This window comes from Quisquiliibacterium transsilvanicum (genome assembly GCF_014202215.1).
Lineage (GTDB): Bacteria > Pseudomonadota > Gammaproteobacteria > Burkholderiales > Burkholderiaceae_E > Quisquiliibacterium > Quisquiliibacterium transsilvanicum.
The window spans coordinates 57672-167154 of sequence record NZ_JACHGB010000003.1 but is presented as its reverse complement, the minus strand read 5'-3'; the positions used below and the strand labels follow the sequence as shown (position 1 = coordinate 167154).

The following is a 109483-nucleotide window of genomic DNA, read 5'->3' as shown; positions in this document are numbered from 1 at the left end:
GCCAGGGCTTCGAAGGCGGCCAGGATGGCGCGGGCCCTGAAGCAGAACATTCCGCTGTTCCAGAGGAAGTTGCCGGCCTGCAGGAACTCGAGCGCCCGCGCCGCGTCCGGTTTCTCGACGAAGCGCCGAACCCGCCGCGCCTGCCCCGAACCCAGCGGCTCGCCGGTCTCGATGTAGCCGAAGCCGGTTTCCGGCGCCGTGGGCTGGATGCCGAACAGCACCAGCGAGTCATCCGCAGCGATGTCCGCGGCAGCGCGCGCGGCATCCCGGAACGCAGCTTCGTCGGGAATCAGGTGATCGGCGGGCAGCACCAGCAGCGTGCTGCCGGGGACCAGCTCCTCGGCCCACAGCGCTGCGATCGCCACTGCCGGCGCTGTATTGCGTCCCGCGGGCTCGAGCAGTTGCGTGATCCTGGTCCGGGCGCCGTCGGGCAATGCGCGCAGTTCGTCGAGGGTCCTGAAGTAGTACTCCTGGTTGGTGACGATCGCGGCGCGGCCCTCGTGGGCGAGGGGCATCGCGCGCACCAGCGTGCGCTGCAGGAGGCTGAGCGGCCCGCCCAGGCGCATGAAGGGCTTGGGCAGTGCTTCGCGCGAGACGGGCCAGAGGCGGCTGCCGGCTCCGCCGGAGAGCACGACCGGAACGATCATCGGTTCGGAAGACATGGCTTGTATCGGAGAAGTGCGGAAAGTGAGCGTTTCCAGGGGGGCAGACTCGCCCCGCGTGCGACACTTTCACACGGTTTGGCTGAAAGGAGCACGCGTGGAGGATGGGCGGCAGAACTCGCAGGGGGGAAACCCGGCACGCACGGGGTCGGCCGGGCAAGGGGCGGCCGCGGACGCCGCGCAGCGGCGCAGGACCGTGCTGGTCACCGGCGGCGCCGGCTACATCGGCTCGCACACGGTGCTGGAGCTGCTCCAGGCGGGCTGGCAGGTGCTGGCGCTGGACAACCTCAGCAACGCCAGCGCCGAGTCGCTGCGCAGGGTGGAGCGGATCGCCGGGCGGCCGGCGCCGCTGGTGGTCGGCGACATCCGCGACGAGGCGCTGCTCGACGATCTGCTGGCGTGTCACGAGATCGGCTCGGTGCTGCACTTCGCGGGGCTGAAGGCGGTTGGCGAGTCGGTGGCTCGGCCGCTCGACTACTACGAGAACAATGTCGCGGGCACTGGCGTGCTGTTGCGCTGCCTCGGGCGCGCGGGCGTCACCCGGCTGGTGTTCAGTTCGTCGGCGACGGTCTACGGAGACCCGGAGTCGGTGCCGCTGCGCGAGGATGCGCGCACCGGGCCGACCAATCCCTACGGCCGCAGCAAGTGGATGGTCGAGATGATGCTGGAGGATCTCGCCGCCGCCGAGCCCGCCTGGGCGGTGGGCATCCTGCGCTACTTCAATCCGGTGGGCGCGCACGAGAGCGGGCTGATCGGCGAGGACCCGGCGGGCATCCCGAACAACCTGATGCCCTTCGTCGCCCAGGTGGCGGTGGGCCGGCGCGAGCACCTGGGCGTGTTCGGCGGCGACTGGCCGACCCACGACGGCACCGGCGTGCGCGACTACATCCATGTCGTCGACCTCGCCCGCGGGCACCTGGCGGCGCTGGAGCGGGTGCACCGGCAGGCGGGTGCGTTCACGGTGAATCTCGGCACCGGCAAGGGCTTCTCGGTGCTGGAGATGGTGCGGGCCTTCGAGCGGGCCAGCGGTCGGCCGATTCCCTATCGCATCGTCGACCGTCGTCCCGGCGACATCGCCGAGTGCTGGGCCGATCCGCACCGGGCGCAGGAGCTGCTCGGCTGGCGCGCCGGCCTCGACATCGACCGGATGTGCGAGGACACGTGGCGCTGGCAGTGCGGCAATCCAGAGGGATACGCGGGCGCAGCGGGTGAGCCCGCAGCGGCTACTCGCCCAGGCTGAAGAACACCCGGCGGCCGCGCATCTCGAGCAGCTGTCGCACCAGCAGCGAGAAATCGTCGTCGTTCTCCACCGGGTTCAGGTGCTCGGTGTTGACGATCAGCAGCGGCGCGGCGTCGTAGTGGTGGAAGAAGCGGCTGTAGGCGTCGACCAGACCGCGCAGGTAGGCCTCGGACAGGTCGGACTCCATCGGGATGCCGCGCCGCCTGATGCGCTCGTAGAGCGTCTCGGGCCGCGCCTGCAGATAGATGACCAGGTCCGGCACCGGCGACTGCGGCCGCAGGCTGTCGAAGATCTGCTGGTAGAGCGCGAGCTCGTCGTCGTCCAGCGTGAGTCGCGCGAACAGCGGGTCCTTTTCGAGCAGGAAGTCGCCGACCAGCGCCTCCGAGAACAGGTCGCGCTGGGCCAGGTCGCGCAACTGGTTGACGCGCTGGAACAGGAAGAACAGCTGCGCCGGCAGCGCGTAGCGTCGGCCGTCCCGGTAGAAACGCTCGAGAAAGGGATTCTCCGCAGGCTCCTCCAGCACTGGCGTTCCGCCGAAGCGCTCTGCGATGCGGCGGGCCAGCGAGGTCTTGCCGGCGCCGATCGGCCCTTCGACGACGATGTGGCGGTAGCGTTCGAAGGGGGAGGCGGGAGCGTTCATGAGCGGAAAATGAAGTAGACGGCGCCGAACAGGCACAGCGCGGCCCAGAGGTAGTCGAGCTTGAGCGGCTGCTGCATGTAGATCACCGCGAAGGGCACGAACACTGCCAGCGTGATCACCTCCTGGAGGATCTTCAGCTGGGCGAGGGTGAAGTGGCCATAGCCGATCCGGTTGGCCGGCACCTGCAGCAGGTACTCGAACAGCGCGATGCCCCAGCTGACCAGCGCCGCCAGGTACCAGGGCTTGGCCGAGAGGTTCTTCAGGTGGCCGTACCAGGCGAAAGTCATGAAGACGTTCGACGCGGCCAGCAGCACGACGGTCTGCAGCGGGATCGGGTTCATCGGCTGGGCGCTGCGGCCTGCGAGACCAGTTCGAGCAGGGTTTCGGCGGGCAGCGCGCGGACCAGGCGCTGGTCGGAGCAGCCGGCCAGCAGCGTGGCCAGCGGCGGCAGGCCGGGCAGGCGCAGGCGGGGGGCGAGTTCGGACAGTGGAACCAGCACGAAGGCGCGCGTGTGCATCCGGGGGTGGGGCAGGATCAGCCGCGGGCCGGCCGAAATGGTGTCGCCCCAGGCGAGCAGGTCGAGGTCCAGCGTCCGGGGCGCGTTGCGATGGCTGCGCTGGCGGCCGTGCGCCTGTTCGATCGCCTGCAGCGCATCGAGCAGCGCTTCGGGAGGGAGAGTGGTGTCGACGCGCGCCACGGCGTTGAGGAAGTCGGGCCCTTCGGCGTCGACCGGCGCGCTGCGGTACAGCGAGGAGACGCCTGCCAGGCGCGTGCCTTCGAGCCGGGCGATGCCGGCGAGCGCCTCGACGATGGCGCGCCGCGCGTCACCGAGGTTGGCGCCGAGCCCGATCCACGCCGAAGTCGCGTCCAAGGGTGCGCCGCAGGATCAGGCGGCGTCGGACGGGGGGCGCGCCGGGGCGCCGGCGTCGGGCCCGCGTGCGCTGGAGCCGCTGCCGCCGTCCCCGGGCGTCTGCCGCGCGGGGCCCCGGCGGCGCTTGCGCGCGGGGCCGGCCGACGGCGCCTGCTCCAGGAGCTGCTGCCGGGTCGGGCCGTCGGCGTCGATGAAGCGGGTCCACCATGCGCCGAGCTCGGCCGCAGCCTCGCCCGCGTCGCAGCGCAGGATCATGAAGTCGTAGCCGGCGCGAAAGCGCAGGTGCTCGAGCAGCCGGAAGGGGGCGGCGCCGGTGCGCCGGCCGAAGCGCGGCTGCAGCGCCCAGATCTCGCGCATGTCGGCGATGATGCGCTTCTGGATCGCGAGCTTCTCGCTCTGCTCGTCGACCACGGTGTCGATCGCCGCGTGCAGCGCCGGGATCGACGGTTCCCCGCGGGATACGCGCTCGTTCCACCGGACTCGGACCTGCTGCCACAGCAGCGTCGCGAACAGGAAGCCGGGCGACACCGACTTGCCCTCGAGCACCCGCTCGTCGGTGCGGGTCAGCGCCACGTGGATGAAGCGCTCGCCGTCGGGCTGCTCGAGGATCACGTCGAGCAGCGGCAGCAGGCCGTGGTGCAGGCCCTCGTTGCGCAGCTGCTGCAGGCTCTCCAGCGAGTGCCCCGACTGCAGCAGCTTGAGCATTTCGTCGAACAGGCGTGCGGCCGGGATGTTGTGGATCAGCGGGGCAAGCTCGCGGATCGGCGCGCGGGTGGCCTCCTCGACCGCGAAGCCGGTCTTGGCCGCAAAGCGCGCGGTGCGCAGCATGCGGATCGGGTCCTCGCGGTAGCGGGTCGCCGGGTCGCCGATCATCCGGATCACCCGCCGGTGGATGTCCTTGACGCCATCGTGCCAGTCGAGGATCAGGTCGGCGACGGGGTCGTAGTAGAGGGCGTTGATGGTGAAGTCGCGGCGCGCGGCATCCTCGGCCTGCGTGCCCCAGACGTTGTCGCGCAGCACCCGGCCGTGCTCGTCGGTGTCGGCGTCGTTGCGCAGCGCCCGGAAGGTGGAGACCTCGATGGTTTCGCGGCCGTGCATCACGTGGACGATCTGGAAGCGGCGGCCGATCAGCCGGGAGCGGCGGAACAGCCTGGTCACCTCCTCGGGCGTGGCGTCGGTGGCCACGTCGAAGTCCTTGGGCTTGAGCCCGAGCAGCAGGTCGCGCACGCCGCCGCCGACGATGAAGGCCTTGTAGCCCGCCTTCTGCAGCGTTTCGCAGGTGCGGATCGCGGAGGATGGGACGTCGGCCAGATGGACGCCCTGCTCGGAGCCGGAGTAGCTGGCCATCTGCCGGGAAACCGGGTCCGGCGCGGGGGCGACGCCGGCGGCGGATGTGCTCGCCGGGGATTTTCGCCCCAGCAGGCGGTCGATGAATTTTCGGATCATTCGAACAATCGTAGGACGGACCAGCCCTGGGCGCGGGCATGGGCCTCGAGCCGGGGGTCCGGATTGGTGGCGACCGGGTCGGAGACGCGCGATAGCAGCGGGATGTCGTTGGCGGAGTCGCTGTAGAACCAGGAGCGCTGGAAGCTCTCCCAGTCATGGCCCATCGCGTGCAGCCAGTCGTCGAGACGGGCGACCTTGCCTTCGCGGTAGGTGGGGGTGCCGACGTAGCGGCCGGTGTAGCGGCCGTCCTGGCATTCGACCCGGGTGGCGATCAGATGCTCGATGCCGAGTTCGCGGGCGATCGGGCCCGTGACGAACTCGTTGGTGGCGGTGATGATCGCGCAGAGGTCGCCGCGATCAGCGTGGCTGGCGATCAGGGCGCGGGCCTGCGGGCGGATTGCCGGCAGGATGACCTCGTCCATGAACTGCCGGTGCCAGGAGGTGAGGCGCTCGCAGGAATTGGCTGCCAGCGGCGCGAGCTGGAACTCCAAGAACTCCCGGATGTCCATGGTGCCGGCAACGTATTCCCGGTAGAAGCGGTCATTCTCGAGCCGGTGGGAAGCTGCATCCACTGCGCCGATGCGCTCGAGAAAACTGCCCCATTCATAGTCGCTGTCGAGGGGCAGCAGCGTGTTGTCGAGGTCGAAGAGTGCCAAGCGCATGATTTCTCGGGGATTTTATCAGTCCTGGCCGCTGGCGGGTCGGCGTCCGAAGCCGCGGCCTTCGTCGGTCTGCAGCCAGTCGCGCAGCAGAGGCAGGGTGATCGGACGCTTGCGGGCAAGCGCATGCCGGTCGAGCGCGTGAAAGAGTTCGGCGAGCACCCGGATGTCGCGCGAGGTGTGGGTCAGCAGCCAGGGCACGACGTCCGCGGACACGGTGACGCCGCGCTCGGCGGCCACAGTGCGCAGCGCCGCCGCCTTTTCCTCGTCGGAGAGCAGGTGCAGTTCGAACACCAGCCCCCAGCCCAGCCGGGTGCGCAGGTCGTCGCGCAGCGGCAGCCCCAGCGGCGGGGCGTCGCCGCTCGCGACCAGGGCGGCCGAGGGCGCGGCGCGCACCTGGTTGATCAGGTGGAACAGCGCCTTCTGTCGCCTCTCGTCCAGCCGGTGGGCATCGTCGGCCAGGTAGAGCGGGCAGTCGTCGGAGAAGGCGAAGTCGCCGAGCGGCGAGAGCGGGCCGAGCAGGCGGCCGCCCTTGCCGGCCAGGGCGCGCAGCAGGTGGCTGCGGCCGCTGCCCGGCAGGCCCCAGAGATAGACCAGGCGCTGGGCGCGGCCGCCTTCGGCGAGCGCGCGCAGGCAGGCGAGGCACTCGCCGTTGCTGCCTGCGACGAAGTTGTCGAGGGTGGGGGGGGCGACCGCGAGCAGGTCGAGGGCGAGCTGGCTCATCCGTTCCGATAGAAATCGCTGCCGAGCCAGGCACGGCGCAGCCGCTTGAGGCCGACGGCCACCACCGCCGACAGGGGCAGCGCGATCAGCACGCCGACGAAGCCGAACAGCGCGCCGAAGGCCAGCAGCGCGAGAATCACGGCCACCGGGTGCAGGCCGATGCGCTCGCCGACCAGGCGCGGCGTCAGCACGAAGCTCTCTACCCACTGGCCGATGCCATAGACGATCAGGGTGGCCACCAGGCCGTGCAGCGCGCCCAGTTGCAGCATGCCGGAGATCAGCGCGAACACCGCGCCGAGTGCGAAGCCCAGGTAGGGCACCACCACCAGCAGTCCGGTGAGCACGCCGATCGGCAGCCACAGATCGTAGCCGGCGAGCAGCAGCCCGACCGAGTAGTAGGCGGACAGGGCGATCATCACCATCATCTGGCCGCGCAGGTACTGGCCCAGCAGCGCATCGATTTCGTCGAGCAGATCGAAGGCGCTGGCGCGCCAGCGCGGAGGAACCAGTTCCGCCGCGCGCCCGGTGAACGCCGGCCAGTCGAGCAGCAGGAAGAACATCACCACCGGCACCAGGAACACCAGGCCGATCACCTGGATCGCCGCCGACCAGCCGGAGCGGACGTAGTCGAACAGCATTGCGGCGAAGTCCTGGCCGCTGTCGGCCAGGTGCTGTGCGACCCAGTTCCGGATCGCGCTCGCGTCCAGGCGCAGCTCCAGCCGGAAGGTGCGATTGAGCCAGGGCAGCAGCTGCTGGGTGATCGCGTCGACCAGCGCGGGGAAGCGCACGCGGACCTGCGCAATCTCGTTCTGCACGATCGGCAGCAGGATCAGCAGGATGGCCACGATCGCCACCAGCGCGACCAGCATCACCGCCAGCACCGCGAGCACCCGCGGCACCCGGTGCGCCGCGAGCCAGCGTACGCCGGGCTCCAGCGCATAGGACAGCACCGCCGCCGCCACGAACGGGGTGAGCACGGGCCCGAGCGCGGCCAGCGCCCAGACCAGCAGGGCGGCGACCGAGGCCCAGAGCAGGGCCTGGCGTTGCGCAGGGGTGAGATTCATCGGAACGGCAAGGGCGGGCGCAGGGTGTCTGTCGGGCGGGGCGGACGGGGCGGTCGCTGTCGGGCGGGCCCGGAGCGGGGGCGCCGGCCTCCCAGCGACTACAATTCGGAATCATTCTATCGGCCTGCGACGTCCGCCTTCGGCGGGCGCGGGGCGCAGCGAGTATCCCATGAGTTCATCGTTGTCCTACAAGGATGCCGGAGTCGACATCGACGCCGGCGACGCGCTGGTCGAGCGCATCAAGCCACTGGCCCGGCGCACGCTGCGCGAGGGCGTGCTCGGCGGCATCGGCGGCTTCGGCGCGCTGTTCGAGATCCCCAAGCGCTACCGGGAGCCGGTGCTGGTCGCCGGCACCGACGGCGTGGGCACGAAGTTGCGGCTGGCGTTCGCGCTCGACCGCCACGACGGCATCGGCATCGACCTCGTCGGCATGAGCGTCAATGACATCCTGGTGCAGGGAGCCGAGCCGCTGTTCTTCCTCGACTACTTCGCCTGCGGCAGGCTGGACGTCGACACTGCGGCGCGCGTGGTCGGCGGCATCGCCCGCGGCTGCGAGCTGGCCGGGTGCGCGCTGATCGGCGGCGAGACCGCGGAGATGCCGGGCATGTACCCGGACGGCGAGTACGACCTGGCCGGCTTCGCGGTGGGGGCGGTCGAGAAGTCGAAGATCATCGACGGACGCGGCATCGAGTCGGGCGACGTCGTGCTGGGCCTGGCGTCCGACGGCGCGCACTCCAACGGCTACTCGCTGGTGCGCAAGGTCATCGAGCGCGCCTGGGGGCGCATCGACGCGCCGCAGATGCAGGACGACTTCCACGGCAGTTCCTTCGCGGACGCCGTGATGGCGCCCACCCGCATTTACGTCAAGCCGCTGCTCGAGCTGATGCAGCACCTGCCGGTCAAGGGCATGGCCCACATCACCGGCGGCGGGCTGGTCGAGAACGTGCCCCGCGTGCTGCCTGAGACGGTGGCGGCCAGGCTGTACCGCGACGCCTGGCAGATGCCGCCGCTGTTCGAGTGGCTGCAGCGCAACGGTGGCATTGCGGACGAGGAGATGCACCGCGTCTTCAACTGCGGGATCGGGATGGCGGTGGTGGTCGCAGCCGACGACGCCGACGAGGCGCTGACCCGGTTGCAGGGCGCCGGCGAGACGGTGTGGCGGATTGGCGAGATCGTCGAACGGACGCCGGGCGGGGCGGCCACCGTCGTGGTCTGACTGGGCGCGTTGCGATGAGCCGGCGCGGCATCCGTCACCGGCGTTTCGCGACGATTGCCGCGGCCCTGCTGCTGGCCTGCGCGATGCCGGCGGCGGCGCAGGCCCAGCGCGAGAACTACCGGATCGCCATCGACGCTCCCGCGGAGCTGGTCGACGCGATCCGCAGCCAGACGCTGCTCGGCCGCTGGCGGACCGACCCCCAGTTCGAGCCCGACCAGATGGCGCTGTTCGTCGAGCGCGCGCGCGAGGAGGTCGAGGCGATCGCACGAGCGGCGGGGTTCTTCTCCGCGCGGGCGACGGTCACCCGGATCGACGGTCCCGACGGACTTCCCGAGGTGCGCATCGAGCTCGACGCCGGTGCGCGCACCACGGTGTCCAGGATGACGCTCGCGGTCGAGGGCGAGGCGGCCGGGGCGCCCGTCGCCGAACTCCTCGACGAGGCCTGGCCGCTGGGCGAGGGCAGCTTCTTCCGGGTCGGCGAGTGGCAGCTGGGCAAGCGGCAGTTGCTCGAGCAGCTCCAGCAGCGTGGCTACCTGAGGGCGCGCATCGCCGACAGCCTTGCCGAGGTCAACCCGGAGACCACCGCGGCCCAGCTGCGGGTGAGCGTCGACAGCGGTGCGCGGCTGGGCTTCGGCGGCCTCTCGGTGCGCGGTCTCGAGCGCTATCCGCGATCGATCGTCGAGGACCTGCGCCCCTGGCGCGAGGGCGATCCCTATTCCTTCGACCGGCTGCTGCTGTACCAGGAGCGGCTGCGCTCCGACGGCTACTTCAGCGGGGTCAGCGTGCTGCCCGACTTGGCCGCGGTGGAGGCCGACCCCGGGCTGAAGACGGTGCCGATCGTGGCGGAGTTGCGCGAGCGTCCGGCGCAGCGCGTCACCACCGGCGTCGGCTACAGCACCGACCAGGGCGCGCGCGGGCTGCTCGGCTACGAGCACCGCAACGTCCTCGGGCGCGGCTGGATCATGGAATCCGGGGCGCTGCTGGAGCAGGTGCGCCGCCGGGTGTTCGTCGACGGACGCACACCCTGGGACGCCACCGCGCATCGCTGGCAGACCGGGGTGCGCAGCGAGCGCTTCGAGGTGTCGGGCCAGCTCACCGACAAGAACACGCTGTACTTCGGGCGGGGCGGCCGCCGCGACGACATCGAGTATTTCCTGTCGCTGCAGTACCAGACGGAACGCAGCTCGGTGGATCCTGGCATGGGGCGGACGTCCGAGACCGCGCGCAGTCAGGCGCTCACGCTGGGCTATGCCTGGGCGCTGCGCAGGCTGGACTCGAAGCTCGATCCGCGCAGCGGCTTCACCGTGAGCGCCCAGCTCTCGGGCGCAGCAAAGGGGCTGGGCTCCGACGCGAGCTTTGTGCGGGCCTATGGCCGCGCGATGCGCTTCTGGCCGATGCCGGAGGGCAGCACGCTCGAGGGCGGGGCGCTGGTCGGGCTGCTCGAGGCCGGCATGGTGTTCTCGCAGGGCCGCGAGGGTATCCCCAGCGAGAACCTGTTCCGCGCGGGCGGCGCCCAGTCGCTCCGCGGCTATCGTTACCAGGGCCTCGGCGTGCCGCTGGGCGAGGCGGTGGTCGGCGGCCGGGTGCTGGCGCTGGCCAGTCTCGAGTACCAGCATCCGATCGCCGGCAACTGGTACGGCGCGGGTTTCGTCGACGTCGGCAACGCCGCCGACCGGTGGTCCGACTGGAAGGCGGTGCGCGGCACGGGCGTCGGGCTGCGTTGGCGCTCGCCGATCGGTCCGGTGAACCTGGACGCGGCCTACGCCGACCGCGACCGGCGCTGGCGCTTCCACTTCTCCGTCGGCTACAGCTTCTGAGATGCGCTCCGCACCGAAAATCGCACTCTGGCTGCTGGCGGCGCTGCTGCTGGCGCTGGCGGCGCTCGCCTGGACCGCGTCGCGCCCCCAGGCCCTGCGCTGGGCCTTCGATCGAGCAGTGGCGGCGACCGGCGGCCGGCTCGAGGCCGACGAGGTGCGTGGCAGCCTGCTCGGGCGCCTGGAGATCGGCGTGCTGCGCTGGCGCGGAAGCCTCGAGGAGCCCGCGCTGGAGCTGGAGCTGCGCGATGTTCGCGCGGGCTGGCAGCCGTGGTCGCTGCTGCGTGGCGAGATCGACCTCTCCGCGCTGAGCGCGGCTGCGGTCACCGTGCGGCTGGTCCCGTCCACCGAGCCCCCGTCGCCGCCGACGAGCCTCTCGCTGCCGCTGTCGCTGCGGTTGCGCGCGTTCCGGATCGACACGCTGCGCGTCGAGCCGGCGCAGGGGGCGCCGATCGAGCTGCGCGGGGTCGAACTCGAGGCCCGCTATGTCCGCGGCCGCTACGAGATCGCCCGGCTCGAGGCGGACAGCGACTGGGGCCATGCGCGCCTGTCCGGCACGCTGCGCGACACGCCGCCCTACGAGACTTCGCTGGAGCTGGCCGTCGGGCTGCTGCGGCCCGACGGCGAACTGCCCGTGGTGGCAAAGCTGGACGGCGACCTGTCGGAACTGCAGGTGGACGCCAGGATCGCGCCGACGGATGCGGCTGCGGGTTCGGCTGCGGGTTCGGCTGCGGGTTCGGCAAGCGCTCGGCTCACCCTGAGCCCCTTCGCGGCCCAGCCGCTGCTGGCGGCCGTGCTGGAGGCCGAGGGCCTGGACCTGGCGGCGCTCGGGCTGACCGAGGGTCGGCGCACCCGGATCACGGGGAAGGCGAACCTGGAGCCGGCCGGAATTTCGCGCGGCGGCATGGCGAAGGACGGGACGTCGAAGGACGCGGCTGCGCTGGGCGGCTTCGCTGGGCGAGTGGCGTTGGAGAACGCGATCGCCGGGCCCCTGGACGAGGCGGCGTTGCCGGTGCGCCGGCTTGCCGCCGACCTGCGCTGGGACGCCGCCGGCGGCCTTGCCGTTTCCGGGCTGGACCTGGAATTGCCGGGCGGCGGACGAGTGGCCGGCGGTTTACGTGTCGATCCGGCGCGCAGCCTGGCGCTGGCCGGTGCGACCCTGCCCTGGGTGGCGATGGATCTGGAGGTCTCTCGGCTGGATCTGGCAGCGCTGTCTTCCGGGCTGCCGGCATCGTCGCTGGCGGGCCGGGCCGGGAGCGACGGCGAGCGCTTCACAATCGACCTCGCGGACGCCCGGCGCGACGGCATGTCGCTGCAGGCGCGCGGCCGGCTGGCCGGCGAACAGCTCGAGGTGGAGCGCGCGCGCGTCGCCGCCGGCAAGGCGGGCGGCGGCGCCGTCGTGGATCTGTCGGGCAGCGCGGGGCTGAAGGCGCCGTACGCGCTCAAGCTCGAGGGCAGCTTCGAGCGGCTGGATCCTTCACGGCTGCCGGCGCTGCTCGCCGCTGTCGGCGGCAGCAAGGCGGCGGCCGACGTGCCGCCGTGGCTGGCCCGCCTGGACGGCAGGGTCGATGGTCGATGGTCGCTCAGCGGCACCGTTCCGGATGCGGTGGGGCAGGCCGCCGCGCTGCGGGTCGGGCTGGAACTCACCCGCGGGACGCTGGCCGGGCTGCCGGCGCGCGCCGCTCTGGAGGGCAGCCTCGACGGATTCAGGCCTGGCATGGCGTCCCTCGATCCTCTCAGGCTGACGCTGGCACGCCTCGACGCTGCGTTCGGCCGCACCCGCCTGGAGGCGAGCGGGGCGCTGGGCGCGCCCGGCGACCGGCTGTCGTTGCGCCTGCGTGCGCCGGCGCTGGCGGAGCTCGACCCGCTGCTCGGCGGCACCGGCCTGGCCGGGGCGCTGTCGGTCGAAGGAGAGCTCTCCGGGCGGCTGGCCGCACCCGGGATAAGCCTGGACGCCCGGGGAGACGCGCTCGTGCTTGGCACCGTGGCCAGCGTCCGCGGCGTGACGCTGGGTGTGCAGCTGCCTGCCGGGGCGGCATCGTACGAGGAGGCCCCGGTGACGCTGCGAATCGATGCGCGCGATCTGCTGGCAGGCGGCAACGCGATCCGCGCGCTGCGCGTCGACGGGGACGGCAGCGTGCGCCGGCATGCGCTGCGCGTCACGGCCGACGCACAGCGCGCCGGGGTGGTTGCCGCGTTCTCGGGCGGGCTGGCGGCGGATGGCCGCTGGAGCGGCCAGCTGGGCGAGCTCACGGTCAGCGGCACGGTGCCTGCGCGCCTGGTCGCACCGGTTCCGGTCGAGATCGCCCAGGAGGCCGGCGGCATCGGGGTGCGCGTCGGCGTGGCGGCGCTGGAGGGCGGGTTCGGTGCGGTGCGGGTCGCCCGCGCCGCCTGGCGCGCCGGCCGCGTCGAACTGGTTGCCGACGCGAGCCTTTCGCAGCTGGGGCGCATCGCGGAAACTTTCGGGCTGACCCAGGGCGTCGAGGGTGCCCGCGAGACCCTTGACCTGCTGTCGCTGACCCTGCGCGCCGACGTCGCGGGCAGTTCGATCGACGACGTCGCCGGCACGCTGGCCGCAAGGCTGGCGGGCGCGCCGGGCGCCGCGGGCTCGGGCAGCGCGGACCTCGCCGTGAAGGACGGCGCGCTGTCCGGCCCGCTGCAGCTGGAGCTGCCGACGCTGGTCGTCGCGAACCGGCTGATCGGGCCGGCATGGGCGGTCGACGGACGGATCCGCTTCGCCGGGCGCGTGATCGGCACGCTGAAGCAGCCCAGGCTGGTCGGCGACATCGAGGGCAGCGGCCTGCGGCTCCAGCAGCATGCGATGGGCTGGCGGCTGCGCGACGGCACGCTTGCCGGCCGCTTCGACGGCGAGCGCTTCCGCCTCGATTCGATGAAGCTGTATTCCGGACCGGCGCCCGGCGCGGGGTCGGTGGAACTCAAGGGCGAGGTCCGGGTCGCGGATCTCGAAGGCCGCTTCGACCTGCTGGCCGAGCGCTTCGCGGTGCTGATCGGGCCGGGGCAGCGGGTGGTGGTGTCCGGGCGCGGCGAGGCCTCGAGCAAGGCCGGGGCCTTCGAGATCAAGGGGCAGCTGCGCGCCGATGAAGGCCGGATCGAGGTCGCCGGCGGCGACGCGCCGACCCTTCCGGACGACGTGGTGATCGTGGGCGCCCGCGCCCGTGCCGCGGATGCGCAGGCTGCCGCGGCGGTCCGCAGCAGCAGCCTGCGCATCGCCTCGGACGTCACGCTGGATCTCGGCGACAACCTGCGGGTGCACGGCAGCGGGATCGATGCGCGCCTGGCTGGCAGCCTGAACCTGCGCGGCGCGCTGCCGGATGCGCCGCGCGCCTACGGTACGGTGCGCATCCGCGAGGGCCGATACCGCGCCTACGGGCAGGAGCTGCAGATCACGCGCGGGCTGGTGGTGTTCAACGGGCCGATCGACAATCCCCAGCTGGACATCATCGCGCTGCGCCGCGAGCAGGCGGTCGAGGCGGGGGTTGCGGTGACCGGCACCGCGCTGTCGCCGCAGGTCCGCCTGACCTCGCGCCCCGAGGTGCCGGATGCCGAGAAGCTGTCCTGGCTGGTCCTGGGCGTGCCGCTGGACGACGCCCGTTCCGGCGGGCAGGGGGCTGCGCTGCAGGCGGCGGCGGCAACCCTGTTCGGCAGCAACGACGGCGCGCTCGCAGGGGGGCTCGCCAACGCGCTCGGGCTCGACATGCTGACCATCCGCAGCGGCAGCACCGGCGGCCAGGGGCTGCTGCCTTCGAGTTTCGGCGGCGGCGGCTACGGGTCCGCGCTGCCGCCGATCCCGGGGCAGGTCGGCGCGGCGGGCGCGAGCGCCCAGGCGGCGGGGGCATCGGGCAACGTGCTCGCGCTCGGCAAGCGGCTCAGCTCGCGCGTGCTGCTGACCTACGAGCAGGGGCTGCACGGCGTCTGGAACCTGCTGCGCATCCAGTACGACATCACCCGCCGGCTGTCGCTGCGGGCGCAGACCGGCAGCGAGTCAGCGATCGATCTGCTCTACCGTTACTCGTTCGACTGAAGCAGCGCTCGCACGCGCTGCAGCGCGTCCGGCGCCAGGCAGTCCACCACCTGCCGTTGCGGCATGCTGCGCAGCCAGGTGAGCTGGCGCTTGGCGAGCTGCCGGGTCGCGGCGACCGCCCGGGCGATCATCGTGTCGCGGTCGCAGAGTCCGTCCAGGTGCTCCCAGGCCTGGCGGTAGCCGACGCAGCGCATCGACGGCATGCCGGGATGCAGGTCGCCGCGCGCGCGCAGCCGCCGCACCTCGTCGAGGAAGCCCTCGTCGAGCATCCGCAGGAAGCGCGCCGCGATCCTCTCGTGCAGCACGCTGCGGTCGGAGGGCTCGAGCGCGATCGTCAGGAAGCGCTCGCCTGAAGCCGCGCGCGTCTGGCGCGCCAGCAGGGCCGACATCGGCTCGCCGCTGAGCTCGAACAGCTCGAGCGCGCGCTGGATGCGCTGTGCGTCCATCGGCTCGATCCGCGCCGCCGAGGCCGGGTCCACCCGGGCGAGCCGGGCGTGCAGCGCCGGCCAGCCGAGCCGCGCGGCCTCCACGTCGAGCCGGGCGCGCAGCGTGGCGTCCGCGGCAGGCAGCTCGTGCAGGCCGTCGACGAGCGCCTTCGCGTAGAGCATGGTGCCGCCCGCGAGCAGCGGCAACCGGCCGCGGCCGCGGATCTCGCCGATCAGCCGCCCGGCGTCCTGCGCGAACTGCGCTGCCGAGTAACTCCGGGTCGGCTCGATCAGGTCGATCAGATGGTGTGGAACCGCGCTGCGCTCCTCGGCGCTGGGCTTTGCGGTGCCGATGTCCATGCCGCGGTAGACCAGCGCCGAGTCGACGCTGACGATCTCGAGCGGAATCGTGCCGGCCAGCGCCATCGCGATCGCGCTCTTGCCCGAGGCAGTGGGGCCGAGCAGCAGCACGGTCGGCCGTGTCATCGCAGTGCGTCCCCGTGTGCGACGCCCTCGCGCTGCCAACTGCCCATTGCGGAGCCCTCGCGACGCGTACTGCCCATGGCGGTGCCCTCGCGACGCGGATCCGCGCCGCCCGCCCAGCCCTCGCCGTCGCGGGCGATCGCATGCAGCCCGCTGTTGAGGTCGACGATGGTCACCCGATGCCCGCGGGCGCGCAGGCCGGGCGCGAGCGCTTCGAGCGAGGTGCCGCGCTCGAGCAGCGTGGTGGCCGACGCCTGGGCGCCGAAGTTGGGCAGGTCCACTGCCTGCTGCGGGTCCAGCTTCCAGTCGATCAGGCCGAGCAGGGCCTTGGTCACGTACTGGACGATGACGCTGCCTCCCGGCGACCCGAGCACCGCCTCGAGCCGGTTGTCCGGGCCGAACACCAGGGTCGGCGCCATTGCGCTGCGCGGGCGCTTGCCAGGCTGGATGCGGTTGGCCAGCGGCCGTCCGGCTGGGTCGGCCGCGGCAAAGGCGAAGTCGGTCAGCTGGTTGTTCAGCAGGAAGCCGCCTGCCATCACCAGGCTGCCGAAGGCATGCTCGATCGAGCTGGTCATCGAGACCGCATTGCCTTCCCGGTCGACGATCGACAGGTGCGTCGTCGATGGCGGCCGCTGGCGGGGCGGCTCTTCGCCGTGGCCGGCATCGCCTTGCGGCCGGCCGGCGGCGGGGATGCCCATGCTGGCCTCGGGGCGCACGAGCGCCGAGCGCGCGCCGAGGTAAGCGGGATCCAGCAGGCCCGCCACCGGCACAGCGACGAAGTCCGCGTCGGCGACGTGGCGCTCGCGATCCGCATAGGCGAGCCGATAGGCCTCCGACACCAGGTGCACCGCGTCCAGGCTGCCGGGCGCATGGGCGGCGAGGTCGAAGCGCTGAAGGATGCCTAGGGTCTGCAGCACCGCGATCCCGCCCGAGCTTGGTGGCGGCATTCCGCAGACGCGGTGTGCGCGATGGGCGCCGCAGATCGGCGCGCGCTCGAGGGCGCGGTAACCCGCGAGATCCGCCTCGGTGAGCCGTCCGGGCCGCTCCGGATGGGCGTGGACCGCCGCGGCGACGGCCTGGGCGATCGGACCCCGGTAGAAGGCGTCGGCGCCGCCGGCGGCGATTTCGCGGAAACTGCGCGCGAGTTCGGGATTGCGCATGATCGAGCCGGCCGCCTTCGGCCGGCAGCCGCCCGGCTCCAGCAGGAGGGCGGCGGCAGCTGGCCGCGCGCAGATGCGGCGCACCGAGCGCGCGATCGACAGATGCAGCCGCGGCGACACCTGGAAGCCCTCCTCGGCGATGCGGATTGCCGGTTCGAAGAGTGCGGGCCAGGGCAGGCGGCCGTGGCGCGCATGGGCCAGCTCCAGCATGCGCAGCAGCCCGGGCGCACCCACCGAGAGTCCGCTGTCGACCAGGTCGAAGTAGGGCAGCGGCCGGCCGTCGGGGCCGAGGAACAGGCTGGCGTCCGCAGTCGCGGGAGCGGTTTCGCGCCCGTCGTAGGCGGCCAGCGTGCCCCGCCGGCCGTCCAGGTGCAGCATGAAGCCGCCGCCGCCGATCCCGGATGACTGAGGTTCGACCACGTTGAGCACCATCTGGGCGACGATCGCCGCGTCCACCGCACTGCCTCCGCGAGCGAGCGCATCGGCGCCGGCGCGCACCGCCAGCGGATGAGCGGCGGCGATCATGTCGTGCGGCGCGCGGACGACCCGCTTCGGGGTCCAGCCTGAAGGGCCCTCCGGTGCGATCGGCGTGACTTCGCGCGGGGCTGTCGCGGTCGCCGGGGTCGTCGCCGGGGTCGTCGGCAGCGCCGTCGCGGGAGCCGTCGGCGTCGCCGGAGTCGCACAGCCCGCGAGGCCGGCGGCCAGCATCAGCATCAGCAGCGTCGAGGCCGCGCCGCGGTCCGCCCGACGCGCCAGTGGCGAGGGCGTCACGGACGTCACGGACGTCACTGGCGTCACAGGAGGGCGGCCGGCGAGGCTGTCGAACATGCGCCGTACCGCGGCTAGGCGGCGCCGGACGCAGGCCGTCCCGGTCCGCGCAGCATTGTCACTGCAAGCACCGCAGTGACCAGGCCGATGGCGCCGATGCTGGCCGCCAGCGGCAGCGTGGTGCCGTCATGGCCGGCGCCGATCCACCAGCCGATCGCCGCCGCGCCCAGGTGCATCGTGAAGCCGAGCAGCGCGGCGGCCGCGCCGGCGCTGCGCGGGAACGCGGCGATGCCGCCGACCTGGCAGGCGGGGCCGACCATGCCATGCGCCATCAGCGTGAAGAACACCGGCACCACCACTGCTGCCACGGTCTGGATGCCCGCGGCGGCGAGCCCGGCCATCGCCAGGCCGCCGACGGCGAGCAGGATGCCGCCGGCCATCGCGGTGCCGCGGATCCCGATCCGGGGCTGGATCCGCCGCGCCACCAGCGTGCCGACCAGGAAGCCCAGAGTGACGAAGCCGAAGGCCACCCCGTACATCGCGGGGGAGATCCCCAGCACCCCGATCAGCACGTAGGACGAACCGGAGATGAAGGCGAACAGGCAGCCGTAGCTGCCGGTCAGCGGCACGGCGAAGGCGCGGAATTCGTGCGAGCGGGCGATGCGCGCATAGGTGGACAGCAGCGGGCCGGGGCGGGTGGCCAGCGGGTTGAGGTGCCGGTTGCTCTCGGCAAGCGAGCGGGCCGCGGCCAGGGTGACCACGGCGCCGATCGCGACCAGCGCGAAGAAGGCGGCGCGCCACCCGAACAGCGACTGCAGCACGCCGCCCGCGATCGGCCCGAGCAGCGTGCAGACGGTCATCCACCCCTGGGCGCGCGCCATCACCCGCATCCCGGCCTCGGGTTCGTAGAGGTCGCGCACGATGGCCCGCCCGCAGAGCACCGTGCAGCACACGCCGAGCGCCTGGAAGAAGCGCGCTGCGACCAGCCACGAGAGCGACGGCGAGAGCGCGCCGGCCAGCGAGGCCGCCAGGTAGATCGCGAGCCCGCCCAGCACCATCGGCCGGCGCCCGAACCGATCCGACATCGGGCCCACCACCAGCTGGCCGACGGCGAAGGCGGCGATGAACACCGACAGCGTCGACTGCACCGCCATCGGTGGCGCGCCGAAATGCTCGCCGATCGCCGGCAGCGAGGGCAGGTAGAGATCGGTCGACAGCGGCTGCAGGCCGAGGAAGGCCGCCAGCAGGAAGAGGATGCCGCTGCCGATCGCGGCCGATGTGCTGGGCGCCGGCGGCGTGGCGCGGTTCATCGGGTGTCGGTCATGGTGTCGGCCCTGTTCGTTCGGCGGTCCGGCGCGCTCAGCGGCCGCGCAGGAACCAGCGGTCCAGTTCCTGCAGGCCGACCTGCACCCAGGTGGGGCGGCCATGGTTGCACTGGTCGGCGCCGGCGGTGCGCTCCATCTCGCGCAGCAGCGCGTTCATCTCCTCCGTGGTGAGCCGGCGGTTGGCGCGCACCGCGGAGTGGCAGGCCATGGTGGCCAGCAGCGCATCGCGGTGGCTGGCCAGCGCATGCTCGACGCCGCTCTCGCGCAGGCCCGCCAGCACCGAGCGGGCCAGCGCCGCCGGGTCGCCAGTGGCGAGCAGCGCGGGCACGCCGCGCACCGCGATTGCGGTGGGCGAGAGCACCGAGAGCTCCAGCCCGAGCGTCGCCAGGGCCTCGGGTTCGTCCTCGACCAGGCGCACGTCAAGTGGGTCCGCACGGAAGGTGGCAGGAACCAGCAGCGACTGCACCGGAACCGAGTGCGCGTCGAAGGCCGCCTTGAGCTTCTCGTAGACCACGCGCTCGTGTGCCGCATGCATGTCGACCAGCACCAGCCCCTGGGCGTTCTGAGCAAGGATGTAGATGCCGTGCAGCTGCCCGATCGCGTAGCCGAGCGGCGCCGCTCCAGGGTTGGCAGATTGGGCGGCAGATTGGGCTGCGGCGGCGTCCCCGGCGGCGCGCAGGCCTTCCGGGGCCGGCGGCCGCAGCTGGTCGGGCGCCAGGAAGGCCATCGAGGCGGCGACTGCGCCGGGTGCCGGGGCGGCCGTCTCGCGGCCCGGGTGCGATACGGTCGAAGTGCCCGAAAACCCGTCGAATCCGGACAGATAGGACAACGAAGGCTGACCGATCGCGAGACTTCGCTGCATCTGCTGCGAATGCTCCGGCACCGGAAGCGGCCGGGCGAAGTGGGCCCCGGCCTCCTGCCCAGGGGCCAGCGAGGGGTGCTCGGCCGCGGAAGCCCGCAGCGCGTCGCGCACTGCGTGGAACACCGCCCGGTGCACCGCCTGCGAATCGCGGAAACGCACCTCGATCTTCGCCGGATGGACGTTGACGTCCACCAGCGCGGGGTCGATCCGCAGGAACAGCACATAGGCCGCGTGCCGGTCGCCATGCAGAACGTCGGCATACGCCTGGCGAACTGCATGCATCAATACTCGATCGCGCACAAACCTGCCGTTGACGTAGAAGAACTGCCGGTCGGCGCGGGCGCGGCTCACGGTGGGCAGTCCGAGCAGACCGGAAACCCCCAAGGTTGGCGGTCCGGTGTCGATCGCGCGATGAGCCCGCGCATAGTCCTCGCCTAGACCGCCGAGCGCGCGTTCCTGCCAGGCGCCGGCGCCGAAGTCCTCCACCCGCCGGCCGTCCACCCAGGCCGAGAAGGCGACGCCCGGATGGGCGAGCGCCACGCGGCGCAGCGCCTCGATGCAATGTGCTGCCTCGGTGCCCGGGGTCTTGAGGAACTTGCGCCGCGCCGGCGTGGCCGAATAGAGGTCGAAGACCTCTACTGTGGTGCCGGTCGTGCCGGCCGCCGGCACGGCCTCGCTTGCGGCGCTGTCCCGGACGCTGGCGTGCGGAGCGTCGGCGGTGCGGCTGGTGATCCGCACCCGCGCCACCGACGCGATCGACGCAAGAGCTTCGCCCCTGAAACCCAGGGTGCCCACCCGCTCCAGTTCCTCCAGCGAGCCGATCTTGCTGGTTGCATGGCGGGTCAGCGCGAGCGCGAGCTCGCCGGCCGGGATGCCGCCGCCGTCGTCGCTGACCGAGATGCGGCGCATTCCGCCTTCCTCGATCCGCAGCTCGATCCGGGAGGCGCCGGCGTCCAGCGCGTTCTCGAGCAGTTCCTTGACCACCGAGGCAGGGCGTTCGACGACCTCGCCGGCTGCGATCTGGCTGACCAGGGTGTCGGGGAGCGGGCGGATCGGCCGTCTAGGGGCAGGGCCGCCGGCGGTCGGCGAGGGAGTCATGCAGGCTTCGGGAGGTGGGCAGGTGTGCGGAAGACCCGCCGGCCGATTATATCGACCGGGTATCATCGGCCGCGCCGAAGGCCCCCGGGCCCCGGCGCACCGACGACTTTCGACCGCAAGGGCCGCATGGACTTCGCCCAGATCATCGATATCTTTCTGCACCTGGACAAGCACCTCACCGAGGTCGTGGCCAGCTACGGCCCCTGGGTCTATGCGCTGCTGTTCCTGATCATCTTCGTCGAGACGGGGCTGGTCGTCATGCCCTTCCTCCCCGGCGACTCGCTGCTGTTCGTGGCGGGCGCGATCGCGGGCGTTGGCGGAATGAGCCTGCCGGTGCTGCTGGTGCTGCTCACGGTGGCCGCGGTGCTCGGCGATGCGGTCAACTACTCGGTGGGCCGGTACTTCGGCCCGCGGGTATGGGGTTGGGAGAACTCGCGCTTCTTCAATCGCGCCGCTTTCGAGCGCACCCACGCCTTCTACGAGCGGCACGGCGCAATCACCATCATCGTCGCCCGATTCCTGCCCTTCGTGCGCACCTTCGCCCCCTTCGTGGCCGGCATCGCACAGATGAGCTACCCAAAGTTCGCGCTCTACAACGTGGTGGGCGCGGTGATCTGGGTCTGCTCGCTGACCACGCTGGGCTACCTGGTGGGCAATACCGCCTGGGTCCAGGAGCACTTCCAGTGGGTCACACTGGCCTTCATCGTGATTCCGGGGCTGCCGGCGGTCATCGAGGTGGTGCGGCACTGGCTGCGCGCGCGGCGGGAGCGGCGCGCCGCCTGAGCGTGCTGGGCGCGTCGGGACACATCGGGGCACATCGGGGCACATCGGGGCACATCGGGGCACATCGGGGCGGCGGCGGTGCGGCACCGACCGCCCCTCCGCCCCTCTGCGCTTCAGAGCATCAGCGCCTAGGCGCGCGTCGCCCGCCCCGGCGGAGGGTACTTGATCAGGTAGTGCCGGATGCCGGTGAAGATGGCGTTGGCGATCTGGTCCTGGTAGGCGCGGCTGGCCAGGCGCCGTTCCTCGTCGAAGTTGCTGATGAAGGCGGTCTCGACCAGGATCGACGGGATGTCCGGCGCCTTGAGCACTGCGAAGCCCGCCTTCTCGATGACCGGCTTGTGCAGGTCGCCGACGGTGCCCAGCTGGCCGAGCACCATGCGCCCGAGGTTGCTGCTGTCGCGGATCTGCGCGGTCGTCGAGAGTTCCAGCAGCAGCGTTGCGACCTCCCGGTTGCGGCCCCCGAGGTCGACGCCCCCGATCAGGTCGGCGCGGTTCTCGCGGTTGGCGAGCCAGCGCGCGTTGCTGCTGCTGGCCCGGTCCTCCGAGAGCACGTAGACCGAGGCGCCGCGCGCGCGCGGGTTGACGAAGGCGTCCGCGTGGATCGACACGAAGAGGTCCGCCTGAACCTGCCGGGCCTTCGACACGCGGGTGGCCAGCGGCACGAAGAAATCGCCGTCACGGGTCATGTAAGCCCGCATGCCGGCCTCCGCGGCGATGCGCGCGCGCAGCCGCCTGGCGATCGCCAGCACAACGTCCTTCTCGCGCGTGCCGCCGCGGCCAATGGCGCCGGGATCCTCGCCGCCGTGGCCGGGGTCGATCGCGATCGTCACCAGGCGGGAGACTGCCGGCGCCCTGGGGGTCCCGGCCGCGCCAGCCGGCCGCTTCGCCGGCGCGGAGCGCGCAACGGGCGCTGCGGGCACGGCGACCGGCGGCGCGGGCGAAGCCTGCGGCCCCTCGGGTGCGGGGGCCGTGCCGGAAGGCGCAGTGGTCGAACCGGAGTGCGCGGTGGGCGTGCTGGAAGGCGCAGTAGGCGGCCCGGAGGGGGCAGTGGGCGTGCCGGAAGGCGCGGCGCGCTCCCGAAGCAGCGCGCCGATCGGGTCCGCATTGGCGCCGCCATCGGCGAGCAGCCCCTTCAGCGGATCGACCGGCACTTTCGGGTGCAGGTCGAGCACCAGCCGGTGACGGTAGTTCTCGATCGGCGGCAGCGTGAAGATGCGGGGTGAAACCTCTCCCTTGAGGTCGAAGACCAGCCGAACCACGTCGGGGCGGAATTGTCCGACGCGAACCTGTGCGATATAGGGATCGTCCGCCCGCACCTTCGCGACCAGTTCGCGCAGCGTGGGATCCAGCGCGAGCCCGTTCAGGTCGAGCACCAGGCGCGGGGGATCGGGGATCATTGAATGCGTGTGGGCGAGCGCCGCGTCGAGTTCGAGCGTGACGCGCGTGTAGTCGCGCGCCGGCCAGACCCGCACCGCGACGATTCCGGCAGCGGACGCCGCCGGCAGCCTCAGCGCAAGGGCGGCGCCGGCGAGGCTGCGCGCAACGAAACGCCGGCGAGCGATCCCCCGGAAGCTGCCTGGGCGATCGCGCTCAGGCATCGACGGCCCCGCTCGCTGCCTGCGCGCAGCCGGGCGATGCGCGGCGCACCGCCGTGATCGTCCCGCGCCTCGCGAGCGCCCAGAATGTCCGGAAGCTCCGGAGCGTCGAGCCGCAGGCCGACGTCCGGCTCGGGCAGCGACGGGCCGCCGAGTTCCGGCCATTCGATGACGGCTGCGCCGGCACCGCCGAGCAGTTCGTCGAAGCCCAGGTCACGCCATTCATCGCTTGCCGAGAACCGATAGAAATCAAAGTGATACAGCTCGAAGTTCGGCAGATTATAAGATTCGGACAGCGTGAAGGTGGGGCTTCTCACGCGACCGGTGTGACCCAGCGCACGCAGCAGCGCCCGGGTGAGGGCGGTCTTGCCCGCCCCCAGGTCGCCGGACAGGTACAGCACGAAGCCCGGTCCGACGCAGCCGGCCATCGCGCCAGCGAGCGCGGTCGTGGCGACTTCGTCGTCGAGCAGGAGTTCGAGGTCGGGAGCCGTTGGCTGCATGGCGGGCGTTGCGGGCTTCGGGAGGTGTGGCGATGACGACGCGCGAGGCGCGGTTCGATGCGGCCTGGGTGGATCGGCTGCGGCAGTGGGCGTCCGGGCTCGGCTTCGCTGCGCTGGGCGTCGCCGACGTCGATCTGTCGGACGCGGAACCCGGCCTGCAGGCCTGGCTCGATGCCGGCTGTCACGGCGAGATGGATTATATGGCCCGCCACGGCATGCGCCGGGCCCGCCCGTCCGAACTGGTGCCGGGCACGGTCAGCGCGGTGATGGTGTCGGTAGACTACGCGCCGCAGGATCCGGACTGGGTCGCGCGCGCCTGGGAGACCCTCGAGGCGCGGGAGCGCGCCTACGTCTCGAGGTACGCGCTGGGCCGCGACTATCACAAGGTGCTGCGTTCGCGGCTGCAGCGGCTTGCCGAGCGCATCGCTGCCGAGATCGGCCCGTTCGGGCATCGGGTGTTCTGCGATTCCGCGCCCGTGCTGGAGGTGGAGCTCGCGCGCCGCGCAGGGCTGGGCTGGCGCGGCAAGCACACGCTGCTGCTCGACCGGCAGCGCGGCTCGACCTTCTTCCTGGGTACCCTCTACACCGACCTGATCCTGCCCGCGGATGCGCCGGCAAGCGCGCACTGCGGCAGTTGCGAGCGCTGCCTCACGGCCTGTCCCACCGGCGCCATCGTAGCGCCCTACAGGGTCGATGCACGCCGCTGCATTTCCTACCTGACCATCGAGCTCGAGGGGGCGATCCCGGTCGAGCTGCGCGCGCCGATGGGCAACCGGATCTATGGCTGCGACGACTGCCAGCTGGCCTGCCCGTGGAACCGCTGGGCCCGTCCCGCGCAGCTGGACGATTTCGCGGTGCGGCACCGGCTCGATGCGGCCGGGCTGGTCGAGCTCTTCGCCTGGAGCCCGGAGGAGTTCGCCCAGCGGATGGCGGGGTCGCCGATCCGCCGCATCGGCCATGAACGCTGGCTTCGCAACCTGGCGGTGGCGCTGGGCAATGCGGGCGGGGGGCCTGAAGTGGTCGCGGCGCTGCGTGCGCGCGCCGACGATCCGTCGCCGCTGGTGCGCGAGCACGTGGCCTGGGCGCTCGGGCGCGCCCTGGGGGCGTGAATACGGTCCGGCGCGCCAGGTTCGCGTGAAAGCAAGACTGCCGGCCGAGCCGGCTCAGGCGGCCGGAGCGCGCTGCCGGATCGAGATCACGTAGGTGTAATCCGGCTGCTGCTCGACCGTGTACGCGAAGCCGGACTCGCGCAGGATCTGGTAGAGCGGGTGCGGCTCGCGGTGGATCAGCAGCCGCAGCGTGTCGCCCGGCTGGAGGAGGTCGAGCGCGTCGATCGCCTTCTCCATCGGTTCGGGCGGATCTCGGTAGCGGACGTCGACTTCGATCTCGGGCATCGGTGCGGCCTTCAGAGTATGGATTCGGATGGAGTCAGGAGTAGGCCTTGAGCCGCTCCACGTCGCAGATGGTCACCGAGCGGCCCTCGACGCGGATCAGTTCCTCGTCGGCCAGCGTGTGCAGGATTCGCGACAGCGTCTCGGGGGTCAGGTTCAGCCGCGAAGCGACCAGGTGCTTGGAGGTGGGCAGCGAAATCTTTCCGTCATTGTCGGCCTGTCCGTCGGAGAGATTCAGCAGGTAGCCGACCAGGCGCTGGGCGGCCGAGCGCATGCTGTAGGCCTCCACGTCGGAAACCAGCTCGTGCAGCCGGAAGCTCAGTCCCGCGAGCATCTTCCGCGCAAACCCCGGGTCGGCGTCGATCGCGTCGAACACCGCCTGCTTGGGCACGTGCAGAAGAAGGGAGTCGGCCAGGCACTCGGCATGCACCAGGTAGGCGCGTTCCAGCAGCATGACCGCCTCGCCGAAGGACTGGCCGGGCCCGAGCAGCTGGAGCACTTTCTCGGCGCCGCGATCGGTGGACAACGCGAGCTTCACCTGGCCGAACATGATCAGCCAGAATCCGGTGGGCAGGTCGCCCTTGTGAAAGAGCAGATCGCCGCGCGCGCCGCGCACGATCCGCGTGCCGCGAGCGATCTCCGCAAGCTGTTCGGGGGCGAGCTGCCGGAACATCGGCACGCTGGCCAGTGCGCTGGCCACGTCTAGCCGCTTTCGGGCCATCATCGGGTGCTCTCGGTTGCTGAATCCTGGACCAGAGCCATTGTCCGTGCCCGATTCGCCACCGCACATGACATGGATCAAGCCTACAATGCCCATCCTCGGTGCATCTATTACGCGCAGGCCGGAGGAACATGCGGGCGCCCACGATCAAGACCAGGACTTTCCTTTCCAATCTGCCGATGTTCCAGGGGCTGAGCGCACCGGAGATCGACCGCATCGCTGCCGGCACTGCCGAGGTCCGGGCTTCCAAGGGGCAGACGATCTTCCAGCGGGGCGACCCCTGCGTTGGTTTCCACGCAGTGGTCTACGGGCAGGTGAAGCTTGCCTTCGTGTCGCCGCAGGGATCCGAGAAGGTCATCGACATCCTGGGGCCCGGGCAGTCGTTCGGCGAGGCGCTGATGTTCTCGGACCGCTCCTACGTGGTGTACGGGCAGGCGCTCGCGGATTCGCTGCTGCTGCACATCTCCAAGGAAGTGATCGACGCGGAGATCGCGGCCGACCCCCATCTCGCGCGGGTGATGCTCGCCAGCCTGAGCCGGCGGCTGATCGGCCTCATCCAGGATGTCGAGGCCTACTCGCTGCGCTCTGGCATGCAGCGGGTGATCGGCTACCTGTTGCGCGACGTCGACGAGTACGCAAAGGCCCCGGATGATGGTCCGGTGCGCATCACCCTGGACGCGAACAAGGGCGTGATCGCTTCAAGGCTGAACCTCACCCCGGAACACTTCTCGCGCATCCTCGGCGAGCTCAGCCACGAAGGGGCGATCGGCGTGCGCGGCGCCGAGATCAGCATCCTGGATCCCGAACTGCTCCGCAGCCACCTCGCCTGAGCCATTCCGGCAGCCTGCCGGTGGCCAGTGCGGCATCCCTTTCCATGCCCAGCTACGAATTCCTCAAGCAGCTCCACGTCACCACCGCGACGCTCAGCATCGCGGGATTCGTGCTGCGGTATCTGCTGATGCTCGGCCGCTCCCGCGCACTGGGTTCGCGTGCGGCACGCATCCTGCCGCACATCATCGATACCTTGCTGCTGCTGTCCGCCATCGGCATGGCCGTGATGATCGGCGCGCTTCCCGCCTGGCTGGTGGTGAAGATCGTCGCGCTGCTGGCCTACATCGTCGTCGGGTCGATCGCAATCAAGCGCGGCCACACGCTTGCGTCGCGCGCCGTCGCCGGGCTGGTCGCGATCGGGATCTTCGGCTTCATCGTGTCGGTGGCGCTGACCAAGTCGCCGCTGGGTTTCTTCAGCGGCTGAGCGCCGGCGCGGCCCCGGGCCCGCGCTCGGGCTCGCTGACACTTCCAAGCCAGCGGCCGTCGGCGTCGACCAGCGCGACGCAGCCTGCGCCGCTGCCGCTGCCCTTGCCGGGGACGAAGCGCAGCGTGGCCATTGCGCGCTCGCCTCTCATGGCAGGCAGCGTCGCGAGTCGCGTCACCGCGCCATCTGACGGATCGACCGTCGAAACCAGGATCCCGTCCTGGCCCCGATGGGCGGCCAGTACGCGCGGCCCCCACGGCTCCGGCGTCAGTGCGAGCACCTCACCGCCAAGCTCGATCGGCGGCAGCGGCCGCCAGCCGACCGCGCGCATCGGCACCAGGGCGCTCGCGCCAGGGGCCGCGGCGACCCAGCCGCGGGCGCCGGCCGGGCCTTGGCCATCCGCCGCGCCGCCCGCGGGCTGCCGCCAGGCGGCGACGCGCTCGGGACCGCCCGGAGGCGCAAGCGCAGGGCGCTCGATCTCTCGGCGCACCTCCAGGTTGATCACGCCCAGCGCGCCCCGGCTGTCGATCCGTGCAAGCTCCCAGGGCAGGGGGCCAGGGGCGAAGGCCCGCGTCGGCGAGGCCACGATGAAGGGCCTCGCAGTGAGCCGGCCCGGCAGCGGTACCGCCTCCTTGTTCCGGTAGTCGTGCACGAAGCCCAGCAGCACCGGGGGCGCCGCGCGGTCGTAGACGATCTCCCAGGTCTCGGGCAGGTCGTCGAACCCGACCACCAGCGCGCTGCGCCCGGGGTTGTCCATCAGGGCGCTCACGGTGGCGGCCTTGCCGTCGCGCTGCCTGTACCGCGCCAGCTCGTTGAGCGTGACCGGATCGTGTGCGGAGAGCGGTTCATCGCCGCGTCCGCCTGCCAGCAGGATCGCGTCCGGACCGCTGCCCGCCGCCAGCGCAGCCGGTCGGTAGGCGAGGGTGACGCGCGCCGAGGTCTCCAGCGTGGGTACGACGAGCCGCAGCAGCTCGCCGGAGCGGGTCGCCGCGTAGAGGGCCGAGCCGTCCGCAGCAAGGACGGCGGGGGCGGCGAGCGGGGCGTCGAGCGTCGTCTGCCCTGCGGACTGGCCGCTGGCGCATTCCAGAAGCTCGACGCGGGACTGCCCCGCGGCACCGCTGGGGATCAACGAGCCGGCGGCAGCGGCCGACTGGGCCAGTGCGAAAGCGGTCGCCGCGGCGGCGGCGAGGAGGCTGGCGCGCGCTGCGCGAAAAAAAGGGCGGCCCCTTGGGGCCGCCCCTTTCACGGACCGGGGTCCGGCTGGCGTCACTTGGTCGCCAGCACCCACTCGACGAGAACCTTGATGTCCGCGTCGGGCACCGCAGCGTTCGGCGGCATGGGGACGGGGCCCCAGACGCCGGAGCCGCCCTTCTTCACCTTGTCGGACAGCTTGGCGACGGCATCCGCCTGGCCCTTGTACTTGGCTGCGACGTCCTTGTACGCCGGACCGACCATCTTCTTGTCGGCTGCGTGGCAGGCCGTGCAGTTGTACTTCTTGGCCAGGTCGGCGCTGGCGAATGCCGGGGCCGCGATGCCGACTGCGACGGCGGCGAAGGCCAGCTTGGCAACGATGTTGCGTTTCATGGAATCTCCCTTGTTGCGGACGCCGGATCAGTAGACGTCGTGCTGCGTATTGTGCACGTTGAACTTGCCGGTCGGGGTCACGATACGCGAATCCTTGATCACCGCCTTGAGTTTGCGGGTCTTGTCATCCACGACCACGATCGCCGACTGCTGGTTCTTCGCGCTCCACACCGAGAACCACACCTCGTCGCCCGCCTTGTTGTACTCGGGCTGCGTGATGCGCTTGGCACCCTCGCCGACGCCGGCCCATTCGCCGATCGGCAGCACTTCAAAGGGCTTGTCCAGGTTCTTGATGTCGAACACCGCGACCGACTGGTGGATCTTCGGATCCGGGTTCAGCGGCGTGTCGACCCAGAGGTTGCTGGATTTCGGGTGGGTCTTGATGAACAGGTTGCCGCCGCCCTGGCCCTTCAGCGTGCGCACCACCTTCCACGCGCTCTTCGGGTTGCCCTTCGGGTCGGTGCCGATCAGCGAGATGGTGTCGTCGCCCAGGTGGCCGGTCGCCCAGACGGGACCGGACTTCGGGTCCTTGAAGTTCGCGCCGCGACCCGGGTGCGGGATGCGGCCGACGTCGACCAGCGCCGCCAGCTTGTCTTCCTTGCTGTCGACCACTGCGATCTTGTTCGACTCGTTGGCCGCCACCATGAAGTAGCGCTTGGAGGCGTCCCAGCCGCCGTCGTGCAGGAAGCGCGCCGCCTCGATCTCGGTCGTCTTCAGGTTCTTCAGGTCGCTATAGTCCACCAGCAGGATCTTGCCGGTTTCCTTCACGTTGACGATGAACTGCGGCTTGTCATGCGAACCCACGATGGAGGCGACGCGCGGCTCCGGGTGGTACTCCTGCGTGCCGACGACCATGCCGCGGGTGGCGACGATCTTCATCGGCTCGAGCGTGTCGCCCTTCATGATCGTGTACTGCGGCGGCCAGTAGCTGCCGGCGATCGCGAGCTGGTCCTTGAACTTCTTGTCCTTGGACGTCTCGACCGAGCGCGCCTCGAGGCCGACGCGGATCTCGGCGACGTTGTCCGGCTTCTCCATCCACAGGTCGATCAGGTTGATCTTGGCGTCACGGCCGATCACGTACAGGTAGCGGCCCGAACCCGAGGTGCGCGAGATGTGCACCGCATAGCCCGTCTTGACGATGTTGATGATCTGCTTGGAGGCGCCGTCGATCAGCGCGATCTCGCCGGTGTCGCGCAGCGTCACCGAGAAGATGTTGCTGATGTCCCAGTCGTTCATCTTCTTCGTCGGACGCTTCTCCGGCGCGATGAGGACCTTCCAGGTCTTCTTCATGTCCTCCATGCCGAACTCGGGCGGCGTTGGCGGCTCCTGCTGCACGTAGCGGGCCATCAGGTCGACCTCGGCGTCGGTCAGGTCGCCCGAGGTGCCCCAGTTCGGCATGCCCGCGGGCGAGCCGTACTTGATGAAGGTCTTCAGGTATTCGGTGCCGCGGGGCAGCGTGATGTCGGAGGTCAGCGGCTTGCCGGTCGCACCCTTGCGCAGCACACCGTGGCAGCCGGCGCAGCGCTCGAAGTAGATCTGGCGCGCCTTGTCGAATTCGGCCTTCGTCATCTGCGGCGCGGCAGGGTTGACGTTCTGGTGCATGTCCTGGCCGGCCATCGGCGAAGCGCCCGCCTGGTAGCGGATCTCGGCCTCGGTGACGCCCTTCTTCTCCTGCGCGACTGCGGTGCCGGCAAGGCCGGCGAACGCTGCGGCGACCATCCAGGCCACCGGTGTGACGCGTGCGATCCTTCTCATTGCTGCTCTCCCTCTTGTTGGGTCATCAAGACTATTCTGCGAATGGGGGCATGATCGCTGCTGTGCGGTGACAGCCTCATTGATTCGGATCAATTGCTGCGACGCCACACGATTCTAGAGTGGCGCCTCGGATACACAAACAAGGACGCCGCCCCCGGAGTGCGGCGCCGCACCAGGAGAATCGCCTTGACTTCCCTCGACCGCGCGCGCTCGGCCGCGCGCCCCTTCGACCCACCCGTCACCGCGAAGCGCCAGGTCGCAGCGGCCCTTCCCGGGCGGATCGCGCTTCGGCCCGCGCCGCTTGCGCTCGCGCTGGCGGCTGCGCTCGGGGCGGTCGCCGTCGATGCCCGCGCGCAGGCGTCGGGCGAGGCCGTCCAGGTGGCGCAGGGCGCGGCCGCCGGTCCGCAGGACCGGGCCGAGGGCGCGCCCGCATCGCTGAAGGCCGTGGTCGTGACCGCCACCCGCAGCGCGGCCGAGGAACTGGGCGTGCCGGCGAGCGTCACCGCGGTGCGCAGCGAGCAACTGGAGAAGCGCAATGTGTCGCGTTTCGGCGACGCCCTGGTGGAGGTGCCCGGCCTGTACGTGCGCGGGCCGGCGCTGGGCGGGCAGGTGCCGGGCAGCGGACAGGCGGTGCTGTCGCTGCGGGGCGTGCCGCGCAGCCCGCGCACCCTGGTGATGATCGACGGCCAGCCGATCAACAACGCACTGACCGGCGGCGTCGACGTGGCCGGCATCTCGCTCGAGGGCGTCGAGCGCGTCGAGGTGGTGCGGGGTCCCTACTCGGCGTCGTACGGCGGCAACGCCATGGGCGGCGTGATCAACTTCATCACTGCGGGCCCGGACGATCCGCTGACCGAGCTGCGGCTGGGGGCGGGCAGCATGCGCCAGCGGGGCGCCTCGCTGGTGCACCGCAAGCGCTACGAGGGAGGGCTCGGCGTGACCTTTTCGCTGGGCTACCGGGAGAGCACCGGCTACGCGGACAGCGACCACGTCGTGAAGGCACTCGGCCCCGGTGCCAGCGCCCCGGTGACCGGCGGCAGCCCCACCGAGACCACCGATGGCGCCGCAGCCTGGTGGGCGGGGACTAAGGGCGCACGCCCCTGGGTGCAGCAGGGCGGCAGCCTGGCCTTCCACCATTCCCCGACCCAGCGCACCAGGCTGGTGGCCGGTGTCAGCTGGAACGAGTATTCGATCGGCCGTATGCGTCCGGTGAGCTTCCTGCGCGACGCCGCCGGCAATGCGGTCTTCGCCGGAACGGTTTCGCCCGCGGGGGCGCCGGGGCAACGGTTTGCGCTCGCCGAGACCGACTACCTGACCGTGTCGCCGTCCGGCGAGCAGGACTTCAGGATGTTCCTGCGCGGCGAGCATCGCTTCGAAGGCGGCTCCGAGCTGCGCGCGAACCTCGGCACCCAGCGTCACGACTTCGATTTCGTGATGGCCACGCCGCGCAGCGCCGCCACCTACGACGCCGGGCCGGGCGAGCTGACCACCCAGCCCAACAGCCGCACCGACTTCGACCTGTCGCTGCGCACACCGATGTCCGATCGATGGGTGCTGACCACCGGGGTGGCGTTCAACCGCAGCTCGCTGGACAGGCGCACCTTCGCGCTCGCGAACTGGCGCGACCCCGATGACCGCGGCGCACTGCGCACCGCCGGGCGCGGCACCTCGAACAACGCCGCGGTGTTCTTCCAGAGCGAGCACTTCCTGGGCAACGCGTTCACCGCCTACCTCGGCGGGCGCTACGACCGCTTCGAGACGCAGGGCCAGGTGATCCAGACCGCGTCGCCCGCTTTCGAGCAGGGCATCGACTCGCGCAGCTTCAGCGAGTTCAGTCCGAAGCTGGCGCTGGTCTGGCAGGCCACGCCTTCGCTGTCGCTGCGCGGCTCGTACGGGGAGGGCTTCCGGCCGCCGGCGCTCTTCGATCTCTATTCACGCAGCACCTTCGCCACCGCCACCGCAGGCGTGATCCGAGTGGTGGAGGCGTCGCCGGATCTCGAGCCAGAGCGCATCCAGTCGCTCGAGTTCGGCGCGGACCTGGTGCTGGCCGGCCGCGGCACGGCCTCGGTGACCGTCTATCGCCAGCGCCTGTCGGACCTGATCTACCGGCGCACCATCACGCCGACCCTCTCGAGGACCGAGAACGCCGGCGAGGCCGACGTCGACGGAATCGAGGCCAGCTTGCGCTGGGCGACGCCCGTCAAGGGGCTTGCCGCCTTCGGCAGCCTGACCCATCAGTTTCGCTACGAGATCAGCCGAAACAATGCCGTTCCGGAAAGCGTGGGCAGGAACCTCACCGACGTTCCGCAGACGATGTGGGCCGCGGGAGTGGAGTACGACGGCGGGGCCTGGACCGGCCTGCTGGCCTACCGCTACGTGAGCCGGGTGTTCGCCTCCAGCGACGACCTGAACGTGAACACCTCGCAGGGCGTATACGGCGCCTACGACGCCCACGGGATATGGTCGGCCAAGCTCGGCTACCGCCTGAACCGCAAGCTGGGCCTGAGCCTGGCGGTCGACAACATCGGCGACCGCGACTACTTCGTCTTCTCGAAGCAGCCGGGGCGCACCGTCTACGGCGAAGTGGCCTACCGGTTCTGAGTCACTCCTCGCGTTCCCCCGTCCTGCCCAGCGGCTCGCCGTGCCGGTGGGTGGCGGGCGGGACGTCGTTGCGCCCGGCGCGGCGGTCGCGGAAGATCGCCGCCCGCATCAGCAGGATCGCGGTGACCGGGGCGGTCAGCACCATGAAGACCGAGATCAGCAGCTCGTGGATCACCGGGCGCGACTGCAGCGCGCTGAAGTAGAGCATCGAGGCGATCAGCACGCAGCCGGCGCCCAGCGAGTTGAGCAGCGCCGGGCCGTGGATCCGCTGGTAGAAGTTCGACAGGCGCAGCAGGCCCAGCGCACCAGTCACCGCGAGCAGGCCCCCGAGCACCAGTAGCAGCGCGACCGGCAGCGCCGCCCAGAGGGGCACCGACTCCAGCGGACTCACTCGATCACCTCGCCGCGCAGCAGGAACTTGGCCATGGCAACCGAGCCCACGAAGCCGACCAGCGCGATCAGCAGCGACATCTCGAAATAGATCTGGCTGCCGTAGCGCATGCCCAGCACCAGCATCATCATCATCGCGCTCACGTACAGCGTGTCCATTGCCATCACGCGATCCTGCGCGGTGGGGCCGCGGAACATCCGGATCGAGGCGAAGAGCATCGCCAGGCCCAGGCAGGCCATCGCGAAGCCCATGGCAGCGAGCAGCAGAATGGTCATTGGAAGATCGCCATCAGCGGTTTCTCGTAGCGCGTCTTGATCGTGTCGATCCAGGCCTGCTCGTCGCGCAGGTCGAGCACGTGGAGGGTCAGCAGGCTGCGGTCCTCGCTGAGCTCGGCCCAGACCGTGCCGGGCGTCGAGTTGACGATCGCGGCGAGCACCGCGAGGCCGTGCGGGTCCTGAAGATCGAGCGGGATGTCCATGAAGCCCGAGTGCTGCCGGCGCTCGGCGCCGCCGAGGATGATCGCTGACACGCGCACGCAGGAGGCGATCACGTCGACGAGCACCACCGCGGCCAGCCGCAGCAGCAGCCAGGGCCTGCGGATGCGCGGCCGCAGCGGGCGGGTGCCGGCGGTCAGCGCGGGCACGCCCAGCGCGAGCGCCGCGGCCAGCAGCAGATGCCCGGGCGCGAGGCTCTGGTTGAGCATCAGCCACAGACAGAAAAGGAACAGCGAGAGCAGCGGCGAGGGCGGCACGCGCCTCATGGCGTGTCCCCCTTCAGCAGGCCGGGGCCAGGCACCGGCGCCGCGGTCATCACCGAGCGCGTGTAGCCGGTCCACTCCTGCAGGCCTGCCGCAGTGGCGTCCAGGTAGCGCATGACCTTGCCCGACTCGATCGTCATCGTGATGGTCAGCACGAGCAGCAGCCCCACGGGCAGCGCCTCGATCAGGCGCAGGCGGGGCGGCTGGCGGACCGGCGGCACCCAGAAGGTGCGGATCCCGATGCGGGCCAGCGCGATCGCGCCGGCCAGGCCAGAGACGATCAGCAGCGTCACCATGGTCCAGCCCGCCCCATCCACCGAAGGCTGCGCGGTGGATTCGATTCCCGCAGGCGCAAGCACTGCGGACAGCATCGCAAACTTCGCGACGAAGCCCGACAGCGGCGGCAGGCCGGTGATCAGCAGCGCGCAGCAGACGAAGCTGAGCCCGAGGAAGGCCATGGCGGCGGGAATCACGACGCCGGTCTCCTCGGCCTCGGGCGGCAGCGCGTCATGGTCGGCATGCAGTCTGCCCTGGGCCTCGAAAGCCTCCAGCGTGGTCGCGAGCACGCTTGCGCCGAAGCTGCGGCCGCGTTCGATCAGTTCGTTGAGCAGGAACAGCGCGGCGGTGGCGAGCGACGCGCTGAACAGGTAGTAGAGCGCGCCGGCCACCATGCCGGCGCTGCCGAAGCCGATCGCCGCCAGCAGGGTGCCCGAGGAGACGATCACGCTGTAGCTCGCCAGCCGCCGCAGGTCCTGCGAGGCGAGCATGCCGATGGTGCCCACGGCCAGCGTCGCCATCCCGCCCGCCAGCAGCCACTCGCGGCCGAAGCCGGTGGAGTCGCCCGCCCCTTCGGCGAACAGGAGCAGCCAGAGGCGAAGGATCACGTAGACCCCGACCTTGGTCATCACCGAGAACACCGCGGCCACCGGCGCGCTGGCGGCGCCGTAGGCGGGCCGCAGCCAGAAATTGAGCGGCCACATCGCGCTCTTGATCAGGAAGGCCACGCCGAGGATGGCCATTCCGGCCTCGAGCAGCGCCCGGTCCTCCGGCGGGATGCCGGGGAGCAGCTCCGCCAGCTCGGCCATGTTCAGCGTGCCGACGATCGCGTAGATCATCGAGACGCCGACCAGGAACAGCGAGGATGCCACCAGGTTCACCGCAATGTAGTGCAGGCCGGCGCGCACTCGTGCCACTCCAGAGCCGTGCAGGACGAGGCCGTAGGAGGCGGCCAGCATCACCTCGAAGAAGACGAACAGGTTGAAGAGGTCGGCAGTCAGGAAGGCGCCGTTGAGCCCCATCAGCAGGAACTGGAAGAGCGGATGGAAATGGACGCCGGCCCGGTCCCAGCGGGCATGCGCGAACAGCAGCGAGGCCAGGCCCAGGATCGAGGTGAGCAGCAGCATCATCGCGGTGAGCCGGTCGACCGCGAGCGCGATCCCGAAGGGCGCCGGCCAGTTCGACGCCAGGTAGACGCCAGTCCCGCCGATCCAGGTGGCGCCGGCCATGTCGGCACCGCGGCCGTCGGCCAGGCGCAGCAGGGCGATCGACACGGCCAGCAGCCCGAGCGCGGAGCCCAGGCTCAGCGCGAACTTCGTGCGCCGCCGGTGTTCGCTGAGCAGCACCATCGTCGCGCCGGCCAGCAGCGGCAGCACGATCGGCACCACGATGAGGTGGTCGAGCCAGCGCATCATTCGGGCGGCTCCCTGCCATCGACGTGGTCGGTGCCGGTGAGCCCCCGTGAGGCCAGCAGCACGACCAGGAACAGCGCCGTCATCGCGAAGCCGATCACGATGGCGGTGAGCACCAGCGCCTGCGGGACCGGGTCGGCCAGGCTCGCCGGGTCGGCCGCACTGGCAGCATCCACCACCGGGGGGCGCCCGACCACCAGGCGGCCCATGCCGAAGATGAACAGGTTGACGCCGTAGGAGATCAGCGACAGCCCCATGATCACCTGGAAGGTCCGGGGACGCAGCACCAGCCACACGCCGGAGCCGACCATCGCGCCGATGGCGAGTGCGAAGACGACTTCCATCAGGCGGGTTCCGCGTCCGGCGGCGCCGCGTCGGGCGGTGGCCCGGCCTCCTGCGCCACGCGATGGCTGCGCACCGACTGGTGCGCCAGCGAGACCAGCACCAGCACCGTGGAGCCGACGACGAGCGCGAAGACGCCCAGGTCGAAAGCGAAGGCGCTGGGCATCGGCACCTCGCCCAGCCAGGGCAGCTGCGGGTGCGGCGAGTGGCTGGTGAGCAGCGGATAGCCGAAGACCCAGGCGCCCAGCCCGGTGGCAAGGGCGGTCAGCAGGCCAACGCCGATCCACCTGTGCGGGCGCATCCTGAGGCGGTCCTCGGTCCAGGCCGTGCCCCCGGCCATGTACTGGAGGATGACGGCAGCGGCCAGGATCAGTCCCGCCACGAAGCCGCCGCCGGGCAGGTTGTGTCCGCGCACGAAGAAGAACACCGCGACCACCACCAGGATGGGGAACAGCAGCCGCATGTAGAGCGCCGGCACCATCAGGTAGCCCGTCTCTGCGTCGGCCCCGGGGCGCGCCGCCTCGGCGCCGCGCGCCGGCTGTTCGGCGCGCTGCGCCGGCACCCGGACGCTCTCGGGCGCGGGACGGAAGCGGCGCAGCAGCGCATAGACCGTCAGTGCGACGATGCCCAGCACGGTGATCTCGCCCAGCGTGTCGAGGCTGCGGAAGTCCACCAGCAGCACGTTGACCACGTTCGCGCCGCCGCCCTCTGGCAGCGCCCGCTCGATGAAGAAGGAGGCCATTCCGGGTCCGCGCGGACGGGTCAGCGCCGCGTAGGCCAGCGCGGCGATCGCCCCGCCCGCGGCGATGGCCACCGCAAGGTCGCGGGCGCGCCGCACGCGGGCCGAGAACTTCGCGGTCGTGCCCATCTCGGCCGGCTCGCGGCGCGGGGGCAGCCAGCGCAGGCCGAGCAGCAGCAGCACCATCGTCACGGTCTCCACCATCAGCTGGGTAAGCGCGAGGTCGGGGGCCGAATACCAGACGAAGGTCACGCAGGTGACCAGCCCGGACACCCCCATCATCGCCAGCGCGGCGAGCCGGTGGTACTTGGCCTGCCAGGCGGCGCCGATCGCCGAGGCGATGCCCACCGCCCACAGCGCCGACAGCACGGGGTCCACTGGCGTGGGCGCCGCCCGCAGCCAGGAAAAGCCTTCCGACACCGCCGGCACGAGGGCCGCGGCGAGCACCGCGAGAATCACCAGCTCCAGCTGCACCTGCAGCCGGCGGGTTCCGAGCAGATGCTCGAGCCGCACGGCGGTGGCGTTGATGCCGACCAGGATGCGGTCGAACACGCGCTGACCGTCGAAGCGGTGGACCAGGGGAGTGCGCTCCACGGTGTGCAGCTTCAGGTGCCGCTGCAGCAGCAGATAGAGCAGCGTGCCCCCGGCGAGGGCAGTCAGGCTCATCACCAGCGGCAGGTTCAGCCCATGCCAGCCGGACAGGCTGTAGGCCGGCATGTCGGCGCCCAGCACCGAAGCGGCGGCGAACTTCAGCGCGGGGCCGACGGTGTACTCCGGCACCATGCCCACCACGAGGCAGGCCAGCACCAGCAGCTCGACCGGGAAGCGCATCCAGCCCGGCGGCTCATGCGGCTCGCGGGGCAGGTCGGTCGCCTTCGGCCCGAAGAACACGTCATGGATGAAGCGCAGCGAGTAGGTCACGCTGAACAGGCCGGCGACCGTCGCCGCCACCGCCATCCGGTAGTCGTTCTCGGAGCCGGCCAGCACCGCCTCGGCGAAGAACATCTCCTTGGAGAGGAAGCCGTTGAGCAGCGGCACCCCGGCCATCGCCGCAGCCGCGATGATGGCCAGCGCAGCAGTGCGCGGCATCGGCCGCCAAAGTCCGCTGAGGCGGCGAATGTCGCGCGTGCCGGTCTCGTGGTCGATGATGCCTGCCGCCATGAACAGCGAGGCCTTGAAGGTCGCATGGTTCATGGTGTGGAAGATCGCCGCCACCGCGGCCAGCGGGGTGCCGATGCCCAGCAGCAGCATGATCAGCCCGAGGTGGCTGAGTGTCGAGTAGGCGAGCAGCCCCTTGAGGTCCTGCTGGAAGATCGCCACGAAGGCGCCGATCAGCAGCGTGCACAGCCCCGCGCCGCCGATGATCCAGGACCACTCCGGCGTGCCGGCGAGCACCGGCCAGAAGCGCGTGAGCAGGAAGACCCCGGCCTTGACCATGGTCGCCGAGTGGAGGTAGGCCGAGACCGGGGTGGGCGCAGCCATCGCGCGGGGCAGCCAGAAATGGAAGGGGAACTGCGCGCTCTTGGTCAGCGCCCCCAGCGCGACCAGCACCAGGATCGGCAGGTACCAGTCGTGCCCGCGGACCAGGTCGCCCGCGGCGAGCACCCGATCCAGGTCGTAGCTGCCGACCACCCGGCCCAGCATCAGGATGCCCGCCAGCAGGCACAGCCCGCCCGCCACCGTGACCGTCAGCGCCATTCGCGCCCCTCGCCGCGCGTCCGGCCGGTGGTGCCAGTAGCCGATCAGCATGAAGGACGCGAGGCTGGTCATCTCCCAGAACAGGACCATCTGCACCAGGTTGCCGGAGAGGACGATGCCCAGCATCGAGCCCATGAACGCGAGGAAGAAGGCGAAGAAGCGCGGGACCGGGTCCGACGGCGACATGTAGTAGCGCGCGTAGACCACCACCAGCAGGCCGATCACCAGGATCAGCATCGCGAACAGCCAGGCGAAGCCGTCGACGCGCAGCACGAAGTTCAGGCCAAGCCCCGGCAGCCAGGCGATCTCGTGGCGGACCGTGTTGCCGAGCGCGATGTCCGGGTAGAGCGAGGCCGTCAGGACGGTTCCTGCGAGCGCGACCAGCCCGGCCAGCCAGGCTTCGCGGTTGCGCGCGTTCGCCGGCAGCAGCGCGGCAAGCACGCTGCCGGCGAAGGGCAGGAGGAGCAGGATTGTGAGCTTCATGGATGCCCGATTGTACGGACCTCCGGCGTCGGCTCAGGCGAGCGCGATCCAGAAAGGAATGCCCGCCAGCGAGGCCAGCAGCGACACCGTGATCAGCCAGGCGACGAAGGGGCCGTCACCTCCCATCCGGGTGGCCAGGACGTAGGAAGCGGGCGCGGTGGGCATGGCAGCGAACATCACGGCGATCGTGGCGTGCAGCGGCGGTAGCTGCAGCGCGCGGGCGATCAGCAGCGCCGTCAGTGGCATCGCCACCAGCTTGGTCGCGGTGAACCAGGCGGTGAGCTGGAGCGCGCTGCGCCGGCGCGCCGGGTCGGCACCGGGGGCGTCGGCGGCCGGGCGCTCCAGCCGCAGTCCGGCGCCGACACACAGCAGCCCCAGCGTGAGCGCGGCCTGTCCGAGCCGCTGCAGGGTCGCGTCCATCGGCTCCGGCATCTGCAGCCCGGCGGCCTTGGTCGCCACGCCGGCCAGGGTGGCGAGCACCAGCGGGTTGCGCGCCAGTTCGGCGAGCACGCCGGCGCCCGAGTGCCGGGCCAGCGCGTAGACCGCCGCCAGGTTGGCCAGCGGCACCACGAAGCCGACGATCAGCGCGCACAGCGACAGGCCTTCGCTGCCGCCGATCCTCAGCGCAAGCGCCAGAGTGATGTAGGTGTTGAAGCGGAACGCGCACTGCACGCCGGAGGCGAACAGGGTTTCGACCGGGCGCAGCGCCGGCCGGGCAGCGAAGCCCAGCAGCACCCCGACTCCGAAGGCGCCCAGCGCCGCCGCGATCATCGGCAGCGACTCGCCCGCCGACAGCGGGTTGCGCACGATGGCCCCGAACAGCAGCGCCGGAAACAGCACGTAGTAGACCAGCCGCTCGGCTCCGGCCCAGAACTGCGCCCCCAGCCCGGCATGGCGGTAGAGCAGCCAGCCGATGAGGATCAGCGCGAGGTCCGGGAACAGCAGGGCGGGGATGTTCACGGGTGGGCAGTGTAGCGGGGCGGGGGCGGCGCGGGGGCTGCGCGTCGACCCGCGCTCCAGCCCGTGCGTCGGCCCGTGCTCCAGCCCGTGCGTCGGCCCGTGCTCCAGCCCGTGCTCCAGCCCGTGCTCCAGCCCGTGCTCCAGCCCGTGCTCCAGCCCGCGCGTCGGCTAGCATGTCGCGATGACCGTGATCGACGCCGTGGACCCCATCGCCCGCGGCGAGGTGCCCGCGCAGGACCTCGCCGGCATCGACGCCTTCTGCGACGCGCTGATGCTGGAGGACGGGCTCGCCCGCAACACGCTGCTGGCCTATCGGCGCGACCTCGTCCAGTTCGCCGCCTGGCTGCGGTCGCGGTCCGCCACCGCCCTCGAGGCCGCCGGCCCGGGCGACCTGCAGGCGTACATCGCCGAGCGGCACCCCACGTCCCGCCCCACCAGCAGCAACCGTCGGCTGACGGTGTTCAGGCGCTGGTTCCGCTGGCTGGTGCGCCAGGGCCGCCGCGACGAGGACCCCACGCTGCACATCCGCTCGGCCCGGCAGCCGCAGCGCTTCCCCTCGACCCTGTCGGAGCGGCAGGTGGAGGCGCTGCTGGCGGCGCCCGACCTGGCGCAGCCCCTGGGGCTGCGCGATCGGGCCATGCTGGAGGTGCTCTACGCCACCGGGCTGCGCGTCAGCGAGCTGGTCTCGTTGCGCACCGTCGAGGTCGGCCTCGTCGAGGGCGTGATACGGGTGGTCGGCAAGGGCGACCGGGAGCGGCTGGTGCCGCTTGGCGAGGAGGCCAGGCACTGGATCGAGCGCTATCTCGACGAGGCGCGCGCCGGCCTGTTGGGCGGGCGCAGCGCCGATGCCCTGTTCGTGACCCGGCGCGGCGGGCCCATGACCCGGCAGATGTTCTGGAAGCTGATCAAGGCCCACGCGCTGCGCGCCGGGGTGCTGGCGCCGCTGTCGCCGCACACCCTGCGCCATGCCTTCGCCACCCATCTGCTCAACCACGGCGCCGACCTGCGCGTGGTGCAGATGCTGCTGGGTCATGCCGACATCTCCACCACGCAGATCTACACCCACGTCGCGCGCGAGCGGCTGAAGTCGCTGCATGCGCGGCACCACCCGAGGGGATGAGCATGGTTGCAGCTTTCGCCGGCGAACTGATCGCGCTCGCCGAACGCATCTGCGCGGTGCGGCCGCCCGCGCGGGTGCACAGCCTGCACCTGCCCGAGCGCCTTGCCCGCGACGCGAAGGAGAGCGAGTTCTGTGCACTTGAGCTGGACGACGGCAGCATCGGTCTGTCCTACCTGCTGCTGGGCGACACCCCGCAGCGCATGCGGGCTGCGGCTCCCGGCGCAGGCGTCACCGGCCGGTCCGCACTAGAGGTGGCCCGCCGTCTTCGCGGCCAGGACCCGGTCGACCGTGTGCTCGGGCTCGCCGCGGTCAATGCGATCTGCCAGGGACTGCTGCTGGCGCGCCCCGAGGTGCTCGACTGGACCTCCGATCCGCTGGGGCTGCTCGACCCGCGGCCCGGGGACCGCATCGGCATGGTCGGGCTGTTCGGAGGGCTGGCTAGCCGGATCGTCGCGGCGGGCGCGCAGCTGGTGGTGATCGAACTCGATCCCGCGCTGGCCGGGCCGCGCGATGGTTACGAGGTGACGCTGGACCGGGGCGCGCTCGGCGCCTGCAACAAGGTGCTGTCGACGACCACGCTGGCGCTCAACGACACGCTGGACGAGGTGCTGGAAGCCTGCCGCGGCGCAGACAGCATCGCGCTGGTCGGTCCGGGCGGAGGCTTCCTGCCGGATCCGCTGTTTGCGCGCGGGGTCACGCTGCTGGGCGGCAGCGCCGTGGTCGACCGCGACGCCTTCGTCGGGGCCGCCGCGCGCGGCGAGCCCTGGGGCGGCTCGGTGCGCAAGTACTGCATCCGGCGCGAGAGCTATCCCGGGGTCGAGGCGCTGCTCGCGGCAGCGGGCTGAGCGACGCCCGCCGCGGCGACCTGGATCCTGCGGCACCGTTTCCCGCAAGTCACTGGACTAGAATCGGCCGCCACCCATCCACCCACCCCGCCGGCCCCGACGATGACAGCACACGACCGCCCAGACACTCTTTCTGCGCTGCTCGCGGCGCGCGCCAGCACCAACGCGGTTGCACTGTTCGACCGCGAGCGCGCCGTCAGCTACCCGGATCTGCTGGACGAGAGCGCGCGCCTGGCCGCGGCCCTGCGCGCGATGGGCGTGCAGCGCGGCGACCGCGTTGCGATCTGGCTGCCCAACCTCGCGGCATGGCTGGCGTGTTTCTTCGCCTGCGCGCGCCTGGGGGCGATCGGCCTCGCGGTCAACACGCGCTTTCGCTCGGCGGAGCTGGCCGACATCCTGCTGCGCTCCGGGGCGCGGGTGCTGGTGACCTGGCCCGGCTTCGATCGCACCGATTTCGCCGGCGTGCTGGCCGGCTGCCCACCCGCGTCGCTGGCCGCGCTGGAGTGCGTGGTGGCCTACGACGAGGGCGAAGCGGCCGCGCTGCCCGGCCTGCCTGAGCGGATCGCGGTCCGCCGCTATGCCGGCCTGCTCGAACAGCCGCCGCTGGCCGGCGACGATGCCGCGCCCGACGCGGGCTGCGCGATCTTCACCACCTCGGGGACCACCAAGGCGCCGAAGTTCGTGCTGCATGACCAGCGCACCCTGGTGGCGCATGCCTTCGACGTGGTGCATGGCTTCGGCATCGACGCGCAGTCGACGATGCTGCTGGCGCCGCCGCTGTGCGGAGTGTTCGGCGTCAGCAACGCGCTGGCGATGATCGCCGCTGGCCGGCCCTTCGCAATGATGCCGGCCTGGGATGCGGCCGCCGCCGCGCGGGCGATCGACGCGCACGGCGCCACCCACATGAACGCCACCGACGATGCGATCGCCCAGCTGCTGGCGCAGAACGATCGCACGCCGGCCTTTCCCACCTTGCGCTTCGTCGGCTTCGCCGCGTTCAACCCGGCGCTCGGCGACATCGTCGAACAGGCCGATGCGCGGGGCCTCAGGGTGCTGGGGCTGTACGGAATCAGCGAGATCCAGGCGCTGTTCGCGCGCAACCGCGACGGCGATCCGTTGCAGCTGCGCCGCAACGGCGGAGGCTTCACGGTGAGCCCGCTGGCGCAGGTGCGTGCCCGCGACCCCGAGACCGGCCGGGTGCTGGCGCACGGCGAGGACGGCGAGCTCGAGTTCCTCGCGCCCTCGTCGCGGATGGTCTGCTACTTCGGCAACCCGGAAGCGACTCGCGAGGCGATCCTCGAGGACGGCTGGTACCGCTCCGGCGACCTGGGCCACACCTGCGCGGACGGCCGCTTCGTGTTCCGCGCCCGGATGGGCGATTCGCTGCGGCTGGGCGGCTTCCTGGTGAGCCCGCAGGAGATCGAGGAATGCGTGCAGCAGGCGCCCGGAATCCTGGACTGTCAGGTGGTGGGAGCCACGCTCGACGGCGCGCCCAGGCCGGTGGCCTTCGTGCGGCTGCAGGCCGGCGCCGCGCTCGACGAGGCGGCGGTGGTCGCCCATGTCGGCGCCCGGCTGGCGCGCTTCAAGGTGCCGGCGCGGGTGTTCGCCGTCGAGGCCTTCCCGGTCACCGAGGGATCCAACGGCACCAAGATCCAGAAGACCCGGCTACGGGAGATGGCCCAGGCGCTGCTCGGCGGCTGAGCCGCCCCCGCGGTTCACCCTGCCCGGTGCAGGTCCGGCGCGGTCCGGCGCAGGTCCGCCAGCACCGCGTCGGCCTGCGCGTTATCCGGAACCTGCAAGCGCGGATCCCGCCGCCGGCGGGCGTCCCGCCGTATACGATCCCCGGTCAACACCTCCGGGAGCTGCTCCGATGTCCGATTCCTTCCCCGCCTTCGAGGCCGTGGCGCTGTCCGTCCAGGACGGCATCGCCCGCCTCACGCTCAACCGCCCCGAGTCGCTCAACGCGCTCAACGACGCGATGTTCCGCGAGATCCCGGTCGCCGTGGGCTGCGCGGCAGACGCAGGCGCGCGTGCGCTGCTGATCACCGGAGCCGGCCGCGGCTTCTGCTCCGGTGCCGACCTGGTCGGCCGCCCGCTGCCTGCTGACGCGACGCCCGCGCAGCGCGAGCGCGCCAACCGCGCCGGCTTCGAGCGCGTGATCACGCTGGTGCGCGCGATCAACGAGGCGCCGATGCCGGTGGTCTGCGCGATCAATGGCGTGGCGGCGGGCGGGGGCATCGGCATCGCGCTCGCCGGAGACGTCGTGCTGATGGCGTCGGATGCGCGCTTCGTGCTCACCTTCGTTCCCCGCCTGGGGCTGGTGCCCGACGTCGGCGCGACCTGGCTGATGGCGCGCATGGCCGGCCGCGCGCGAACCATGGCGGCGAGCCTGCTGGGCGACCCGGTGAGCGCCCAGGATGCCGAGCGCTGGGGGCTGGTCTGGCGCGTGTTCGACACCGCGCAGCTTGAAGCCGAGGCGATGGCGGTGTGCCGGCGGCTGGCCGACGGTCCGCAGCAGGCGGTCGTGGGGACGCGCCGTCTGGTCGACGCCGCCACCGAGATGCCGCTGTCCAGCCATATCGTGCTCGAGCGCGACGTCCAGTGCCCGCTGATCGGCGCGCCCGACTGGGTGGAGGGCGTCAAGGCCTTCCGCGAGAAGCGTCCGCCGAAGTTCGGCTCCGCCAGCTGAGCGCGGCGCGGGTCCGTCGGCCTGGGGTAAACCCTTGAAACTGGCGGCCCGCTGTGCCTTGCGTTCCATTTGCCACCTCCAGGGCGCCTTCGACGGCTCGCTCGAATTGACCTGTTACTCGCCGGTAAACCAGAATCCGCCGGCACGATGCAGCGCGTCGGAGCCCGGCCACGGCGGCGTCATGCCGCAGCGTGGGCCCGTCGCGAAATCCAGGACAGAGGAGACGAAATGCTGAAGATCACGCGCAAGGCGCTCGCCGCCACCATTGCCGGGGCGCTGACCCTGGCCTCCGGCGCGGTTGCCGCCAAGGACATGGTGATCTCCGCGGCACTGCCGCAGGTCCACTTCTGGGTCGGCAAGCACATGGATCCGTTCGCGGACTAGGTGCAGGCCACCACCGGCTTCAAGTTCAAGCGCTTCTACGCCGGCGAGCTCGTCTCGATCGGCCGCGAGCTCGACGCGCTCAAGGGCGGCACCATCGACGTGGCCGCGCCGCTGCTGGCGCCCTACCACGAGGGCCGCTTCCCGCTGTCCGACGTGTCGCAACTGCCCACTTACGGCACCAGCTCGGTGATGGCCACCCGCGCCTTCCAGAAGCTGATCGACTCCGACGTCAAGCTCGACGGCAAGAAGACCTTCTATCAGTACGAGCTGGGCGACAAGGGCATCCGCGGCTGGGCGCTGGGCGCCAGCGCCCCCTACTCGCTGTCGACCACCGGCAAGGAGCTCAAGAGCCCGGCCGACATGAAGGGCATGCCGCTGCGCGCCGGCTCCGCGCTGCACACCATCATGCTGCAGCGCCTGGGCGCCACGCCGGTGACCATGCCCGCGGCGCAGGCCTTCGAGGCGCTGTCGCGCGGCACCATCGCCGGCATCATGCTGACCATCGGCGACTGGAAGTCCTACTCGCTGCAGGACATCCTCAAGTACACGATCACCGGCGTGTCCCTGGGCCACTGGGAGAGCTACCTGGCGATCAACGAGTCGCTCTGGAAGGGCATGAGCGAGGCGGATCGCAAGGCCTGGGACAAGGCCGCCCGCGAGGTCGCGATCAAGAACTCCGAGGGCATCGACGCGCAGGACGTCGAGATCCTGAACCTCACGAAGGCCAAGGGCGCGAAGTTCGTCGCGATCGACAGCCTGAGCAAGGAGATGAGCGGTCACATGGCCAAGGCCGCCTACGAGACCTGGGTGCAGTGGATCGATCAGCTCGAGAAGAAGGGCCATCCCGCGAAGGCCGCGGCCAAACTCTGGGCCTCGCTGATCAAGGCCGAGGGCGGCCGCCTGCCCGAGGGCGTCGACGCCTACCTGGCGCGCTGACCGCGCGGTGCCGCCGGCGCGCCTGCGGGGCGCATCCTGGCGGAACTGCGACGACGACGGGGGCGACGCGTTCGCCCCCGTTCTCGCTTTGATCACCTACCGAAAAGCATTCCTCCCATGTCTCAGACCCTGATCCTCTGGATCGTCGGCGCCTGGTTCGTGATCTTCCTGGCGCTGGGCCAGAGCGTGTCCACCGTGCTCTTCGGCTCCGGCCTGGTGGGCGTCACGCTCTGGATCGGCTCGAGGGTGTTCGACGGCATCATCGGCCCCGACATCTTCTACACGGCGTCGATCTACTCGCTGTCGATCGTCCCGCTGTACCTGCTGATGGCGAACCTGCTGGTGCGCGGCGGCGTGGTGATCGACCTGTTCAGGGTGGGCCACAAGCTGTCGGGCTACCGGCGCTTCCCGCTCGGCGTCGCCACCATCATCACCGGCGGCCTGCTCGGCGCCGTGTCGGGGTCCGGCTCGGCGAGTGCCGCGGCGCTCGCGACGCTGGCCGCGCCCGAACTCGAGCGGGTCGGCTACACGCGCCGTTTCTCGGTCGGCCTGGCAGCCATCGCCGGCTCGCTGTCCGCGGTGATCCCGCCGAGCCTGATCGTCATCATCTACGGCTCGCTGACCATGGTGCCCATCGGCCACCTGTTCATCGGCCTGCTCGGCCCGGGCCTGCTGTGCATCCTGGTGTACATCGCCTGCCTGCGGGTCTTCGGCGAGGTGCGGCCCGGGGTGGCCGACGGGGTCCGGGGCGACGAGGAAGAAGACCCCGCGATGATGCGCCGGAGCATGCACGCGGCAATCTTCATCTTCGCGCTGATGTTCGTCGTGTTCGGCGGCATCTACGGCGGCGTGATCACCGTCGGCGAGGCGGGCGCGATCGGCGCCTTCGCGGCGATGTTCGGGATGATCGCGATGCGCCGGGTGTCGGTGAAGGACATCCTCGCGGCGCTGGGCGACTCGGTGAAGATCACCGCGATGCTGATGATGATCGTGATCGGCGCGCAGATCTTCGCGCGCTTCCTCGCGTTCTCGCGGCTGCCGAGCGAACTGGTCAAGCTGATGGAGCCGCTGCTGGACAGCCCCGAGATCCTCATCGCGATGATGATGGCGCTGTTCTTCGTCGCCGGGATGATCCTCGAGTCCGCGGCGGTGATCGTGCTGGTGGTGCCCATCCTGCTGCCGCTGCTGAAGGCCGCCAACATCGACCTGCTCTGGTTCGGCGTGATGGCCTCGTTCATGATCGCGCTCGGGCTGCTGACGCCGCCGGTCGGGCTGTCCGCCTACGCGGCTTCCACCGCGGCGCGCTTCCCGGTCGGCGAAGTCTTCAAGCCGGCGACGATCTTCGCGACCGTCGCCGGCGTGGTGGTCACGGCCGTGATGATCCTGTTCCCGGGGATCGTCACCTGGCTGCCCAGCCACATCAACTGAGGAGCGGCGACATGGCTTTCTGGAAATGGCTGGACCGCATCGAGGGCGGCATGGCGTCCGTCGGCGGCGGCATCTGCCTGTTCGCGATGATGATGATCACCGTCATCAGCGTCCTCGGGCGCTACGTGTTCCATGCGGACTTCATCCCCGGCGCCTACAACATCATCGAGCGGATCGCCTTCCCGCTGATGGTGTTCTGGGCGATCCCGATCGCGCACCGCGAGGGCAGCTTCCCGCGCTTCGACATGCTGGTGAACTCGCTGTCCCCGGCCAAGCGCAGCGCGATCGCGATCCTGGTGCTGCTGGTGGAGATCTGCGTGTTCGCGGTGCTGCTGTGGTACGTGACGCGCTTCTCCATCGCGTCGGTCGAGGTCAACCGCGAGATGCAGATCGGCACCGAGGTGTGGCCGGTCTGGCCGATCATCCTGATGATCCCGCTCGCCTTCGGGCTGATGCTGCTGGAGATGTTCCGGCTGCTCTGGGTCGAGATCCGCGACTTCGGCAGGCCGCCGAGAGAACATCATGCATCGGTGGAGATCGGCTGAGCGCGCGCGCGCCGCTGCGGCGGCCGTGGGCGCGCGGCGCGAAGGGGAAGGGCGGGAGTGGACACGCTGAACGATTCTTCGCCCTGGACCCAGCCGCGTGACCGCGTGCGCGAGCGCGAGGTCAAGCGCGAGGCGGTGCTGCGTGCCGCCGCGCAGCTCTTCAACGAGAAGGGCTACCACGCCACCTCGCTCGACGAGGTGGCGGAGCGGCTGCACGTCACCAAGCCCACGCTCTACTACTACGTCCGCAACAAGGAGGCGATCCTCTTCGAGTGCGTGCGCATCGGCCTAGAAATGATGCGCGCGGCCATCGAGGCCGCAGGCGCCTCCGGCGGCAGCGCGATGGACAAGCTGGTGTCCGCGATGCGCGAGTACGCGCGCGTCGCGACGATGGATTTCGGCATGTGCATCATCCGCGTCGGCGAGGAGCCGCTGCCTCCGGAGAGCCGGCGCCAGCTGCGCCGGCTGAAGGCAGCGATCGACCATGAGTTCCGCCGCCTGATCGAGCAGGGCGTCACCGAGGGATCGATAGCACCCTGCGATCCCAAGATCGCGGCCTTCACCCTGGCCGGTGCGCTGAGCTGGATCGCGCGCTGGTACCGGCCGGGCGGCGAGCTGGAGCCCGACGAGATCGCAGTGCAGTGCATCGGGCTGATCGTCAACGGCCTGGTGCCGCGGCCTGCGGGCGCCGGATGAAGACTCACGTCAGTGAGACGCCCGCGACGCAGCTGCTGCGCCGCAAGGGCGTCGCCTTCGAGGTCCATGCCTACGACTACGTCGAGCATGGCGGCACTGCCGAGTCGGCCAGGCAGCTCGGGGTCGACGAGCATGCGGTCGTCAAGACCCTGGTGATGCAGGACGAATCCGCCCGTCCGCTGATCGTGCTGATGCACGGCGACCGAACCGTATCGACCAGGAACCTGGCACGCCAGGCAGGGCGCAAGTCGATCGAGCCCTGCCGGCCGGAAGTCGCGCAGCGCCACTCCGGCTACCAGATCGGAGGCACCTCGCCCTTCGCGACGCGCAAGCCGATGCCCGTCTACGTCGAAGCCTCGGTGCTCGAGCTGCCGCGCATCCTGGTCAATGGCGGGCGCCGCGGCGTGCTGGTCTCGATCGAGCCCTCCGTGCTCGTCGCGCTGCTGGGGGCCCAGCCGGTACACTGCGCGCTGGCCGGATAGGGGCGGCCCGCCCCGCGCAGCGCGCGCATCGGCAGCAAGGCATGGGAGACGGTTCGGAGATGGAAATGCTCGGCAGCATGGTCGCGGTGGGGCTTTCCTACCTGCTCGGTTCGGTGTCCTTCGCTGTGCTGGTGAGCCGCCTGATGGGGCTCGCCGATCCCCGCAGCTACGGCTCGGGAAATCCGGGCGCCACCAACGTGCTGCGCTCCGGGAGCAGGACCGCGGCGATCCTCACGCTGCTCGGCGACGGCGCCAAGGGCTGGCTGGCGGTCTTCCTCGTCAAGACCTTCGCGGCGCGCTACGGCTTTGGCGAGGGCACGATCGCACTGTCCGCGCTCGCGGTGTTCGCCGGGCATCTGTTCCCGGTCTTCCATCGTTTCGCCGGCGGCAAGGGCGTGGCCACTGCGGCAGGGGTGCTGATCGCGCTCGACCCCTGGCTTGGCCTGGCCACGCTGCTGACCTGGCTGCTGATCGCCTACTTCTTCCGCTATTCGTCGCTGGCCGCGCTGGTGTCGGCGGTGTTCGCGCCGCTCTGGCAGATGTTCCTGCACGGCGTGGGGCCGATCGCGCTGGCGGTGATTGTGATGAGCGTCCTGCTGGTCTGGCGGCACCGCAGCAACATCGCGAACCTGATGGCGGGCAAGGAGAGCCGGATCGGTTCGAAGGCGCGCCCGCGCGCCTGACGCACGCAGCGAAACGTCGTGCGATCCGCGCGGCGATCAGCGCGGCGCCTCGCAGAGCTCAGGCGGCGAGCGGAGGCAGTTCGTCGAGCGCCCAGCGCGGACGCACGCCGAAGCCCGTGGGCGTCGGCGGCAGCGGGCCGGCGGCCAGCCGCAGCGCCCCTGCGAAAGCGATCATCGCGCCATTGTCGGTGCACAGCGCCGGCTCGGGGAAAAAGGCTCGGAAGCCTCTCGCGGACTGCGCGCTCGCGAGCCGCGCGCGCAGCCGCCGGTTGGCGCTCACGCCGCCGGCGATCACCAGGGTGTCGAGCCCGGTCTGCTCGAGCGCGGCGATCGATTTGGCCACCAGCACGTCCACGATCGCGGCCTGCACCGCGAACGCGAGGTCGGCCTTCGCCTGCTCGTCGGCGACCCCGCGTCGCACGGCGGTCAGCACCGCCGTCTTCAGCCCGCTGAAGCTGAAGTCGAGGTCGCCCGAGTGCAGCATCGGCCTGGGCAGTTCGTAGACGCCGGCCCGCCCCTGCTCGGCCAGCGCGGCGACTGCAGGGCCGCCCGGATAGCCCAGCCCGAGCAGCTTGGCGCTCTTGTCGAACGCCTCCCCGGCGGCGTCGTCCAGCGTGTCGCCGAGCAGTCCGTAGCGGCCCACGCCGTCGACGCGCATCAGTTGCGTGTGCCCGCCGGAAACCAGCAGCGCAACGAAGGGGAAGCCCGGCGGTTCGGCAGAGAGCAGCGGTGACAGCAGGTGGCCCTCGAGGTGATGGATGCCGATCGCCGGCTTGTCCAGTGCCGCCGCGATCGAGACGCCCACCGCCGCCCCCACCAGCAGCGCGCCGGCCAGGCCGGGGCCTTCCGTGTAGGCGATCGCATCGACCCGGCCGATGCCCAGGCCGGCCTCGTCCAGCACCTGGCGCGTCAGCGGCAGCAGGCGCCGGACGTGGTCGCGCGAGGCCAGCTCCGGCACCACGCCGCCGTAGCGCTCGTGCATGGCCACCTGCGAATGCAGCGCCTGAGCGAGCAGGCCGCGCTCCGTGCAGTAGAGCGCGACGCCCGTCTCGTCGCAGGAGGTTTCGATGCCGAGGACGATCACGTGCCGGTTCCTGTGGGTGCAATTCCGCGAAGGCGCAATGGTGCCCCAATCGGCGCCGGCACGCCGTCAGAACCCGATCCGCGGGCGGCGCGCCGAACGGTCCGCGGGCAGGTCGGCCGCGACGATCTCGGCGCGTCCGGCCAGCTTCGCGTTGCCGAACGCTCCCATCAGCGCACGCCGCATCTCCCGCGGCGCGATCGGCGACAGCCGGTCCAGCACCGGGGCCTCGAGCTGTTCGGGGAAGCGCGCCCCCCAGGCGTGCGAGTCGCGGATCTCGCGGTACAGGCGCTGGGCGATGCGGCGCGCGCCGGCCGCGTCCGGCGCAGGCACCTCGTACACGTTCATCCGGTTCAGGATGGGGTCCGGGATCCGCGACGCGTCGTTGGCGGTCGCCACCCAGACCAGGTCCGAGCAGTCGATCGGCACCTCGGCGAACTCGTCGACGAATTCGCGCGCGGTGTCCTGCTCCAGCAGGCCATAGAGGGCGCCGAGCGGGTCGTACTGGCCGTCGGTGGCGGCCTTGTCGAGTTCGTCGATCACCAGCACCGGGTTCGCATAGTCGCCGTGCACCACGGTGTCGAACACCTTGCCGCAGCGCGCATTCTTCCATTGCGAGGAGGCGCCCGACAGGATCCAGCCTGCGGTCAGCGAACTCATCGACACGAAGCCGTAGCCGGTGCCCAGCAATTGGGACAGCCTGCGGGCGAAGTGCGTCTTGCCGATGCCGGGCTCGCCCAGCAGCAGCATCGGAGTGAGTTCGAGCGGATCCTCGGTCTCCAGGCAGAGGGCGAGCTGCTTGCGAAGGTCGTCGAGCACCTCGCCGAAGTTCGGCAGTTCCTGCTCCAGCGCGTCGAAGTCGGGCATCGCCCCGGGCTTGACGCTGAAGCGGTCGCCGCCGGACCGCAGCATCTTCTCGTAGGTGGCGCGCAGAGAGTCGCTGGCGCCCGCCGGCAACTCGTCGAGGGCCGCCTCGACCCGGCCGGTGGAGTAGACCTGCTTGAACCCGGCGATCGCAATCCGGCCCGTAACGCCCGCCGAGGGCCTGCCGCCGCCGGTCGCGGCACTCTCATTCGCGTTCGACATCTCGCTGCCCTCCTTCGTGCGGGAGCCCGGCGCCGGCAGTGCGTGGCGGCGTCCGGTGTCCGCCTGCGTTACACATTAAACGTATGAACGACTTCTAGCGCTGACAGCCCAGACATACAAGAATCGTTCCAGCCGGACGGCACCCAGTTGGTGCGAACCCAACGGCCCTCAGCCTCTTGAAGAAGGTGGCCGGCCTAAAATCTGGGCGTGGGCAACGCGTTCTGATATAGTTGCGGGCTTGGCCTGAACGGCTGTGGGCATTCTTGCGGCATGTGGTCCGCGGAGTGCTTCGCAGGTGGCGGGTGTCGGGTGTGGCGCGATGCGCTGCCCCGGTGCACGCCGGAGCTCGGAGGCGCATCGGCAGCGCACAGGCTCCAGACGTTCAGAAGCCGCACACGGGAAGGGGGTGATTGTCCATGCCGACCATCAGGGTCAAGGAAAACGAGCCGTTCGACGTTGCACTGCGCCGCTTCAAGCGCACCATCGAAAAAACGGGTCTCATCACCGAGCTTCGCGCACGCGAGTTCTACGAGAAGCCTACGGCTGAACGTAAGCGCAAGAAGGCCGCAGCCGTCAAGCGTCACTATAAGCGCCTGCGTAGCCAGATGCTGCCGAAGAAGATGTACTGATCGGCAGCCGGTGCGCGACCGGGTTTCCGGTTGCCGTGCCGTCCTGAAAGCCCGCTGGCGAGACGCCGCGGGCTTTCTTCGTTTGTGCGCACGGTTCGTGCACACTTGGATGTGTTTCCGGAGGAACTGCGATGAGCCTGAAGGAAAGGATCACCGAGGACATGAAGGCCGCGATGCGGGCCCGCGAAGCCGGGCGGCTGTCGGCGATCAGGCTGCTGCTCGCGGCGATCAAGCAGAAGGAGGTCGACGAGCGGATCGAGGCCGACGATGCGCAGGTGATTGCCGTGGTCGATCGGCTGCTCAAGCAGCGCAAGGACTCCATCGAGCAGTTCGAGGCCGCGGGCCGCCAGGATCTCGCCGACCGGGAGCGGGCGGAACTCGAGGTGCTGACCGTCTACATGCCGCAGCAGGCGAGCGACGCCGAGGTCGCTGCCGAGATCGATGCCGCGCTGGCGGCCACCGGAGCGTCCGGCCCCAGGGACATGGGCCGCGTCATGGCGGTTCTCAAGGGCCGGCTGACGGGGCGCGCCGATCTCACCGCGGTCTCTGCCAGCGTGAAGGCGCGGCTGGCGGGCTGACGTTGCCGCGGCTGCAGGGGCGCGTCCGGTGATCCCCCAGTCCTTCATCCAGGATCTGCTGGCGCGCGTCGACGTGGTCGACGTGGTGGCGCGTCACGTCAAGCTCAGGAAGGCCGGTGCCAACTTCCTGGGCCTGTGCCCGTTCCACGCGGAGAAGTCGCCTTCGTTCACGGTCAGTCCGGCCAAGCAGTTCTATCACTGCTTCGGATGCGGCGCGCACGGCTCTGCGATCGGCTTCCTGATGGAGCATGCCGGGCTGTCCTATGTGGACGCCATCCACGAGCTTGCGCAGTCGGTGGGGCTCCAGGTGCCGGACGAGCCGTCCGCAGGGCGCGAGGCGCCGCGTGCGGATCCGGGGCTGCTCGAGCTGATGGCGGCCGCGGCGCACTTCTATCGGCTGCGGCTGCGGGATTCGCCCCGGGCGATCGACTATCTCAAGGGGCGCGGCCTCAGCGGCGAGACCGCGGCGCGCTATGGCATCGGCTATGCCCCGGACGGCTGGCGCAACCTGCAGGCCGCGGTGCCCGACTATGGCGCGCCAGCGCTGGTCGATGCTGGCCTGGTCATCGAGAGCGGGGCGGACGAGCGCGAGGCGGGCGATGGCCCGGCCGGCGGCGGAGCGAAGGGCGGGACGAAGGGCGGGGTAAAGAAGCGCTACGACCGCTTCCGCGACCGCATCATGTTCCCGATCCGCAATCCGCGCGGGCAGGTGATCGGCTTCGGCGGGCGCGTTCTCGGCGCCGGCGAACCGAAGTACATGAACTCGCCGGAGACCCCGCTGTTTTCGAAGGGCCGCGAGCTGTACGGGCTCTTCGAGGCCCGCGACGCGCTGCGCCGCGAAAACTGCGCGATCGTCGTCGAAGGCTACATGGACGTGGTCATGCTGGCGCAGCACGGGGTGTCCAACGCGGTGGCCACGCTCGGCACCGCAACCACGCCGGATCATGTCCGCAAGTTGCTGCGGCTGGTGGACCGGGTGGTTTTCTCCTTCGACGGCGACGCAGCAGGGCGCAAGGCTGCCTGGCGCGCGCTGGAAGCCTGCCTGCCGCATGCCGAAGACACCAAGCGACTGGAGTTCCTGTTCCTTCCCCCGGAGCACGATCCGGACAGCTACGTCCGCGCGCACGGTGTCGAGGGGTTTTCGGCGCAGCTGCGACAGGCCCTGCCGCTTTCGGAGTTCATGCTGCAGGAACTCGCGACGCGCGCCGATCTTGCCGTTCCCGAGGGCCGGGCCGCCTTCCTTGCGCTCGCGCGCCCGCTGATCCTTGCCTTGCCGAACGCCGCGCTGCGCATGCAGGTGCTGCACAGCATCGCAGAGCAGGGGGGCGTGGCCGTCGGAGAGCTCGACCGCTTCGTGAACGCCGGTCAGGAAGGGCAGGGGCGCGATGCCCGCCGGCGAGAGCCGGACGCGCGCCCGTCCCCCGGGCAGGCAGCGGGGCCGCCGCAGCGCCGCGCTCCCGCGGCGGGGTTCGCGCCGCGTCCGAAGTCCTCGCCGCCCGACATGGTGCGCCGGGTGCGCCTGCTGGCCGCCCTGCATCCGGCGCTCGCCGCCGAATCGCCCGATCCGCGCTTCCTGCCGCGCGACGTGCTCGCCTGGCTGGACCTGCTGCGGCGCCAGCCGGCCGGAAGCTCGCTCGCGGTGATCTGCGAGTCCCTGCGCGGCAGTCACCCGGAGATGGTCGAGGCGCTGCTGCGCGACGCCGCGGCAGATCGCTCGATGGTCGCCGACATGAACCTCGAGGAGGCGCGCGCCGAGTTCGAAGGAGCCCTGGGCCAGTTGCGCGATCGAAGCATCCGCGAGGAGCTCGATGCGATCGTTGCGCGCGGCCTCGCGGATCACGAGGACCGGGCTCGTTATCATGAACTGTTGTTATTGCGTCACAAAGGCTGATACAATAACCGGTTCTTCTCCAGCAGGGCCGCGCCGCACGGCGCAACTCCGATCTCCTCCGATTTTCCGAAAGGGCTGAGCGTGGGTATCAGGAAGTCGTCGTCCGTCGCAAGGACCGCAGGCTCGAGCAAGACCCAGACACGGACCGGGACCAAGCCCGGGACGAAGTCCGCGGCGCCGGCGGCGTCGAAGAAGGTGCCTGCCGCAAGGCCGGCCCCCACAACCTCCTCCATGGCCGGCAAGACCGCGGCCAGGGCGGGTGCCACGAAGGTGAGCGTGAAGTCGAACGTCAAGACCAGTGCAAAGTCGGCCGAGGATCAGGATCGCGTGATCGCGAAGCCCGCCTCGGCGAAATCCACCGCGACGCGGGCCGTTGCAGCGGGCGCTCGGCCGGCCGCCAAGGCCACGGTCGAAGCGGCGGCGCCAAAGGTGCGTGCTGCAGCCAAGGCGCCTGCATCCACGGCAGCCAAGGCCACGGCAGCCAAGGCCACGGCCGCCGCAGCGAAGTCGGCACAGGCTCCAGAGCCGGCGCCGAAAGCCGCAGCCAAGCCGGCTGCCAGGCCGGCAGCCGCGAAGGCGCGCGCAGCCGCTGCCGGCGATGCGCCGGAACTGCGCAGCCTGCGCGCGGCGGCCGTCGAGGCCTCGTCCGATGAGGCGCCCGCGGCGCCCAAGGCCGCAAAGGCCGCAAAGGCGGGACGCCCTGCAGGGTCTGCCGCCAAGCCGGCCGGCGCCAAGCGCGGCCCCAAGGCCGGCGCCAAGGCGGCCCGCCGCGCCGATCTCGACGATGAAGACGATCTCGTCGGCGACGAGGCGTCCGAGGGCTTCGAGGACGCCGAGATCGACATTCCAGAGCCGCCTGCGCCCGTCGCCGCGCCGGCCAAGGGCAAGCGCGGCGCGCGCGCCAAGGAGAAGGCGCTGCTGCGCGAGTTCGGCGGCAAGCAGGGCCTGACCGAGGAAGACCGCGAGAACACCCGCAACAAGCTGAAGCAACTGATCAAGCTCGGCAAGGAGCGCGGCTACCTCACCTACGTCGAGATCAACGACCACCTCCCCGACGACGTCATCGACGCCGAGGCGATCGAGGCGATCATCAGCACCTTCAGCGATATGGGCATCTCGGTCTACGACCAGGCCCCCGACGCCGAGAGCCTGCTGATCAACGATGCCCCTGCGGTGGTCACGTCCGACGAGGATGCAGAGGAGGAGGCCGAGGCCGCGTTGTCCACGGTCGACTCCGAGTTCGGCCGCACCACCGACCCGGTGCGCATGTACATGCGCGAGATGGGCTCGGTGGAGCTGCTCACGCGCGAGGGCGAGATCGAGATCGCCAAGCGCATCGAGGACGGACTCAAGCACATGGTGCAGGCCATCTCCGCCTGCCCCACCACCATCCACGAAATCCTCTCCCATGCCGAGAAGATCGGCGGCGGCACGATGCGCATCGACGAAGTCGTCGATGGCCTGATCGACCCGGACGCCCAGGAGGAGGAGGACTTCCGGCCCAGCGCCCCTGCCGCAGCGGTCGGCGACGACGGCGAGGAAGAGGACGAGAATGCAGCCGCCGCGGCGGGCACCGCGCGCCTCGAGGAGCTGAAGAGCACCGCGCTCGGCAAGTTCGAGCACGTCTCGAAGTGGTTCGACAAGATGAAGGTGGCGTACGAGAAGGAGGGCTACAAGTCGAAGACCTACCTGAAGGCGCAGACCGAGATCCAGAACGAGCTGATGACCATCCGCTTCACGGCGAAGATGGTCGAGCGGCTGTGCGACACCCTGCGCAATCAGGTCGAAGAGGTGCGTTCGCTCGAGCGCACCATCGGCGACATCTGCGTGAACAAGGTGGGCATGCCGCGCGAGCAGTTCATCGGCACCTTCCCCGGCAACGAGACCAACCTGAAATGGTCCGAGAAGCTGGCCGCTGCCAATCCGCCGTACGCGGACGTGCTCGGGCGCAACATCCCGGCCATCCAGGACTTGCAGCAGAAGCTGATCGACCTTCAGGCGCGCGTGGTGCTGCCGCTGCCCGACCTCAAGGAAATCAACAAGCGGATGGCCACCGGCGAGGCCAAGGCCCGCAAGGCCAAGCGCGAGATGACCGAGGCCAACCTGCGCCTGGTGATCTCCATCGCCAAGAAGTACACCAACCGCGGTCTGCAGTTCCTGGACCTGATCCAGGAAGGCAACATCGGCCTGATGAAGGCCGTGGACAAGTTCGAGTACCGCCGCGGCTACAAGTTCTCCACGTATGCCACCTGGTGGATCCGCCAGGCCATCACCCGCTCGATCGCCGACCAGGCGCGCACCATCCGGATCCCGGTCCACATGATCGAGACCATCAACAAGATGAACCGGATCAGTCGCCAGATCCTGCAGGAGACCGGTCTCGAGCCCGACCCGCAGACGCTGGCCGAGCGCATGGAGATGCCCGAGGACAAGATCCGCAAGATCCTGAAGATCGCCAAGGAGCCGATCTCCATGGAGACGCCGATCGGCGACGACGACGACTCCCACCTTGGCGACTTCATCGAGGACACCACCACGCTGGCGCCCGCCGACGCGGCGCTGCACGGCTCGATGCGTGACGTGGTCAAGGAAGTGCTCGATTCGCTCACGCCGCGCGAGGCCAAGGTGCTGCGCATGCGCTTCGGCATCGAGATGAGCACCGACCACACCCTCGAGGAGGTCGGCAAGCAGTTCGACGTCACCCGCGAGCGGATCCGCCAGATCGAGGCGAAGGCGCTGCGCAAGCTGCGTCATCCGTCGCGCGCGGACAAGCTCAAGAGTTTCCTCGAAGGGCAGTGAGCTTGGCGGGCGGGCGCCTGCCCGCCCGTGCCGCCATGTCCCCGCTCGCCGGGGCAGGGCAAGGAGAAGCCCCCGGAGCGTATCTGCCCGGGGGCCTTTTCGCGTCTGCTGGGTCCTTTGCCGCCGCACCCGAGCCCTGCGGCGGCCGCCGAAGGGCCGATTGGCGACCCTCCAGTGCGCTGCTATGCTCATCGGCATGGGTTCGTTCAACTTCGCACTTCTGGACGCGCTGCTCTCCGCGGGCGTGGCTCCCGATCGCGCCCGCCAGGTGGTCGATCTCTTCGATCGCTCCGTTGACGAGCGCTATGGCCTGCATGCTCAGGTGCTCGCCACCAAGCGCGATCTCGCCGAGCTCGAAACGCGCCTGGTGCGCGAGATCGCCGAGAACAGGGTCGGCATCGCGGCGATGAACGAGCGCATCGCCGAGACGCATTCGAGCATCGCGGGCACCCACGCTCGAATCGCCGAGACCAACGCCCGCATCGCCGAAACCCGCGCGGACCTCATCAAGTGGATGCTGGCCGCGCTCACCGCCCAGACGGCGCTCCTGCTGGGCGCCCTCCGGCTGTTCTGATCCGCCGCTTTCCGGCACGCGCCGTCTCGATCCGCCGCCGGCCGGCACCGCGCCGCCGGCGCGCCCTCGGCTACCATCGCTGCTTCGGCCCGCGCGGCCAATCTTCCTGGGATTCCGCGGCATGCTCTGCGACCCGCAACTTCTTGAGCGCATCCGCGGCAACCTGCGGCGTTTCGATCGTCTGACGCTCGGCGAGTCGCACCACCGCGCGGCGGCGGTTGCCGTCGCCGTGGTCGAGGAAGGCCATGGCGCGGACCTCCCCGACCTCGCCCGTCATGAGGTCTGGAACCCCGCGGCGGCGCTGCTGCTCACCCGGCGCTCGGCCGGGCTGCGCAGCCACGCGGGCCAGTGGGCGCTGCCGGGCGGGCGCATCGACGCCGGCGAAACCCCCGAGCAGGCGGCCTTGCGCGAATTGTCCGAGGAGGTCGGCATCGCGCTGGACGAGCGTGCCATCGTGGGACGCCTGGACGACTTCGTCACCCGCTCCGGCTACGTGATGACGCCCATCGTGGTGTGGGTGGGGGCGGGGCGCGAGGCCATCCCCAACCCCGACGAGGTGGCGAGCATCCATCGCATTCCCGTGCGCGAGTTCATGCGCGAGGACGCGCCGCTGCTCGACCGCCTCGAGGAGCACGAGCACCCGGTGCTGCGCATGCCGATCGGCGACGATTGGATCGCCGCGCCCACCGCCGCCATCCTCTATCAGTTCCGCGAGGTCTGCATTTCGGGCCGGGACACCCGCGTCGCGCACTTCGAGCAGCCGAAGTTCGCCTGGAAGTAGGCTCCAGGCGCCCGGCTCAAACCTCGAGCCACTCCTTGCGGACCGATGCGTTGGCGTGCAGCGCGGCGGTGTCGCCCTCGAAGACGATCCGGCCGTGACCCATCACGTACAGGCGCTTCGAGATCCGCAGCGCGATCGCCAGCTTCTGTTCGACCAGCAGGATCGACACGCCGCGCCGGGCGATTTCGTCGAGCAGGTCGCCGACCTGCTCGACCAGCTTCGGCGCCAGGCCTTCAGTGGGCTCGTCGATGATGACCAGGTCCGGGTCACCCATCAGCGTGCGGCACATGGTCAGCATCTGCTGCTCTCCGCCCGAGAGCACGCCCGCGAGCTTGTGCCGGCGCGCGTCGAGGTTCGGGAACATCTTGTAGACATCCTCGAAGTTCCAGCGCCCGAAGCTGCCGGAGCGCTTCAGGCCCAGCTCCAGGTTCTGCTCCACAGTCAGCGTCGGAAACACCTGCCGGTCCTCGGGGACGTAGCCGATCCCTGCGTGTGCGATCTGCTCGGGGCGCAGGCCCGCGATCGGCCGGCCCTTGAAGGTGATCGCGCCGTGGGGCGCCACCAGTCCCATGATCGCCTTGCAGGTGGTTGAGCGGCCGACGCCGTTGCGCCCGAGCAGGCTGACGATCTCGCCGTCCGCCACCGAGAGGTCGACGCCCTGCAGGATATGGCTCTTGCCGTAGTAGGCATGGAGGTCGCGTATCTCTAGCATCAGGCAGCCTCGGTTCCGAGGTAGGCTTCCTGGACCGCCTTGTTGCCGCGGATCGTCTCGGGGGGGCCGCTGGCGATCACCTCGCCGTAGACCACCACCGAGACCGCGTCGGCCAGTCCGAAGACCACGCTCATGTCGTGTTCGACCATCAGCAGCGTCTTGCCCTCGCTGACCGAGCGGATCAGGTTCACCGCGTACTCGGTCTCGCTGTGGCTCATGCCTGCCGTCGGCTCGTCGAGCAGGATCACGTTGGCGCCGCCTGCGATCGTGATGCCGATCTCCAGCGCCCGTTGCTCGGCGTAGGACAGCAGTCCGGCAGTCAGGTCGCGCCTTTGCTGCAGGTTCAATTGCTCAAGCAGCTGTTCGCTCTCCTCGTTGAGCGCCTTCTGCCGCCCGAGCAGGTGCCAGAACGAGTACCGGTAGCCGCGCGACCAGAGCAGCCCGCAGCGGATGTTCTCGAAGACGGTCATCTTCGGGAAGATCGAGGTGATCTGGAAGCTGCGCGAGAGACCCCGCCGGTTGATTTCGTGAGGGGCCAGCCGGTCGATCCGCTCGCCGTTGAGCAGGATGCTGCCCGAGGTCAGCGGGAAGCGCCCGCTGATCAGGTTGAAGAGGGTGGTCTTGCCGGCGCCGTTCGGGCCGATGATCGCGTGGCGCTGCCCCATCGGGATCTCGAGATTCACCCCGCGGATGATCTGGGTCTCGCCGAAGTTCTTGCGCACGTCGACCAGCGAGAGTGCTGCGCTCATTGCCGGCCTCCCTGTGCGCTGGCCAGCTCCGCCTTGGCCGCCTCCATCAGTACGTTCCATGTGCGTGAGAACACCCGCGCCTCCGCTTTGAGCCACAGGCCGCCAACCACGAGCAGCGCCAGGCTGGCGATCCATGGCATCCAGGAGCCAGCCTGCATCGAGTACCCCGCGAAGCTGAGATCCTTGCCCTGCGATGCGCCGATGCTCATGAATGAAGCCGTTTCGACGAGCAGAACGAACCCTGCCAGGCACAGCAGCCCGGGCAGCAGCAATCGAAGGTAGGGAACGAAGAGCTCCTTCAGCCGTCCGATCCGGGCGATCGGAGCATGCTCGGCGATGATGCCAGTCAGGCCGCCCGGTGCGTACATCACGATCAGCACGAACAGCGTACCCAGGTACAGCAACCAGGCGCTGCTCAGCAGGCTGATGCCGCTCTGCATCAGCACCACCACGATCGCGCCGACGACCGGGCCGAAGAAGCCGCCGATTCCGCCGATGTAGGTGGCCAGCAGCGCGGTGGCCGATTTCTGCGCAGCGACCGCGTCGAAGGTCACGATCTCGTGCAGCATCGCGAACAGTCCGCCGGCGACTCCGGCGAAGAAGCCGGCAAGCACGAACTGGTAGAACCGGATCAGCCGCGGATCGTAGCCGACGAACTGGGTGCGCTCGAAGTTGTCGCGCTGCGCATTGGCCATCCGGCCCAGCGGCGTCTGGGTCAGCAGCCGCATCAGCCAGATCGAAATGAAGCCCCACGCGACGATCAGGTAGTAGACGTCGATCGACTGCGCGTACTCGACGCCGAAGAGGCTTGCGTCGATCACCCGGTTGGTCGAGACCCCGCCTTCACCGCCGAAGAAGAGCATGAACATCAGCGCAGCGGCGGTGATCAGCTCTCCCAGTCCCAGCGTGATCATCGCGAACGCGGTGGACCGCTGCTTGGTCGCCAGGTATCCGAGCGTCACTCCGGCTGCCAAGCCGCCCAGGCCGCCAGCCAGCGGCACCAGTTCGACCGGGAACCAGATCTCGTGCTCTGCGATCGCGTTGAGCGCATGCGCGGTGGTGTAGCCGCCAAGGCCGAACAGCGCGGCATGCCCGAAGGACAGCAGCCCGGCCTGGCCCATGAGCATGTTGTACGACAGGGCGAACACGATCAGCAGCCCGATCTCGCTCATCAGCGTCAGCGAGAAGCCGGAGTGCCTGCCGTCCGTCCAGTTGTAGAAGATCCAGGGCAGCACCAGCGCGATCGCCAGTCCGAACCACCAGTACCAGCGTCTCTCGAAGGTCTGATTCATGTGTCTCGGGTCCCCATCAGGCCGCGCGGGCGGAAGAACAGGATCAGCACCAGCAGGATGTAGGGCAGCAGGGCGCCGATGCGGGGCACGGGCACGGTCAGCAGCTCGGCGAGCGGCGTGTCGCTGGTGACTGTCATGCCGAACTTCGCGAGCAGGTCAGCGAGCGAGTAGTCGATCACCACCGCGAAGGTCTGCAGCAGACCCATCAGCAGGGACGCGATGAAGCAGCCGGTCAGCGACCCCAGTCCGCCGAAGACGACGACCACGAAGACGATCGGCCCCATGGTGAACGCCATCGACGGGTCGGTCGTGTGGTAATTGCCGCCGATCACTCCGGCGAGCCCGGCAAGCGCGGTCCCGCTTGCGAAGACCAGCGTGAACACCTTGGGGACGTCGTGGCCCAGCGAGCGGACCATTTCCGGGTGCGTCAGCGAGGCCTGGATGATCAGCCCGACCCGCGTGCGGGTCAGGGCCAGCCAGATCGCGCCGAACATCGCCGCCGAGATCGCCAGCATGAACACCCGATAGGCATGGAACTGCGTGCCGAACACGTCGAACAGCGCGAAATCCAGCTCCGGAGGAACGCGGTAGGGCACCGGCAGCAGGCCCCAGATCATCTGCACGCCCTTCTCGATGATCAGCGCGAGGCCGAAGGTGAACAGCAGCTCGGCGACGTGCCCGTTGCGGTGCACCCGCCTCAGCCCGTACATCTCGATGAGTGCGCCCACAAGTCCGCAGAGGATCGGCGCGATCAGCAGGGCCCACCAGAAGCCCACATACAGGCTCAGCGTGTAGGCGAAGTAGGCGCCCAGCATGTAGGCGCTGGCGTGGGCGAAGTTGAGCACGCCCATCATGCTGAAGATCAGCGTCAGGCCGCTGGCCAGCATGAACAGCAGCATGCCGTAGACCAGCCCGTTCAGCAGCGATACGAGAAAGACTTCCACGCGGGCGGCTCCCGTGAAGTGGTCGCGCGAGACCCGCGCCGCCGCCAGGGGAATCCGGCAGCGGCGCGGGCGCTCGATCGGGGTTTACTTCGCGGGGCGCTTCATCTTGCAGCTGGTCGGCTGCATCAGGTCCTTCGCGAGCACCACGGTGTCAGGGCGCCAGCCCAGGCCCGTCTTCTCGGCGTCGTACTTCACGCCCTTGGCGAAGGATCCGACCACGTAAGGCATCATGAGCTGGTGGTCGTCCTTGCGCATCACGGTGTCGTAGCCGAGGAAGTCCTTCTGCGCGAGGCCTTCGAGCGCGTAGGCGATCTTCACCGGATCGACCGAGCCGGCCTTGTTGATCGCCGCCTGCAGGTACTCGAGGATCGTGCGGAAGGGAGCCGATGTGAACTCGAAGCTGTGTGCGTCGCGGAAGGTCTTGGCGAAGCGCTCGGCGGTCTCGTTCTTGATCTGCGGCGCCAGGTTCTCGGTGAAAGGCATCACCGACAGCACCTTGCCGTCTGCCGCCGGGCCCATCGCGGTCGGGCCGCCGGCCAGGTGCGTGTACAGCGTGTAATAGCGCAGGTCGGCGCCGGAATCGAAGCCCGCCTTGAGCAGCAGGTTGATGTCCGGTCCCCAGTTGCCGGAGATCAGCGCCTGCGCGCCGGCCGCCTTGATCTTGGTGATGTAGGGCGCGAAGTCCTTGACCTTGCCCAGCGGGATCAGCTCGTCGCCGACGATCTTGACGTCCGGCCGAATCTGCTTAAGGTACTTCGCGACGTCGCGCTGAACGGATTGTCCGAACAGGTAGTCCTGGTTCAGCAGATAGACCTTGGTGACGTCCTTGGGCAGCGCACGCACCATGGTTTCGATCTTCTGGCCCACGTTCAGGTCGAAGCGGAAGTGCCAGAAGCTGCACTGCTCGTTGGTCAGCTCGTTGGCCACCGCGCCGCAGTTGATGTACAGGATGCGGTTGTCGGGGTTGCGCTGGTTGTGTTTTTCCACCGCCTCGATCAGCGCGGCAGCGATGTTCGAACCGCTGCAATGGACGAGGAAGGGCGCCCCCTGGTCGGTGGCGGACTTCAGCGCCAGCAGCGCCTCGGCCGGCTGCGTCTTGCTGTCGAAGGGGATCAGCTCGAACTTGCGCCCCAAGGCGCCGCCGGTGGCGTTGACGTATGAAATCACGTACTGCCACTGCTTGAGATTTGCGTCGCCGACCTGGGCGAACGGGCCGGAAAGCGGGTCGGTGTAGACCAGCTTGATGGTGGGTTTGTCCTGTGCCTGCAGGGGCGCCGTCGCCGTGACTGCGAGCACTCCAAGGGCGGCGGCTGCCGCGCGCAATGTCTGCTTCACTATGTCTCCTCGCTCCGCTGGATTTGTGTCGCCGCGGTTCAGCGGGAGACGGTCCGGACGCTGACGGCATCCTGGATCGATCACTGCACTGAATCGTCGGCAGCTCTGAAGGCTTTTTCACCTTAGCGCTGCCAAACGGGTGACGCAATCAGGCGTTGCGGAAGTCCGGGTAAGTCCCGAGTAGCGATGCGTTGCTGATCTTGCGCGCGCGATGCGCCGCCGGCGCGCCGGCGCGGCGGCGGCGCCGGAGCACGAGCGTCGCCAGCGCACCCTGAAGGCGCCGGTGACGCTCGTGCCCTCGGCGATCAGTTCGGCAGGACGACTCGGTCGATCACATGGATCACGCCGTTGTCGGCCACCACGTCCGTCTTCAGCACGTTGGCGTCGTTGACGAGGACCTTGCCGCCGCCCCCGCTGGACACGCGCAGCGCCTGGCCCTGCACCGTCGTCACCTGGCCGGGCTTGACGTCGGCGGCCATCACCTTGCCCGGCACGACGTGGTAGGTGAGAACCGCTGCCAGCTTTTCCTTGTTCTTCAGCAGCGCGTCCAGGTCCGCCTTCGGGATCTTCGCGAAGGCCTCGTCGGTCGGCGCGAAGACCGTGAACGGCCCCTTGCCCTTCAGGGTGTCGACCAGGCCCGCCGCCTGGACCGCGGTGACCAGCGTGTTGAACGAGCCGGCGGAGATTGCAGTGTCGACGATGTCTTTGGCGTAGGCGCCGGTCGACAGGCCGAGACCAAGGGCGGATGCGATCAGGAATTTCTTCATGGCGAACTCCAGGAGGTGAACGGTTGCTGGTGAATCTCCCCGTCGCTGGGGCGGCGCGTGGCGCGCCAGCTGCTGGCGGGATTCGTTCCGGGGCCCGGAACTGCACTTCCGTCGCTGCTTTCGACGCAAACTGACAGAAAGGTCATGCATTGACCGGCGAGTCAAAGAAACGCCTCGACGCACCGCGCGCGATGCCCCGGCCTGTCCGGGCTGAGAATTTTCAATGCCCGCCGCAAAGCGCCGGCCTAGCATCGATCGCTGTGCGCGAGCGGTTGCCGGCCTGCGGTTCCCCGGCCTGACGGGCGGGGCTGGCCCGAGGTCGACCGCCATGGCACTCCACCCAGGGAGACACAAGATGACCAGGCTCGTCTTCGGCGACGTCGCCGCCAACATGTCCGATACCGGATGGTTCGGTTTCAGCGCCTACGATTCGGGGTACGACTACGACATCGTCTACTACACCGATACCGAGGTGCTGCTGCAGGATCCGCTGTACTTCTCGACGGTCCGGTACACCGGACTCTTCGACATTTCGAGCGGGCAGGCGATCCTGTCGAGCCCGCTCCACGCGGTCGAGTGGCGCGACGGCGGCGGCGGGCTGCTGTTCGACTGGAGCCAGCTGAGCGTCACGATCGGGCAGGTCCTCGAGCACGAGGACGATCCGGGGGGAATGGCGCTGCTGCTGGCAGGGGCCGACCAGATCTACGGCGGCGCTTCGTCCGACGTTCTGCAGGGCCTTGCGGGTGACGACCTGCTCATGGGCGGAGGCGGCAACGACACGATGGCTGGCGGCAGCGGTGCCGATATCGCCGTCTGGTCGGGCACCGCGGCGGATCACAGGCTTGCCTACGGGACCGGTGCGTGGGGGGTGACCGATCGCTCGGGCGCCGAGGGCGCCGATGTCGTCTGGGGGTTCGAGCGCCTGCAGTTCCAGGACCGGACGGTGATCGTCGAGGAGCGGGCGCACGGCTCCTGGGATGACCTACCCGTGGATCTCTGGCAGTTCTTCATCGTGGCCTTCGACGCCGCACCGGGCGTCACCTACATGGACCAGCTGGCCGAGGCCTCGCGCTACGGGATGAGCGTGAAGGAAATCGTCGACGTGTTCACGACCAAGCCGCAGTTCACCGAGGTCTACCCGGCCACGCTGGACGAGCAGGCGCTGGCCGAGGCGATGGTGGCGAACATCGTCAAGGACAGCGCGGATGCCGCGGCCAAGCTGGAGGCGGTCAACGACATCGTCGAAGCCTTCGGCATCGGCTGGACCGCAGGCGACGTGATCTACAAGGTCTTTGGCAATCTGGCGACCAAGCCGCTGGACGATCCGCAGTGGGGCGGCACGGCGCGCCAGTTCCTGAACCAGGTGGAGGTGGCGAAGTACTACACCGAGGTGATGAACCAGAGCACCACCGACCTGCCCACGCTGCGCTCGGCGATCGATGCGGTGACGCCGGACTCGGATCTGTCGGCCGAAGGGGCGCTGATCGCGGTCATCGGACAGGGGCTCCTGGGCTACGAACTCGCATAGGCCCGGCAACTCCGGGCATGGCCGGACGGCGCAGGGCCTGCGCCGTCCCGGATGCGTCAAGCCACGGTAGCGGACGGCCGCGCCGCCCCGATCGTTCCATTTCTCCCTCAGCGTTCGCGCCTGGCGCCGGCATCGCCCCCGCAGCCGAGACGGAGCGCATGCCGGGTCGTCGATAATCGAAGGCTCACCTCCGACGCAAGCACGGGTCGACGCGACCGACAGGACAACAGGATGGAATTCGACTTCTCCCCCGAACAGAAGCAGCTCAAAGAACAGGCGCGCCGCTTCCTTGCCGACCGCTGCGACCGCACCGCCGTGCGCGCGGTGCTCGATGGCCCGCAGTCCTACGACGCCGAACTGTGGAAAGGCCTCGCCGGCCAGGGCTTTCTTGGCGCGGCGATTCCCGAGGCCTATGGCGGCCTCGGCGCCGGCTACCTCGAGGCCTGCGTGATCGCCGAGGAGCTGGGCCGCGCGGTCGCGCCCGTGCCCTACTCGTCGTCGATCGGCCTTGCGGCCGAACTGCTGCTGCGTGCCGGCACCGAGGAGCAGAAGCAGCGCTACCTGCCCGGGCTGGCCAGCGGCGAACTGATCGGCACGCTGGCGCTGGCCGAGCGCGCCGGACGGACCACCGCTGACTCGATCGCGACCAGCCTGTCCGGCGGCAAGCTCAGCGGCACGAAGCTGCCGGTCGCCGATGGCGACATCGCCCACTTCGCAGTGGTAGCCGCCCGCGGTCAGGGCGGCGGCGTGTCGCTGTGCATCGTCGACCTGGCCGGAGTCGGAGTGAGGCGCGAGGCGGTGCCCAGCGTCGATCCCACCCGCAGCCAGGCCCGCATCGAGTTCGACCAGGCGCCCGCCGAGGCGCTCGGCGCCGACGGCGCAGGCTGGGAGATCCTCGACGCCGTGCTCGACCGCGCGGCGGTGCTGATGGCCTTCGAACAGGTGGGCGGTTCCGACCGCGCGCTCGAGACCGCGCGCGACTATGCGCTGGAGCGCTTCGCGTTCGGGCGGCCGATCGGCTCGCTACAGGCGGTCAAGCACATGCTGGCCGACATGTACGTGTCGGCCACGCTGGCGCGCTCCAACGCCTACTACGGCGCATGGGCGCTGTCGACGGATGCCGCCGAGTTGCCCGAGGCTGCGGCCACGGCCCGCGTGAGCGCCACGCAGGCCTACCAGCACTGCGCCCGCAACAACATCCAGGTGCACGGCGGCATGGGCTTCACCTGGGAGTTCGACTGCCACCTGCACTACCGCCGCTCCAACCTGCTCGCGCTCGCGCTGGGCAGCCTGTCGAGCTGGGAAGACAAGCTCGTCGAGCGGCTGCGCGCGCGCCGCGCAGCCTGAGCCCAGCGACTGAACGCACGGAACCCGACACACCATGAACTTCGACGACAACCCCCAGGAAGCCGCATTCCGCGCCGAGGCGCGCGCGTGGATCCAGGCCAACGCCCCCCACGAACTGCGCGAGGAGCTCGAGCTTGCCGGCTTCGGCCAGCCGCCGCTGCGCACCGGCGACGTGATCGCCGCCTCGCGCGCCTGGCAGAAGAAGAAATTCGACGCCGGCTGGGCCTGCCTGCACTGGCCGAAGGAATACGGCGGCCGCGGCGCCACGCCGATCGAGCGCGTGATCATGCAGCAGGAAGAGGGCGTCTACGCCAAGCTCTCCGGCACCTTCATCATTGGCCAGGGCATGATCGCCCCCACGCTGATGGCCTATGCGCAGGAGCAGCACAAGAAGCGCTACCTGCCGCCGCTGGCCTCCGGCGAGGAGATCTGGTGCCAGCTCTTTTCCGAGCCGGTCGCGGGCTCCGACCTCGCCGGCCTGCGCACCAGGGCCGAGCGGGACGGCGACGAGTGGGTCATCAACGGCCAGAAGATCTGGACCAGCGGCGCCCAGCATTCGCAGTACGGGATGATCCTCACGCGCACCGATCCCAACGTCGTCAAGCATGACGGCCTGACGATGTTCTTCCTCGACATGACCGCGCCCGGCGTCGAGGTGCGCCCGATCAAGCAGGTCAACGGCCAGTCGCACTTCAACGAGGTCTACTTCACCGACGTGCGCATTCCCGACCACCAGCGCCTGGGCGAGGTGGGCAAGGGCTGGCGCGTGTCGCTGACCACACTGATGAACGAGCGCCTGTCGATCGGCTCCGGGATGCCCACCGGCTTCCCCGAACTGCTCGACTTCTGCTGCGAGTTCGACACGGGCGATGGCCTGGCGATCGACAATCCGGCGGTGCGCTCGAAGCTCGCCACCTGGGCGGTGCGCACCAGCGGCTTGAAGTACACCGCCTACCGCAGCATCTCTGCCCTGTCCAAGGGCCAGGAGCCCGGCCCGGAGAACTCGATCGGCAAGCTGGTGGCGGGCAGCACGCTGCAGGAGATCTCGATGTTCGCGATGGACCTGCAGGGCCAGGCCGGCGCGCTGGTCGACCCTGAGCAGGCCAGCGCGATGGCGCGCTTCCAGGCGATGCTGCTGCGCTCGCCGGCCACCCGGATCGAGGGCGGCACCGACGAAATCCTGCGCAACATCATCGCGGAACGGGTGCTCGGGCTGCCGGCGGACATGCGCGCCGATCGCGGCATGCCGTTCAACAAGATCCCTACCCGGGTGAGCTGAACGAAGGCGGGGCGGCGGGCGTCTCGCCCATCGCCTCGCCCATCCGCACCGGGCGGGCCGGCGCCCAGCCGGCCGCGAAACGGATGCTGCCCGCCGGGAAGAGCATCACGACGGTCGAGCCCAGCATGAACCTGCCCATCTCGGCGCCGCGCGCCAGGACGATCTCACGGTCGTCGTAGCGCCACTCGCGCACCGTGCCGGGGCGCGGCGGGTTCACCACCCCGTGCCAGGTGGTGGCCATGCTGCCGACGATGGTGGCACCGACCAGCACCAGCGCCATCGGGCCGTGCGCGGTGTCGAACTCGCACACCACCCGTTCGTTGCGCGCGAACAGCCCAGGAATCGCTCGCGCGGTCGCCGGGTTCACCGAGAACAGCGCGCCGGGAACGTGGATCATCCGGCGCAGCCGAGCGTCGCAGGGCATGTGGATGCGGTGGTAGTCCTTCGGGCTCAGGTAGAGCGTGGCGAAGTGGCCGTCGCGGAAACGGTCTGCCAGCGCCGCGTCGCCGCCCACCAGTGACAGCGTGCCAAAACTGTGGCCCTTGGCCTGGAAGCAGCGGTCGCCCTCGATGGCGCCGAACTGGCTGATGGCGCCGTCCACCGGGCACAGCCAGCCGGCTTGGGCAAGCGGGCGCGCATCGGCGCGCAGCGCGCGCGTGAAGAACTCGTTGAAGGTGGCGTATGCCGAGGGGTCGGGCTGCGCCGCCTCGCCCATGTCCACTCCGTAGCGCCGGATGAAATGCCGGATGGCCGCCTGCGTCCAGCGCCCGGCGCGTGCCCGCGCGAATCGGCCCGCCATGCGGGTGAGAGCCAGCTTCGGGAGCAAGTATTGCGGCAGCACCGCAAGGAAATCGGACACGTGGGAGGTCTCGGAGCCGGGGAGGCGAGGATTGTATACATCGGCGCATCCCGACGCTTGTCAATGCGGCGACGCATGATGAGGTTCACAATGAGGGTTTTCCCAGGCTCATTGCGGGCCTTCGAACGGACAAGACCATGACGACACGCCAGCCAGGCATCAGGACCGCGGACAGGAGCAGGAGGACCAGGCGGTCGACCGTGACTGCGGTGGACACAGCGATGGACGTTGCGAAGGAGCCCCCGCAGGAGTCGAAATCCGTCACTGCGGCCGCGCCAGCGGCCCCGACCGTCTCGGCCTCTGCGGCAACGGCTCTCGAGCCCGCAGCGCCCATTTCGATGGCGGCGCCCGTGACGGCAGCGGCGCCCGTGGTGGCAGCGGCACCAGAAGCGGCAGCCGCGCCCGTGAAGGCAGCCGCGCCCGTGAAGGCAGCCGCGCCCGTGAAGGCAGCCGCGCCCGTGAAGGCAGCCGCGCCCGTGAAGGCAGCCGCGCCCGTGATGGCGGCAGCGCCCGCGCAGGCAATCACGCCAGCGAAAGCAGCGACGCCCGCGAAGCCAGCGACGCCCGCGAAGGCAGCGACGCCCGCGAAGGCAGCGACGCCCGCGAAGGCAGTGACCCCGGCGACGGCAGTGACCCCGGCGACGGCAGTGACCCCGGCGACGGCAGTGACCCCGGCGGCGGCAGTGACCCCGGCGGCGGCAGTGACCCCGGCGGCGGCAGTGACGCCCGCCGTCGCCGTGCCCGCACCCGCCGAACCGATCCCCTCACCGCTCGTCGGCCTGCCCCCCGAGCGCGATTCCTTCGCGGCCACCGCCCTCACCGACATCGTCGACCGGACGGTGCACGCCGCCACCGCTCGCCTGACCGGCGGAATGTCGCCGGCTGCGCTCGCGGGCGCCTATCTGGACTGGGCGCTCCACCTGGCGGCTGCGCCCGGCAAGCAGATGCGGCTCGCCGAGAAGGCACTGAAGAAGTCGGCGCGCTTCGCCGGCTACGCGGCCAACTGCGCTGCGAATGCCGGGCAGCCGGGCGGCCTCTGCATCGAGCCGCTGGCCCAGGACAAGCGTTTCTCGGATCCTTCCTGGCAGCGCTGGCCCTACAACCTGATCCACCAGGCCTTCCTGCTCAACCAGCAGTGGTGGTTCAACGCGACCACGGGCGTGCGCGGCGTGTCCGAGAAGCACGAGAACCAGGTGCAGTTCACCGCGCGGCAGATCCTGGACGTGTTCTCGCCGTCCAATTCCCCGCTCACCAATCCAGAGGTGCTGGAGCGCACCGCGAAAGAAGGCGGGATGAACCTGCTTCGCGGCATGCAGAACATGATCGAGGACATGCAGCGCGGACTCAGCGGCGAGCGTCCGCCGGGTCTGGAGAACTTCGTCCCCGGCCGTGATGTGGCGATCACCCCCGGCAAGGTCGTGTACCGCAACCGGCTGATCGAGCTGATCCAGTACGCGCCAACCACCGATACGGTGCGCCCCGAGCCGGTGCTGATCGTGCCCGCCTGGATCATGAAGTACTACATCCTCGACCTCAGCCCTGAGAATTCGATGGTCCGCTGGCTCACGGGCCAGGGCTACACGGTGTTCATGGTTTCCTGGACCAACCCCGGGCCCGAGGATCGCGACCTGGGCATGGACGACTACCGCACGCTGGGCGTGATGGCTGCGCTCGACGCGATCTCCGAGATCGTGCCGGGCCAGCGTGTGCATGCCACCGGCTATTGCCTGGGCGGGACCATGCTATCGATCGCTGCGGCCGCAATGGCGCGCGACGGCGACGACCGTCTCGCGTCGGTCAGCTTCTTCGCCGCTCAGGCCGACTTCAAGGAGGCCGGCGAGCTCACGCTGTTCATCGACGAGAGCCAGCTGGCCTTCCTCGAGAACATGATGTGGGAGCAGGGCTACCTGGACACCACGCAGATGGCCGGCGCCTTCCAGATGCTCAGGTCCAACGACCTCGTCTGGTCGCGGATCATTCGCGACTACCTGATGGGCGAGCGCCAGGAGCTCAACGACCTGATGTCCTGGAACGCCGATGCCACCCGCATGCCCTACCGGATGCACTCCGAGTACCTGCGCCGGCTGTTCCTCGACAACGACCTGGCCGAAGGACGCTTCAAGGTGGACGGCAGGCCGATCGCGCTGACCGACATCCGCGCGCCGATCTTCTCGGTCGGCACGGTGAAGGACCATGTCGCGCCCTGGCGCTCGGCATACAAGATCCACCTGCTCACCGACACCGAGGTCACCTTCGTCCTGACCGGCGGCGGGCACAACGCCGGCATCGTGTCGGAGCCAGGCCATCCCCGCCGCTCCTACCAGGTGCTGACGCGGGCGCAGGACGACCGCTACGTCGATCCCGACGCCTGGCTGGCGGCCGCCGAAAAGCACGAGGGCTCCTGGTGGCTGGAGTGGGCGCGCTGGCTCGACGCCCGTTCCGGCGCGCCGGTGCCCCCGCCGCCGATGGGCAACGCCCAGGCCGGCTACCGGGTGCTGGGCGATGCGCCGGGGACCTACGTGATGCAGCGCTGAGTCTCGCGGGGCGGATATAGTCCGGCGATGGTCCGCGCGCTTCGCCTATGCGCTGGTGCTGCCCGCGATGCGCGCCGACCTTGGATGGACTTGGGCGCAGGCCGGCTGGCTGAACACGGTCAACGCGGCCGGCTACCTCGCCGGCGCCGTGCTGACCCGCCTGCTGGTGGTGCGGCTGGGAAACCGGCGGATATTCCAGGCGGGGATGCTGGTCACTGCGCTGGCGATCCTCGCGGCCGGGCTCACCCGCGATCTCGGCCTGCTGTCGGCGGCTCGCCTGGTGGCGGGCGTCAGCGGCGCTGCCGTGTTCATCTGCGGCGGTGCCCTGGCCGCCAGCGTCTGGCCCGAACGCCCGTCCTTCGCCACCACCTCGATCGTCGTCTACATCGGCGCGGCCGGCATCGGCATGGTGCTGTCCGGAGCGGGCATTCCGCTGCTGCTGGATGCCAGGGGCGATGCCGTCTGGCCGGTCGTCTGGCAGGCGATGGGCGGGGTCTCGCTCGCGATGGCGCTGGCCGCGGCCTGGGCGGCCACCCGGATCGCGGAGCCCGGGGCGGCGGCGGGCGACGCCCGGTGGAGCGCCAGGCCCTTTGCGTTCCAGATGCTCGGCTACCTGATGTTCGCGGTCGGCTACATCGGCTACATGACCTTCGTGATCGCGCTGATGCGCGAGAACGGCGCCGGCACCGGCGCGGTGATCGCCACCTGGAGCCTGCTCGGGCTGGCCTCGCTGGCGGCGCCCTTCCTGTGGCACGGCCCCTTCGAGCGCTGGCCCGGGGGCCGGCCGATGGCGGCCGGCCTCGCCTGTCTGGCGTTTGGAGCGGTGCTGGCGCTGGTGCTGGCGGACGGCGACTGGATGCCGCTGTCAGCGCTGCTGTTCGGCATCGGCATGTTCTGCGTGCCGGCCTCGGTCACCGTGCTGGTCAAGCGCGGGCTGGCGCCGCGCGCCTGGGGGTCGGCGATGGCCGTGTTCACCATCGTGTTCGGCGCCGGCCAGGTGGTCGGCCCAGTGCTCACCGGCTGGCTGGCGGACCTCAGCGGCTCGCTGCGCCCGGGCCTCGCCGCCTCGGTGGGGGTGCTGGCGCTGGGCGCAGTGCTGGCGCTGCTGCAGAAGGAGCCTGCGCCCCGCGCCTAGAGGTCATGGTCGCGTGTGCCTGTGCCTGTGCCTTGTGCGGGGGGCCATGGCGTGCAAAGCATGACCTGTCGAGGTACACGCCCCGAACGCGATCGATCCCTCTCCCCGCGTTCTCAGCGGCCCGCGAAGGTGTCGCAGGCCTGGACGCTGCCGCTCTCGAAGCCTCTCGAAAACCATTGCATCCGCTGTTGCGAGGTGCCGTGGGTGAAGGCGTCCGGCACCACCGTGCCCTGGGTGCGGCGCTGGATGTTGTCGTCGCCGACCGCGGCCGCGGCGCGCATGGCCTCCTCGACGTCGCCAGGCTCGAGCCACTGCCGGCTCTGCTGCGAGTGGTGCGCCCAGATGCCCGCGTAGCAGTCCGCCTGCAGCTCGAGCAGCACCGAGAGCTGGTTGTACTGCGACTGGCCGACGCGGCTTCGCATCCCCTGCACCTTGTCCATCGTGCCGATCAGGTTCTGCACGTGATGGCCCACCTCGTGCGCGATCACGTAGGCTTGCGCGGTGTCGCCGGCGGCGCCGAAGCGCTGGTGCAGCAGCTGGAAGAAGCTCAGGTCGACGTAGACCTTGCGGTCGCCGGGGCAGTAGAACGGTCCCGCGGCGGCGTCGCCCAGGCCGCAGGCGCTCGAAGTGCGGCCGCTGAACAGGACCAGCGTGGGCGGGGTGTAGCGGGCCCCTGCCTGCTGGAAGATCTTCTGCCAGGTGTCCTCGGTGCTCGCCAGCACCACCGAGGCGAACTGGCCGCCCTCATCCTGGGGCTTCTGCCCGGGCTGGGTCTGCGGAGCGGTCTGCGTCGTGCTCACGCCCAGGTCGCCGCCGCCGGTGAGCAGCGACAGCACGGTCATCGGGTTGATGCCGAACAGCCAGGCTGCCAGAAAGGCGATCACGATGGTGCCGAGACCCACGCCGCCGCGCCCGATCGACAACCCGCGGCCACCGGAGGCGCCGCGGCGATCCTCCACGTTCGAGCTTTCCCGTTCTCCCCGCCACCGCATCGCATCCTCCGCTGGCCCGATCGGCCGTCATTATCGGCGCCCGTCGACGGGCGCACCTTGCGAGGATGCTACCGCGTCGGGGGGCGGAGCGCGCGCCGATGCTTCGGTGGAAACCCTTCGGCGCCGATTGACAATTGGCAGGGCGCCGCGCGCCGGGCCTTCTCCTGGGAGGCGGCGCGTGCGCAGCTGCACGGCCTCCCCGGCGGTGGCCTGAACATCGCCTTCGAAGCAGTCGACCGCCATGCCGCGGGCCCGCTGCGGGACCGGACCGCCCTGCGCTTCGTATCCGCCACTGCGCCCCCGCTCGACCTGAGCTACGGCGAGCTCGCGCGCCGCACCAGCCGCTTCGCCAACGTGCTGCGCGGCCTGGGCGTGGGCAGGGGCGACCGCCTCTTCGTGCTCGCCGGCCGTATCCCGGAGCTCTACGTGGCGGTGCTGGGTGCGCTGAAGAACGGCACCGTGGTCACCCCGCTGTTCTCCGCCTTCGGCCCCGAGCCGATCGCCACGCGGATCAACATCGGCGAGGGCAGCGTGCTGGTCACCACCGACGCGCTCTACGAGCGCAAGCTGGCCAAGGTGCGCGACGCCATGCCTTCGCTGAAGCACGTGCTGCTGGTGGCCGAGGAAGGCGGCGCCACCGGCATTCCCGGCACGCTGGACTTGGCCGCGCTGATGGCGGCCGCCTCGGACGAGGCCAGGGTCGAGCCCACCATGCCGGAGGACCCGTCGCTGCTGCACTTCACCAGCGGCACCACCGGCACTCCCAAGGGCGCGATCCACGTCCATGGTGCGGTGGTCACCCACCACGCCACCGGCCGCTACGCGCTGGACCTGCACTCCGAGGACCGCTACTGGTGCACCGCCGACCCCGGCTGGGTCACCGGCACCTCGTACGGCATCATCGCGCCGCTGCTGCACGGCGTGACCTCGCTGGTGGACCGCGAGGAGTTCGACGCCCAGCGCTGGTACCGGCTGCTTGCCGAGGAGCGCATCAGCGTCTGGTACACCGCGCCCACCGCGATCCGCATGCTGATGAAGTCGGGCGCCGAGGTCGCCCGTGCGCATGCCTACCCGGAGCTGCGCTTCATCGCCAGCGTCGGCGAGCCGCTGAACCCCGAGGCGGTCTGGTGGGGCAAGGAGGTGCTGGGCCTGCCCATCCATGACAACTGGTGGCAGACCGAGACCGGCGGCATCATGATCGCCAACACCCCCGCCTTCGACATCAAGCCCGGCTCGATGGGGCGTCCGCTGCCGGGCATCGACGCTTTCGTGGTCGAGCACCTGGAGGTCGAGGGCGAGCCGCCCAAGGTGCGGGTGATCGACGAGCCCGGTGTGGAAGGAGAGCTCGCGCTGCGCGCCGGCTGGCCGTCGATGTTCCGCGGCTACCTGAACAACGAGGTGCGCTACCGCAAGAGTTTCGACGGCGAGCTCTACCTGAGCGGCGACCTGGTCAGCCGCGACGCCGACGGCTACTACTGGTTCGTCGGCCGCGCCGACGACGTCATCAAGTCCGCCGGCCACCTGATCGGGCCCTTCGAGGTGGAGAGCGTGCTGATGGAGCACCCGGCGGTGGCCGAGGCCGGAGTCATCGGCAAGCCCGATCCCACGGTGGGGGAGGTTGTCAAGGCCTTCGTGTCGCTGAAGACGGGCCACGCGGAGAGCGAGGCGCTGCGCAAGGACATCCTGGGCCACGCCCGAAAGCGGCTGGGCGCCGCGGTGGCGCCCAAGGAGATCGCCTTCCTGCCGGTGCTGCCGCGCACCCGCAGCGGCAAGATCATGCGCAGGCTGCTCAAGGCGCGTGAGCTCGGGTTGCCCGAAGGCGACACCTCGACGCTGGAGGCCGGGTCGTGAGGGCGCTGGCAGGGAATCGGGCGCAGGGGATGAGCCCGGCCAGGCAGCCCGTCATCTCAGGAGGGATCGCATGAGCACTCGGGTGGACCCGCCGCCCTCCGGGCCGGTGCGCTGGGACAAGTCCCTGGCGCTGAAGATCCTCGCCGACATGGTGCGCATCCGCCGGATGGAGGAGCGCTGCGCCGAGCTCTACGGCAAGCAGAAGATCCGCGGCTTCCTGCACCTCTACATCGGCGAGGAGGCCGTGGCGGTGGGCGCGCTCAACGCGCTGCGCGCCGACGACAACGTGGTGGCCACCTATCGCGAGCATGGGCATGCGCTGGTGCGCGGACTGCCGATGAAGTCGATCATGGCCGAGATGTTCGGCAGGCAGGAGGGCTGCGCGCGCGGCCGCGGCGGCTCGATGCACCTGTTCGACGCGGCCACGCGGCTCTACGGCGGCAACGCGATCGTCGCCGGCGGCCTGCCGCTGGCAGCGGGCCTCGCGATGGCCGACCGGATGCAGGGCCGGCGCGCGCTCACCGCCTGCTTCTTCGGCGACGGCGCGGTCGCCGAGGGCGCCTTCCACGAGGCGATGAACCTGGCCGCGGTCTGGAAGCTGCCGGTGCTGTTCGTCTGCGAGAACAACCTGTACGCGATGGGCACCGCCATCGAGCGCTACGAGTCGCAGGCCGATCTCTGCGTGAAGGCCTCTTCCTACGGGATGCCGGCCACGCGGGTCGACGGCATGGACGTGGCCGCGGTGCGCGAGGCGGTGCAGGGCGCCGCCGAGCTGGTCCGCGACGGCGGCGGGCCTATGTTCGTGGAGTGCCGCACCTATCGTTTCCGCGCCCACTCGATGTTCGACGCGGAGCTCTACCGCTCGAAGGAGGAGGTGGAGGCGTGGAAGACCCGCGGCCCGATCCACACCTTCAGCGCGCGGCTCAAGGCGCAGGGCACGCTGACCGAGGAGGAATTCCTCGCGATCGACGCCGCCGCGCAGGCCGAGGTAGAGGAGGCGGTGGCCTTCGCGGAGGCGGGCAGCTGGGAGCCGGTGGAGGAGCTGCTGCGCGACGTGCATACGCCGGCGGCACCGGAGGAGGCGCGATGAAGCCCCGATTCGAGGAGACACGACGGGCGGGCGGTGCGCCGCTGCGTGGCAGCATCAGTCAGACGGTCCATGGGCGCCGACGCCGCCCGGGGGGCATCGAAGCATGAGCGCAGTGCGCAAGCTCAGTTTCCGCGAGGCGCTGCGCGAGGCGCACCGCGAGGCGCTGGCCGCCGACCCGCGCGTGTTCCTGATGGGCGAGGACGTGGGCCGCTACGGCGGCACCTACGCGGTGTCCAAGGGACTGCTCGAGGAGTTCGGCCCGGAGCGCGTGCGCGACACGCCGCTCTCCGAGCTGGGCTTCACCGGCGCCGGCATCGGAGCGGCGCTCGGCGGCATGCGGCCGATCGTCGAGATCATGACGGTCAACTTCAGCCTGCTGGCGCTCGACCAGATCGTAAACAGTGCCGCGCTGCTGCGGCACATGTCCGGCGGCCAGTTCTCGGTGCCGCTGGTGATCCGGATGGCCACGGGCGCCGGGCGCCAGCTCGCTGCCCAGCATTCGCACAGCCTGGAGGGCTGGTACGCGCACGTCCCCGGCCTGAAGGTGCTGATGCCGGGCACCATCGAGGATGCGCGAGGCATGCTGGCCGGCGCGCTCGCCGACCCCGATCCGGTGATCATCTTCGAGCACGTGCAGCTCTACAACCTGGAGGGCGAACTGCCCGAGCCCTGTCGCGTGGAGATCGCCGGAGCCAGGGTGCGCAGGCCGGGCAGCCAGGTGGTCCTGATCGCCTGGGGCGGCTGCCTGCCCAAGGCCATGCAGGCGGCCGAGGAACTGGCCACGCAGGGCATCGACGCAGAAGTTCTCGACCTGCGCGTGCTGCGGCCGCTGGACACCGCCGCGATCGTCGAATCGGTGCGCCGCTGCCGGCGCGCGGTGGTGGTCGACGAGGGCTGGCGCACCGGCAGCCTCGCCGCGGAAATCGTCGCGATCGCCATGGAGCAGGCTTTCTACGACCTGGACGCGCCGGTGGCGCGCGTGTGCAGCGAGGAGGTGCCCATCCCCTACGCGAAGCACATGGAGGAGGCTGCGCTGCCGCAGGTGCCGAAGATCGTCGCCGTCGCGCTCGGGCTCTTCGGAGGCGCATCGTGATCCGCTTCGAGCTGCCCTCGCTGGGCGCGGACATGGACGAGGGCACGCTGCTCGAATGGAAGGTGAAGCCCGGCGACGCGGTGGCGCGCGGCCAGGTGATCGCCGTGGTGGACACCTCGAAGGCCGCAGTGGAAGTCGAGATCTGGCATGCCGGCACGGTGGTCGAACTGCTGGTGCAGCCCGGCGAGAAGTTCCCGGTGGGCACTGTGATGGTGACGCTGACGGAGGCGGGGGAGGCGGCCGCCGCTGCTGCGCCTGCTGCTGCGGCGGCACCCGCGCCCGTCGCAGCTCCGGCGCCCGCCGCAGCATCACCCGTCGCAGCATCACCCGTCGCAGCATCGGCACCGGTCGCTGAGCAGGCACCGGTCGCTGAGCAGGCACCGGTCGCTGAGCAGGCACCGGTTGCTGAGCCGGCACCGGTCGCTGAGCCGGCACCGGTCGCAGCGCCGGCGCCTGTCGCAGCGCCGGCCGCTCCGGCACCCGCCCCCGTAGCCGGTGCTGCGCCGCCCCGGCCTGTCATCGCGCCCGCAGGACCGCCGCCGCTCACCGCGGTCCGGCGCCCGATCTCTCCCGCTGCGCGCAGGCGAGCCCGCGAGCTCGACCTCGATCCGGATCGCCTCACCGGCACCGGTCCCGGCGGCGCGGTGACGATCGCCGACGTGGAACAGGCCGCGGCAAGCGCCGTGCCGTCCGCCCAGAACGGAGACTCCGTCGCGGTGGCCGCAGCCGCGGCCGGACCATCGGCCGCGTCGGTGTCTGCCCCCGCCGCCGCCGCCGCGTCTGCCCCCGCTGCCGAGGGCGCTCCCCCGCCGGCCGCCGCCCGGTCCGCTGCCGATGCCTCCCGCACCGACCGCCAGAAGGCCATGCGCGCGGCCATCGCCGCCGCGATGAGCCGGTCCAAGCGCGAGATCCCGCACTACTACCTGTCCGAGACCATCCCGATGGCGCACGCGCTGGGCTGGCTGGCGCAGCGCAACGCCGGCCTGCCGATCACCGAGCGCATCCTGCCCGCGGTGCTGCAGTTGAAGGCCGTGGCAGTGGCGCTGCGCCGCACGCCCGAGCTCAACGGCTTCAATCGCGACGGCGTCTTCCAGCCGAGCGCGGTGGTGCATGCCGGCGTGGCGATCTCGCTGCGCGCCGGCGCCGGGCTGGTGGCGCCCGCGCTGCACGACGTCGGCACCCGCAGTCTCGAGGACCTGATGCGCGGCCTGGCCGACCTGGTCAAGCGCGCCCGCGCGGGTTCGCTGCGCAGCTCCGAGATGTCCGACCCCACGATCACCGTCACCAACCTGGGCGACCAGGGCGTCGATTCGGTGTTCGGTGTCATCTACCCGCCGCAGGTCGCCATCGTCGGCTTCGGGCGGGTCGTGGAGCGCGCGTGGGCGCAGGACGGCTGGATGCGGCCGATGCCCGTGACCGTGGCCAGCCTGGCCGCCGACCACCGGGTCTCCGACGGACATCGCGGCGCGGTGTTCCTGGCCGAGCTGCGCGACTGGCTGCAGCACCCGCAGGAACTCGCCGACGAGAAGTGACCGGATCGAAGGGAAGCAGCAATGGAAGCAGCAATGGACGAACAGACGCTCAAGCGCAGGATCCTGGAGATCCTGATGGAGATCGCGCCCGAGGTGGAGCCGGCCGAGATCCGCCCCGAGCGCACGCTGCGCAGCCAGGTCGACCTGGACTCGATGGACTGGCTCAATTTCCGGGTCGCGCTGCACCAGCAGCTCCAGGTGGAGATTCCCGAGGCCGATTACCAGAAGCTGGTCACCCTGGACGACCTGATCCGCTACCTGCAGGCGAAGATCGGCCCGGGCTGAGGAGGCGGCGCCGACGGCGGGCGAGCGGGGCGGCTACCATAGGCGGATGACCGACCCCGTGATCACCGCCCCCGTGCGGCCGCTCGACAACGCAAGCGCGCTGCGCTGGCTCGCCCTGGGCTGGCAGGACCTGGTCCGTGCCCCGCTGCCCAGCCTGCTGCATGGCCTGGTGTTCCTCGCCGCCGGCGCAGCCATCGCTGCGATCGGCTGGGGGCGCCACGACCTGCTGGCCGGCGCCTTCTCCGGCTTCCTTCTGCTCGCGCCGATGCTCTCCGCGGGGCTCTACGAGGTGAGCCGCCGGCTCGCACGCGGCGAGCGTCCCACGGTGGCCGACGTGCTGGCGGTCTGGGTGCGCGGCGGGCCGTGCATGGTGCGGCTCGGCATCCTGCTCGCGCTGCTGGGCACGCTCTGGGTCGGGCTGTCGATGCTGATCGTGTCGGCGTCCACCGGCAACCCCGGCGGCGGCGTCGGGCAGTTCCTGCGCGGCTTCGTGCTGGCGTCCGATCCGCTGCCCTTCCTGCTCTGGCTGGCCGCCGGCGGCGTGTTCGCCGCGCTGGTGTTCGCCATCGGCGCGGTGGCGGTGCCCATGCTGCTCGACCGCGAGGTGAACATGCGCACCGCGGTGCTCACCAGCGTTCGCGCGGTCGGCGAGAACCCGGCTGCCATGGGCCTGTGGGCCGCGCTGGTGATGCTGCTCACGCTGGTGGGGCTGGCCACCGTGGTCGGGCTGGTGGTGCTGGTGCCGCTGCTGGGCCACGCCACCTGGCACGCGTACTCGGACAGCGTGGACGCGGCCTCGCTGCCGCCGCGCTACTGAAGGGCGGGCCGCGAAATGTTCGGCTTCACCGAGGAGCAGGTCTCCAACTTCGGCGTCACCTTCGGGCTGGCCGCCTTCATCGGCTTCATGCTGTTCATCATCTGGAACCTGGCGCGCCAGTCCAAGGCCGGCAAGCTGGGAACCTTCGTGCTGTTCTTCGTGCTCGCGTTCGGCATGCTCGGCTTCATCGCGAAGACGATCATCCAGTGGGCGATGGGAATGTGAGCCGCATGGACAGCGTCGTAGACACCGGCGGCCGGACGTCCGCCGCATGAGCGCAGCCGGCGCGATGACGCCGCGCCAGCGCACCGTGGCCGCGATCGCCGCCGCCACGGTGCTGAACCTGCCTTTCGGCACCATCTACGCGTTCAGCGTCTTCCTGCGCCCGATGGAGGCGATGCTTGGCATCGGGCGCGCGCAGATGAGCCTGGTGTTCGCGCTGGCCACCATCAGCCTCACCGTGGGGATGAATGTCGCGCCCTGGCTCTACCGGCGGCTGCCAGCGGTCGCCCTGGTGCTGGCCGCGGGGGCCTGCAGCGCCGCCGGCCTGTGGCTGACCGCGGCTGCCGACGGTTTCGCCGAACTGCTGCTCGGCTACGGGGTGATGTTCGGCCTCGGAGGCGGCGTGGCCTTCATCCTGGTGCAGCAGGGCGTCAACCAGACGATGGCCATGCCCAGCGGCCTGGTCAACGGCTTCATCGTGGCCCTGTATCCGCTGGGCGCGATGATCGGCGCGCCGGTGTTCGGCTGGGCGATCGACGCCTGGGGCCTGCGCCAGACGCTGGCGGGGCTCGGCGTGACGGTGCTGCTCGCCGCGGCGATCGCGGGCTGGCTGATGCGGGTGGCGCGCATCGCGATGCACGACGCCAGCACCGGCGGCGGCGCCGACGCCGACCCGCACTGGGGACTGTTCGCCAGGCTCTTCCTGGTCTTCTTCTTCGCGGCCGCGGCCGGCCTGATGGTGATGAGCCAGGCCGCGGGCATCGTCCAGGCCTACGGCGGCAGGACCGCGCTGGCGCTGGGCGCCACCACGCTGATCACCGGCCTGATCGCCGCCGCGCGCACCGGCGGCGGCTGGCTGGTCGACCGCTTCCCCGTGCCGCGGGTGGCCATCGGCGCGCATCTCTGGTCGCTGGCCGGGGTGCTCATCCTCACCCTCTGGCCGGGACCGCTGGTGGCGATCCCCGCGCTGTCGATGATCGGCATGGGCTACGGAATCGTCTCCGGGCTCACCGCCGGAGCGATCGCCCAGTACTGGCACCGCAACGCCTTCGGCCTGGTCGCGGGGCGGCTCTACATCGCCTGGTGCGTCGCCGCGGTCAGCCTGCCGGTGCTCGCCGGCTGGCTGTTCGATCGCACCGAGGGCTATGGCGCTGCGGTGATGATCGCGGGGGCCGGCAACGTGCTGGGGATGCTGGCGGCGGCGGGGCTGCCGGCGCGCAGGCGGTGAGCCCGATCAGCGGTAATCAGCGGTAACGTGAGCGCGCAGCGAGCACCGCGGGCGGTGTCATCGGCGGCGACGCGTTGAGTGCCTGCAGGTCGAAGCCCGCCTTGCGCTTGTAGGCCAGCGCGATCGCCTCGCGCTCTGCCATCGGCAGCACCGTCTCCAGGTCGTCGTAGCCGCCGGGCGCGCGCTCCTCCACCATGTCCAGGATGACGTCGGCGCCCTCGGCGCGGTGGGCCTGCAGCAGCCCCGTCATCGCCGGGCGGCGCGCCGCGTCGTAGGCGGTCAGCGCCTCGTCGACGCCTTCGCGCGTGGCCAGTTCGAGCGCCAGCCGGCGCGCATCCAGGATGGCCTGCGCGGCGCCGTTGGAGCCGATCGGGTACATCGCGTGCGCCGCGTCGCCCAGCAGCACGACGCGTCCGAACACCCAGCCGGGCAGCGGGTCGCGGTCGCTCATCGGATACTCGTAGATCGTTTCCGTCGCGTTCACCAGGGCAGGGATGTCCAGCACTTCGCGCGACCAGTCCGCGTAGTAGGGCAGGAAGGCCTCGCGCGAACCCTTGCGGTTCCAGTCGGTCACCGTGCGAAAGCCCTCGGCCTGGTCGGCCACGTCGGCGATCCAGTTGATCAGCTGGCGCCCGTCGTCCAGCTGACGGATCGGATAACAGACGAACTTGGTCTTCGCGTTTCCCGAAATCGCCATCGTGGCGCCGCTCAGGAAGGGCCTGGCCAGCGTGGTGCCGCGCCACAGGATCATGCCGCCCCACTTCGGCGGGCCCTCGTTGGGGAAGAATCTGGCGCGGATCGCCGAGTGGATGCCGTCGGCCGCGATCACCAGGTCGGACTCCACTGGCGGCAGCGCCGCACCGTCGCTGCGGCGCTGGAACCGCACCGTGGCGCGTTCGCCCGTGCTGGAAACGTCGACCGCCTGGTGGTCGGGCACCACCGCGTCAGGTCCCATGCGAGCGAGCACCGCATCGTGCAGCAGCATCTGCAGCGTGCCGCGGTGGATCGACACCTGCGGCCAGCGATAGCCCGCCAGCCGCCCGCGCGGCTCGCGCCAGATGATGTCGCCGCCGCGCGTGGCGTAGACCACCTCGCGCGTGAGCACCCCGGCCGCTTCGAGCGCCGACAGCAGCCCGAGGTCCTCCAGCTCCTTGACCGCATGCGGCAGCACGTTGATGCCCACGCCCAGCGGACGGAGCTGCGCGGCGGCTTCGTAGACGCGGCAGGAGATGCCGGCCGCGTGCAGCGAGAGCGCTGCGGTGAGGCCGCCGATGCCGGCGCCGACGATGGTGACTTGCATCCGATCCTCCCTGGTTCGCGTCACGCGTCACGCGTCCCGCAGCACGCTGAACCGGCGGAACAGCTCCGCGCCCAGCGGCTGCGCCAGCCGCCAGGTGATGCCGATCGGTCCGCGCCCGTCGTATTCGTGGGATTCGAGCTCCACCCGCCCCGCGAACGCGAACGCCGCATCCCGATCTTCGCGCAGGAACAGGAAGAAGCGCCAGCCGTTGCCCGGGCTTTCCAGGTAGCGGCGCCCAGAGGCATTCGACGGATTGGCGCGGTTCTGCGTCTTCCAGTGGAAGCGCGCCGGGCTGATCGCGTAGTCGTCGTAGCGCACCGTCTCGCTGAAACCCTCGCGCTTGTCCAGCGTGACGAACAGCAGTTCGATGCGTTCGTCGTTCAGCAGCAGCACGCCTTCCCGGTGCGCGGGGCGCCTGGCCGCGTTCGCGTGGCCCGCTGCCGCCTGCACCTGGCGCCTGCCATAGCGGGCGTGCAGCGCCAGCGGCCATTGCGCGGGCGCACCATCGGCCGCGACGGCGCCCACGTCGCTCGCGTCCCAGAGCAGCTGGAAGAGCTCGCGCAGTTCCTGCGCCACGGCGGGGTGCGCATCGAGCAGAGCGCGGAAGTCGTCGCTGGTCACCAGGTCGCGTTCGTGCAGCATCTGGTGCGCGAGCATCAGCACCTGACGCTCGCCTGCGTCGCCACCGTCGAGCCAGGCGAACCACGCCGCCAGCAGGCCGGGATCGTCAACGTGGACCAGCGTGCCGATCCGTGCAAGCAGGTCCTCGTCGCGCGGGCCGGGCGGCGGCGCGGAAAGGCCGACGGCCCGCTTCAGTGCGGTCCACGAGCGGCGCGAATCGTAGAGCTCGGCGGGCGAGATCATCTGGCTCGACAGGAAATCGGCCAGCCTCGGCGGCCCTTCGCTGCTGGCGGCCCAGGCCGCCAGCTCGCGCTGCAGCCGCAGGTTGCCGGTGCGCAGCGACTGTCGAAGGTTCTCGAGCACCCGCTCGCGGGACACCCGATCCAGCTGCAGGTGGCAGCCAGAGGGCAGCAGCCCGAAACCCTGGTCGACCGACTGCTGCAGCTGGCGGCGCCCCATGCCGGTGAGGCCGCGGTAAAGCAGGTCGAAACGATAGTCCGCGCCGTACTGGCCGATGAAGTCCAGGATCAGGCAGCTGGCCTTGCCGTCGTGCAGGCGCAGGCCACGGCCGATCTGCTGCTGGAACACCACCGGGCTCTGCGTGGGCCGCAGCAGCAGCAGCGTGTTGACCGACGGGATGTCCACGCCCTCGTTGAACAGGTTCACCGTGCACAGCGCGCGCAGCTCGCCGCTCTCCAGGCGCCCGATCGCGTCGGCGCGAACCGCCTGCGGGTCCTCGCCGGAGAGCGCCTGCGCGGCCAGTCCCCTGGCGGACAGGAAGGCGGCCATGAAGCGCGCGTGCTCGACGCTCACGCAGAATGCGAGCGCCTTCATCGCGCCCAGGTCGTCGACGTAGCGCTCGATCGCCTGCAGCACGCTGCGTGCGCGCACCTGGCTCGCGCCGACGATCCGGCCCAGCTGCTGGAGTTCGCCCGCGCGGCCCCAGTCCACGCCGCGCAGGTCGACCTCGTCGCTGCTGGCGAAGTACTCGAAAGGGCACAGCAGCTGCTGGTCGAGCGCGTCCCAGAGGCGCAGCGAGCAGGCAGGCGAGCCGTCCGGGCGGGCATCGAACCAGGCGTTGAGTGACTTGCCGTCAGCACGCTCAGGCGTCGCAGTCAGCCCGAGCAGGAGCCGTGGACGCAGCTCGCGCAGCAAGGCGTCGAAGGTGGGCGCCGGAACGTGGTGCGCCTCGTCGACGATCGCCATCGCCCAGAATTCCGCGCCGAGCTTCTGCACCAGCTGCCGCGCCGACAGCGTCTGGATCATCGCGAACAGGTGGTCGTGACTTGCCGGCCGAGTCTCGCCGTCGAGGATCTCGCCGAAGCTGCCGTCGCGCAGCACCTGCCGGAAGGTGTCACGCGCCTGTTCCAGGATGCGGCGCTGGTGCGCCACGAACAGCAGCCTCGGGCGCCCGCCGGCGCGCCCGCACAGTCGCTTGTAGTCGAAGGCTGAAACCACGGTCTTGCCGGTGCCGGTGGCGGCCACCAGCAGGTTGCGGCTGCGCCCTTGCGCGCGTTCGTGATCCAGGCGGTCGAGCATCGCCTGCTGGAAGGGCTTGGGCTGCAGGTCGAACCAGGTTCGAACCATTGGCGCCGTGCTGCCCGCGCCCGCACGCTGCTCGGCCAGCGCACGCTCCAGGGCCTCGCCGTGCGTGGGGTTGCGCGGGTCGTAGGACTGGAACTCCGGGTCCTCCCAGTGCGCTTCGAAGCTCGCGCGCGCCGCCTCGAACAGCGCGGGCTCGCGCGCCTGCGAGATCTTCAGCGTCCACTCGATGCCGTCGATCAGCGCCGACTTCGACAGGTTGGCGCTGCCCACGAAGGCCGTGCCGAAGCCGTTGGCGCGGCCGAACATCCAGGCCTTGGCATGCAGGCGCTCGCGCCGGCCGTCCAGCGACACGCGCAGCTCCACGCCGGGCAGGCTCGCCAGCGCGTCCACCGCCCGCCGGTCGGTCGCGCCCATGTAGGTCGTCGTCAGGATGCGGATCTTCGTACGTGTCGCGCCGCTCGCGTCCGCCGCGGTGGCGCGCTCGAACACGTCCTGCAGCTTGCGCAGCCCGCTCCACTTGATGAAGCTGATGATCAGGTCCAGCCGATGCGCAGTGCCGAGCTCCGCGCGCAGCTCCGAGTAGAGGCTGGGCTCGCCCTTGGCCGACGTGAACAGCCATGGGTACCGCAGGCCGGTGCGCGGCAAGGTCGGCCGCAGGCTGGGCTCGTGGATCGCGCGCAGCACCCGCAGCTGGGGCGATGGCAGGGGCAGGGCGGAGGCAGGCACGCTGGTGCGCGCCGCCTGCATCAGCGCCGCCATCAGTTTCAGCTCCCGGCGCGCCGCCTCCGCTTCCTGCTCGGAGCCGCTGGCCACTGCATCGAGCAGCTCGGGCACGCGGGCCGAGAACTCGTCGGCCAGCAGCTGCCGGCGCTCGGACTCGCCGGGGACATCGGTCCAGGCGCGCCCTTCACGCTCCAGGCGCTGGATCTCGTCCCATTCGCCTTCGTGGACGAGGCGCTGGTAGATGCCGAGGGGGAGGGTGGACAAGAGGGGGTGCGCCGGCGCAGCGGATCAGGGCCCACGGTGCGGGCTTGGACGGGGCCGGGTCATGCGCCAGCTCCGGATGCCGCTGCGGGCCAAGGCCTGATTTTCTCGAGTACCCCCTCGAGGGAATCGCGAGCGCACTCCATGTCGTACCTGGCCTGCGCGCGCAGCCACCAGCCGTCAGATAGCCCGAAGAACCTGCAGAACCGCAGATCCGTATCGGCGGTGACTGCGCGCTTGCCTGCCACGATTTCGCTTATGCGCTGCGCCGGCACCCCGATCTCCTTGGCCAGCCGGTACTGCGAGATTCCCATCGGCTTCAGGAATTCCTCCGCGAGAATCTCGCCGGGAGTGATCGGCGGAAGTTTCGTGGTCTTGCCCATGCCCCGGCTCCTGATGCTTCAGCGGATCACTCAGCCGCCACCTGCACCAGCCGCTTCCCGATCGCCTCGCCCTTCATCATCCCGATCAGCGCCGTCGGCGCCTGCTCCAGCCCCTGCACGATGTCCTCGTGGAAGTGCATCTCGCCGTCGCGGAACCAGGGCGCAACGCGCGCCTGGTAGGCAGGCAGCTTGTGGATGTGGTCGTAGATGATGAAGCCGGTCATCTGGATGCGCTTGCTGAGCAGGGCCTGCAGCCCGCGGATGCCGCGGTCCTCGGTCTCGTTGTAGGCGGAGATCATCCCGCACACAGGGAAGCGCGCCATGATGTTCGCGTGGCGCAGCGCAGCTTCCAGCGTGCTGCCGCCCACGTTATCGAAATACACGTCGATGCCCTTGGGGCAGAGTTCCGCCAGCGCTTCGTCGACGCTGCGGGTCTTGTAGTTGAAGGCCGCGTCGAAGCCGCAGCGCTCCAGCACATAGGCCACCTTGTCGTCGCTGCCCACCGAGCCCACCACGCGCGCGCCGGCACGCTTGGCGAACTGCCCGGCCAGCTGGCCCACCGCGCCAGCGGCCGAGGAGATGAAGACCGTATCCCCAGGCGCGGGATTGCCGAGCTCGATGGCGCCCACCCATGCGGTCAGGCCGGGCATTCCCAGCGCCGAGATGGCCAGGCTGGGCTTGCCCAGCGACGGGTCGATCAGCGTGAGCCCTTCGCCGCGCGGCGTCAGGCAGCGCAGCGCCCACGGCAGGAACCCCCAGACCCAGTCGCCCTTGCGAAAGCGCGCGTTCTGCGACTCCAGCACCCGCCCGACCACGCGCGAGACCATTGGCCGGTCCAGCGCGAAGCCGGGCGCGTAGGAGGGACCCTCGTTCATCCGGCCGCGCAGGTAGGGGTCCAGCGACAGCCAGACCGCCTCCACCACCACGTCCTGCGGCCCGCAGGCGGGCTCCGGACATTGCTCGAGGCGGAAGCAGGATTCGTCGGGCCAGCCGACGGGACGCTTGGCGAGTACGATTTGCTTGTTCATAAGCCAATGTAGCGCGATTCGCCGGGGCTGGCGTTCCACGCCCGCGGGTTCCTGCGCGTGGCGGATCGCCGCCGGTATACTCGGCGCCACCTCGCGAAGGGGACGGGCCTCTAGCTCATGACGGTTAGAGCAGCGGACTCATAATCCGTGTGCACCCTGGGGGGAGCGGCTGTTGTGGGGCCGTTTCTGCCAGCGCCGGTCAGGCCCTGCGCTTCGGCTTCTGCTCGAAAATCGACTCCAGCAGCGCCGACTTGCGCTCCGTGTAGAGGTGCGCGTAGCGGTTCGTCGCCTGGGCCGTGCGGTGCCCAAGCACCTCGCCAACCTGCTTGAGCGTGGCGCCGGCATCGGTCAACGCGGAGGCCGTCGAGTGCCGAAGGTCGTGCGGTCGGATGTGATCGAGGCCGACGGCCTGGCGGGCCTCGCGGAATAGCCTGCTGTGCCAGGTGTAGTCGTGCGGCATCGGCCAGTGCCTGGCGTAGCGACGGAAGCGCGGCAGCACGGGCTTCAACTCGCGGTCGCCGTTCTTCGTCTCCGGCATCAGGAAGGCCGCGCCGCCGTCGACAGGCTCGGCGCGGAATAGCTCTCCCGGTCGGCTGCCCGTGGCGAAGGTCAGCAGCACCCAGGCCCTGGTCGGCGGGTCGCTGATCGCGCGAGCCAGCATCAGCACCTCGGCGCGGCGCAGGTAGTGGTGCCGCGCGTTGTTCACGCTCGGCATGGGCATCGCCGCGATCCAGTCCTTCGACCCGATGGAGTGGTATTTGAGCGCGTAGCTGGCGGCGGCTCGGAGCGTGGCCAGCCTCTGGCGGATGGTCGCCGGCTTCAGCTCGCCAGCGTGAGCCTTCGCGTAGGCCCGGGCCACCTTGCCGATTTCGTCCATGCCGCGGCCCTGGTAATCGGGGAACAGGTGCGCGAGGTTCCGGGCGGCGTTCAGGCCGTCGCGCAGCTGCGGCACGCGCTCGCGCAGGTAGAGGTCGACGGCGACGTCGATCAGCGGGACGCTGCTGACGCGCTTCCCGGTAGACAGACGAGCGTAGGTGCGCGCCGTTTCTTGCTCGTCGTAGCGCCGCGCTTGAGCTTCACTCCAGCCGCGCGGAAGGAGGCGGCTAGATCTATGCCGCTGCCCGTCGAGCGTGGCTTTGAACTGCCAGCGCCAGCGGCCGCGGGCTTCGTCGAAGTAGAGCGACATGATTCCAGGTAGGCGATGACGTCGGCCTCGGAGAAGCGGACGGCGCGGCCGAAGCGCAGGCATGGCAGCGGCCCGTTCGGAGCCGCCAAAGCGTAAACCGTCCGGGTGTCCAGGCGCAACCGCTGGGCGACCTCCTCGGCGGTCAGGATGGTCACCTCAGCCCTCCCTCACCTGACCCGCACCAGCCACAGCCCGCACCAGGCGTAGACCGGGCGCAGTGCGTGCATGATCCTCCGCTTGCGTTGGCGCATTGTCATTCCTGCCTCCGCTGCCAGTCGCTCAGGACGCTCAGGGTCAGCATGCCGACCGGGATCGAGAGCGCGCCTGCCGACACGGCTATCAGGCCGCGCATGCTCGCGGTGGACCAGTCCTGCTGGATGAGCGTGTCGCCCAGCGCGACCCATGCAGCCGCGTCGATGAGCGCAACGACTGCCGGAATCGCCAGCAGCACCGCCGGCAGCATGGCGAGGATGGTGATGATGGTGCGCTTCATCGTCCAAGCCCCACGCGAACGTCGACTCTCGCCACGATGTTTTGCGCCGGCTCGCCCACGCGCGCCATCGTGGCGAATTCGACCTCTACCCCTTGGACGACAAGGCCGGTGTCGGCCTGGAACTTGTGCACCCGATCCGACAGGTAGCGCAGGATGTCGTCCTGCATCTGCCAGTGCGCCCGGCGCAGGTCTTCGGCGGTGAATCTCTGGCTGTCCATCGTTGCCTCCTGTCCAAGCGGCTTCGCGCTCAGGATGATGTCTGGCTCGCATCCGGCGAGGGTGATCGGCTCGGTGCCGATGCCGAAGTCGGCGGGGTTCGGCCACGGTTCGTGCATCTCGACCAGCGAGCGGGCGAACTCGATCATCGCCTCGCCGGCCCGAGTGATCGCTTCCTCGTCACTGGCCGGCGGCGTGTAGGGCTCTTCGATTGCTGCGGCGTAGATCGCCCGGGCGCGCTCCGTGTAGAGGCGCACGGCTCGGAGGTAGCCGGTGAGGTCGGCGGTCATCCCAACCCCCACGCAATCAGCACCGCAATTCCCGCCAGCCCGGCCCCGGCGAGGATGGCCAGCAGCACCCAGGCGACGGCAACGATGAGACGGTTCAGGTCATCGAGCATGGTCGCCCTCCTCCATCGGCATGAACATGCTGCAGTCGATCACCCGCTTCGGCGGCTCGACCACCAGCATCCGATCGACCTCGCGTCGATGATCGTCGGCCCATGCGTGGCGGCGCTGGCAGACCGAGCAGACCAGCACCAGAACTCCGCGCTTCGTGATGCCACGGCAGCGGGCTACGTCAGCTGGCAGCATCGTCGCCCTCCTTGCGCATGGCGTCGTCCTCGCTCTCATCCCACTGCAGGTTGTCCTTATCGTCAATCCACGCGCGGACCCTGATGCTGGGCAGCGTGCGAGCGCATGAGACTTCGAGTTCATACGGGTCATCCACCCGACTCATCGAGTCGCACGCATCCTCGACGGCCTCCTGCAAAGTGAAGCCGACATAGCCTTCACTGCCAGCGCCCGCGTCCCAAAACATCGTCGGCGTGCGGGCTTCGGCAAGCTCGGCGCGCAGCCGCTCCACCTCGGCGAGCAGGCGCGCGATCTCGCGCTTGCAGTCGTGCAGCACCACGTCAGGGTCGGTCGCCTCCACCGGCACACGCATCTGCCCCTCGCCGCTGGTCACGCGGCGCAGCGCAACGTCGATTCGGTCGAGCAGCGACATGTCGCCGTCGCGCATCTTGCTGCGGTCATCGAGCATTGGTGTTCTCCAGTGCGGCGCGGCACAGCCCTTCGATCCGCCCGCCGGTTCGGTATGCCACGACAACTTCCAGTGCTCCACGCAGGCGCTCGTTCTCCGCCTCCGCCGCCTTGAGCCGGCCGAGTAGGGCGCGGAGGGTTGTAGGTGGGCAGACGATGGACAGCCATTCTTGCGCGCTCGCGTACTCCTCAGGAGTCGCTGCCTCGGTCAGAGCCTTGGCTTCCAGCGCCGCCTCGATGCGGCTGATGTAGTCATCGGTCATTTCTCACCTCGCTTTGCGATGAGGGCGCGAATGCGCTGGCGCACAGGCGCATTTCGGTCAACGTACTCATCGCACTTGCCGCACCGATGCGAGTCCTCCAGGTCATCCCCGGTGTCGCCGCAGGTCAGTGCATCAAACGCCAGTTTCAGCACCTCCAGCGCCTCGTCATCCTGCTGCACTGGCGGGGTCGGTGCTGCGTTGCACTCCTTCGCTCGGCGCATGGTTTCGGCCTCGATGGCGCGGGCCAGATCGTATGCGCTGAACTTGTGCCGATCCATGGCATCGAAAACCGCTGCCTCAGTCATCGGCTCCGGCAGTCGGAGCGCAGGCGTGGCGACGGGGTAGAGCTTTGTCCACACACCGGACAAGCGCCGCGCCCCGGACATGTTCTTGTCGCTATCCATGAGAGGCCCTTCATAGCCTCCGTCGGAGCGGAAGCGCACCCACGCAACCGGCTCCGCATCCAGCGCATCGGCGCAGGCGCGGAGGTAGTCTGCAGCCGCAGTCAGCGATCCGCGATGCGACGGCGGCACAAGCGGGATGGCGGACAGCAGCATGTCGGCGTGCTCGCGCAGTTCATTCGCTTGCATCGTCGACTCCCATCGCATCGTCGATCATCCGCAGCGCGGAATGAAGGCGCGCGAATGCAGCCGCCTCGTCTTCACTGCGAGGCTGGCCGGCGAGGTTGAGTGTGTCGCGCAGCATCTTTTCCAGATTGACTATCAGCGGTCGCACGTCCATCAGCGCCGCCCGCATGCGCTTGATCTGCGCGGCCTGGCGCTCGATCAGGTCGGCGGCGAGCCATTCGGCCTGCAGCTCGACGCATCTCTCATTGATCGCCACTCTCCGGGCGGTGTAGCGCAGGTGCGCGACTGCGGCCGTCGTCTGGATTGGTTGCGGGTCGGTCATTCCGTCGCCTCCCCGAGAATGTCCTTGATCCGAGTGTTCCCGTCGCCTCCATAGGGGATGCACATGCCATCCCATCCGTCGCGCAACTGCGCTGCGCCCGTCACACGGCGAACGACGTGGAGATGCGGGTCGGCGTCACCCACAGCATCACGGACGTTCTCGCGCGCAACGTCCCACGCGTCTTCTTCATCACCGGCCTGCACAACCATCGTGAACTCAACCGATACTTCGTAGAGCTTCATTCCGTCGTCTCCTCTTCGCGCTCCACGCGCATCTCACACGGCCGCTTCACCGGCGGCACCATCCACGTAGTCAGCCAGTCCGACTGCACGCGCTCGATCCGCCGGGCGCAGGACTGGCACTCGGCGGATGAGGTGCCGAGGCAGCGGGCGATGTCGGTCATGCTGCGGCCTGCTCAGGCTCGGTTGCGGCTTCGAGCGCGTCGACCACAGCTTCCTGCGCATCGCGGCCAAGCCCGGTGAAGCCGCCGGACGCGCGCACCATCTGCAGCGCGCCATACATCTGCTCCGCAGCCGCCTGCAGCCGGCCCATGCGCTCGGCTTCGCGCTGGCGGGCAGCGCGTTCCGCGGCATCCTTGGCATCGCGTTCGGCCCGCTCCTTCGCCTCGCGCGCTTCCCGCTCCGCGCGCTCGGTGGCTTCCTTGGCGGCCCGGGTCGCGGCCTTCTGTTCTGCCTGCTCGCGCTGGGCGCGCTCGAACGCCTCGCGCTCCGCAGCCAGTCGAGCAGCTTCCGCGTCAAGCTCGGCCTCGCGGGCCGCGCGCTCCTCGTCTTCCCGGCGGCGGCGCTCGGCGGCGGCGGCCTCCTCGGCTTCGCGGGCGGCGCGAATCTCAGCCTCCTGCCGGGCGCGCTCCTCTCGTTGCCGCGCTTCCTCGGCGGCGCGTGCTTCGGCCGCGGCCTTCTCCTGCGCTTCACGTTCGCGGCGCAGCGCCTCACGCTCCTCGCGCAACCGGCGGGCCTCCTCTTCCTGAGCGGTCACGCGGGCATGTAGATCGCGCAGCGAGTCCAGCGCCGCGTCCTTGGCTGCCTGGGCGCGCTCGCGGAACTCCTCGAAGTCGTCCCCGATGTCCTTGGCCTCCAGTGCCTCGATTTCGGCCGCGATCACAACCGAAGACCGGCCTGCAACCTTGGAGACCGTGGCCTTGATCTCCTCCAGGCGGGCGATGATCGCTTCGACACGCGCGCGCTCGGCTGCCTCGCGGGCCTGCTTCTCCTGCTCGCGGCGGGCCTCGTCGGCCTTGATTTGCTCGTCAATGGGCGTCTCCAGCGACAGGATTTCGTCGGTGATGCGCCGAGCCTCGGTGTCGATGCGCTTGGCGTACTCCAGCGCCGGAGCCTTCAGTTCCTTGCGCTTGCGCTCCAGTGACGTGCGCAGCGTCACCAACTCCAGACGGGCGGCGCGGGCGGCCCTGTTGCCGGCGGTGGACGCGAGGTCGAAGGCGGCGTCGGCGTACTTCGTGCGCAGCTCGGAGAGCGCGGCCTCGGTGGGGCTGTATTCGGCGATGGCCGCCGTGGCTTCGGTTGCGGTGGGCATGTGGGCTCCAGGTCAGATGAGGTTGCTGCGGATGGCGGTGGCGACGGCCTGGGTGGATGAGCGGGCTCCGAGCTTGCGCATCGCGGCCTCGATGTGCAGCTTCGTCGTGCCGTAGTCGATGCGCAGCTCGCGGGCGATCTCCTTCGCCCGGAAGCCGTTGGCAAGGTGTGCGAGCACCTGGTGCTGGCGGGGGGAGAGGGCTGTGGTCACGCCCCCACCTTCTCGCTGCGCTCGCGGTAGATCGCGGCCAGCTCCTCGCGCTGCTGCTCGTCGTGCACCGCGCCGATCAGGTCGGCAGCCTCGGCCAGCGCGTCGGGCGTGGCGGCCTGCTGCAGGCGGTCGGCGACCTCGGCGAAGGTGAGGGCGGGGGCGTCGGCGGCCCGGCTTTCGATCACGTCGATGGCTGCGCCCTTCGCTGGCGCGACCTTCTTCGCGGCGGCCGCCGCCCGCACCGCATCGAGGCTGCTCGACCTGGCTTCGGCTTTGGCGGCCCGCTCGTCCATGACATCGCGCCAGGTCGCCTCCCCGTCCCTGATGGCCGAGTAGAGGGCGCGCAGGTCAACGAGTTCCTTCGGGGCCAGCGAGGCCGCGTCGTGCCCCAGGTACTCCTTGATCTGCTCCGCGCGGACACCCAGGGTTGCGAAGGCATCGAACAACTTGCGCTTTGCCGCATCCGGGTCTTCGGCGTCGGCGTTGCGCTGCGTGAGCAGCACTTGATCCATGCACTCGTCGACGATGTCGCCAGGGATCAGCCGCAGGCCCAGGGTGCGCACCGCCTTGCTGATGAGCGCCTGCTGCTTGTTGATGATGTCGTCGTCGGTCGCCTCGAGGATGTAGAGGATGTCGCCGTAGCTGTTGGTGCGCGTGGCCAGGACCGTGTCGCCGTCCTTCTTCTGGCGGCGCTCGATGGTCTTGGAGATCGTCACGTCCTGGCTGTACGGGACATTCGCCTCCAGGTCGGTCACGGTGACGCGCACGATGCGCTTCTCGCGGTCGTCGTAGACGGTCATCGTCTCGACGGTGATGTTCGTCATGTTGCGCACCGCCGCCTCGGCGAAGCGGATCGACGGGCCGGTGGGCCACTTCGACTTGTCCTTGCCGATCGGCTTGGTGTAGCGCGCCACAGCGGCGAACGACGGGCGCGCGCACTCCTTGAGCATCCGCTCCCGGACGACGTCCATGTCGCGGGGCCGGCGGATGGCCATGATGTAGCGGGCCTCGATCAGGGCCTTCGCCTGGGCGGCGACGGCGGTTGCTGCGGTATCGGGCAAGGCGAGCTCGTTGGCGAACTCGTTGCGCTGAACGATGGCGTTCATGCGGTCTCCAGTTGACGTTGCGCCCATGCGGGCAGTTGGATGAGCGAGATTCCGGGTGCGTAGCCCGGCCAGACTCCGGTGCGCTTGCACTCGGCGTAGAGGTTGAGCAGCCGCCGATTCTCGCGGCGCGCGGCATCTAGAACGTCGTCGCTGAGCATGTAGGCGGCGGCCGCGTGCGGCCACGTCGACTCGACGGCGCCGAAGACGAAGCCATGCACGCGCAAGCCTGTCGCGGCCTCGAATCCGTCCGAGTACCAGGCCGCCTGCAGCCAGTAATCCATGTTCCAGATGGCGCGACCGAAGCCGTCCGGGCTCGCGTCCTGGCACGTCTTCCCATCGACCAGGATCACGCCGTCACCGGCGGGGCTCACCCAGTCCGGCCGGCACTTGCACAGTTCGCCGGTCGCCTCGTCGATCCAGAACGCGGACGCCTCGCCGTAGCCGTCGGCCAGCAGCGGCTCAAGATCGGGCAACGCTCGAAGCGCCGCAGCTTGCGCGCGGGCCGATGCGAGCTGGTCGCCGTCGATGATCTCGAGCGACTGCGCGTCGCGCCACGCCTTGCCGTCCTTCGTCGAAAATGACAGGCCGTCTGGCCTGACGACATAGCGACCCTTCACGGCATCAGGCTCGAAGATGCAGCAATGCACCAGGGTGCCGTTCTTCATGGCCGGAGTCGGGTCGCCAGACGCCGGGCGGCTCGGGTCGAGTTGCATGCCGTAGAAATGCGCCGGGCTCTTGCGCATGCGCTTCAGCCCGCCGGCGGACATCGCCTGGATGGCGTGGTACTGCTCCGCTGGCATGTCGCGGTGCAGCCCGGGCGCGATGACCGGTTCGGCCAGTGCGTTCATGCTCAGTTCCATCCTTTCGGGTTGGCGCGCTTCAACACGCGCCCTGTCCAGCGGGCCAGCGCCTCGGCGTCCGGCTGCCGGTCGATGCGCACCGGTGGGTCGATGCGGCGCGCACGTGCCACGTCGCAGCGGGCCAGCGCCTCGGCCACGGGCACCAGGGCGTGCCGGCGGGTGAAGATCGGTTTCACCGCGCCACCTCCACTACAGCCATCAGCGCCCGCTGCCCGTAGTCCAGGTCGGCGAGCCGGTCCGCGAACAACAGCACCAGCGGAACGACGACGAAGGCCACGAACAGCGCGACCGCCAGCGACTCGGACCGCCGCTCGGCCTCGCGGTCCTCGCTGGTGCGCACCTTCGGCATGCGGGCGAGCCGGTCGCGGCGCGCGCGGCGGACGATCAAGTAGGTCTGCAAGCCGGTCACGTCACACCCCCGCCGCGTCCATGAGCGCCACCTCGGCGCGGTCCTGGTGCTCGCTGTAGAGCTCGTCGAGCGCGACACGCTGCGGGCTCTCGCTGTGGCGCATCCAGTCGATCAGCCGCTCGCCAAGTGCCAGGACGCGCCGGTATGCCTCGTGCTCGGCCTCGTTTTCCTTGCCTTCTCGCTTGAGCCGGCGCACGTCGCGGATCAGGTGGATCAGCAGCGAGTCGAGATGCCCGGCGCCGTCGCCGTGCGAGGGCTCCAGCCAACAGTCCTGCTCCCAGCCGGCGGCGCACAGTTCGTTGACCGGGTCGTCGCTGTCCAGGGCGTCGATGCCGTTGCACTCGGCCCGCTCGAGCACCATCGGCACCAGTTCGAGGTCGCTGATGACCGCGAAGGCCGGGTGCCGGTACAGGCGTGCATTGGCCAGGCGGGGAAGTCCGGTGCTCATCACAGCCCTCCCAATACGGCGAGTGCGCGGGCAACGAAGTCGAGGCCGGTCAACTGGTCGGCGAAGGCGGCGATGCCCAGGCCGACGATGCTGACGGCGCCGATCACAGCGAGGCCGGCGACGAGTTCCATCGCGCGGCGCTCCTCGTCCTGCTGGGCTTGGTGGTCTTGGCGGGCCGGCATCACGCGGCCTTCAGAAGGCGGGAGCCGAAGCACTCGACCCGTTCCTTGCCGCGCGCCGTCGGATCGAGCCGGACGTAGGCCATGTCGTAGCCGGCGGGAACGTGCTCGACGATGCCGATGCGGCCGGCGAAGCGCGGCGGACCGAGTTGGACGCGGCGCTGGGCATCGGCGTCGATCACGCGGACGCGATCGCCGATCGTCGGCGTGAAGCCGCGGCTCAGGTCGAGGCGCGGATCAGGAGAGACGGCCGCATCCCGGCCGAGGTGCCCGAACTGGACGCCAGGGTTGGCGTGCCTGGCTGCTGCGACTGCTGACATCGTTTCCTCCATGCGTGGCGACGCGATGGAGGAAGATTAGCGCAACGCTATGCATCAAGTCAATAGCGCGCCGCTAGGCTTTGCGTTCTCGCTTGCTGATGGTGCTCCGGAAACGAAAAACCCCGCCGAGGCGGGGTTGGTGCTGTCGAAACATGGCGTCTTACGCGGCGAACCGCTCGATCCAACTGCCGCGGTGACTGAACTCGAGCACCGTGGCGCTCGTTCCGAGCAGGGTCATAGCCCGCGGAATGTCATCGATCGCGCTCCGGTCGTCGATGACAACAACGCGCCGATCAGAGGCGATGCCAGCTTCGCGGATGTCTGTCATCTTGCCGGCCGTCCGGTAGACGGTGGACCAGTCGAGCTCGTCGTTGACCGCTGCAACCGTTTGTATGTAGACGATGCCGGAATCGGAAAGCTCGACGCCGAGAGGGAACTCAAGCTGATGTCCGCTGAATCCGACGACCTTCGGAGAATGCAGCAGCCGCTGCGGCGCAACGCGTTCGATTTCAGCTGCAACTTGCTTCACGAAGCGTTCGCGTGCCACTGATGGGGTCCAGTCCTGCTGCTGGTGGCCAATCAAGAGCGCCGCATCGAGCACGGATGCGATGGCGTCCCCAAGCTGCGAGATTCTTGCGACAGCCTGGATCACGCCACCGTCAGAGACCTCGACACCAGAGCAGCGTTGCTGAGCCCAGCGGAGCCTGCGGTGGGTGATCGCGACACCATGCGAACTAAGGTGCATGAAAGCGTCGCCATGGTCGGTCACCAGCGCGCTGTCGTCGGATAGAGGCTCCACATAGACACCGATTCCCGTCCCGTCGCCGAAGGTGAACGGCGAAAACACCCGCAGACCGGCGTTCGGGCGCGGCGCACAATCGAAGCCTAGGCTGTTGATGATCTCTGAACAGTTCATGGCAGCAACTGAAGCTGGAGCGGCGGCGTCTTCGCCAATCCACCGGGGACGTCGATGCGCGCCGACGTCACGAAGTAGTGGAATAGTCGCTCTAACGCCCCGAAGTCGTCCATCGGTTCGGCATATCCGGTGCCATCTTGAGACGGCGTGTGAACGTGCGTTCCTGGGCCGATCTTCTTCCCGAAGTAAGGCCGTCCGATGCCGCACTTGTTCTTGTGCGTCTTGTCAGGGTCATAGTCCACGGCGTAGATGCGCTTCCCAAGAAATAGGAGGCCTGCGTTGTACATCTCAAGCCTAGAACCAGTAGGCGGACGCCATTGAATGCGGAGCGTCGTCGCCTCCTGGATGACCCCATTGACGGCTACGGGGCTGACTGCCTCATACCATTGCGCCTCGCGCTCCGACGGGCGGCGTACCCACTCGAGCCGCCGGACTGCCTGCTTGCTGGCCGCCAAGAAGGCTGTCGCGCTATCAAGCGAGTACTCCATCCCTAAACCGACCCACCCCGCCAGATTACCCGCCCCAGCACCATGATGTGGCTCGCATGGTCAGGCGGCAGCGACTCCGGCGGGTACTTCTCGTTGTTGTCGGACAGGATGATCAGCCCGCCGTCCCAGCGCTTCTGCAGCCGCTTGACCCTCAGGTGCCCGCCGTAGTCGATGGCATAGACCTGGCCGTCGACGATCTCGCGCTGGCCCATGTCGAGCAGCACGGCGTCCCCGTCGCGGATGTCGGGCTCCATCGAGTCGCCCTCGGCGTAGACGATCACCAGGTTCGCGTGTTTCGTCACCCGACGGCCGCGCAACCAGTCGGCACGGAAGGGCAGGGGAGGCAACTCCTCGTCTTCGAACACGAGCTTGCCGTTGCCGGCGGCCAACTTCACCGCGCGGCGCGACACGAGGGCGAACTCGTTGTCGGGAAGATCGGCAGGCGTCTCCCAGGCGATGACGGAGTGCCAGGCAATCTTGGGGCGGCTCCCACCAGATTGCGGGGGCGCAACTGCATCACCCTGCGGGGCTGATGTGGGTGCTTCATGAGGGACATCGAGCCATCCCTCGGGAAGCTCGAGGCATTGCTCGATGGCCCGCGCCAAGCGGTCGCCCATCTGACGAGGCCGCCCGGTCTTGCTGTCCGGGTTGCGATTCCAGATTTGCCCCAGGGTGGCGTCACGAGCACTCCGGCCAAGCGCGATATTCAGCGCTGGCCATGTTCCGTAGCGGTCGCGGAGTAATCCTAGATTCTCTCTGCGGACCTCGCCGACTGTTTTCATGCCGCCATTGAATAGCGTTCCGCTACGCTTGTGGTGTGGCGCAGCGCTATTGACAAAGACTAGCGGCGCGCTATGCTTCGTGGCATGAATCTGCACGAATACCTCGTGGGGTCATCGAATGCAGCGCTGGCCCAGGCGCTCGGTGTGCCTCCTCCGCTGGTGAGTCAGTGGAAGACGGGCGCCCGCCCCATCCCGATCGAGCGATGCCTCCAAATCGAACGAGCCACTGGTTCCGTCGTCCGACGCTGGGACCTCCGGCCCGATGACTGGTGGGCGATCTGGCCTGAGCTGGTCGAGACCGACGGGGCACCGCCCGTCCCGAGCCGGGAGGCCGCATGAGCGACCTGAAAGGCTGGCGCGAGCGTTTGTGCGAGCGGGCGGCACGTTCGCACTGGTCGTGCTGTGCGGTCCACAACGCGCCGGCGTACCCGGCCGGGCCGTGCGACTGCGGTGCGGCTACAGCTGCGCGTAGATGGCGGTCATCGCTGTATCGCCTCGCACGTATCCGGGCCGTGCACCTGGGAATCCGCGTGACGTCACCGATAGTCCGGTCATTTCCGCCACATGAAAGACCCGCCACTCTGGCAACGATGTGCTGGAGCTGGATCCGCCGACTTGGTACCCGCGAACGGCGTCGTGGTTCTTCCGATCCCGACCGTAGGTGTGCGGCTCCACGACACGGAGATGGCCGTGATAGGTGAACCGGATCAGCTTGCGGTCGTTGATCGCGTCGACGATTCGCTGGTCGCGCATGGTCGCCCCTCCCGTGAAGGCTTCGCGTGTGGAAGCTCGATGCTGCCACGGGACGGGGCGGCCGCCCATCACGGCGCCAGGCACGGCGGCTGGAGGTCGGCATGACGAACGAACCGAGGTTCGCACGCTCTGGAGGCTCCCACGAGGGCGGGAAGTTATCGCGTCGCCTGGACATCCCCGTCAGCGAAGAGCTGGAGGAGGCCGTGATCGCGCTGGCGGCGGTGGCGGGCGTCCCGAAGGCCGAGTTCGCCAGAACGGTTCTGGAGCGCGCGATGTTCGGTGACCTGTCCATGTTGCGCAGACTAGCCCGGCCCCTGGATCGCGGTCGATGGGAGAACGATCGGATGAATGGGGGACCATCGTGAGCGACACCGGCATTGCCCGCCAACTCATCTGCACCGCAATCGCGCAGGGCAGGGCGGCAAATGAGCGACAGCTCATGCGCACGCTCTCCAGCACCCTCGGCGGTTCGCACGTCTCCGTAGTGGTCGGGCGAATGATCCGGGATGGACTTCTGTTTCGTCTCCGCGGCGGAGCGCTGCGCGTCACTCCCCTGGGCGCGAAGCTCGTCCCCAGCGCGCAGCCATCTTTCTCGCGCGACACCTACGTCCCGCCGCCACCGCCGCCGCGTCGAGAGGGGTCGATGGACTTCGCCACGCGGCCGAGCGTGGCTGCCGGCGCGCCGCGGCCCTGGAGGGGGCCGTGCTGACCGCGATCGACCTCTTTGCTGGGCTCGGCGGGTTCAGCGAGGGCGCTCGACAGGCCGGCGTGCGCGTGGCCTGGGCACGATTTGCGGCGAAGGTCGAGAAGGCCGGCGACTGCTTGGAATGGACAGCCGGTCTGATGGGTGGCGGGTACGGCCAATTCCATTTTGAAGGGCGGCCTCACTACGCGCATCGCTGGCTCTACGAACGAACTGTCGGCCCGATACCTGACGGCATGACGCTCGACCACCTGTGTCGCAATCGACGCTGCGTGAACCCGGTTCATTTGGAAGTTGTGACGCGAGGCGAGAACGTTCTGCGCGGCGAAGGCCCGTCTGCCAAGGCTGCTCGCACGCGCCGTTGCCCGGCTGGGCATGAGTACACAGGGGCGAACGTCTCAATCAAGCGTGACGGCTCGCGTCGATGCCTGGCGTGTCACCGGGAGCGGGAGCGCAAGCGCTACACCGCGGTGAGGGCGGCGGCATGAAGCGACCGTCGTTCCAGTTCTACCCGGGTGACTGGCGGCGCGACTCCGCGCTGCAGTCCTGCTCCATCGCTGCTCGCGGCCTGTGGGTCGAGCTGATGTGCGTCATGCACGACTGCGAACCATACGGGCACCTTGTCATCGGCGGGAAGGCGATGCAGCCTGCGCAGCTTGCGCGTCTCGTCGGCCTGTCGGGGAAGGAGTGCGGCACGCTGCTCGCCGAACTCGAGGAGGCCGGCGTGCTATCCCGATCGGAGAGCGGCGTGATCTACAGCCGCCGCATGGTGCGCGATGAGGCAACCCGAAACGCCCGCGCGGAGGGCGGCAAGGCGGGGGCATCGCACGGCGTGAAGGGGAAAGACTACGGCAGCCTCGGAGGACGCGGTGGCCAGTTCGACGGACCTGGCCTCCTATACGCAGCGCGGCGTGTCTCTGGCGGGCCGATCAAGATCGGCGTCACCCGCCATCTTAAGCAGCGGATGAGTTCGTTGCGGAGCAAGGTCGGCGAGGAGATCTCCCTGCTGTGGAGTGCCCAGGTGTCCGACATGCAGGCCGCGGAGGCTTACCTGCTGAAGCAATTCGAGGGGTCTCGCGACGGGGAGTGGATCGACGCCGAATGGGGGGCTGTCCGCGACGCAATTACCGAAGGTCCGCACCCCCCCTTCGAGCCCCCCATTGAGCCCCCCCCTTCATCTTCTTCTTCATCTGCATCTGCAGATTCCTCACTTCGTTCGGAATCAGGTGCCGTCCAAGCGCGCGAGCCCGCGCCCGGTGGCCCGTCCGATCGACCGACCGGGGCGGTGGCTCTCGCCATCGAGGCTCGGCGTCGAGGGGTGGATACCAACGGCAGTGACCCGAGGCTGCTCGCCCTGGCGGAGCAGGGCGTCACCGTCGACGCGCTCGGCGCAGCGTGCGACGAGGCGGTCCGCCAACACCCCGGGGAGCGGGTCGGGATCGGGCTCGTTGCCGCGATCCTGACGCGATGGGCGGGCCAGGCCCGGCGCATCGCGGCCGTTGGGGCGGCCCCACCGAGGGACGCGAAGCAGGCCGCGCTGGAGCGGCGAAACGCGGAAGTGGCGGCGCGCTGGCGTCCGCCGGAACTCATGGAGGTGGGCAATGCGGACTGAGGACTACACCGATTTCTGCGCGCTGCTGCAGGGCGTGCACGACTTCTACGGCAAGGATCTCAGCGAGTTCGCGCTGAGCGTGTGGTGGCAGGCGATGCGGCCGTTCGATCTCGCTGCGGTGCGCGACGCCATGAGCCGCCACCTGGTCAACCCCGACACCGGGCAGTTCATGCCGAAGCCGGCTGACATTGTCCGGATGATCGGCGGGCGCACCGTCGACGCGGCGCAGTTGGCGTGGTCGAAGGTGGACGCGGCGGTGCGCAGGGTCGGCACGTACGCTTCCGTCGTGTTCGACGACCCGCTGGTGCATCGAGTGGTCGACGACATGGGCGGATGGATCCCGCTCGGGCGCAAGTCGGAGGACGAGTGGCCGTTCGTGGCGAGGGAGTTCGAGAATCGCTACCGCGGGTATGCGATGCGCCAGGAGCGCCCGGAATACCCGTCGCGCCTGATCGGGATCTCGGAGGCCGCGAACAGCCGCAGTGGGCTGCCGATCGCTGATCCGGTTTTGATCGGAGCGCCCGAGAAGGCCAGGGCTGTTCTGGCGCGCGGCTCCGCGAGCGGTGGTGGCGTACGCGTGCTGCGGCTGGCCGATGCTGTCCGGAAAATTGCGTGAGCAGCGCCACCTGTGCGAAGTGCGCTACCTCTGCAGCATCGGCGCGCGTGCTGGCAACTACCTGGCGCTTGTGCAGCGACATCGAGGCAAGGACGCCGCCGACCAACTGCGTGCCGACGCACGCGAGCAGTACCGCCGCGGCAACCGTGGCCGATGGGGGGACTGGCGATGACCGCCCGCGTCGCTGATCGAGGCCAGGCCGTCGAGCTTTTCGGGCGCCCGTCCATCCTGCCCGCCGACGCGATCGAGCTGCGCCTGCCGTGGCCGCCGTCGGTCAATGCCATCTGGCGCAACGTCGCGATCAAGGGCAAGCCCCGCACCCTGCTGTCATCCGACGGCCGGGCCTACTTCGAGCGCGCCGCCGGCGAGGTGCTCGGCCAGCGGGCAGGGCGCCGGATCGCCGGCCGTGCCGCCGTCGAGATCATCCTGCACGCCCCGACGCGCGCCTTGATCGACATCGACAACCGGGCCAAGGCGCTGCTGGATGCGTGCACCAAGGGCGGGCTATGGCACGACGACGGCCAGGTCGACGTGCTGCTGGTGATGCGCGGCGGCGTCGTGCGCATGGGCGCGGCGATCGTGCGGGCCGTGGAGATCGAGCCATGACAGACCTGATCCTCAAGAGTCGCCATGCCGCGTAGCGCCAAGCCCCGAAAGTCCTACCGGCCGCGCCTCATCGGCCGACCGGTACTGAGCCGCATGCGCAATGACCTGATCCTGCCCGCCTACAGCGCTCTGGAGACCCTTCGCGCGGGCACCGACCCGGAAGCGCTGGAGAGCGCACGCCACACGCTGGCCGCGCTGCTCGACTACCTCTGGGTGGCGCTCACCCGGGCCGGCCGCGACCTCGAGGTGACCGAGGCGGGGCTCGATGCCCTGCGCGGACTCATCGCCCGCCACGACCGCACCGGCACCTGGCGCTGCACCGGCGAGGAGCTGCAGGCGCTGCGCACGGCAGTCGTGCACGCCGATCAGGAGCCGCCGCCGCTGCGCACCGACCAGATCACCGCCGCGCTGCTCACCGTGGATGCCGCGATGCTCCGTATCGCTGGCCGCGCGCAAACCGATGCCGGTGCAGCGCAATGACCGACCCCTTGTCCTGGATGTCTCAGCAGCTCGCCCGGGTCGAGCCTGGGCAGCCGCCAGCGCGCCGCTACAACCCGCGACCGCCAGGCGTCATCCGCCCAGGCAGCGCCACGGAGGCCGTGCTGGAGTTCCTGCGCGCGCACCCGGGCCGGTTCTTCCGTCATCACCTCATCGTGTCCGGCGCCGGCCGCAGCAAGGTCGCCACCGACTGGGCGCTGGCCTACCTGCGCGAGCAGGGATTGGTCGAGGCGATCAGCGACTCCATCCGCAACGAGCGATACCTGCGCTACCGGGCGACCAAGCAATGAGCGCATCCCCCGCCTGCAAGGATCACCGCGGCGCCGTCGTCGAAACCCGGCCCTGGCGCTACGGCTGGACGATGCGCAAGCCCGCGTGTGCCTGCGGGCACCGATACACGACCTACGAAATACCGGCCGAGAATGTGCAGCCGCAAACAGACGATGAGGTAGACGACGATGGCCAGGAACGGTGAACTGACACCGCAGCAGGAGCGCTTCGCGCGCGAGGTGGCGAGCGGCAAGAGCCAGGCGGATGCGTATCGGGCGGCCTACAAGGTCAAGCCGGGCACGAAACCGGGGTCGATCCACGCCTGTGCATCAGAGTTGATGGCTGACCCCAAGATTGCACTAAGGGTGCGTGAATTGCAGGCCGCTGCGGCCGAGCGCGCCGAGATGACCGCGGCCGACGTGCTGCGCGAAGCCATGCGCCTGGCCCGCTTCGACATCCGCAAGCTCTACCGCGAGGACGGCTCGCCGGTGCCGATCCACGAGCTCGACGACGAGACCGCCGCCGCCGTCCAGGCGGTCGAGATCCAGGAGGTCTACGAGGGCTCCGGCGCCGACCGGGTGTTCGTCGGGTACACGAAGAAGTACAAGGTCGCCGACAAGAACGCTGCGCTGGAGAAGCTCTTCAAGCACTTCGGGCTGTACGAGGTCGACAACCGTCAGCAGGGCGAGGCCGCCGCCGCGATGGTCGAGGTGGTCTTCCGCAAGGCCAATGGCTGAAGTCGAGTTCCCGGACGCGCTGCAGTTCCTGTTCGAGCCGGCCCGCTACAAGGTCGCCTACGGCGGGCGCGGCAGCGGCAAGAGCTGGGGCTTTGCCCGCGCGTTGCTGCTGCTGGCCAGCATGCGCCGGATGCGGGTGCTGTGCGCGCGCGAGGTGCAGAAGTCGATCAAGGACTCGGTGCACAAGCTGCTGTCCGACCAGATCGAGTCGATGGGCTTGGCGCAGAAGTTTCGCGTTCTGGAGACCGAAATCCGCGGCGTCAACGGGTCGGAGGTTCTGTTCTCCGGGCTGTCGAGCCAGACCGCCGCCAACATCAAGTCCTTCGAGGGAGTCGACGTGGCCTGGGTCGAGGAGGCCCAAACCGTCAGCAAGAAGTCCTGGGATCTGCTGGTGCCGACCATCCGCAAGCCCGGCTCCGAGATCTGGGTCAGCTTCAACCCGGAGCTGGACGACGACGACACCTGGACGCGGTTCGTGCTCAACCCGCCGCCCGGCGCCAAGGTGGTCAAGGTCAACTACTCGGACAACCCCTGGTTCCCGGCCGAGCTGGAGACCGAGCGCCAGCACTGCTACCTCACAGACCGCGAGAGCTACGACAACATCTGGGAGGGCAAGACCAAGTCGGCGGTCGACGGCGCGATCTACGCCAAGGAGATCGAGCAGGCCACCCTCGAGCGGCGCATCCGGCCCGTGCCATACGATCCCATGCTCAAGGTCCACCCGGTGTTCGACCTGGGCTGGAACGACGCGATGACCGTCGGGTTCTACCAGCGCGTGGCCTCCGAGCTGCGCGTGATCGACTACATCGAGGACAGCCACAAGACGCTGGACTGGTACGCCGAGGAGATCAGGGCGCGGCGCTACAACCTGGGCGGCATCTGGCTGCCGCACGACGGGTTCCACCGTGACTTCAAGACCGGCAAGAGCGCCGCCGAAATCATGGAGGCCCTGGGCTTCGAGGTGAACGCCATCCCGAACGTGCCGGTGCACGAAGGCATCGGCGTGGCCCGCCTGACGTTTCGCCAGGCGTTCTTCGACGAGACGCGGGCGGCGCGCCTGGTGCTGTGCCTGAAGCGCTACCGGCGTCACGTCAACGTCCGCACGCTGGAGCCGGGCGCGCCGGTGCACGACGAGTACAGCCACGGCGCCGACAACTGGCGCTATGCCTGCCTGGTGGCCGACCAGATGACCAATGCTGCCAAGCCGGCCGTGTTCAAGCGCCGCGGCGGCGCGATGGCGGTCTAGCAGCCGTCCTTCGTGGCAAGCATGGCACCGTGCAGACCCAGAATCGACTGGAGTCCGCATGGGCGCATCGCTCGACACACGCAAGGCGCACCTGACGCGCCAGCACGGCGACATCATCGCCGTCTACACCTGGGTCAACGACGAGCGGGCCATGGTGCTGATCCCGGCCTACCGGCCCGGCGCGCCCTGGTACATCGTCATGGAGTCGGCCGCGTTCCGCTACGACGACCCGACCTACTTGGCCAGCCAGTGCGCCAAGGCGTGCGAAGTCTTGGGCATCGAGCCCAGCCGCCCGAACTGGGTACGCGTGGCCACGATCATCCACGAGGGCCTGCCTGACCTGATCCGCATGCCGTCGGCCCCGCTGCCCGAGCAGCACGCCGCCAGCATCGGCAGCATGCAGCTGCGCGCCGACGGCCAGGTGCTGGCCGAGCAGGACGTGCGGCTGGACAAGGAAGGCGTCCAATATGGCTGAGCCGCTGGACTTCAGCATCAAGCGCACGACGGCCCCGGGCGAGGACTACTACCGGCGCCAGGCCGAGTCGATGGAGCTCAACGCCTCCGTCACCGAGCAGCCGTCCAACCCGCTGGACGATGCAGCCGCCAGAAAGGTGCACCGCCGGCTGCTCGAGTGGTACTACCACGAGAAGGACAGGCAGTCCGCCAATCGCCTGGAGATGGCGATGGACTCCGACTTCTACGACAACCTGCAGTGGGATCCGCAGGATGCCGCCGAGCTGCAGTCGCGCGGGCAAATGCCGCTCGTCTACAACGAGGTGGCGCCGATGGTCGACTGGATCATCGGCACCGAGCGCCGCGCCAAGGTCGACTGGCGGGTGCTGCCGCGAACCGAAGACGACGTCCAGATGGCCGACGTCAAGACCAAGGTGCTCAAGTACACCGCCGACGTCAACCGGGTGACCTTCAACCGCTCGCGTGCTTTCGCCGACGCGGTCAAGGTCGGCGTGGGCTGGCTCGACGATGGCGTGCGCGACGACCCGACGCAGGACATCATCTACTCCAAGTACGAAGACTGGCGCCAGGTGCTGTGGGATTCCACCTCCTACGACCTGGACCTGTCGGACGCCCGCTACCTGTTCCGCTGGCGCTGGGTGGACGAGGACATCGCCGCCGAGATGTTCCCCTCGCGCGTCGACCAGGTGCGCGAGGCGGTCGAAGACACGCAGCACCGCACCACCGACGAGTACGAGGACGAGGTCTGGTGGCACCCGGAGGAGCGCGCGCAGCTGCTGGGCACCGAGGCCACCCGCACCGGCCGCTTCGGCGCGGCGTCCGTGGGCGAGGCCAAGCGGCGCCGGGTCAAGCTGATCGAGGCCCAGTACCGGATGCCGGTCAAGGCCCGCCTGGTCAGCTCCGGGCCCCTGCGCGGGGCGTTCGTCGACGAGCGCGACATGGCGCTGATGGCCGCGCTCAACCGCGTCGGCGGCAGCATCATCGAGAAGCTGGTGATGCGCGTGCACGTGGCGGTCTTCACCGACACCCACATGCTGGCCATGGCGCCGTCCGTGTTCCGGCACAACCGGTTCACGCTGACGCCCGTCTGGTGCTACCGCCGCGGCAGCGACCGGCTGCCCTACGGGGTCATCCGGCGGGTGCGCGACATCCAGCAAGACCTGAACAAGCGCGCGTCCAAGGCGCTTTTCCTTCTCAACACGAACCAGATCATCGCCGACGAGGGCGCGGTGGCCGACTGGGATGTGGCCCGCGACGAGGTGAGCCGCCCCGATGGCGTGGTCCTCAAGAAGCCGGGCAAGGAGTTCGCCATCCGGCGCGACACGGACGCGGCCACCGGCCAGATCAGCATGATGACGCTGGCGGCGCAGAGCATCCAGAAGTCGGCCGGCGTGTCCGACGAAAACCTTGGCCGGCGCACCAACGCCGTCTCTGGCGAGGCGATCAAGGCCCGCCAGCTGCAGGGCAGCGTCGTCACCACCGAGCCGTTCGACAACCTGCGCTTCGCCGTCCAGGTCCAGGGCGAGAAGCAGCTTGTGCTGGCCGAGCAGTTCTACACCGAGGAGAAGGTGGTGCGCCTGACCGGCGCCAAGGGCGCGCTTGAGTGGGTCAAGGTCAACCAGCCTGAGGTCCAGGCCGACGGGACGGTGCGCTTCATCAACGACATCACCGCCTCGATGGCCGATTTCATGGTGGCCGATGCCGACTACGCCGGCACGCTGCGCCAGGTGATGTTCGAGTCGCTCAACGCGATGGCTATGCGCTTGCCGCCCGAGGTCGCGCTGCGGCTGATGGCCATGGCGATGGACTACTCGGACTTGCCGAACAAGGACGAGATCGCCCGCGAGATCCGCCAGATCACCGGCCAGCCGGACCCGTCGGTCGAGCCTACGCCCGAGGAGGCCCAGCAGCTCGCCCAGCAGCAGCAGATGCAGGTCGAGGCGCTGCAGATGCAGCGCGAGCAGGCCATGCTGGCGCTCGAAGAAGCCCGGGCCAAGGTGCGCGAGCTCAACGCCCGCGCCGCCAAGCTCGAGGCCGAAGCCGGCGCCGGATCCCCGGACGGGCAGATGCAGGCGGCCATCGACCAGGTGCGCGCGCAGGCGGCACAGGAGATCGACCGCCTGTCCGATGCGCTGCGCAAGGCCAACGCCGAGCTGGCCGCCCGCACGATCC

The 109483-nt window shown here is 69.9% G+C and carries 118 protein-coding genes and 1 pseudogene (2 of these 119 only partly in view); 53 read left to right on the top strand and 66 right to left on the bottom strand.

Annotation, left to right across the window (positions count from 1 at the left end; all coding sequences use genetic code 11):
* Positions 1–662, bottom strand: the beginning of a protein-coding gene (locus tag HNQ70_RS07305; protein WP_246434834.1) for a mannose-1-phosphate guanylyltransferase/mannose-6-phosphate isomerase. 796 nt of this gene lie to the left of the window's left edge; only the first 662 of its 1458 coding nucleotides appear in the window; the start codon lies at positions 660–662; its stop codon lies off the left edge, out of view.
* Positions 663–858: 196 nt separating this feature from the next.
* Here HNQ70_RS07305 and galE point away from each other — a divergent pair, with 196 nt between their 5' ends.
* Positions 859–1902, top strand: coding sequence for a UDP-glucose 4-epimerase GalE (gene galE, locus HNQ70_RS07300; RefSeq protein ID WP_343060714.1), 1044 nt, complete (start codon positions 859–861; stop codon positions 1900–1902).
* Here galE and HNQ70_RS07295 read toward each other — a convergent pair.
* From HNQ70_RS07295 to HNQ70_RS07265, 7 genes are read right to left on the bottom strand one after another with little or no spacing between them, the layout of a single operon-like run.
* Positions 1886–2542: a deoxynucleoside kinase gene (locus HNQ70_RS07295; RefSeq protein ID WP_183965860.1), complete on the bottom strand. Its 657-nt coding sequence runs from the start codon at positions 2540–2542 to the stop codon at positions 1886–1888. The two genes, galE and HNQ70_RS07295, sit on opposite strands and share 17 nt — an antisense overlap.
* Positions 2539–2883 carry a DMT family protein gene (locus HNQ70_RS07290; RefSeq protein WP_183965858.1) on the bottom strand — a complete coding sequence of 115 codons (345 nt, stop codon included), beginning with the start codon at positions 2881–2883 and terminating at the stop codon, positions 2539–2541. Before HNQ70_RS07290 ends, HNQ70_RS07295 begins: the two co-directional genes overlap by 4 nt.
* On the bottom strand, positions 2880–3413 hold the full coding sequence (folK, locus tag HNQ70_RS07285) for a 2-amino-4-hydroxy-6-hydroxymethyldihydropteridine diphosphokinase (RefSeq protein WP_183965856.1): 534 nt from the start codon (positions 3411–3413) through the stop codon (positions 2880–2882). Before folK ends, HNQ70_RS07290 begins: the two co-directional genes overlap by 4 nt.
* Positions 3414–3428: 15 nt before the next feature.
* The gene (pcnB, locus tag HNQ70_RS07280) at positions 3429–4859 is read right to left on the bottom strand and encodes a polynucleotide adenylyltransferase PcnB (protein WP_183965854.1); all 1431 of its coding nucleotides are present in this window, start codon (positions 4857–4859) and stop codon (positions 3429–3431) included.
* Positions 4856–5521: a histidinol-phosphatase gene (locus tag HNQ70_RS07275; protein WP_183965852.1), complete on the bottom strand. Its 666-nt coding sequence runs from the start codon at positions 5519–5521 to the stop codon at positions 4856–4858. The genes pcnB and HNQ70_RS07275 overlap by 4 nt, the downstream gene beginning before the upstream one ends.
* Positions 5522–5539: 18 nt before the next feature.
* On the bottom strand, positions 5540–6241 hold the full coding sequence (hda, locus tag HNQ70_RS07270) for a DnaA regulatory inactivator Hda (protein ID WP_183965850.1): 702 nt from the start codon (positions 6239–6241) through the stop codon (positions 5540–5542).
* On the bottom strand, positions 6238–7305 hold the full coding sequence (locus tag HNQ70_RS07265; RefSeq protein WP_183965848.1) for an AI-2E family transporter: 1068 nt from the start codon (positions 7303–7305) through the stop codon (positions 6238–6240). Before HNQ70_RS07265 ends, hda begins: the two co-directional genes overlap by 4 nt.
* Positions 7306–7474: 169 nt before the next feature.
* Between HNQ70_RS07265 and purM the strand changes: the two genes are divergently transcribed.
* The 3 genes from purM to HNQ70_RS07250 are packed head-to-tail and all read left to right on the top strand — an operon-like array spanning position 7475 to position 14377.
* A complete protein-coding gene (gene purM, locus HNQ70_RS07260; RefSeq protein WP_183965846.1) occupies positions 7475–8521 on the top strand; it encodes a phosphoribosylformylglycinamidine cyclo-ligase in 1047 nt (348 codons plus the stop codon).
* A gap of 14 nt (positions 8522–8535) precedes the next feature.
* The gene (locus HNQ70_RS07255) at positions 8536–10338 is read left to right on the top strand and encodes an autotransporter assembly complex protein TamA (protein WP_183965844.1); all 1803 of its coding nucleotides are present in this window, start codon (positions 8536–8538) and stop codon (positions 10336–10338) included.
* Between the two features lies 1 nt (position 10339).
* Positions 10340–14377, top strand: coding sequence for a translocation/assembly module TamB domain-containing protein (locus tag HNQ70_RS07250; protein ID WP_183965842.1), 4038 nt, complete (start codon positions 10340–10342; stop codon positions 14375–14377).
* Here HNQ70_RS07250 and miaA read toward each other — a convergent pair.
* The 4 genes from miaA to mutL all read right to left on the bottom strand — a co-directional run bounded on the left by miaA (position 14362) and on the right by mutL (position 20498).
* The gene (gene miaA, locus HNQ70_RS07245) at positions 14362–15288 is read right to left on the bottom strand and encodes a tRNA (adenosine(37)-N6)-dimethylallyltransferase MiaA (RefSeq protein ID WP_183965833.1); all 927 of its coding nucleotides are present in this window, start codon (positions 15286–15288) and stop codon (positions 14362–14364) included. The two genes, HNQ70_RS07250 and miaA, sit on opposite strands and share 16 nt — an antisense overlap.
* Positions 15285–17159: a gamma-glutamyltransferase gene (gene ggt / locus HNQ70_RS07240; protein WP_183966699.1), complete on the bottom strand. Its 1875-nt coding sequence runs from the start codon at positions 17157–17159 to the stop codon at positions 15285–15287. Before ggt ends, miaA begins: the two co-directional genes overlap by 4 nt.
* Positions 17160–17287: 128 nt before the next feature.
* A complete protein-coding gene (locus HNQ70_RS07235; protein WP_183965831.1) occupies positions 17288–18523 on the bottom strand; it encodes a multidrug effflux MFS transporter in 1236 nt (411 codons plus the stop codon).
* Between the two features lie 49 nt (positions 18524–18572).
* Entirely contained in the window at positions 18573–20498 is a 1926-nt protein-coding gene (mutL, locus tag HNQ70_RS07230; protein ID WP_183965829.1) for a DNA mismatch repair endonuclease MutL, read from the bottom strand.
* Positions 20499–20624: 126 nt separating this feature from the next.
* Between mutL and HNQ70_RS07225 the strand changes: the two genes are divergently transcribed.
* On the top strand, positions 20625–21281 hold the full coding sequence (locus tag HNQ70_RS07225; RefSeq protein WP_183965827.1) for a DedA family protein: 657 nt from the start codon (positions 20625–20627) through the stop codon (positions 21279–21281).
* Between the two features lie 128 nt (positions 21282–21409).
* Here the strand turns inward: HNQ70_RS07225 and HNQ70_RS07220 are convergent, their stop codons facing one another.
* The gene (locus tag HNQ70_RS07220; protein WP_183965825.1) at positions 21410–22879 is read right to left on the bottom strand and encodes an N-acetylmuramoyl-L-alanine amidase; all 1470 of its coding nucleotides are present in this window, start codon (positions 22877–22879) and stop codon (positions 21410–21412) included.
* Positions 22789–23376: a tRNA (adenosine(37)-N6)-threonylcarbamoyltransferase complex ATPase subunit type 1 TsaE gene (gene tsaE / locus HNQ70_RS07215; RefSeq protein ID WP_183965823.1), complete on the bottom strand. Its 588-nt coding sequence runs from the start codon at positions 23374–23376 to the stop codon at positions 22789–22791. The genes HNQ70_RS07220 and tsaE overlap by 91 nt, the downstream gene beginning before the upstream one ends.
* 32 nt (positions 23377–23408) lie before the next feature.
* On the opposite strand from tsaE, the gene queG reads away from it, so the two are divergent.
* A complete protein-coding gene (gene queG / locus HNQ70_RS07210) occupies positions 23409–24485 on the top strand; it encodes a tRNA epoxyqueuosine(34) reductase QueG (RefSeq protein WP_183965816.1) in 1077 nt (358 codons plus the stop codon).
* Positions 24486–24539: 54 nt separating this feature from the next.
* On the opposite strand, the gene HNQ70_RS07205 is transcribed toward queG, so the two are convergent.
* Positions 24540–24770, bottom strand: coding sequence for a DUF2249 domain-containing protein (locus tag HNQ70_RS07205; RefSeq protein ID WP_183965814.1), 231 nt, complete (start codon positions 24768–24770; stop codon positions 24540–24542).
* Positions 24771–24804: 34 nt separating this feature from the next.
* On the bottom strand, positions 24805–25491 hold the full coding sequence (locus tag HNQ70_RS07200) for a Crp/Fnr family transcriptional regulator (RefSeq protein WP_246434831.1): 687 nt from the start codon (positions 25489–25491) through the stop codon (positions 24805–24807).
* Positions 25492–25619: 128 nt separating this feature from the next.
* On the opposite strand from HNQ70_RS07200, the gene HNQ70_RS07195 reads away from it, so the two are divergent.
* Both HNQ70_RS07195 and HNQ70_RS07190 read left to right on the top strand, forming a co-directional pair.
* Positions 25620–26318, top strand: coding sequence for a Crp/Fnr family transcriptional regulator (locus HNQ70_RS07195; protein ID WP_183965812.1), 699 nt, complete (start codon positions 25620–25622; stop codon positions 26316–26318).
* A gap of 44 nt (positions 26319–26362) precedes the next feature.
* Positions 26363–26743, top strand: coding sequence for a SirB2 family protein (locus tag HNQ70_RS07190; protein WP_183965810.1), 381 nt, complete (start codon positions 26363–26365; stop codon positions 26741–26743).
* Here the strand turns inward: HNQ70_RS07190 and HNQ70_RS07185 are convergent.
* From HNQ70_RS07185 to HNQ70_RS07175, 3 genes are all read right to left on the bottom strand, one after another.
* A complete protein-coding gene (locus HNQ70_RS07185; RefSeq protein ID WP_183965808.1) occupies positions 26733–27872 on the bottom strand; it encodes a hypothetical protein in 1140 nt (379 codons plus the stop codon). The two genes, HNQ70_RS07190 and HNQ70_RS07185, sit on opposite strands and share 11 nt — an antisense overlap.
* Before the next feature lie 137 nt (positions 27873–28009).
* On the bottom strand, positions 28010–28327 hold the full coding sequence (locus HNQ70_RS07180) for a c-type cytochrome (RefSeq protein WP_183965806.1): 318 nt from the start codon (positions 28325–28327) through the stop codon (positions 28010–28012).
* 27 nt (positions 28328–28354) lie between these two features.
* Positions 28355–30082: a nitrite reductase gene (locus HNQ70_RS07175; protein ID WP_183965805.1), complete on the bottom strand. Its 1728-nt coding sequence runs from the start codon at positions 30080–30082 to the stop codon at positions 28355–28357.
* A 186-nt stretch (positions 30083–30268) separates the two neighbouring features.
* Here HNQ70_RS07175 and HNQ70_RS20375 point away from each other — a divergent pair, with 186 nt between their 5' ends.
* Positions 30269–32683, top strand: a complete 2415-nt coding sequence (locus HNQ70_RS20375; protein WP_183965803.1) for a TonB-dependent receptor — start codon at positions 30269–30271, stop codon at positions 32681–32683.
* A 1-nt stretch (position 32684) separates the two neighbouring features.
* Here the strand turns inward: HNQ70_RS20375 and mnhG are convergent, their stop codons facing one another.
* From mnhG to HNQ70_RS07135, 7 genes are read right to left on the bottom strand one after another with little or no spacing between them, the layout of a single operon-like run.
* Entirely contained in the window at positions 32685–33074 is a 390-nt protein-coding gene (gene mnhG, locus HNQ70_RS07165) for a monovalent cation/H(+) antiporter subunit G (protein ID WP_183965800.1), read from the bottom strand.
* Positions 33071–33349 (bottom strand): K+/H+ antiporter subunit F, encoded by a 279-nt coding sequence (locus HNQ70_RS07160; RefSeq protein WP_183965798.1) that lies wholly within the window; start codon positions 33347–33349, stop codon positions 33071–33073. The genes mnhG and HNQ70_RS07160 overlap by 4 nt, the downstream gene beginning before the upstream one ends.
* A complete protein-coding gene (locus HNQ70_RS07155) occupies positions 33346–33834 on the bottom strand; it encodes a Na+/H+ antiporter subunit E (protein WP_183965796.1) in 489 nt (162 codons plus the stop codon). Before HNQ70_RS07155 ends, HNQ70_RS07160 begins: the two co-directional genes overlap by 4 nt.
* Positions 33831–35522 carry a monovalent cation/H+ antiporter subunit D gene (locus HNQ70_RS07150; RefSeq protein WP_221302709.1) on the bottom strand — a complete coding sequence of 564 codons (1692 nt, stop codon included), beginning with the start codon at positions 35520–35522 and terminating at the stop codon, positions 33831–33833. Before HNQ70_RS07150 ends, HNQ70_RS07155 begins: the two co-directional genes overlap by 4 nt.
* Positions 35519–35863 carry a Na+/H+ antiporter subunit C gene (locus HNQ70_RS07145; RefSeq protein ID WP_183965794.1) on the bottom strand — a complete coding sequence of 115 codons (345 nt, stop codon included), beginning with the start codon at positions 35861–35863 and terminating at the stop codon, positions 35519–35521. The genes HNQ70_RS07150 and HNQ70_RS07145 overlap by 4 nt, the downstream gene beginning before the upstream one ends.
* Positions 35863–38781 (bottom strand): monovalent cation/H+ antiporter subunit A, encoded by a 2919-nt coding sequence (locus HNQ70_RS07140; RefSeq protein ID WP_183965792.1) that lies wholly within the window; start codon positions 38779–38781, stop codon positions 35863–35865. Before HNQ70_RS07140 ends, HNQ70_RS07145 begins: the two co-directional genes overlap by 1 nt.
* Before the next feature lie 33 nt (positions 38782–38814).
* Complete coding sequence (locus HNQ70_RS07135; RefSeq protein ID WP_183965791.1) at positions 38815–39741, bottom strand: AEC family transporter; 927 nt, start codon at positions 39739–39741, stop codon at positions 38815–38817.
* A 181-nt stretch (positions 39742–39922) separates the two neighbouring features.
* Between HNQ70_RS07135 and xerD the strand changes: the two genes are divergently transcribed.
* The 11 genes from xerD (at position 39923) to plsY (ending at position 49549) form a co-directional block, all read left to right on the top strand.
* On the top strand, positions 39923–40861 hold the full coding sequence (xerD, locus tag HNQ70_RS07130) for a site-specific tyrosine recombinase XerD (protein WP_183965788.1): 939 nt from the start codon (positions 39923–39925) through the stop codon (positions 40859–40861).
* Positions 40862–40863: 2 nt separating this feature from the next.
* Positions 40864–41706: a Rossmann-like domain-containing protein gene (locus HNQ70_RS07125; protein WP_183965786.1), complete on the top strand. Its 843-nt coding sequence runs from the start codon at positions 40864–40866 to the stop codon at positions 41704–41706.
* A 102-nt stretch (positions 41707–41808) separates the two neighbouring features.
* On the top strand, positions 41809–43407 hold the full coding sequence (locus HNQ70_RS07120) for an AMP-binding protein (protein WP_183965784.1): 1599 nt from the start codon (positions 41809–41811) through the stop codon (positions 43405–43407).
* Positions 43408–43576: 169 nt separating this feature from the next.
* Positions 43577–44395: an enoyl-CoA hydratase-related protein gene (locus tag HNQ70_RS07115; RefSeq protein WP_183965782.1), complete on the top strand. Its 819-nt coding sequence runs from the start codon at positions 43577–43579 to the stop codon at positions 44393–44395.
* Positions 44396–44623: 228 nt separating this feature from the next.
* Positions 44624–44779, top strand: a complete 156-nt coding sequence (locus HNQ70_RS19925) for a hypothetical protein (RefSeq protein WP_221302707.1) — start codon at positions 44624–44626, stop codon at positions 44777–44779.
* Positions 44780–45715 carry a TRAP transporter substrate-binding protein DctP gene (dctP, locus tag HNQ70_RS07110; protein WP_221302706.1) on the top strand — a complete coding sequence of 312 codons (936 nt, stop codon included), beginning with the start codon at positions 44780–44782 and terminating at the stop codon, positions 45713–45715.
* A 117-nt stretch (positions 45716–45832) separates the two neighbouring features.
* Complete coding sequence (locus HNQ70_RS07105) at positions 45833–47143, top strand: TRAP transporter large permease (protein ID WP_183965780.1); 1311 nt, start codon at positions 45833–45835, stop codon at positions 47141–47143.
* An 11-nt stretch (positions 47144–47154) separates the two neighbouring features.
* Entirely contained in the window at positions 47155–47688 is a 534-nt protein-coding gene (locus HNQ70_RS07100) for a TRAP transporter small permease (RefSeq protein WP_183965777.1), read from the top strand.
* Positions 47689–47745: 57 nt separating this feature from the next.
* A complete protein-coding gene (locus HNQ70_RS07095) occupies positions 47746–48384 on the top strand; it encodes a TetR-type transcription factor C-terminal domain-containing protein (protein WP_183965775.1) in 639 nt (212 codons plus the stop codon).
* Entirely contained in the window at positions 48381–48866 is a 486-nt protein-coding gene (gene ybaK / locus HNQ70_RS07090) for a Cys-tRNA(Pro) deacylase (RefSeq protein WP_183965773.1), read from the top strand. The genes HNQ70_RS07095 and ybaK overlap by 4 nt, the downstream gene beginning before the upstream one ends.
* A gap of 65 nt (positions 48867–48931) precedes the next feature.
* Entirely contained in the window at positions 48932–49549 is a 618-nt protein-coding gene (plsY, locus tag HNQ70_RS07085; RefSeq protein WP_183965765.1) for a glycerol-3-phosphate 1-O-acyltransferase PlsY, read from the top strand.
* 58 nt (positions 49550–49607) lie between these two features.
* Here the strand turns inward: plsY and tsaD are convergent, their stop codons facing one another.
* Positions 49608–50633, bottom strand: coding sequence for a tRNA (adenosine(37)-N6)-threonylcarbamoyltransferase complex transferase subunit TsaD (gene tsaD / locus HNQ70_RS07080; protein WP_183965763.1), 1026 nt, complete (start codon positions 50631–50633; stop codon positions 49608–49610).
* A 66-nt stretch (positions 50634–50699) separates the two neighbouring features.
* Positions 50700–51716 carry an AAA family ATPase gene (locus HNQ70_RS07075; protein ID WP_183965761.1) on the bottom strand — a complete coding sequence of 339 codons (1017 nt, stop codon included), beginning with the start codon at positions 51714–51716 and terminating at the stop codon, positions 50700–50702.
* A 416-nt stretch (positions 51717–52132) separates the two neighbouring features.
* On the opposite strand from HNQ70_RS07075, the gene rpsU reads away from it, so the two are divergent.
* The 3 genes from rpsU (at position 52133) to HNQ70_RS07060 (ending at position 54814) form a co-directional block, all read left to right on the top strand.
* Positions 52133–52345, top strand: coding sequence for a 30S ribosomal protein S21 (rpsU, locus tag HNQ70_RS07070; RefSeq protein WP_183966693.1), 213 nt, complete (start codon positions 52133–52135; stop codon positions 52343–52345).
* Positions 52346–52476: 131 nt separating this feature from the next.
* Complete coding sequence (locus tag HNQ70_RS07065; RefSeq protein WP_183965753.1) at positions 52477–52923, top strand: GatB/YqeY domain-containing protein; 447 nt, start codon at positions 52477–52479, stop codon at positions 52921–52923.
* A 28-nt stretch (positions 52924–52951) separates the two neighbouring features.
* On the top strand, positions 52952–54814 hold the full coding sequence (locus tag HNQ70_RS07060; protein WP_183965752.1) for a CHC2 zinc finger domain-containing protein: 1863 nt from the start codon (positions 52952–52954) through the stop codon (positions 54812–54814).
* On the opposite strand, the gene HNQ70_RS07055 is transcribed toward HNQ70_RS07060, so the two are convergent.
* Positions 54802–55107, bottom strand: coding sequence for a hypothetical protein (locus HNQ70_RS07055; protein WP_183966789.1), 306 nt, complete (start codon positions 55105–55107; stop codon positions 54802–54804). The two genes, HNQ70_RS07060 and HNQ70_RS07055, sit on opposite strands and share 13 nt — an antisense overlap.
* Between HNQ70_RS07055 and rpoD the strand changes: the two genes are divergently transcribed.
* The 3 genes from rpoD (at position 55046) to HNQ70_RS07040 (ending at position 58968) form a co-directional block, all read left to right on the top strand.
* The gene (rpoD, locus tag HNQ70_RS07050; protein ID WP_183965750.1) at positions 55046–57613 is read left to right on the top strand and encodes an RNA polymerase sigma factor RpoD; all 2568 of its coding nucleotides are present in this window, start codon (positions 55046–55048) and stop codon (positions 57611–57613) included. The genes HNQ70_RS07055 and rpoD overlap by 62 nt on opposite strands.
* Before the next feature lie 160 nt (positions 57614–57773).
* Positions 57774–58187, top strand: a complete 414-nt coding sequence (locus tag HNQ70_RS07045) for a CCDC90 family protein (RefSeq protein WP_183965748.1) — start codon at positions 57774–57776, stop codon at positions 58185–58187.
* Positions 58188–58308: 121 nt separating this feature from the next.
* Positions 58309–58968, top strand: a complete 660-nt coding sequence (locus HNQ70_RS07040; RefSeq protein WP_183965746.1) for an NUDIX hydrolase — start codon at positions 58309–58311, stop codon at positions 58966–58968.
* A 16-nt stretch (positions 58969–58984) separates the two neighbouring features.
* Here the strand turns inward: HNQ70_RS07040 and HNQ70_RS07035 are convergent, their stop codons facing one another.
* The 6 genes from HNQ70_RS07035 to HNQ70_RS07010 form a co-directional block, all read right to left on the bottom strand.
* The gene (locus HNQ70_RS07035) at positions 58985–59680 is read right to left on the bottom strand and encodes an ABC transporter ATP-binding protein (RefSeq protein ID WP_183965744.1); all 696 of its coding nucleotides are present in this window, start codon (positions 59678–59680) and stop codon (positions 58985–58987) included.
* Positions 59680–60429, bottom strand: a complete 750-nt coding sequence (locus HNQ70_RS07030) for an ABC transporter ATP-binding protein (RefSeq protein ID WP_183965742.1) — start codon at positions 60427–60429, stop codon at positions 59680–59682. The genes HNQ70_RS07035 and HNQ70_RS07030 overlap by 1 nt, the downstream gene beginning before the upstream one ends.
* A complete protein-coding gene (locus HNQ70_RS07025; RefSeq protein ID WP_183965740.1) occupies positions 60426–61721 on the bottom strand; it encodes a branched-chain amino acid ABC transporter permease in 1296 nt (431 codons plus the stop codon). Before HNQ70_RS07025 ends, HNQ70_RS07030 begins: the two co-directional genes overlap by 4 nt.
* Positions 61718–62665, bottom strand: coding sequence for an ABC transporter permease subunit (locus HNQ70_RS07020; protein ID WP_183965738.1), 948 nt, complete (start codon positions 62663–62665; stop codon positions 61718–61720). The genes HNQ70_RS07025 and HNQ70_RS07020 overlap by 4 nt, the downstream gene beginning before the upstream one ends.
* 84 nt (positions 62666–62749) lie before the next feature.
* Positions 62750–64000, bottom strand: coding sequence for an ABC transporter substrate-binding protein (locus HNQ70_RS07015; protein ID WP_183965736.1), 1251 nt, complete (start codon positions 63998–64000; stop codon positions 62750–62752).
* A gap of 305 nt (positions 64001–64305) precedes the next feature.
* Entirely contained in the window at positions 64306–64767 is a 462-nt protein-coding gene (locus tag HNQ70_RS07010; RefSeq protein ID WP_183965734.1) for a fasciclin domain-containing protein, read from the bottom strand.
* A 355-nt stretch (positions 64768–65122) separates the two neighbouring features.
* Between HNQ70_RS07010 and HNQ70_RS07005 the strand changes: the two genes are divergently transcribed.
* The 3 genes from HNQ70_RS07005 to HNQ70_RS06995 all read left to right on the top strand — a co-directional run bounded on the left by HNQ70_RS07005 (position 65123) and on the right by HNQ70_RS06995 (position 68921).
* Positions 65123–66295, top strand: a complete 1173-nt coding sequence (locus HNQ70_RS07005; RefSeq protein WP_183965732.1) for a hypothetical protein — start codon at positions 65123–65125, stop codon at positions 66293–66295.
* Between the two features lie 231 nt (positions 66296–66526).
* On the top strand, positions 66527–67642 hold the full coding sequence (locus HNQ70_RS07000) for an acyl-CoA dehydrogenase family protein (protein WP_183965730.1): 1116 nt from the start codon (positions 66527–66529) through the stop codon (positions 67640–67642).
* 34 nt (positions 67643–67676) lie between these two features.
* Complete coding sequence (locus HNQ70_RS06995; RefSeq protein WP_183965728.1) at positions 67677–68921, top strand: acyl-CoA dehydrogenase; 1245 nt, start codon at positions 67677–67679, stop codon at positions 68919–68921.
* Here HNQ70_RS06995 and asd read toward each other — a convergent pair.
* Together asd and HNQ70_RS19920 are read right to left on the bottom strand one after the other, a co-directional pair.
* The gene (gene asd / locus HNQ70_RS06990; protein WP_183965726.1) at positions 68905–69780 is read right to left on the bottom strand and encodes an archaetidylserine decarboxylase; all 876 of its coding nucleotides are present in this window, start codon (positions 69778–69780) and stop codon (positions 68905–68907) included. The two genes, HNQ70_RS06995 and asd, sit on opposite strands and share 17 nt — an antisense overlap.
* 85 nt (positions 69781–69865) lie before the next feature.
* Positions 69866–70591: a hypothetical protein gene (locus HNQ70_RS19920; protein ID WP_221302704.1), complete on the bottom strand. Its 726-nt coding sequence runs from the start codon at positions 70589–70591 to the stop codon at positions 69866–69868.
* Between HNQ70_RS19920 and HNQ70_RS06985 the strand changes: the two genes are divergently transcribed.
* Positions 70518–72314, top strand: coding sequence for a PHA/PHB synthase family protein (locus HNQ70_RS06985; protein WP_425504343.1), 1797 nt, complete (start codon positions 70518–70520; stop codon positions 72312–72314). The genes HNQ70_RS19920 and HNQ70_RS06985 overlap by 74 nt on opposite strands.
* 16 nt (positions 72315–72330) lie before the next feature.
* Positions 72331–73449, top strand: coding sequence for a YbfB/YjiJ family MFS transporter (locus tag HNQ70_RS06980; protein WP_343060712.1), 1119 nt, complete (start codon positions 72331–72333; stop codon positions 73447–73449).
* Between the two features lie 113 nt (positions 73450–73562).
* Here the strand turns inward: HNQ70_RS06980 and ypfJ are convergent, their stop codons facing one another.
* Positions 73563–74441 (bottom strand): KPN_02809 family neutral zinc metallopeptidase, encoded by an 879-nt coding sequence (gene ypfJ, locus HNQ70_RS06975; RefSeq protein WP_183965722.1) that lies wholly within the window; start codon positions 74439–74441, stop codon positions 73563–73565.
* A gap of 126 nt (positions 74442–74567) precedes the next feature.
* Between ypfJ and acsA the strand changes: the two genes are divergently transcribed.
* The 8 genes from acsA (at position 74568) to HNQ70_RS06935 (ending at position 82559) form a co-directional block, all read left to right on the top strand.
* Positions 74568–76292 carry an acetate--CoA ligase gene (gene acsA / locus HNQ70_RS06970; RefSeq protein WP_183966689.1) on the top strand — a complete coding sequence of 575 codons (1725 nt, stop codon included), beginning with the start codon at positions 74568–74570 and terminating at the stop codon, positions 76290–76292.
* A gap of 70 nt (positions 76293–76362) precedes the next feature.
* The gene (gene pdhA, locus HNQ70_RS06965) at positions 76363–77382 is read left to right on the top strand and encodes a pyruvate dehydrogenase (acetyl-transferring) E1 component subunit alpha (protein WP_183965720.1); all 1020 of its coding nucleotides are present in this window, start codon (positions 76363–76365) and stop codon (positions 77380–77382) included.
* A gap of 103 nt (positions 77383–77485) precedes the next feature.
* Positions 77486–78475 (top strand): alpha-ketoacid dehydrogenase subunit beta, encoded by a 990-nt coding sequence (locus HNQ70_RS06960; RefSeq protein WP_183965718.1) that lies wholly within the window; start codon positions 77486–77488, stop codon positions 78473–78475.
* Entirely contained in the window at positions 78472–80007 is a 1536-nt protein-coding gene (locus tag HNQ70_RS06955) for a 2-oxo acid dehydrogenase subunit E2 (protein ID WP_183965716.1), read from the top strand. Before HNQ70_RS06960 ends, HNQ70_RS06955 begins: the two co-directional genes overlap by 4 nt.
* Before the next feature lie 33 nt (positions 80008–80040).
* Positions 80041–80292 (top strand): acyl carrier protein, encoded by a 252-nt coding sequence (locus HNQ70_RS06950; RefSeq protein WP_183965714.1) that lies wholly within the window; start codon positions 80041–80043, stop codon positions 80290–80292.
* Between the two features lie 46 nt (positions 80293–80338).
* Complete coding sequence (locus HNQ70_RS06945) at positions 80339–81109, top strand: DUF2189 domain-containing protein (RefSeq protein WP_183965712.1); 771 nt, start codon at positions 80339–80341, stop codon at positions 81107–81109.
* Between the two features lie 15 nt (positions 81110–81124).
* Positions 81125–81334: a DUF2788 domain-containing protein gene (locus tag HNQ70_RS06940; RefSeq protein WP_183965710.1), complete on the top strand. Its 210-nt coding sequence runs from the start codon at positions 81125–81127 to the stop codon at positions 81332–81334.
* Between the two features lie 46 nt (positions 81335–81380).
* A complete protein-coding gene (locus HNQ70_RS06935; RefSeq protein ID WP_183965707.1) occupies positions 81381–82559 on the top strand; it encodes an MFS transporter in 1179 nt (392 codons plus the stop codon).
* Between the two features lie 16 nt (positions 82560–82575).
* On the opposite strand, the gene HNQ70_RS06930 is transcribed toward HNQ70_RS06935, so the two are convergent.
* The 27 genes and pseudogenes from HNQ70_RS06930 to HNQ70_RS06810 form a co-directional block, all read right to left on the bottom strand.
* Positions 82576–83859 (bottom strand): flavin-dependent oxidoreductase, encoded by a 1284-nt coding sequence (locus HNQ70_RS06930; RefSeq protein ID WP_183965705.1) that lies wholly within the window; start codon positions 83857–83859, stop codon positions 82576–82578.
* 27 nt (positions 83860–83886) lie between these two features.
* Positions 83887–87012 carry a DEAD/DEAH box helicase gene (locus HNQ70_RS06925; protein WP_183965703.1) on the bottom strand — a complete coding sequence of 1042 codons (3126 nt, stop codon included), beginning with the start codon at positions 87010–87012 and terminating at the stop codon, positions 83887–83889.
* A 59-nt stretch (positions 87013–87071) separates the two neighbouring features.
* Positions 87072–87392, bottom strand: a complete 321-nt coding sequence (locus tag HNQ70_RS06920; protein ID WP_183965701.1) for a HigA family addiction module antitoxin — start codon at positions 87390–87392, stop codon at positions 87072–87074.
* A gap of 26 nt (positions 87393–87418) precedes the next feature.
* Complete coding sequence (locus HNQ70_RS06915) at positions 87419–88420, bottom strand: NADP-dependent oxidoreductase (protein WP_183965699.1); 1002 nt, start codon at positions 88418–88420, stop codon at positions 87419–87421.
* Between the two features lie 199 nt (positions 88421–88619).
* Entirely contained in the window at positions 88620–89606 is a 987-nt protein-coding gene (locus HNQ70_RS06910) for a tyrosine-type recombinase/integrase (protein WP_183965697.1), read from the bottom strand.
* A 14-nt stretch (positions 89607–89620) separates the two neighbouring features.
* Positions 89621–89761, bottom strand: a pseudogene (locus HNQ70_RS20625) (helix-turn-helix domain-containing protein); the annotation flags it as partial.
* Positions 89762–89859: 98 nt separating this feature from the next.
* Positions 89860–90099 (bottom strand): hypothetical protein, encoded by a 240-nt coding sequence (locus tag HNQ70_RS06905; protein ID WP_183965695.1) that lies wholly within the window; start codon positions 90097–90099, stop codon positions 89860–89862.
* Positions 90096–90605 carry a hypothetical protein gene (locus tag HNQ70_RS06900; protein WP_183965693.1) on the bottom strand — a complete coding sequence of 170 codons (510 nt, stop codon included), beginning with the start codon at positions 90603–90605 and terminating at the stop codon, positions 90096–90098. The genes HNQ70_RS06905 and HNQ70_RS06900 overlap by 4 nt, the downstream gene beginning before the upstream one ends.
* A 99-nt stretch (positions 90606–90704) precedes the next feature.
* Positions 90705–90908, bottom strand: coding sequence for a hypothetical protein (locus HNQ70_RS06895; RefSeq protein WP_183965691.1), 204 nt, complete (start codon positions 90906–90908; stop codon positions 90705–90707).
* Positions 90895–91356: a hypothetical protein gene (locus HNQ70_RS06890; RefSeq protein ID WP_183965689.1), complete on the bottom strand. Its 462-nt coding sequence runs from the start codon at positions 91354–91356 to the stop codon at positions 90895–90897. Before HNQ70_RS06890 ends, HNQ70_RS06895 begins: the two co-directional genes overlap by 14 nt.
* Positions 91346–91618, bottom strand: coding sequence for a hypothetical protein (locus HNQ70_RS06885; RefSeq protein ID WP_183965687.1), 273 nt, complete (start codon positions 91616–91618; stop codon positions 91346–91348). Before HNQ70_RS06885 ends, HNQ70_RS06890 begins: the two co-directional genes overlap by 11 nt.
* A complete protein-coding gene (locus HNQ70_RS06880; protein ID WP_183965685.1) occupies positions 91615–92208 on the bottom strand; it encodes a hypothetical protein in 594 nt (197 codons plus the stop codon). Before HNQ70_RS06880 ends, HNQ70_RS06885 begins: the two co-directional genes overlap by 4 nt.
* A complete protein-coding gene (locus tag HNQ70_RS06875; protein WP_183965683.1) occupies positions 92195–92527 on the bottom strand; it encodes a hypothetical protein in 333 nt (110 codons plus the stop codon). Before HNQ70_RS06875 ends, HNQ70_RS06880 begins: the two co-directional genes overlap by 14 nt.
* On the bottom strand, positions 92524–92769 hold the full coding sequence (locus tag HNQ70_RS06870; RefSeq protein ID WP_183965681.1) for a hypothetical protein: 246 nt from the start codon (positions 92767–92769) through the stop codon (positions 92524–92526). The genes HNQ70_RS06875 and HNQ70_RS06870 overlap by 4 nt, the downstream gene beginning before the upstream one ends.
* Positions 92766–92930: a hypothetical protein gene (locus HNQ70_RS06865; RefSeq protein WP_183965679.1), complete on the bottom strand. Its 165-nt coding sequence runs from the start codon at positions 92928–92930 to the stop codon at positions 92766–92768. Before HNQ70_RS06865 ends, HNQ70_RS06870 begins: the two co-directional genes overlap by 4 nt.
* Positions 92927–94078: a coiled-coil domain-containing protein gene (locus tag HNQ70_RS06860; protein WP_183965678.1), complete on the bottom strand. Its 1152-nt coding sequence runs from the start codon at positions 94076–94078 to the stop codon at positions 92927–92929. Before HNQ70_RS06860 ends, HNQ70_RS06865 begins: the two co-directional genes overlap by 4 nt.
* Before the next feature lie 12 nt (positions 94079–94090).
* Entirely contained in the window at positions 94091–94288 is a 198-nt protein-coding gene (locus tag HNQ70_RS06855; RefSeq protein ID WP_183965676.1) for a LuxR C-terminal-related transcriptional regulator, read from the bottom strand.
* A complete protein-coding gene (locus HNQ70_RS06850; RefSeq protein ID WP_183965674.1) occupies positions 94285–95394 on the bottom strand; it encodes a hypothetical protein in 1110 nt (369 codons plus the stop codon). The genes HNQ70_RS06855 and HNQ70_RS06850 overlap by 4 nt, the downstream gene beginning before the upstream one ends.
* Complete coding sequence (locus HNQ70_RS06845) at positions 95391–96242, bottom strand: PD-(D/E)XK nuclease-like domain-containing protein (protein ID WP_183965672.1); 852 nt, start codon at positions 96240–96242, stop codon at positions 95391–95393. Before HNQ70_RS06845 ends, HNQ70_RS06850 begins: the two co-directional genes overlap by 4 nt.
* A gap of 2 nt (positions 96243–96244) precedes the next feature.
* On the bottom strand, positions 96245–96430 hold the full coding sequence (locus tag HNQ70_RS06840) for a hypothetical protein (RefSeq protein WP_183965670.1): 186 nt from the start codon (positions 96428–96430) through the stop codon (positions 96245–96247).
* On the bottom strand, positions 96427–96654 hold the full coding sequence (locus tag HNQ70_RS06835; RefSeq protein ID WP_183965668.1) for a hypothetical protein: 228 nt from the start codon (positions 96652–96654) through the stop codon (positions 96427–96429). Before HNQ70_RS06835 ends, HNQ70_RS06840 begins: the two co-directional genes overlap by 4 nt.
* Before the next feature lie 10 nt (positions 96655–96664).
* Positions 96665–97111 (bottom strand): hypothetical protein, encoded by a 447-nt coding sequence (locus HNQ70_RS06830; RefSeq protein ID WP_183965666.1) that lies wholly within the window; start codon positions 97109–97111, stop codon positions 96665–96667.
* On the bottom strand, positions 97111–97242 hold the full coding sequence (locus HNQ70_RS20370) for a hypothetical protein (RefSeq protein ID WP_281381510.1): 132 nt from the start codon (positions 97240–97242) through the stop codon (positions 97111–97113). The genes HNQ70_RS06830 and HNQ70_RS20370 overlap by 1 nt, the downstream gene beginning before the upstream one ends.
* Positions 97243–97292: 50 nt before the next feature.
* Positions 97293–97610, bottom strand: a complete 318-nt coding sequence (locus tag HNQ70_RS06825; RefSeq protein WP_183965664.1) for a KOW domain-containing RNA-binding protein — start codon at positions 97608–97610, stop codon at positions 97293–97295.
* A gap of 160 nt (positions 97611–97770) precedes the next feature.
* Positions 97771–98526, bottom strand: coding sequence for a DUF1828 domain-containing protein (locus tag HNQ70_RS06820; RefSeq protein ID WP_183965662.1), 756 nt, complete (start codon positions 98524–98526; stop codon positions 97771–97773).
* Positions 98523–99014, bottom strand: coding sequence for a hypothetical protein (locus HNQ70_RS06815; protein ID WP_183965660.1), 492 nt, complete (start codon positions 99012–99014; stop codon positions 98523–98525). Before HNQ70_RS06815 ends, HNQ70_RS06820 begins: the two co-directional genes overlap by 4 nt.
* Positions 99015–99016: 2 nt before the next feature.
* Entirely contained in the window at positions 99017–99892 is an 876-nt protein-coding gene (locus HNQ70_RS06810) for a S24 family peptidase (protein ID WP_183965658.1), read from the bottom strand.
* Between HNQ70_RS06810 and HNQ70_RS06805 the strand changes: the two genes are divergently transcribed.
* Positions 99869–100135, top strand: coding sequence for a transcriptional regulator (locus HNQ70_RS06805; RefSeq protein ID WP_343060676.1), 267 nt, complete (start codon positions 99869–99871; stop codon positions 100133–100135). The genes HNQ70_RS06810 and HNQ70_RS06805 overlap by 24 nt on opposite strands.
* Positions 100136–100252: 117 nt before the next feature.
* On the opposite strand, the gene HNQ70_RS06800 is transcribed toward HNQ70_RS06805, so the two are convergent.
* On the bottom strand, positions 100253–100549 hold the full coding sequence (locus HNQ70_RS06800; protein WP_183965654.1) for a hypothetical protein: 297 nt from the start codon (positions 100547–100549) through the stop codon (positions 100253–100255).
* Positions 100550–100650: 101 nt separating this feature from the next.
* Here HNQ70_RS06800 and HNQ70_RS06795 point away from each other — a divergent pair, with 101 nt between their 5' ends.
* The 13 genes from HNQ70_RS06795 to HNQ70_RS06740 all read left to right on the top strand — a co-directional run.
* Entirely contained in the window at positions 100651–100914 is a 264-nt protein-coding gene (locus HNQ70_RS06795) for a hypothetical protein (protein WP_183965653.1), read from the top strand.
* 337 nt (positions 100915–101251) lie between these two features.
* Positions 101252–101740, top strand: coding sequence for an HNH endonuclease (locus tag HNQ70_RS06790; protein WP_221302701.1), 489 nt, complete (start codon positions 101252–101254; stop codon positions 101738–101740).
* The gene (locus HNQ70_RS06785) at positions 101737–102864 is read left to right on the top strand and encodes a GIY-YIG nuclease family protein (protein ID WP_183965651.1); all 1128 of its coding nucleotides are present in this window, start codon (positions 101737–101739) and stop codon (positions 102862–102864) included. Before HNQ70_RS06790 ends, HNQ70_RS06785 begins: the two co-directional genes overlap by 4 nt.
* Positions 102865–102898: 34 nt before the next feature.
* Positions 102899–103480 carry a DUF6475 domain-containing protein gene (locus HNQ70_RS06780; RefSeq protein WP_183965649.1) on the top strand — a complete coding sequence of 194 codons (582 nt, stop codon included), beginning with the start codon at positions 102899–102901 and terminating at the stop codon, positions 103478–103480.
* Positions 103458–103652 (top strand): DUF7696 family protein, encoded by a 195-nt coding sequence (locus HNQ70_RS20620; RefSeq protein ID WP_425504341.1) that lies wholly within the window; start codon positions 103458–103460, stop codon positions 103650–103652. Before HNQ70_RS06780 ends, HNQ70_RS20620 begins: the two co-directional genes overlap by 23 nt.
* Complete coding sequence (locus HNQ70_RS06775; RefSeq protein ID WP_183965647.1) at positions 103649–104086, top strand: RusA family crossover junction endodeoxyribonuclease; 438 nt, start codon at positions 103649–103651, stop codon at positions 104084–104086. Before HNQ70_RS20620 ends, HNQ70_RS06775 begins: the two co-directional genes overlap by 4 nt.
* A 93-nt stretch (positions 104087–104179) precedes the next feature.
* The gene (locus HNQ70_RS06770; RefSeq protein WP_183965645.1) at positions 104180–104566 is read left to right on the top strand and encodes a hypothetical protein; all 387 of its coding nucleotides are present in this window, start codon (positions 104180–104182) and stop codon (positions 104564–104566) included.
* On the top strand, positions 104563–104874 hold the full coding sequence (locus tag HNQ70_RS06765) for a hypothetical protein (protein WP_246434830.1): 312 nt from the start codon (positions 104563–104565) through the stop codon (positions 104872–104874). The genes HNQ70_RS06770 and HNQ70_RS06765 overlap by 4 nt, the downstream gene beginning before the upstream one ends.
* The gene (locus HNQ70_RS06760) at positions 104871–105059 is read left to right on the top strand and encodes an NrdR family transcriptional regulator (protein WP_183965643.1); all 189 of its coding nucleotides are present in this window, start codon (positions 104871–104873) and stop codon (positions 105057–105059) included. Before HNQ70_RS06765 ends, HNQ70_RS06760 begins: the two co-directional genes overlap by 4 nt.
* Complete coding sequence (locus tag HNQ70_RS06755; RefSeq protein ID WP_183965641.1) at positions 105043–105591, top strand: terminase small subunit; 549 nt, start codon at positions 105043–105045, stop codon at positions 105589–105591. The genes HNQ70_RS06760 and HNQ70_RS06755 overlap by 17 nt, the downstream gene beginning before the upstream one ends.
* Positions 105584–106837, top strand: a complete 1254-nt coding sequence (locus HNQ70_RS06750) for a PBSX family phage terminase large subunit (RefSeq protein WP_183965639.1) — start codon at positions 105584–105586, stop codon at positions 106835–106837. The genes HNQ70_RS06755 and HNQ70_RS06750 overlap by 8 nt, the downstream gene beginning before the upstream one ends.
* Positions 106838–106895: 58 nt before the next feature.
* A complete protein-coding gene (locus tag HNQ70_RS06745; RefSeq protein ID WP_183965637.1) occupies positions 106896–107312 on the top strand; it encodes a hypothetical protein in 417 nt (138 codons plus the stop codon).
* A protein-coding gene (locus HNQ70_RS06740) for a portal protein (protein WP_183965635.1) crosses the window boundary here: on the top strand, positions 107305–109483 show its 5' portion. The gene runs 170 nt beyond the window's last position; 2179 of the gene's 2349 nt are visible here — the first part of the coding sequence; the start codon lies at positions 107305–107307; the stop codon falls past the right edge of the window. Before HNQ70_RS06745 ends, HNQ70_RS06740 begins: the two co-directional genes overlap by 8 nt.

Bases quoted from the DNA above. Each gene is read 5' to 3' on its own strand.
- HNQ70_RS06760 (WP_183965643.1), top strand. From the start codon at position 104,871: ATGAGCGCATCCCCCGCCTGCAAGGATCACCGCGGCGCCGTCGTCGAA.
- HNQ70_RS06865 (WP_183965679.1), bottom strand. From the start codon at position 92,930: ATGACCGACATCGCCCGCTGCCTCGGCACCTCATCCGCCGAGTGCCAG.
- HNQ70_RS07105 (WP_183965780.1), top strand. From the start codon at position 45,833: ATGTCTCAGACCCTGATCCTCTGGATCGTCGGCGCCTGGTTCGTGATC.
- rpoD (WP_183965750.1), top strand. From the start codon at position 55,046: ATGGCCGGCAAGACCGCGGCCAGGGCGGGTGCCACGAAGGTGAGCGTG.
- HNQ70_RS06995 (WP_183965728.1), top strand. From the start codon at position 67,677: ATGAACTTCGACGACAACCCCCAGGAAGCCGCATTCCGCGCCGAGGCG.
- HNQ70_RS06880 (WP_183965685.1), bottom strand. From the start codon at position 92,208: ATGCAAGCGAATGAACTGCGCGAGCACGCCGACATGCTGCTGTCCGCC.
- xerD (WP_183965788.1), top strand. From the start codon at position 39,923: ATGACCGTGATCGACGCCGTGGACCCCATCGCCCGCGGCGAGGTGCCC.
- ypfJ (WP_183965722.1), bottom strand. From the start codon at position 74,441: ATGCGGTGGCGGGGAGAACGGGAAAGCTCGAACGTGGAGGATCGCCGC.
- HNQ70_RS07160 (WP_183965798.1), bottom strand. From the start codon at position 33,349: ATGACCATTCTGCTGCTCGCTGCCATGGGCTTCGCGATGGCCTGCCTG.
- HNQ70_RS06890 (WP_183965689.1), bottom strand. From the start codon at position 91,356: ATGCTCGATGACCGCAGCAAGATGCGCGACGGCGACATGTCGCTGCTC.
- HNQ70_RS07100 (WP_183965777.1), top strand. From the start codon at position 47,155: ATGGCTTTCTGGAAATGGCTGGACCGCATCGAGGGCGGCATGGCGTCC.
- queG (WP_183965816.1), top strand. From the start codon at position 23,409: ATGACGACGCGCGAGGCGCGGTTCGATGCGGCCTGGGTGGATCGGCTG.
- HNQ70_RS07295 (WP_183965860.1), bottom strand. From the start codon at position 2,542: ATGAACGCTCCCGCCTCCCCCTTCGAACGCTACCGCCACATCGTCGTC.
- HNQ70_RS06820 (WP_183965662.1), bottom strand. From the start codon at position 98,526: ATGAACTGTTCAGAGATCATCAACAGCCTAGGCTTCGATTGTGCGCCG.
- HNQ70_RS07190 (WP_183965810.1), top strand. From the start codon at position 26,363: ATGCCCAGCTACGAATTCCTCAAGCAGCTCCACGTCACCACCGCGACG.
- HNQ70_RS06785 (WP_183965651.1), top strand. From the start codon at position 101,737: ATGAAGCGACCGTCGTTCCAGTTCTACCCGGGTGACTGGCGGCGCGAC.
- HNQ70_RS07275 (WP_183965852.1), bottom strand. From the start codon at position 5,521: ATGCGCTTGGCACTCTTCGACCTCGACAACACGCTGCTGCCCCTCGAC.
- HNQ70_RS07155 (WP_183965796.1), bottom strand. From the start codon at position 33,834: ATGAGGCGCGTGCCGCCCTCGCCGCTGCTCTCGCTGTTCCTTTTCTGT.
- HNQ70_RS07220 (WP_183965825.1), bottom strand. From the start codon at position 22,879: ATGCCTGAGCGCGATCGCCCAGGCAGCTTCCGGGGGATCGCTCGCCGG.
- HNQ70_RS06800 (WP_183965654.1), bottom strand. From the start codon at position 100,549: ATGCGCGACCAGCGAATCGTCGACGCGATCAACGACCGCAAGCTGATC.
- HNQ70_RS06750 (WP_183965639.1), top strand. From the start codon at position 105,584: ATGGCTGAAGTCGAGTTCCCGGACGCGCTGCAGTTCCTGTTCGAGCCG.
- HNQ70_RS07140 (WP_183965792.1), bottom strand. From the start codon at position 38,781: ATGAAGCTCACAATCCTGCTCCTCCTGCCCTTCGCCGGCAGCGTGCTT.
- HNQ70_RS06885 (WP_183965687.1), bottom strand. From the start codon at position 91,618: ATGACCGATGACTACATCAGCCGCATCGAGGCGGCGCTGGAAGCCAAG.
- pcnB (WP_183965854.1), bottom strand. From the start codon at position 4,859: ATGATCCGAAAATTCATCGACCGCCTGCTGGGGCGAAAATCCCCGGCG.
- purM (WP_183965846.1), top strand. From the start codon at position 7,475: ATGAGTTCATCGTTGTCCTACAAGGATGCCGGAGTCGACATCGACGCC.
- HNQ70_RS07290 (WP_183965858.1), bottom strand. From the start codon at position 2,883: ATGAACCCGATCCCGCTGCAGACCGTCGTGCTGCTGGCCGCGTCGAAC.
- HNQ70_RS07025 (WP_183965740.1), bottom strand. From the start codon at position 61,721: ATGAATCAGACCTTCGAGAGACGCTGGTACTGGTGGTTCGGACTGGCG.
- HNQ70_RS07255 (WP_183965844.1), top strand. From the start codon at position 8,536: ATGAGCCGGCGCGGCATCCGTCACCGGCGTTTCGCGACGATTGCCGCG.
- plsY (WP_183965765.1), top strand. From the start codon at position 48,932: ATGCTCGGCAGCATGGTCGCGGTGGGGCTTTCCTACCTGCTCGGTTCG.
- HNQ70_RS06805 (WP_343060676.1), top strand. From the start codon at position 99,869: ATGCTTCGTGGCATGAATCTGCACGAATACCTCGTGGGGTCATCGAAT.
- HNQ70_RS07075 (WP_183965761.1), bottom strand. From the start codon at position 51,716: ATGTCGAACGCGAATGAGAGTGCCGCGACCGGCGGCGGCAGGCCCTCG.
- HNQ70_RS07115 (WP_183965782.1), top strand. From the start codon at position 43,577: ATGTCCGATTCCTTCCCCGCCTTCGAGGCCGTGGCGCTGTCCGTCCAG.
- HNQ70_RS07225 (WP_183965827.1), top strand. From the start codon at position 20,625: ATGGACTTCGCCCAGATCATCGATATCTTTCTGCACCTGGACAAGCAC.
- HNQ70_RS20620 (WP_425504341.1), top strand. From the start codon at position 103,458: ATGCTGTCCGGAAAATTGCGTGAGCAGCGCCACCTGTGCGAAGTGCGC.
- hda (WP_183965850.1), bottom strand. From the start codon at position 6,241: ATGAGCCAGCTCGCCCTCGACCTGCTCGCGGTCGCCCCCCCCACCCTC.
- HNQ70_RS06755 (WP_183965641.1), top strand. From the start codon at position 105,043: ATGGCCAGGAACGGTGAACTGACACCGCAGCAGGAGCGCTTCGCGCGC.
- HNQ70_RS06860 (WP_183965678.1), bottom strand. From the start codon at position 94,078: ATGCCCACCGCAACCGAAGCCACGGCGGCCATCGCCGAATACAGCCCC.
- HNQ70_RS07235 (WP_183965831.1), bottom strand. From the start codon at position 18,523: ATGAACCGCGCCACGCCGCCGGCGCCCAGCACATCGGCCGCGATCGGC.
- HNQ70_RS06815 (WP_183965660.1), bottom strand. From the start codon at position 99,014: ATGGAGTACTCGCTTGATAGCGCGACAGCCTTCTTGGCGGCCAGCAAG.
- HNQ70_RS07030 (WP_183965742.1), bottom strand. From the start codon at position 60,429: ATGAGCGCAGCACTCTCGCTGGTCGACGTGCGCAAGAACTTCGGCGAG.
- HNQ70_RS07195 (WP_183965812.1), top strand. From the start codon at position 25,620: ATGCGGGCGCCCACGATCAAGACCAGGACTTTCCTTTCCAATCTGCCG.
- HNQ70_RS06845 (WP_183965672.1), bottom strand. From the start codon at position 96,242: ATGAACGCACTGGCCGAACCGGTCATCGCGCCCGGGCTGCACCGCGAC.
- HNQ70_RS07175 (WP_183965805.1), bottom strand. From the start codon at position 30,082: ATGAGAAGGATCGCACGCGTCACACCGGTGGCCTGGATGGTCGCCGCA.
- HNQ70_RS07145 (WP_183965794.1), bottom strand. From the start codon at position 35,863: ATGGAAGTCGTCTTCGCACTCGCCATCGGCGCGATGGTCGGCTCCGGC.
- HNQ70_RS06950 (WP_183965714.1), top strand. From the start codon at position 80,041: ATGGACGAACAGACGCTCAAGCGCAGGATCCTGGAGATCCTGATGGAG.
- mutL (WP_183965829.1), bottom strand. From the start codon at position 20,498: ATGACTCCCTCGCCGACCGCCGGCGGCCCTGCCCCTAGACGGCCGATC.
- HNQ70_RS06945 (WP_183965712.1), top strand. From the start codon at position 80,339: ATGACCGACCCCGTGATCACCGCCCCCGTGCGGCCGCTCGACAACGCA.
- HNQ70_RS07205 (WP_183965814.1), bottom strand. From the start codon at position 24,770: ATGCCCGAGATCGAAGTCGACGTCCGCTACCGAGATCCGCCCGAACCG.
- HNQ70_RS06920 (WP_183965701.1), bottom strand. From the start codon at position 87,392: ATGGGCAAGACCACGAAACTTCCGCCGATCACTCCCGGCGAGATTCTC.
- miaA (WP_183965833.1), bottom strand. From the start codon at position 15,288: ATGACACGGCCGACCGTGCTGCTGCTCGGCCCCACTGCCTCGGGCAAG.
- HNQ70_RS07200 (WP_246434831.1), bottom strand. From the start codon at position 25,491: ATGATGGCCCGAAAGCGGCTAGACGTGGCCAGCGCACTGGCCAGCGTG.
- HNQ70_RS06915 (WP_183965699.1), bottom strand. From the start codon at position 88,420: ATGAACAAGCAAATCGTACTCGCCAAGCGTCCCGTCGGCTGGCCCGAC.
- HNQ70_RS06850 (WP_183965674.1), bottom strand. From the start codon at position 95,394: ATGAACGCCATCGTTCAGCGCAACGAGTTCGCCAACGAGCTCGCCTTG.
- HNQ70_RS06900 (WP_183965693.1), bottom strand. From the start codon at position 90,605: ATGACCGCCGACCTCACCGGCTACCTCCGAGCCGTGCGCCTCTACACG.
- rpsU (WP_183966693.1), top strand. From the start codon at position 52,133: ATGCCGACCATCAGGGTCAAGGAAAACGAGCCGTTCGACGTTGCACTG.
- HNQ70_RS06745 (WP_183965637.1), top strand. From the start codon at position 106,896: ATGGGCGCATCGCTCGACACACGCAAGGCGCACCTGACGCGCCAGCAC.
- HNQ70_RS06795 (WP_183965653.1), top strand. From the start codon at position 100,651: ATGACGAACGAACCGAGGTTCGCACGCTCTGGAGGCTCCCACGAGGGC.
- HNQ70_RS06770 (WP_183965645.1), top strand. From the start codon at position 104,180: ATGCGCAATGACCTGATCCTGCCCGCCTACAGCGCTCTGGAGACCCTT.
- HNQ70_RS07120 (WP_183965784.1), top strand. From the start codon at position 41,809: ATGACAGCACACGACCGCCCAGACACTCTTTCTGCGCTGCTCGCGGCG.
- HNQ70_RS06930 (WP_183965705.1), bottom strand. From the start codon at position 83,859: ATGCAAGTCACCATCGTCGGCGCCGGCATCGGCGGCCTCACCGCAGCG.
- HNQ70_RS07000 (WP_183965730.1), top strand. From the start codon at position 66,527: ATGGAATTCGACTTCTCCCCCGAACAGAAGCAGCTCAAAGAACAGGCG.
- HNQ70_RS06940 (WP_183965710.1), top strand. From the start codon at position 81,125: ATGTTCGGCTTCACCGAGGAGCAGGTCTCCAACTTCGGCGTCACCTTC.
- ybaK (WP_183965773.1), top strand. From the start codon at position 48,381: ATGAAGACTCACGTCAGTGAGACGCCCGCGACGCAGCTGCTGCGCCGC.
- HNQ70_RS07065 (WP_183965753.1), top strand. From the start codon at position 52,477: ATGAGCCTGAAGGAAAGGATCACCGAGGACATGAAGGCCGCGATGCGG.
- HNQ70_RS07150 (WP_221302709.1), bottom strand. From the start codon at position 35,522: ATGATGCGCTGGCTCGACCACCTCATCGTGGTGCCGATCGTGCTGCCG.
- HNQ70_RS07005 (WP_183965732.1), top strand. From the start codon at position 65,123: ATGACCAGGCTCGTCTTCGGCGACGTCGCCGCCAACATGTCCGATACC.
- HNQ70_RS06830 (WP_183965666.1), bottom strand. From the start codon at position 97,111: ATGAGCACCGGACTTCCCCGCCTGGCCAATGCACGCCTGTACCGGCAC.
- HNQ70_RS06825 (WP_183965664.1), bottom strand. From the start codon at position 97,610: ATGTCAGCAGTCGCAGCAGCCAGGCACGCCAACCCTGGCGTCCAGTTC.
- HNQ70_RS07250 (WP_183965842.1), top strand. From the start codon at position 10,340: ATGCGCTCCGCACCGAAAATCGCACTCTGGCTGCTGGCGGCGCTGCTG.
- HNQ70_RS06935 (WP_183965707.1), top strand. From the start codon at position 81,381: ATGAGCGCAGCCGGCGCGATGACGCCGCGCCAGCGCACCGTGGCCGCG.
- HNQ70_RS07265 (WP_183965848.1), bottom strand. From the start codon at position 7,305: ATGAATCTCACCCCTGCGCAACGCCAGGCCCTGCTCTGGGCCTCGGTC.
- tsaE (WP_183965823.1), bottom strand. From the start codon at position 23,376: ATGCAGCCAACGGCTCCCGACCTCGAACTCCTGCTCGACGACGAAGTC.
- ggt (WP_183966699.1), bottom strand. From the start codon at position 17,159: ATGCTGATGCTGGCCGCCGGCCTCGCGGGCTGTGCGACTCCGGCGACG.
- HNQ70_RS07040 (WP_183965746.1), top strand. From the start codon at position 58,309: ATGCTCTGCGACCCGCAACTTCTTGAGCGCATCCGCGGCAACCTGCGG.
- HNQ70_RS07125 (WP_183965786.1), top strand. From the start codon at position 40,864: ATGGTTGCAGCTTTCGCCGGCGAACTGATCGCGCTCGCCGAACGCATC.
- HNQ70_RS06910 (WP_183965697.1), bottom strand. From the start codon at position 89,606: ATGTCGCTCTACTTCGACGAAGCCCGCGGCCGCTGGCGCTGGCAGTTC.
- HNQ70_RS07010 (WP_183965734.1), bottom strand. From the start codon at position 64,767: ATGAAGAAATTCCTGATCGCATCCGCCCTTGGTCTCGGCCTGTCGACC.
- pdhA (WP_183965720.1), top strand. From the start codon at position 76,363: ATGAGCACTCGGGTGGACCCGCCGCCCTCCGGGCCGGTGCGCTGGGAC.
- HNQ70_RS20370 (WP_281381510.1), bottom strand. From the start codon at position 97,242: ATGGAACTCGTCGCCGGCCTCGCTGTGATCGGCGCCGTCAGCATCGTC.
- HNQ70_RS06870 (WP_183965681.1), bottom strand. From the start codon at position 92,769: ATGAAGCTCTACGAAGTATCGGTTGAGTTCACGATGGTTGTGCAGGCC.
- HNQ70_RS07035 (WP_183965744.1), bottom strand. From the start codon at position 59,680: ATGCTAGAGATACGCGACCTCCATGCCTACTACGGCAAGAGCCATATC.
- HNQ70_RS06905 (WP_183965695.1), bottom strand. From the start codon at position 90,099: ATGAAGCGCACCATCATCACCATCCTCGCCATGCTGCCGGCGGTGCTG.
- HNQ70_RS19925 (WP_221302707.1), top strand. From the start codon at position 44,624: ATGCTGAAGATCACGCGCAAGGCGCTCGCCGCCACCATTGCCGGGGCG.
- HNQ70_RS06960 (WP_183965718.1), top strand. From the start codon at position 77,486: ATGAGCGCAGTGCGCAAGCTCAGTTTCCGCGAGGCGCTGCGCGAGGCG.
- HNQ70_RS06875 (WP_183965683.1), bottom strand. From the start codon at position 92,527: ATGACCGACCCGCAACCAATCCAGACGACGGCCGCAGTCGCGCACCTG.
- HNQ70_RS07180 (WP_183965806.1), bottom strand. From the start codon at position 28,327: ATGAAACGCAACATCGTTGCCAAGCTGGCCTTCGCCGCCGTCGCAGTC.
- HNQ70_RS06775 (WP_183965647.1), top strand. From the start codon at position 103,649: ATGACCGCCCGCGTCGCTGATCGAGGCCAGGCCGTCGAGCTTTTCGGG.
- HNQ70_RS06765 (WP_246434830.1), top strand. From the start codon at position 104,563: ATGACCGACCCCTTGTCCTGGATGTCTCAGCAGCTCGCCCGGGTCGAG.
- HNQ70_RS06895 (WP_183965691.1), bottom strand. From the start codon at position 90,908: ATGCTGCCAGCTGACGTAGCCCGCTGCCGTGGCATCACGAAGCGCGGA.